We start from the raw sequence: 109,174 nt of genomic DNA on the forward strand, positions 1-109,174 counted from the left end.
CCCATCTGCGTACCGGGGAGTACTGGAGTGCGCGAGCCTCTGGGAAACGCGGTTCGCTGCCTCGCTATTCATAGTTGAGCCCGCCACCCTTCTGGGGTGGTGGGCTTTTCGTATTTATTGAGGAGTGGTGACGGTGTGTTGGATTGTGCGTGCGTGTGTTTTTGGGGAGTGGTAACGCTGTGAGGTGGTGTGTCGTGGATTGTGTGTGTTTGTGTTTGGTGAGTGGCGACGCTATCGGAGGACGTGGGGCGGGGGAACGAGACAGTTTCGGGGGAGAGCCTCCGGAGGCGAGACTGGGGGGCCGGGCTAGCGGTGGTGGCCGGGTGTCCGCGGTGTTCCTCGCGTGCGTGTGCTCGGTGGTCGTGGGTAGCGGTCGCTTGCGCGCGGTGGGGGTGGTTGGGGGCGGTTTCGTGAGGGTGTGAGTGGGGACGAAAACCCTTTTCGGCGGTGAGTGCGGAGTGTTGGGTATGGCAGACGAGCACTCTGAGAACGGTGATGAGGCGGAGAGTGAGGATTCTGAAGAGAAGTCGTTCCGCGAGCGCGTCGAGGAGATCCGTGAGCGTCGCGAGGAGGAGGGCGACGAGGAGCGACGTGAGCGGATGGAGGAGATGATGGGCGGTGAGGGTGGTCCTGGCGGGATGGGTGGTGGCATGGGCGGCGGCGGTGGCGGGAATCCGTTCGCGCAGATGATGGGCGGGATGATGGGCGGTGGCGGTCCTGGCGGCGCTGGTCCGGGCGGAATGGGTGGTGGCCCGGGTGCGGGCCCGCAGGAGGATTCGGGGAACGAAGAGCTCGTGCGTGAGGTCCGGCAGATGCGTGACGAGCTGCGTGATCAGACGCGTGCGCTGAAGCGAATCGCGGACGCGCTCGAGGACGACTGAACGGCTGGTTGCGGACGCGTTCTTTGCGAGTATCTCACATGTAGCGGTAGCGCTAGTCTCGTGGGTGCGTTGTCGTTCGTGTCGGACGAGGTCTACGTGACGGCGTCGTAGTGTCGGTGGAGTTCGGTGACGGCGTGTTCGATGCTCACCTGGTCGCGGCGGTCGAGGCAGTTCTGGGCGAGGCGGTCGCGGTCGTCGAGCGTTCGTTCGATGGCGGTCTGGAACGCGTCGACGTCGCCTGGTTCGTAGTGATACCCGGTCTCGCCGTCGTCGATGGTGTCGGCGAGGGCGCCGGCGTCGACGCCGGCGACGGGGGTCCCGCAGGCGTTCGCTTCGAGTGCGACGAGCCCTTGGGTCTCGACGGGCGATGGGAACGCGAAGACGTCGAGGGCGGTGTAGAACGCGGGGAGGTCGTCGCGGTCGAGGAAGCCGAGGAAGCGGACGTCGACGTCGGCGCGGCGAGCGCGGGCTTCGAGGTCGTCGCGGGCGGGGCCGTCGCCGCCGAAGACGACGGTGACGTCGTCCATGCTGTCGGTGGCGTCGATGATGTCTTGGAGGCGTTTCTCGTAGCCGTGCCGGCCGGTGTACCCGACGAGGGTGCCGTCGAGGTCGAAGCGGTCGCGGAAGGTGTCGGCGTCGGCGGGTTGGAACCGGTCGGTGTCGATGCCGTTGGAGACGACGTGGACGGGCGTGCTGACGTCGAGGTCGTCGAGGAGGTGGCGTTTCGTCGGTTCGCTGGGTGTGAGGACGAGGTCGACGTGGTCGTAGTACCAGTGTTCGTAGGTCTCGCTCGCTCTGGAGAGGCTCGAGAGGACGCTGTCGTGCGAGGAGATGTATTCGGCGTATTCGGCGGTCGGTGTGTGGTAGGAGGCGACGAGCGGGAGGTCGTGTTTGTCGGCGTATCGGCGGGCGGCGAGGCCGAGCCCGAACGCGGTGTGGGCGTGGACGACGTCTGCTCTTGGGACGGTCTTGGGGACGCGTGGCGCGCCGACGCGGACGCCGTCGTAGAACGGGAACGGGAGCGAGCGGACGGGGTGTTCGCGTGCGCGCGGCGTGTACTCGTCGGTTCCGGGGTAGACGACGTCCATCTGGCCGTGGTGGTCGTTCCAGTGGTCGCGCCAGGCTTCGATGGTGTACGTGACGCCGTTCACCGTCGGATGGTAGGTGTCGGTGAAGGCGGCGACCCGTGTCATTGTTGGCGAAAGTGTGTTCGGTGGCTTAGTGGCTTCGATAGCGTCTTCGCGCTGTCGGGTGGTGCGCGGTCAGTCGTCGATGACGCGCCGGTACGCGTCGACTAAGCGATTCCCGACGTGGTCGAGGGAGTGCTCTTGCACGGTCTCTCTGGCGTTCTCGCCGAGGCGTTCGCGGAGTCCGGGGTCGTCGTCGAGGCGGTCGAGGGCGTCGGCGAACTCCTCGAAGTCCGAGCAGAGGATGGCGTCCTCGCCGTCGGTGAAGTACTCGCGGAAGACGGGGATGTCGCGGAGGACGCAGGCTTTCCCGCAGGACATCGCTTCGAGGACGACGAGCCCCTGGTTCTCGACCTTCGCGGGGAAGCAGAAGACGTCGCCGGCGCCGTAGGCCATGCGTTTGTCGTCGACCCAGCCGGTGAACGTGACGTTCTCGGGCGGGTTCTCGGTCCACTTGCGCGTGGTCTTGCTGGCTTGCGGGCCGTCGTCGTAGTGCCCGAACCACGCGTAGTCGTGGTCGGTGGCTTCGGCGAGTTCGCAGAACGTCGTGAGGCCTTTGCGTTCGAAGACGTTCCCGACGGCGAAGACGACGGTTCCGTCGAGGTCGTAGCGGTCGCGGGTGGATTCGCGGAAGCGTTCGTGGCCGTCGAGGGTGTCGACGTCGATGCCGTTCGTGATGGGTTCGATGGGGGCGTCGACGGGGTAGGATTCGAGGATGCCTTTCGTGTATTCGCTCGGGCAGAGGACGAGGTCGGCTTGCGAGTAGAAGCGTTCGAGGTAGGCTTTGAGTGCGGGGGCGACGGCGTTCGAGAACCGGAAGCTGTCGCGGAAGTCCTCGGCGGTGACGTGCGTGTGGCAGACGAGCGGGACGTCGTTGGCTTTGGCGTGGCGGGCGAGTGCGAGACTGACGGGGCCGGCCATGTTGAGGTGCGCGACGTCGTAGTCCTCGAAGAACGACTCCTCGAAGGCGAGGTTCGCGAACGCGGCGTCGAGCGGGTTGCCGTCGCGCCAGGGGCTCGTGATGACGTCGACGTCGGCGTCCGCGCGTGCGAGCGCCTTGCGCTGTTGGGCGGCTGCGGTACCCATACCGGACCGGTGGAGCTGAGATTCGAGTTCGAGGTGGTTGAGGACGCGCATCGGTTTGTGGTCGCTGGTCGGTGGTCGCGTGTAGTCTTTCCGGATTGCGCTGCCCGTGTGCGCACGCGACGACGGGGCCGTGGTGGGTGGTCCTGGGCGAGGGTTCGGTTCCCGTGGCGGGTGCGAGGGAGAACGTTTACCCGCGCGAGCGCGGTACTGCGGGTATGAACGTCGCGGCGGAGCGGATCGAGCGGTTGCATGCGCTGGCGCGGGAGGCGACGGTCGCGGGTGAGGAGGCGCGCGCTCGCGAGTACGTGCGGTTGGCGCGACGGCTCGCCGAACGCCAGCGGCTGTCGCTCCCGCGGGACTTCCGGCGGTTCACGTGCGACGATTGCGACGCGTTCCTGCGGCCGGGGCGGAACGCGCGCGTCCGCACTCGCTCGGGGCACGTCGTGGTGACGTGTGAGTGTGGGTCACAGGCGCGGTATCCGTACGGCGAGTGAGGGCTCGCGCGTCCTGAGGGCGGTCTCGGCGGCTGGTTCGGCTAAGGGTTTAAGCCACGTCCGCGTATACGGTATGAGACGACTATGAACGACGAGGAGATGCGCAAGGAGGCGCACGATCTTGACGTGACGGTATGGGTTGGAAAGGCGGGTATCGAGTCGGTGGTCGACGAGCTCTCGGACCAGTTGGAGGCGCGAGACCTAGTGAAGGTGAAGTTCCTGCGAGCGGCGCGCGGTGGGACGTCGACGGACGAGCTCGCGGAGGAGCTCGCGGAGTTGACGAACGCGGAGCTCTTCGAGACGCGGGGGAATACGGGGGTGCTGTATAAGTGATTCCACTGCAGGCAGGTGGCCTGGAGGGGCAGCTCGAGGCCTGGGACGTGCCGTTCTACGACGTCGTCGCGGCGGCGATTCTGTTCGTGGTGGCGTTCGTCGTCGTCGTGGCGCTCGGGCAGGTGGTCGTCCTGCCGCTCGTGGACCGCGTGCTGGACCGGCGGGGGCTGGATCGGCACGCGAAGGTCCCGTTGAAGAAGCTCGTGAACTTCGCGGTGTACTTCGCGGCGCTCGGCGTGGCGTTCGCGTTCGCCGGACTGGGAAACATCCTGACCGCCATCGCGACGATCGGTGCGGCGGCGACGCTCGCGATCGGGTTCGCGATGCAGGACGTGATCGGGAACTTCGTCGCGGGGATCTTCATCTTCACGGACAAGCCGTTCCGCATCGGCGATTGGATCGAGTGGGACGGGAACTCGGGGGTCGTGGAGGACATCAGTCTCCGCGTGTCGCGCGTGCGGACGTTCGATAACGAGCTGTTGACGGTTCCGAACTCGCAGCTCACGGACGGCGTCATCAAGAACCCGGTGGCGAAGGACAAGCTCCGGATGCAGTTCCTGTTCGGTATCGGGTACGACGACGACATCGACGAGGCGACGGACATCATCCTCGAGGAGGCCGAGGCGCACGAGGACGTCCTCGCGGACCCGGAGCCGTCGGTGCGGCTCACGGAGCTCGGTGATTCGTCGGTCGGCCTGAAGTCCCGCGTGTGGATCGCGGACCCGTCGCGGTCTGACTTCGTGAAGACCCGCGGGGAGTACGTGCAGGCGGTCAAGGAGCGGTTCGACGATGCGGGTATCGACATCCCGTATCCGAACCGCGAGCTGTCGGGGACGGTCGACGTCTCCGAGGAAGTGGCGACGGCGGCGGACGACTGACGGCCGTCCGCGATTCCTTTTCTCGATGCGTCGTCAGGCGGCGGTGGCGCGGTCGCGGGGGTTCGCCATGCCGTCCTTGACGCCGCGGTGGACGAGCGCGACGTTGACGGGGTACGCGACGAGGAGGCCGACGGTGAGCGAGAAGGCGAGCGCGCTCCAGAACAGGGGTTCGGTGATGGTGGCGCCCTCGGCGAGGTAGACGTCGGTGCCGATGGCGGCGGCCTCCATGACGGCGATGGAAGGGGTCTCGGTGACGATGGCGTCGCGGAACGCCTCGCCGAACGCGACGCCGTCCTGGGTCATCGGGCCGACGGTGAGGGCGACGCCGAACGTGTACGCGGCCGTGAACGTGACGGCGACGACGCCGATCTGGGGGAGTGCGAGGATGCCGGCGGCGGCGACGACGCCGAGGACCTCGCCGGCGCCGCACCCGGAGTAACAGTGGGCGACCGAGCGCGCGCTCCGCCGCCACAGGGAGTCCCGCTCGATCTGTTTCCGCCCGGCCCACGCGTACACGGCGAGGCCGAGCGGCCCGGAGTACGCGACGGTGAGCGTCCAGACGAACTGCATGAGCGTCGGGATGTCGTCGTTGTTCGCGCGGATGTCGTACCGGAGCGCGCCGAGCGAGGCGAGGACGACGACGGCCCACGCGTACAGCGCGGTCGTGTTCGTGAGGACGTCGCGGAGCAGGGCTTCGACTGGCATGTGGGGCTGTCTCGCTGCCGGCCGGAACTGCGTTTGTGCTAGGCGGCTAGGCTCGCGACCGGGGCGAAGCCGAGCGCGTCGCGGTCACCCGTCGTCTTCGAGGCGGTCCTTGCGGCGTTCGTACTCGTCGTCGTCGATGTCGCCGCGGGCGTACGCGGCGCGGAGTTCGGCGAGCGCGGGGTCGGTGCGGCCGCCGGCGACGACGCGGTAGAGGAGGTAGCCGCCGGCGCCGAGGAGCGCGACGAACGCGAGCTGGGAGGCGATGCCGACGAGCGCGAACCACACGGGGAGGGTTCCGGTGCCGTCGTGCATGGGGCCGCCCCACATCTGGCCGTCCATCGGCATCCCCCACGTCCCACCGCCCATGCCGCCGAACCCGAGCGCGAACGCGACCAGTGGAGCGACGAATAGGACGACGAGGGCGACGACGCCGATGCCGAGCGCTATCTTGGAGTTCCGTCGCATGGTCAGGGGCGGAGGAAGCCGAGGAGTTCGTAGTCGTCGTCGGGGCTGTACCGGCGGAACAGGAGGCTGTTCGCGAGCACGCTCACCGAGGACAGCGCCATCGCGCCGGCGGCGAGCACGGGCTGGAGGAACCCGAGCGAGGCGAGGGGTATCATCGCGGTGTTGTACCCGAGCGCCCAGAACAGGTTCTGTTTGATCTTCGCGAGACTGCCTTCGCTGACGCGGATCGCCTTCAGGACGTCCACGGGGTCGTCCCGCATGAGGGTGACGTCGGCGGCTTCGATGGCGACGTCGGTCCCGGAGCCGATGGCGACGCCGACGAACGCGGTGGCGAGCGCGGGCGCGTCGTTGACGCCGTCGCCGACCATCATCGCTCTGGTACCGTCGGTCTGGATGGCGTCGACGGCGTCTGCCTTCTCGTCGGGGAGGACGCCGGCGCGGACGTTCGCGGGGTCGATGCCGAGGTCGTCGGCGACCGCACGTGCGGTGCGTTCGTTGTCGCCCGTGATCATGTGGACGTCGAGGCCGCGGTCGCGGAGCGCGGCGACGGCGGCCTGAGCCGAGGGTTTGACGGTGTCGGCGTCGGCGAGGACGCCGCGGACGCTGCCGTCGATGGCGACGAGCATCGCGGTCTTCCCGTCGGCTTCGAGGCGTTCGCGGGCGTCGTCGCCCGGCGTCGGGTCGACGTCGTGGTCGCGGAGGAGCGCGGGGTTCCCGACGAGGACGTCGTGGCCGTCGACCGTGGCGCGGACGCCCTTCCCGGCGACGTTCTCGAACGCCTCGGGGTCGACGAGGTCGAGGCCGCGGTCGCGGGCGCCGTCGACGATGGCGTCGGCGAGCGGGTGACTGCTCGCGGACTCGGCGCTCGCGGCGAGCCTGAGGACCGCGTCCTCGTCGAAGCCACTGTCCTCGCGGGCCTCGACCGCGCCACCGTCCGCGCGCGCTCCCGGGTCGTCGAGCGCGACGACGTCGGTGAGCTCCATCTCGCCTTCGGTGAGCGTCCCGGTCTTGTCGAAGACGACCGCGTCGGTGTCCTTGACGCGTTCGAGGACGTCACCGCCCTTGAAGAGAACGCCGTTGCGGGCGCCGATGCTGGTGCCGACCATCGTCGCGGCGGGCGTGGCGAGGCCGAGCGCGCAGGGACACGCGATGAGGACCGCGGAGGCGAACACGACGACGGCGAACTCGAGGACGCCGACGCCGCCCGCGCCGACGGGGCCGCCGCCGACGAGCCCCCACGGGAGAAGCCCGCCGACGAGGTCCGCCATGAACTCGGGCGCGAGCCCCCAGACGAGCGCCCACACCAGGGCGTTGACGATGACCGCGGGCACGAAGTACGCGCTGATGCGGTCAGCGACGTTCTGTATCTCGGGCTGGCGGGACTGCGCGTCCTTGACGGTCTGGACTATCTGCTGGATGGCGGTGTCGGCGCCGACCTTCGTCGCTTCGACGACGAGCACGCCGTTCTCGTTGATGGTGGACCCCACGACCTCGTCCCCGGACTCCTTCGACACGGGGACGGACTCGCCGGTGACCATGGACTCGTCGACCGCGCTCTGGCCGTCGACGACGACGCCGTCGGTCGGTATCTGCTCGCCCGGCTTGACCTTCATGCGGTCGCCGACCGCGACCTCGTCGACGGGGACCTCCTCTTCGGTGCCGTCCTCGCGGACGACGATGGCGGTGTCGGCCTCCATCTGGAGGAGCTCGCGGAGGGCGTCGCCGGCCTGCCCCTTCGAGCGCGCCTCGAGGTAGTTCCCGAGCGTGATGAACACGAGGATGAGCGCGGCCGTGTCGAAGTAGTAGCCGGCGCCCGGGAACCCGAGCAGTCGCGCGACCGAGTAGAGGTACGCGGTCGAGGACCCCAGGGCGATGAGGACGTCCATGTTCGCGGTCCGGTTCCTCACGAGGGCCGTGTAGGAGTTCTCGTAGAACTCCTTCCCGAGCGCGTACTGGACCGGCGTCGCCAAGGCGAACCCGAGCCACTCGAACCGGACGCCGAGGCCGGGAACCGTCTCCGGGAGGAGGTCCGGTGCGAACAGGTGCGCGGCGAGCATCCCGAGGAGCGGGAGCGAGAGCACCGCGCCGAATATCGTGAGGCGCTTCTGGCGTTCGATCTCCTCGCGGCGCGCGACGTCCGCGGCGGACTCCTCGCGCTCGGCGCCCTCGGAGTCGCCGCCGCTGTCGTCGTCGGACGCGTCGCCGTGGCCGTCGCGAACGGGCGAGTAGCCGGCGTCCTCGATGGCGTCGAACAGGGTCGCGCGGTCGACCGCGTCGGGCGCGTACTCGACGGTCGCTTCGTCCGTCGCGTAGTTCACGTCCGCGTCGACCACGCCCGGGACGTCGAGGAGGCGGTCGTGGATGGTGTCGGCGCAGTTCGAACACGACATGTCCGTGACGGCGACCGTGACGGTCTCCGCGACCGGCGTGTACCCGGCCGCTTCGACGGCGTCGTAGATGGCCGCGAGCGACGTCTCGCCGTCGTCGTACGTGACGCTCCCGCCGTCGGTCGCGAAGTTCACGGACGCTTCGACGACGCCGTCGACGTCCTCGACGGCCGACGCGACGGTGTCCGAGCAGTTCGCACAGGACATCCCGGAGACGTCGATGTGAATCGTTCGTTCGGTCATGACTACTAGTACGGGTTCCTCTTTCAACCGGTTTGCTCTTCCCGCCCGTTCGTCGAACCGGCCTCGAACTTAGGAAACGAAAGTCACCTAGCACGGTGGTCGCCGGGCGCCGAGCGCCGTGGCGGTCAGGGACGACCGTTGGAGGCTCGCATCTACGGAGACGGCGTGGGTGTCCTCGCGGTGTCTCGCGCTCGGCCGTTCACAGCTTCTCCAGATGGCGGAATCCAGCGACAGTGTATTGCGGTGGCCGGTCCAACGACAGGTATGCGGTACCTGACGCTCACCTTTCCACGAACGCCAGCGTCGGAGACCGATAACGCGCTGATTCCCGGGCTCGACGTCGACCGCGGCACGCTATGCAACATGAACTACCTCCACGACGGGACGCTCGTGCAACTCTGTCGACTGGAGGCGTCCCGTGACGGCGTCGTCACCGACCTCGAATCGTGGGGTGACGCCCTCTCCTACGACGTCTTCGACACCGAGAACGGTGATCTGTGCGTCTTCGTGCACTCCCGCCCGACACCGGAACTGGCGGAGTTACTGCGGATCGTCGAACGGCATCGACTGCTCGTCGAACTCCCGATCGAACTCGAAGCCGAGAAGGCGACGGTCCGCATCGCAGGCACGTCTGCGGCGCTTCACGACGCGATGGACGACCTCCCCGCCGACGCCACGGCGGACGTTCGCATCGAGCAGCTGGGCGCGTACAACCCGGAGAGAGACGCTGCTCGTTCCGCCCTGACCGCCCGCCAGCGAACCGTCCTCGACGCCGCCGTCGACGTGGGATATTACGCGACGCCACGCACCGCCACCATCGAGGACGTCGCGGCCGCCGCGGGATGCGCCGAGAGCACCGCATCGGAACATCTCCGCAAGATCGAGGCCCGCCTGCTCCCCCGTCTGTCTTAAACGACCAGTCTTCGCCCGCAGTAGGCCGATTGGCCGTGGACACGTCTCTCGACACACGATGGCAACGACGAACCACACCGACACGCCGCCCGGACCGACCGGCTACCCACTCGTCGGCAACACCCTCCAGTTCGCTGGCGACCGACTCGAATTCGTCACCGACACCGCGACCGAGTACGGCCCGGTGGCGTCCTTCGAGCTCGCCGGCAGGACCATCTATCAGGTGAGCGACCCCGAACTCGTCGAGCAGGTCCTCGTTCAGAACAATCAATCCTACATCAAGGGCGAGCTCTTCCAAGAGGCGCTCGGCGACGCGCTCGGCGAGGGGCTGCTCACGAGCGAGGGGTCTGCGTGGCGCGAGCAGCGCCACCGGATGCAACCCGCGTTCCACCCGGGAATGCTCGTACGGTACTCCGAGCAGATGACCGACGGCGTCGTGGACCTGCTCGACACGTGGCGCGACGGCGAGACGCGCGACGTCCACGAGGACATGATGCACCTCACCGTCGAGATCGCCGCCGAGACGCTCTTCGACGTCGACGTCTCCGACGAGAAGGGCGACGTCAGCGACGCGCTCGAAGCCGTGATGGATTACGCCGAACGCCCGTACCATCCGCCCAGTTGGCTCCCGACGCCGGAGAACCGCCGGTATCAGGCCGCCCTCCAGACGCTCGAGGACGTCGCCGACCGCATCGTCGAGAAGCACGACGAGGGCGACGGCAACGACATCGTCTCGATCCTCCTCGCGGCGCAGGGCGAGGACATCACGCGCGAACGCGTTCGCGACGAGATAATCACCATCCTGCTCGCCGGCCACGAGACGACGGCACTGACGCTGACCTACACGCTGCACGCCCTGGGACGCAACCCCGAGCAACGCGCCGAGTTGCAGGCCGAACTCGACGACGTCCTCGACGGTCGGACGCCGACGATGGCCGACCTCGACGACCTCCCCTACACCGAACAGGCCATCCAGGAAGGCATGCGTCTGTATCCACCCGTCTGGGAACTGGTCCGGGAAGCCAGCGAGCCCGACGACCTGGGTGGCTACGAGATTCCGGCCGGGACGACCGTCACGATGCACCCGTGGGTGGTGCACCACGACGACCGCATCTACGACGACCCGATGACCTTCCGCCCGGAACGCTGGACCGACGAGTTCGAGCGGTCGCTCCCGAAGTTCGGCTACTTCCCCTTCGGCGGCGGGCCACGCCGCTGTATCGGCGACCGCTTCGCCATGCTCGAAGCCCGCCTCGTCCTGGCGACCATCGCACAGGAGTGGACCGTCGAACCCCACGACGACCTCTCCTTCGCTCCCTCGATCACCCTGCGGCCCGACGGCCCCGTCGAGATGATCGTCCGCCGTCGCGACTGACTCACTGCAGCGCTTGACGGGAGAGCCCGAAGCATTGCAGCGCTTGACGCTAGAGGGGGAAGGCACGGGGAGTTGGATGCGTGAGTGCCGTCTCTCTCTGTCGTCCCGACGCTGGTGCTGCGCTCGTCGAACACCTCTAGCACCGAGAGAGGGCGAGGGCGGATTTGGCTCCGACAGTCACCGGGCGTCGCTGAGTTCCTCGTACCGGTCGACGAACGCACGCTCGCAGGACGAACAGCAGAAGCGGTAGCTGTCGTCGCCGAGCGTCGCGCTCGTCCCCTCGCTCGTGACGGTATTCCCGCACTCCGCGCACGACACCGCGAAGTCCGTCGCACCCACGGATTGGCGCCACTCCACGTCCGCGAGCAACGTCACGTCCACCGCCTCGAAGTCGCTCGCGTCGAGCACGTCCTCGACCCAGCGGTACGCGTCCGTGCCCGGGAGCGACGCCTGCACGACGACGTCCCCGCTCGCGGTCGTGAACACGTGCTCGACCGCGTCGGACTCGCGGAGCGCGTCCCGCACGGGCTCGCGTCGGCCCGGCGCCACCGTCACGTCGACGAGCACCGGAACGCCCTCCCGGAGCTGCGACCGGTCGACGTCCACGGTGAACCCACGGAGGACGCCCGCCTCCTCCAGCTTCCGGACACGCTCCGAGACCGCCGGCCCCGACCGCCCGACCACGTCGCCGATGTCGCTGTACGCCCGACGTGCGTCGTCGGCGAGCAACTCCAGGATCTCCATGTCGATGTCGTCCAGGTCCCGCATATCGACACCGACGCACCACGGACGGAAACCACTTCGGCCGCCAAAGCTCGCGGGCGCGTTCACTTCGGAATCCAATGCCGTTCCAGCGGTAGCTGCTCGCGTCGCTGCCGCTCGAGAATCGTAGTAGCGGTATGAATGTGGACGCCTGAGGTTGCACGGCGTTCCCGAACGGGGGGTCCCGGTTGCCTCCTCCACCCCGCGACCCGTCGAGCGATCGCTGTCCGGCGGTGGGCTGCTCACTTCCGTGCCTGACCCATTACCACCGACTAACGTCGGGAACGTCGTCCCTGCGGACGACGCCCGACGACCGCCATCCCCGACGGACGAGGCTTCTATGTCAGCTCCCGGGGCCCGTTCGGGTCTGTCCGCACGCGCCCAGGGTTCAGTCCCCCCTGAAGACCATACCGGGGGTAGCGAGCAGGGCCTAACTGCCCGACCTAGTCCACTCCATCGTAACCGCCTCGCCGGTAAGTGCCTTTCGACTCGCTGCGAGAATTCGATGCCGGCGAGGGGTTGCCGTCGATTCCTCGAGGGCCGCCGGTCGGTGTCGGGGTCTCAGGACGCGGGTTCGGGTTTCGGGCGGAGGACGCCGATGGCGTCAGCGAACCAGAGCGCGCCGCCGAGGATGCCGACCGCGGCGGCGAGCAGCACCCAGCGGTGGTACGCGAGCCACGCCGCGGTCGACAGCCCCCCGACGAGCTCGGCGACGCCGCCGAACGCCCACATCGCGGTGAGGAGCACGACCACGAGACCGACGACGAGGGCGACGCCCGCGGCGATATCTGGTGCGGTCCGCCCCTGTCGCCCGGCGCCGAGCACGATGAGTGCGACGAGCGCGAGCACGGCGATGTACGGCGGCCCGACGACGCCGAACTCCGTGTAGTACGTCTGCACGGCACTTCCCGGGACGCCACCCGCGACGTAGGGGACGACCATCGCGGCCGCGTACGCGGCCGCCGACACGACGCCGACCGTCGCCGGCGTTTCCACCTCGACCATACCCGGGAGTCCGCCCCCCACCCCGTTAAGTACCACGTTGTCGACGTGCTCGCGCCGCGGACCGACGATACCCACTCGAGTGCGCGTGAAGGGGAAGGCACTACTGCGTGCGTCGCCTGGCGTCGCGCATGGGACTCGGCTCGACCGCGAAGAAGATCCAGACGCTCGCCGACCGGGCTGAACAGCTGTACGTGAAACTGAAGGAGGTCCACGAGCGCGTCGTCAGCGTCGAGCAGACCGTCGACGACACGCAGGCTCGCGTCCAGGAGCTCGAGAACGCGCTCGAGCACCAGCGTGTCGTCATCGAGGCGCTCGCCGAGGACCGCGGCATCGACGTCGACGCGGTCGTCGCCGAGGCCGCCATCGAGGACGTCGACGACGCGACCGAGGACGCGGCAGCGGAGGAATCGACGGGGGATGCGACGACGGCGACCGACGGGAAATCGGACGTCTGACAGGTCCGCTCTCCGTGCGTTCACGCTCGGTCGTCGCCTTTCGGAATGAGAAGGACATAACACAGCCGGCAACGTTTGCCAACGCGATGACCACGCACCGCGAACCGCTCGACTCGGTGAACGACACCGTCGGCGAGACGCCGCTCGTCCGCGTGCAGGCCTCGCCAGACGACGTGCCCGTGTACGCGAAGCTCGAATCGTTCAATCCCGGCGCGAGCATCAAGGACCGCATCGGGAAGTACATGCTCGAAGCGATGCTCGACGACGGCACGCTCGAACCCGGCGGCACCGTCATCGAACCGACCGCCGGGAACACCGGTATCGGGTTCGCGACCGCTGCGACGCAACTCGACGTCCAGGCGATGTTCGTCGTCCCCGAGCGCTTCAGTCTCGAGAAGCAACAGCTCATGCGCGCTCTCGGCGCCGAAGTCATCAACACGCCGACCGAGGACGGGATGGGTGGCGCGATCGACCGCGCGCACCAGCTCGCGGACGAACTCGACAACGCGGTCGTCCCCCAACAGTTCGAGAACCCGCTGAACGTCGAAGCGCACTACGAGACGACGGGCCCCGAGGTATACGACGCGCTCGACGGCGAGGTCGGCGCGGTCGTCGCCGGCTGCGGAACCGGCGGGACGCTCATGGGGATGGCGAAGTACCTCCGCGACCAGGACGACGACGTCCTCGTCGTCGCCGTCGAACCGCGCGGGTCGATGTACTCCGCGCTCTTCGGCGAGGACCCCGAGGAGGGCGAGTACAAGGTCGAGGGCATCGGGACGCACGACCCGGCGACGAACGAACTGTTCGACCCCGACGTCGTCGACGAACTCCTCTCGTACGACGACCGCGCCGTCCACGAGGAGATGCAGCGTCTCGCCGCCGAGGAGGGCCAGCTCGTCGCGTCGTCCGCCGCCGCGAACAGCCTCGCCGCACGCGAGATAGCGGACCGCATCGCCGCCGGCGACCTCGACGCCCCACACGACTCCGTCGTCACCGTCTTCGCCGACTCCAGCGAACGCTACCTCTCGAAGGGCGTCTATCGCGACTACGAGGAGTGGGAGGGCTGACCGCACCAGCGCAGTGCACCGGGGTGCGGGGTCGACGCGTCGTCAGTCGACGAGCCGCGAGTGCTCGACCTTGACGCACCTGTCCTGCACGAAGCTCCGCCCGGACTCCTCGACGCGCCGCCCGGCGTCCTCGTGCGTGATACCGAGCTGCAGCCACACGGTCGCCACGTCCTCGCGCTCTAGGACCGCGTCCACGATCTCGGGCACCTCGTCGCTGGGCCGGAACACGTCGACGACGTCGATGCGCTGGTCGACGTCCGCGAGCGAATCGACCGCCTCGATACCGAACACCTCGTCCGCGTAGGGATTCACGGGAATCACGTCGTAACCGTGGTCGAGCAGGTACCGCGGCACGTCGTGCGCCGCCTTCCCCGGCGTCGACGAACAGCCGACGACCGCGATAGTCTCCACGTCCAGTGCGTCACGCAACGCCGCATCTGTCGACACGACCATACCGGGAACGACGGCCAGCGACCGCAAAAGGATAGCGCCGTCGAGTGGCTACTCCGCGGTCGGGAACCCAGCGGTCTCGATACGCCGGGTGCCGTCCTCGTCGTCGCTCACCTCGACGACCGCGTCGAACAGCTGCTTGAGCGTGTTCATCGTCTGGTCGTCGTGCGCCGTCGAATCGATGACGTACACGCCCAGCCCGTCCGCGCTCTGCACGCGTCCCGTGAACACGTGCATGAACCGGAACACCGTCTGGAGGTCTGAGTACATCAACAGCGTCGATATCGAATGCAGGAGGATACGGTTCCGTTCGTGCCCGCGGACCTGATAGAACTCCTCGAGGAACTCCGAGAGCTTGATCCCGATTCCAGTCATGTCCACCGGCGAGGACGCGTACTTGACGCGCGGGTCCTCTCGAACGCTCCCGACCCCTCGTTGCTTCGTCACGCAATCCACGACCCCGACGTCGACGTCCTCGACGTCGCCGACGAACCCGGCGTAATCCTCGAGGACCTTCTCCGCGTCGTCCTTCGTCGTCACCACTATCGACCCTTCCCCGGCCCGAGCCCCGGTCGCCAGCACGTCGAACGCGATGTCGCGCTTACCCGTCAATGGCGGGCCGGCGACGAGAAGGTTCGTGCCAGCCGGCAAAGGAGCGTCCGATAGTTCCTCTGGAAGTTCGTACATGGCGAATGATCGTCGCAGCGGACGTCGCCCCCAACCACGGCGCGCCCACGGCGTTTCGGTTGATAAGAGAATACAGTATGCAGCATATAGAAGTTTTGATTGGGCCACTTGGACCACTGACAGGTGGCGTGGTTCGGAGCGCTCGAACCGCGTTACATCGGGCCGGTTCCCGGAGACAGGAGGCGACCGGCGAGGAACGCGACGACCGCGAGGAACTGCGCGTACTTCAGGTGAGTCTGCCCGACGGTCGCGTCGTCGTACGCCTCGTACGCCGCGTAGAGCATCCCCAGGACCGCGGGAGCGACGAGCACGAGGTACGCCGGCCCGAACGTCCCGAGCACGAACGGGATCGGGCTCGCCGCGACCGCGACCACGAGCGCTATCGTCGCGACGTGCAACGCGGTACGTTCACCGGCCGCGATCGGGAGCGTCCGCAACCCCTCCTCGCGATCGCCCGCCACGTCCTCGACGTCCTTGATGATCTCGCGACTCAGCGTCGACAGCGCCGCGAGCACGAACAGGACGCCCGGAGCGAGCGGGGCGTCCACTGCCGCACCACCGAACAGGAACGCGCTCCCCGTGAGGTACGCGACGACGAGATTCCCGACGCCAGGTAAGCCCTTGAACCACTCCGTGTACGCGACCAACGCCAGGAGGTTCACCACCGCGATACCGATGGCGAGCGCGGGCAGGACGACAGCGGCGACGACCGCCGCGACGAACAGGACCGCACTCCACGCCAACGCCCCGCGAGCACTCACCGCACCACGCGGAATCGCTCGCTCCGGCCGGTTCACCGCGTCGATTTCCCGGTCGAAGTAGTCGTTTATCGCCATCCCAGCCCCGGTCGCCAACACCGTCGCCGCGACCGCCGCAGCGGTCGCGGTCGGCGACTCGGCGACCCCACCAGCGACGAACGCCCCGAGGAACGTCAACACGCCCGCCGCAACCGAGTTCGACGGCCGCGTCAACTCCACCAACCCACGACCCGTCTCCACGACACTCGACATACCCCACTCCACCCACGGCCACCCAAAAAACACCCCGATTCCGCCCCGAAACCACATCATTTAAAAAGCTCTGCCGACTCCGATGTGATACAGGGCGCTTAGCTCAGCCTGGACAGAGTACTTGGCTTCGGACCAAGCTGCCGCGGGTTCAAATCCTGCAGCGCCCATCCGTTTTCCGAACGATCTAGATTCAACAGACGGCGTAGACTTCCTTTTAAAGAAGACACTCTGAGCGCGAAAGAGTCCGTTCCGATTCATCACGGGGGTCGTCGCCGTCATGCGGTTCGCTAGATCTAAACTCTAGGTCTAACGACAAAAAGATAGGGGTCGTTGTGGTGATCGATTGGATAACTCATTACACCGCCTCACACTTCGTCAAGTGCACACACTCCCAGTCCTGTCGCACTCTGGTGGAACAATCAATCTCATCTCCGAAACGACCAGAGAACAGAACGGCAGAAGACAGAGCAGCGGAGGAAGTACTAAGTCCAGGTGTAACGGGCGGGAGAGAGGCAGGCACCCCCAAACCCGCGCTCACTCCTCAATGTCCTCTCCCTCTTCTTCGAGCCCGTACCGGTCCAGATTATCCAGTGCCCGCCCGATCGTCCGATCAGCGACACCGAGACGCTCCGCAGCCCTCCGCTTCGACAGCCCATCAGGACTGTCGTCCAACACCATCGACAACACACCGCGAACCTCATCGTAGTCCTCACCAGGAACGACTGTCCCCGAGTCATCATAGGCGAAGCCGAGCGGAGCACGCCCGCGGTCACGGTCAATCCCGTCCGCCCAGTCACGAACGTCCTGCACCTTAGCCTCCCGCTGAAGTTCGACCCCCGCTTTATCGAGCGACCGCAAACCGCCCAGTAACGCGTCTGCAGAGTCACTGTTGATCTCCGCTGCAGTATCGTTCAGATGGAGTGTCACGCCAGCGTTGACCAATGTATCGACCCTGTCTTGGATCTCTGCATGGTTCTTCCCGAGCGTCGCTAAGCTGTCAACGACCACGTCAGTCATCGGGCTCTGCTCAACCTGTTCAACACCTGCCGAGACGTGCGCCCTGTCAGAGTCAACACCCAGCGCCAAGACATGCCCGCGTGACACCCTCACCCCACCATCGAGAGAGAGCACCCCCGTTGAAACACGCCGACCAAGCTCAGCTCGCCCAGCAGAATCAGCCCAATCCGTACCGACAATCTGGGAGGCATGCGCTAAGCACGACCGTGCCGCATCCGCCAATTCCGTTCGAGTGGGGGCGTGGACAATCACACAGACCACAGTACCCGAGTCATCGTCATCAGTGACCTGTCCCCCATCGATATCAGTCAGTTGCATCTGATTCTCATCGTCTAATTCTGTCCCTGTCATCACATGTCAATGTAGTTTCGCCACGCCCATAAGTTTCCGCAGGGGGTTTCCGCGTCGGTGCGAAAACCATACGCGGAATAGTGAGCTCGTGGCGGAAACCCTACGCGGAAATGAAACAGATGTATGCGGAAACCATGCGCGGAAACTGTTCCTGGAGGATGTCTCAAACTGTTGGGTGTTGGAATCATGGCGCGGGTTCTAAGCGTCTTAGAAGCAGCGCCAAGCAATCTGTGTCTTTGAGAGGCGTTTGGCGCGGGTCTATACCGGCCAATATCGTCCGAAGACGTGTATTGATATGGAGTGGATGGAGGATTTACCTCCCAGGAAGTTGAGACGTTGACCACTGGGGGGCAGGACACTCAGACGCCGCTGGGCTTCGAAGTGTTACGCAACCCGCGGTCACGGGACAGTGTCCTCCCCGCGGCACTTGGGGTGCAGACGACGTCGGCGACACAGTCACGATCGACACCAACGAACTTGTCAACGACCAGCCGCTCACACACCGCCAGTACTCACCCACACCCAAGAGAAAACCTATAACGACAACCCAGAGACCACCCGAGGCATCGCACTAGTTATCCTGCAGTCTTAATAATAGGTTAGGGTCTGAGGAGTGACCAACACCATCGACGGAATGCTATACCAGCCTATTAACGCTTGAGGTCGCCAGCAATCCTATTTTGTTGAATTCATTTTCCGCTCGTAAACTCGCTGGTGGACATCTGCCCTCACCTACGTTTACAATGAATTTTTTAGAATCACGACAGAGCAGCAGAGCCGCTGACTGCCAGTAATGAAATAGTATTCGACAAGGCAACACATACCACCGATTGGCACTACTGTCGAACCAACGTTGCAAGTCTCCGTTCGACAATTTCCGACGGCCACGACGACTCGATTGTATCTCGTTCGACGCCGAATGTCTCTACTGTCCGATCCACTGGGTCTTCGGAACTCTCCTGCTGCTCGAAGAGGTACGAGTAAGCAGTTACTTGGAGTTCGTACCGGCGTCGCGTCTCCGGTGTTTGATCCGTCAGCGTGATCTTCAGATCGGCCACGTACTGTTCGCCGGAGGGCGATTCAACGACAAAATCGCTCGTGCCGTGTATCTCTATTTCGACGTCGTCAACAGTGACGAGACCATCGATGGGTCTCTCAACGGTAACCCGTTCGGCTCGTTGGATTTCTTCCCACAAGTCGGACGCGAGGAAGTCGTCCAGTACCTCCTCTCGGAAGAAGGAGAACAGTTTGTCGCGTTCATTGTCTCCGGTTCGCGGAGCGTGGTCGCCTACGACGTCATCGAACACGCGCCGAACTTCGTCACCCAGCGATCGAAGAGTGTGTTCCGGAACCTCGCGTTCGACAAGCGTGGTCAACACCTCGTGTAAGCAAGAGCCGACGTCGTCTGGGCCTAACCGGTCGAACTGCAGGGGGACGTCGTCGGGAACGTCGTTAGCATCTGTGTGCAGGGCATTGCCGAGGAGGTGGTCAAGTACCTGTTCGTCGGGATCGTCCGTGAGTGGATACAGCGTACTCGGGTGGGCGAACCGTGGAACCCATGGATCGAGATCGGTGCGTCGTGGTGGATTGACGGCGACGTCGTCGTCACGAGACGTGACCCTGTTTGTCCATGTTGCGCGAAGTGCGACATCATTGACGCCGACGTCGAACGACCCGGTGTCCGTATCGACCGTGTACGACCCAGTTTGCTTACCGGTGAAGTTGAGCCCGTCTCGGATCGTGTCAAGCCACCGGTCTCGGGGCCGGGATTCATCGGGCAGTGACCGTGGGAGTGGGACAACGAGGTGGTCTCTCGCCCGCGTGAGCGAGACATACAGGAGCCGCCAGGCTTCGGCTCGTTCGTTCGCCGCAACCCGTTTGAGACGGTCGGGGCCAACCAGCGATGTTGCGTCCGCGGACTTGGCGACGTCATCGCACCAGTGGCCCGTAGCCCACCGCAATCCAACATCGCGGTCCCGGGTGTCCTCGGGATCGTAGAGTCCGTTGGCGAACGGTGGGAGAGCAATGTCTGAGGGAATTTCGGTGTCCGTCGGCGGGGCAAGTCCGGCGATGCTCCCCTGAGTGAGGAACCGTTGTGCTTGAGGCCCGTGCTTCCAGAGGCTGAATCCGGGATTCGCAACGGCGACGACGTCGTCTTGGTCGCCCTTAGCGTCATGGACCGTCCGAAATTCGACGTCGTGACTCGTGTCGGCAGTACTCGGCTGGTTCGGTCCCATATACGGGCTCACTCGAAACGGTTCGACCAGCTCGGTGAGTTCACGTGGAGTGAAATGTTCGTCCGCTTCCCACTCCTCCAAGGTCTCTACGAGTGCATCGAGGTTGGCGACCCGTTGTGCAGGATCGACGTCGAAGCACCCATAGGAATCTGCGCGAAGGGCAAGTGTCTCGATGATGTCCTCGGCGTAGGTGCCAGCGGGGCGGGAGAGGAAGCTATCACGTCGGTCGTGGAGTTCGGAGAGGCCATCGAGTACGTGCTGGTGTGCGTCCGTGAGGTCGCAGTCATCGAGAACCGCGTCGATATCCCAATGGTGGGCCTCAAAGTTGTCTGCGAGTGGTTCGAGACCGAGATTCGACTCGGTGACGAGCGCGCGGGTTCTTTCGGGGTCGGCAGGTGCGACTAGCCATTCACAGACGTCAAGGACTACATTGACGACTGAGCACTCGAAGAGATCTTCACTCGCGTTCCGAACACTGAGCCCCATTTCCTCGAACGCCTCTTCATACACATCCATCTTCGACGTCCATCGGAACAACACGGTGATCCCGAGAGGGTCATCGTTCTCGTCAGTGAACGACCCATCTGCAAGCCCCTTCGAGAGGAGCGTCGCCAGTGTGGTTGCTTCCCCACGACCTTCGACAGGACTGACCCAGGCGTACGAATCAGGGTCTGAAGCTATCGGATCGAATGCCGCGATGTGGACATTCGACTCGTCGGTCGAACCACGATCAGCTTCTAGCCCAGGGTACCGGACGTCCAGTTCTCCGAGGTTCCCACGTGCTGGATCCGTGAGCGCTGCTTCCGAGATTTCGTTGATCGCACTGGCGACATCGGGGACGCACCGGTACGTCGTCTTCGCAGTCCGGTGCTCGTGGACATCCCAGTTGATTCCGAGATACTCTCCTTCGACCGTCGCGGTCTCGAAGAGCGTTGGTTCAGCGTGCCGCCACAGATAGACGCTCTGGAGCAGATCGCCCGCGCCGAACACACGCGCACTGGAGGTGACCAGATGGGAAAGTGCGGCGTGCTGTATCGACGACACGTCTTGGGCCTCATCGATAATCAGACTCTGTATTCTTGTCTGGTATCGCTGTCTGATTCTGGCCCGGTGAGCATCATCGACATTACCGAGTCGGTCGTCGAAGTACGCGTCCACGAGGTACGCAACATCTGTGTGGGAGACAACGCCACGGTCGCGGATAGTCTGACGATACGTAATTCGATACTCTTCGAGTACTGTACAGAAATCGTCAATACGGGCACGCCAGTCGCCGTGAAGTCTCGAATCTGCGTCACAGATTCGGCCTCGTTCGTCGTCGCCGATGTCGTCGTAGGCACTCTCGTCAATGTCTGCCCCGACACAGTGTTCCACCGCGGCGACGACATCGCTGAACGATCTTGGGCGACCCTCTGCGTAGACGTCTTCAACAATCTGTTCGAGATTGGAGCGGAACCCCTCCGTAGAGATACGGCGATCTCGACAGTAGGTGACGGCAGTCTCAAGCATCTCGCTCACGTCGTCGTCATACTCGCCAGTGGGATACGCGTCCTCCAGCCGCTCTACTCGCTGTGCCAAGTCTGGATCCTCCTGAATGCCCCGGTAACAGGCAGCATGCAGGTGTTTCTGCCGAGCCGTTTTGCCAACGACCGGCATCTCCTCAAAGCCGATGTCGGAGGCGATCTCACTCAGCACGTCCCGAAGGATACTGTCGATAGTACCGACGAATGGTGCTTGTCTGATCCGTTGGATCAGATATTCAACCTCTGTATCTGAGACTTTGCTTGCAGCGGGGACCAGATTGTGTTCGACAATCTCCCGAAGGCGGTCACAGATATCTGGAATGATGCTCTCCGCCTCACTACGGTTGAACGAGATGGCTGCAACTCGCTGTTCGGGTGTCGGGTCTCCAGCAACGTAGCGACGGAGAATGTCCTCTGCGGAGATATGGTCAGTGACCTCGGATTTCCCTGCACCTGGGACGCAGTTGAGAGTATACAATCCCGAATCGTGGTCGAAGTACGCGTCCCGAATGTCTCGTTGCGCGTTCTGGAGGCGGATCGGATCGTCACTCACTGTTGGCCACCTCGTGGTTAAGCATCGCTCGAACGTCGTTCGGGAGTTCTCGTTCTTCGCTCATCAGCTGTCGGCGCTCGTCGGGAGGAACAAGGTCGGTGTCCAGATGGTCTAGCAGTGGAGATGGACGGCGTTCTTCTCCAGAAGTGGATTCTGTGTGGCGAGTCACAATCAGTCCATTTCCAGCGGCCCGCAACGTGTCGTCAAACTGGTCACGGTCTCGACCCGTTGTCCACGCTGTTCGTGGTGCGAGCGTTCCAACACGCCCGTCGCCACGGAGGATTGCTTCTTGGAGTTCCGGGGGGACGACACTCTCTGTTTGCTGAGGCCACTCACCGTCGATCAACCCGACAGCGAGGACGTACGGCACGTTCAACAGCCAGATGTCGTTCGCTTCAACGATGTCGATAGCACGTGCGTTTGAGTGTTCCCGTCGGCCTGGGCGCTGGGTAGCGATTAGCTGACTTAACTCTGCGACGCTACTCCACGACCGGCCAAGTGTTCCTTCATCGAGTCGATCTGCGTACTTGTGGCGCAGCTGTTGGACGAGAGTTTTCACACGAACGGTTGCTCGGGCGTCACGCTCTGTTTCGATAAGCGAGGGGGAATCATTCTCCTTCGTTACCGGGAGCCCGAGTTCCTCGTACGTATCGACGACGTCGGTAAGGACGTTCGTCACGGCTTCCGGGGTCGGTTCGGGGCAGTCACCGAGCCACTCGGCATACGTCACGAAGCGTTCGTCGATCCCCGGATTCGCTTCGAGTTCGTCGTGCCACTCACTGAGGGTTCGTGATTCGTCCGGTAACGCCTGCATCGACACCTGGACCGTCTTGGGATCGATTGGCCACTCCGACGACATCGCCGACGGAGGGGCCCAACGGTGTTCGAGCGGGCGACATAGGATTTCCCGAGATGGGTTATCAGAGGCGAGGACGTCGCATACCGACTCGATGAGTGCGAATGGGCGTGTCTGTGTTACCCTGAGCTGGACCCAAAACACGGGCGTTAGTCCATAGTGAACGGAAGCACGGTACAACGGCTCCTCGTAGTTGTCGAGGTCGCGTACTACTACGGCAATATCCCGGGTTGGGACACCGTGGTCTCGGAGACTTGCTACGGTAGCCATCACACTTCTCGCCTCCGCTCGCCGTGTCCTCGCTTTGATCTCAGCAATAGGCACGTCAGGGGGTTCAAGTGGTTTCGAAAGGCTGAGGCGATCTTCAGCGGTCACGACTCGAACACCACCGTACCAGGCTCGGTAACATTGAGAAGTTCAGGGAGACGACGCGAAAGGTATGATCCGGTTCCACGACGGAAATGGATGTGAACCGGGACCTGCGTTGCTTCCAGAATTGCGTGCAGTAGATCGACGTGTGCTGCAGGGAGACTACTGACTCCAACAAGCGAGATTCGTTCGACATCCGGAAACGCGGCTTCCAGACAGGTTCCATTAGTCCGAAGAAGATTTTGTGAGGCACGTCGAACAAACTCCACGTCAGAAACCACCTTCTCGATATCCTGACGGAGGGCGCGCTCGACTGCTACAGCCCCCTCCAAGATCTCAGCGGAATCAGCATCAATTGGAGATGGGAGTTCCTCCGCAATTCCGCTAAATGTCTCAAGGCGTTCTGGGTGAAACCCCGTTACACTCTCAACTACCGTTCTAATCTGCTCAATCTCTTGCGGAGCAGACGGTATCGTTGGTTCAGAGGTATCCAACCTATCATTCTCTGCCAAGAGCGACTGAATCATCGATAATCGATCGATACGGTCAATCGCATCTCTCGACTGCTGGTCGTCTGGAAGGAGGCGCTTTCCAACCTCTGGCGGATCTGCGAAGCGGAGGCGGTTTTTGGGGAGTTGGGCTTCACGAAGTCGGCGCTGTATGTTCCTTCGGTGTAACTCGACTGGTGCGAGAACTAACTCCGTTCTATTGGTTGAGTGCCGTACACGCTCCAGGAGCGTCTCTTCATGACCGACATGAAGCATTAGGTTCCGTGGGAGCTGGGTTTGGATGGTTCGTTCCATTGATTGGCCAGAGTCTGCCAGTGGAGGGAGAGTAAGATGTAGAATCTCCTTGTCAGCAGATTGTTCTTCTCGGATAGTTACATTAATCATAGCCACATCAACTATCTGTTTCTTCTGGTTTCTCTGACCGTTCCACAGCAGGACTGTAGCAGGTTCCACTCGATTCCTCAATGGTAACCTGTTGAAGCCATAACCCATCATCGGCGTCAACGGCGCTCAGTCGCGCAGTCGCTACTACATCTAACCCATCAGGCTCCGGATTCAGCGACAGGTTGCAGGAGTCACACGCGACAGCAGCGATGTACCAGCTGAGCAGCCCAGCGGGACGACGTCCACGGACCTGTATAGAACTCCCCTCAGACAGGGATCGACCACAGTGGTCACACTCTGCTGTACTCTCGGGAAAAGACTGGCCCGTTAACACCTGCTTTGCAGCCCTCTCTACGTCGCCACGGGAGTATGACTCTACGATACAAGCAAATGGGTCAACTCCGTCTGTGGACAGTCCGTAGAGCAACTCCTGAAGTCGGACCAGTTGGTAGCCAAGCTTTTGCTGGACTAATTCATCAGAGACGCTGCGTGCTTCTTCCGGAGTCATACATCTTCCTCCGAGGGTTTGTAACACGCAGTCGAAATCTGGCGAATGTGCGTGGCCAAGGGGTCCGTTGCTTCCGTCGGTGCAACCTGCTTGGATCGGCTATCGTATACTGCAGCACCCGTTTCATCAAGCGTTTCCAGGTGAGATTGGATAAGTGAAATATATACGCGTGTGCGCTGCTTCGAGGTTACCTCACTTGGGTCGGTGAGGTTCTCGATTGCCGCAATTTCGACGGCGAGGTCCGATACAGAGAGAACATCCTCACTTTGCGCTAACGACAGAATGACGCTCCGGCGACGGCTGTTCGAGATTGCGCGAAACGCATCGTCTGGATCCATCGGGATCGCACGGCAGGAGCTAGTCTGCTCCATTCGCCACCTCCCGAAGCCGGTCGATTACTTGGAAAGTGACCTGTACATCTCGGTTCTGTTTCCCGTGCTGTGGAGGAATCAGTCCCTCAATCGCGTGAGAGACAGAGTTATCACTCACGACACGAGTAGTGTCTTTCGCTGTCATAGCTGGCAGCATCTGCCCGGTGCTTCCACCACCGGGCGGCGGTTTCACGCCGTCATAAGGTACTGAATGGAGTATAAAAACTATTTGTATAGTTAGTGAGCAGTCAGCGATTTTGACGCTCTCCGGCCACAGGAGGAAGATTAAACCATGCAGTTAGCAGGACCCTAGTTAGGGTTCACTGGCTCTGTTGAGGTTCTTTAGTTCGGTTCTATCTGTCGTGAAACAGTCGGCGAGGAGGATTGCGAATTAACCGTGGAGGAAGGGTGTCACCGTGGGTCGGAATTCATCACTCTACAGATAATTATTATTCATAGGGGAAAGCCTATTATACAGTCTCCAAGAATATCTGTCGTGAATTATTGCATATGACTGGACAGAAGGCAGTTGAGGAATTCGAAGTGGATAGGTGGGCTAATCCAGATAACGTGTACGAAGCAGTATGCACGGAGTGCGGTACTGCAGCCAGATTTGAATCACCTAGGGTTCGATCTTCTGGGGAGACTTTTCAGCAGATCTGCTATAGTTGTAGCTCAGGCCGGTTTCTAGACCTGGGAGAAAGTCATGAATTCCGAGTAATTGACGTAGACCCCGATCTCGATGCTAGCCCCATCGAACCATCCCGAGTACCAGTCTATCAGTCGAATGACTCGGTTTGAAAACATTTCTCACCCCTCGGTTGAACTTAAACTCCCGCTCAATAGAACCAGCCAAACCCGTGTGATCCCTACGGAAACGACGTTGTTCTTCTGGGGTGCTATCGCCCTCGGAACACACGACAAACTCGCCCCAGCTGACACACAACGAGGGTCCAGCCAGATGCGTGCTGGGAAACGTATCTATGACCAGATTTCATGGTCGCTCTCTATCGATGGTGAGAAAGTTCCTCTTCTTCAAAAGTCTAAGTATCGGAATTCGGGCTATCACGGCTTAGCATGGTGGATTGCTCATGACCCGATTACGTTACCTGCCGTCGTTGATGTACACTTCCAGACGACCGGCGAGCAACCCACAATTGGCGGAGAGCCACTTGTACTCTGGAGTGAAACCGGAACACGAATCCCATGGAATAAATCAGTCAAGAGTACGATTCACTTGCGATCTGCAGACAATCCTGATCGTGATTTCGATACGCACCATGAACAACTCTGGGGAAATCATCTGGTATACGAACCGTATCAAGGAATGTTTCGCTAGTATTCCAGATATCGCAGAAAGCCGTGTGAGAAGATTAAATCCGGGGGCTCCGTGAATCAGACGATTTTGAAGAGGAACTGGCTACTATCTCCGAAGCAAAACGAGCCCCCTTCTCGTTCAAGACTATAGGCCAGTTCCAAGCATACAAACATCTCCTCGAAGAGGATTATCAACACCTCACAAAGCCAGTTAGTTAGAACGGCTGCTTACTGAAGGTGTGTTCAAAGACGGCGACGCCGCGCCGAGGGGGGCGTTGCCTCTGGTGGTGGCCATGCAATAAGTTCGTCAATATGGTTCGGCGGACTCCATGGACGATCCTCCCGGTGCGTCGGGCCCTCCACACGAACCGACTACCTGACAACCTGATCCACCGGTAGTTACTGGTCTAGTACCTCTCCTCATGAGTGGAAACGCTGTCACTGTCGCGCTTCCATCCTGCCAGTGATGTCCCTGAGGGACGTGAGGGCCACAACGGGTGGTGACTACCCAAACGTCTGTGGGTCTCCAAGAACTAACGGCTCCGTCATACTGCTAAAGGCGGAGCTTGCCATCATATCGACATCGTCATCGTCATCATATCGGTCAGTACGATAGACCTCCCCGACGAGTGCAAGCGGTTGCTGGACGACAACCGGGATAACCTGATTCTGGGGCAGGTCCCACTCACGAGCAAACAGACTTGCGTAGCCAACGGCTTGCCCGAACGCTCGCTGGAAATCCGAAATTGCCGTGTCGTTCATACTCTCCTTGATCTCGATGACGAACCAGTGATCGTTTACTGGAACCACTACGTCCGCTCTAAGCGATGTCTGTTTGTCCGGGTAGAGATGAGATCCAATTGGAACCTCTTTGAACACACGCTCGTTCTCAAACACTCCTGAAACAGCTTCCCAGAGCTGTTCTTCAGTGGAACTGCCGAGCGAGTCGCGGGAAACCCCCTCAATCCAACCCGTTATTGGGGGTGTTCCATCAGGAGACCCCACGCCGACCACGTCGGCGTTCAACTCCCGCCACGTCCCGCTTGTCCGGTGTTTAACCGTCATTCCCAGATCGAGGTATGCTGAGAGAAGCGGGGCGTCTGAGGGAGAAACCTCACAGACTGCAAGGATTTGCTCAATCTCCTCAAGTGCCGGTTTCGCGTGGACTGTTCGTTCGGTCCCACAACCCTTCTCGATCAGGTGTGTCTCGTCTTTCTCAATCTCCTTAGTCGTCTCCCAGTTTGTCTCATTGTCGTTGTCTTGCTGTCGAACCAGTTCACGGTCGCGCCGCCGGAAGTATGTATAGAGGATGAGTTGGCCGAGGCCTCGAAAGGTCGGGGAGGTCTTGCACTCTACGAGCCGCTCACGGCCGACATCGGATTGCGTGTATAGTGCGTCGATCGAACCAGCGAATGCGCCAGCTGCCGCATCCATAAGGTGATCAGTATCTCTCAGGAGGGCATTCGCCACTTTGACCTCTCGCTCGTATGCCTCCGATTGTTGTTTTATGTAGTCCTCGCAACACTCTTTCTCAGATAGCATTCATATGTTGAGGACGAGCGGACTCCACTTTAATGCACGCAACGGATTTGCTAGATCGCTCAGATATCCCATACTGTTGACTCCAAAGAGTGCCTTGACAGCGTTCTTAACTTCTCTCGACTAGATTCACCACATTCGGCTCTTTTCGAATCCACGTCTCTTGATAGATTTGTAGAGAGTCAGTAAGTATGGTCCCTGTACTGACCACTGTCCGCGGAGCGGCATTGCCACAGTTTTCGGAATCACGTCGGGAACCTAATCGATGGCCTACAAAAAAGCGGCAGCCGCGGCCCCGATAGCAACTGGCGTCCTTCTCGCTGGGACGGCTCCACGAGAAGTCACACAGAACGGACTCGAAATCTGGACGACGCCGGCGCTCACCGGTGGTCTCTCCGCGGTCGCTGTCGGCCACGGCGTTCTGACCGGTATCAGTGGGTTCGACTCCGGCGATGACCTCGATGGACACTACGACTGGACAACAGTCGCACTCGCGGGTCTCGCGCTGACGAGTATCGCCGTCGGTGCCGGAATCGCGCTGGCGTAGACGACGCTAACCGACCCGCGTCCGCGCTACGTCCGATACCTACTCGACGTATGCTGTCGTTCGGAATCTACAGAACAAGCCAACGCTCCTTACCGGTCAAAGTACGATCGGTCTCCAGAGTACTACAGAATTTCGCCCAGACTTTGTGGAATCATCCGACATACAGCTGATTCACCAAAATATTGATTTACACGTGATATTCTGAGTCTCAACCTGCGAAGTGATATACGACTGTTTATGGGGCTTTCTGCACTGTGTTTAGTTGCCGTGGGAGTTAACACACGGCATCCGTGAGAGAGAGAGAATGTGTTCCCGAAAATGCCGGACCATCGTGTGGCGTGGTGGCTACCACGATGGTCGTACTGGCATTAACTCGAAACGCAATCCTGCTTGGTAGGGCAATTCGCTGTATCGACTCAAATCACCGTTTATCCGAGTAGATTTGGTCTGGTACAGCGACAAGATGCAATCGAGACTCCAGAGTGGCAGATACTTTTTAAGAACTGTGTCACTGATCACGCTGCCTTTGTTCGAGAAACCCCGGTTTCTCGAAAACATGGATTAGTACTAAATATAGGCCTATCTAAAGGCCTATACAGAGATGCCAAAGACAAGAGTCAGTCAGGGGGCGAATGGACAGTACAAGGTCACTGTTCCGAAGGGGATCGCGGAAGCGATGGCCTTGGATGGACGACGATTAGAATGGAAAGTCAAGTCGGGGAACACATTGGAGGTGACCGTTGTCGATGAGTGATGTTTCCGTGCTTGAATGGAATACCGAGTGCTGGAAATGTGAACGGGAGACACCCGTTGTTTGGCCAGAGGAAGGACATCTGAATAGTGACGTAGGTGAGCAGCTAGCAGAAACAGACGAGTACCTAGTCCAAAGGGTGTACAGTAGGACCCAGGGGAGAGAGGTTTGGGGGAATATCTGCGAACATTGCGACTCATACCAAGGAAATCACTATATCGAGCAGGAGGCGCTTGAACAGAATCCACCGCTAGTAGAGTGCAACGTCTGTGGAGAGCTGCACGAATGGTATCCCGACAGTGGAATGGGCGGCGCATTCGGACAAGGTTGGATTGACTGCCCTGAGTACGGGGCAGTTCCGGTCGGTGACCCCCGAGGTGAAGACGATGGCTGAGGTAATCGGATACACTCGACTCTCACAGGACTCAGATACATCTATTGAGCGTCAAAAGCGCCACATTCGGGAATACACTGATCAACACGAGATGTCCCTCGAACGGATCTACGACGACGGCGAGAGAACATCAGGTTGGGATGAGAGCAGGGAGGAGTATCAACAGGCCCGTAGTCGTGTCCAATCTGGAGAAATTGATGCAATCGTTATCAACGATAAACGCCGTCTCGCACGCGACTTCGACGAAACGATGAGGCTCATCCTGGATCTCCGTGAATACGATGTTGAAGCCCATACTTTCCAAAAGGGGCAGCTCGACCTCTCCGATCCAGTTCAAGCTGCCGTCGAAGTTCTCCAAGCAGCTAGCGAGCACGAAGCTAAGAAAAAAGAAATTGAGCGCGCACGCGAGGCTGTCCAAGAGCGGATGGACAAAGGGTACGACCACGGTCGCCCACCAATCGGATTTCGATTCGATAACAAGGGAGAACAATGGGTACCTGATCGTGACGGGGAATTTGACACCGTACTCGAAGCAATTCGTATGGTTGAGACTGGATCGACCTACCGTGAGGTGGAGGACGAACTGGAGATTGTCCCATCAACTATGTCCGGTATCATGGACAGAAAGGAACAGTATCTCAGCCTCAATAAGAACGGTTAGCTGGATATTAGCACCTTCGGGAGGGTGTCATGGACGTTTCACACGGCCTTGAGTTCACCTAGCTCTACGGTGAACACGTCGATAAGTAGGTCTGCCCACCTATCGGTGTCAAACGTGGGAATTCACGCGCATTTAGATGATATCGAAGTACTGGAGACCAGCGATTAGCAGGATGGAACCAACTAGTACGAGTTTCATTACCCAAGACGGGACGTCTTTTCGAATTCTGAAAGCCCAGTCCATACGGACGAATAGTGTGCCCGATTATTATAAGCGAGGCTTCAATAACACGTATAGTTGAACTGAACACCGTATAGAAACCCTACACTTAGCAGTTGAAAGGCAGAACCTATTAGATATTTAAGGTTTCGGCAGAGCCCAAGTAACCTATCCGATCACCGCACCGAGCGGAGTTCTTCCGCGAATGGCACGGTGAATCCTCGCTACATAACGTATGACCGCAACAACGACTCCGGCGTCCCCTCACGAACCATCTCCTTTACATCCTCTCGGTCCCAACCTACCATCTTCGGATCAGTCTTTGACTGCATCAACTGCTCTGCACCCATATTTCGCTCCGACGTGAACCCGCTCATACTGACGAAATAACACACTTTGCACGAAGCAGTTGCCATTGTGACCTTATCGTGAAACACGCTAATATCATCTGTCCCGGTAGGCTTCTCACGCCACTTGTTCTCCAATAGCGTCGCGTCTCCCACTAGTCGGTGCAGCCAATCCGGAGCGTCTAAACACGCCACAAAAACATCAATCTCCCCTGTCGCTATTTCCCGACCAATCACCACGTTAACATCGGGAAGCTGGTTGAACAACAGACCAACGAAGTAGTCGAAATACCGGCCCCTAGTTGCACTATCGTCGATATTCTCTAGCTCTTCGAACTTCGTCTGGAAATACTCTGCACTCAAGGTCGTCGCTGAATCTACGAAGGTCTCGAACTCCAGTTTGAGGTCAGAAAAAAATCGACGTCCTCCACGAACTCGTAAACCACCGACCAATTCGTTTTCTCGCTCGGATTGAACTCCTCACCACAGAAGCAATGTATTGGTTCACTCGGCACATCACTACGAGAGGCATATGTCCCGTGCTCTTGGTGACAGTTCGGGCACCGAACCTTCAGCTTCGCCGCAACCACCCCTTCATCGCACAACTCACTGAGGAACACAAGAACTTGTGACTCATCGACCCCCGAACGCTTCGCTAAGCCCGACCGAGTGAATCGATTTTGCTCGGTCTGAAGCTCACTCAGGGATGTTTTCAAATCCCTGAAGTTTTTGTTGGGGATATCCTCCACTTTCTCTGAGAACATCATTGATGAGTTCCTCAATCTCGTTGAGTCGCCCTTCCCGTTCGTAGCTCCTGAACCAAATTTTGCTTTGGGGTCGATTCAGGTACAGCGCGAAGTCGCCGTCATTGAGCTTGACGTACCCCTTCGATATCTCACCATCTTCTTCGTTAAGCTCTTGCTGTACTTGGTCGTCCTCAAGCAAGTTCATGTAATCTCCGCTTTCGTCTTTCTTCGAGGTATACCGGACTGAACTTGCTGTCCGACCATCGCCTTCGTTCACAACAACGTTCAGGTTCACGTACTTCTCAATCTGGTCGCTGAACTCGTCAACGAACGCCTGATCGAAGGACGGTTTGTAGAACACGTCCTCATTATTGTAATCCATCCCAACCGAGGACGCGATCTTCCGACAAATCCGTCGGGCCAACGGAACCTCAGCCGTTCGGACGTGTACTAAGTCAGTGTCTTTGTTGATGACGGCCACGCACTCATCTGGTTTCAAGTCGCGCTGTGGCTTACCGGTAGATGGATCGACTGTCTTCATCGACACGTACCGGCCAAGGATGACGTACAGTCTGTTGTCGAATTCTTCGGTATCGACAAGGAATGGTTCGCCTTTCTGGTCTTGAACTTCTTCGGCTCGCGGGAATTCGCTGACGATACTCGCTGGGATGTCGTCGAATTCGTCGGAGATCCCTGTCAAGACGAAGAAGTTCAGGCTTTGTTTCCCTCCGAACCGGAATTGCTTCCGGAAGTCGTCGAATTCAACCTCATTGAGGACTTTGGCCACGTGCTCCTCAAGATCTCGATCTCCGTTGGGGTGTTCTTTGTCGTGGTTTCGGAGGAAGTCTCTGAGCGCCGTGTCGGCTATTTCTCGGTCTCGAATCCACTGCGTGCGTTCCTGGACGGTTTCCAGAGACCTTGGGATGGTTTCGCTACTCTCGCCAGCACCCATTTTCCTACTTATTGGGTGACATACTATATAAAATCACTCCACAAACGTACCGGGGTCTGCGTTCTATCACCGAATCACGCAGAAATCAGAACTCACCGAGAGTCTTATGCTCTGCTTCGTCCACCCAATCTTCGGGTACGGTCAGTCCTAGGTCTGTACTTATCGCTTCCCGAGGTCACCAGAACAAGGTATACAAACTGTTCTATAGCATCCTCACCAGCAGACCAATAGGAATCTGCTTATCTCTTGAACGGGATTTTATATACTCAGCCCTACCTGTATCTGGTAATGAGTGACTCGTCGGACGACTATACGCTTGAGGACGCCCAAGACGAAGTCGGAATTCTTCGACGTGTAACCGACGACGTCGTCGAAGCAATCCAGAACGCGGAGAGCGAAGACGTACTGGAGTTTTTGATTGAGGACGAAAAACTCGACGTGGTCCACGACGGAGAGCGTGGTCTGGGTCAGGTTCGACGTGCCGTACTTGAGTCGCGGTTGGCGTCAGATCGACTCAAGCGTGTCGTGAGTCTCCGCGGTGACGAAACACCTGAAGAGATACTCGTTCCGAACGACGTTGAGCGGAACGCGAAGGTCGCGCTGGAAGCGGGCAAGCCAGTCGTCCTGTATGGGCCGACCGGGACAGGGAAGACGACGTTTGCTAAGCAACTCGCTCGTGAAACCGGAATCGGATACACCCTCAACACTGCCACTCCCTCGTGGACGCCGTCGGACATCATCGGCGGCATCAGTCCGGACTACACCGGCGACTCGCTAAGCTACCGGACGAAACTTGGCTGCGTGTCCGAAGCCGTTCAGCGTGCTCGCCGGTTCGACGTCGAATACGGCGTCATCCTCGATGAGATTACGCGAGCGGACATATCGAAGATATTTGGTCCGCTGTACACTGCAATCGAGAACCCACACCAAACCATCTTTGAGACCGACGAAGGTGAGACTATTGAGCTGGACGAGCGGGTAAACATCATCTGTACGATGAACATGTCCGACCGGACGGTGAACGAACTCGATAACGCCATCACCCGCCGGTTCGCCATGATCGAGTTGGACGAATACGAGGAAGACAAGCGCAGACAGTTGTTCAAAGACTGGATCACCACGCACGTCACCGACCACACGGACCTCGGCGAAAGTGAGATCCTCCGCCTGTTCGAGCGGGACTACCAAGGGATCAATCACGGTCACGAATCGACGTCGCAGGGTTCGATTATGCGGTTTGGTCCGATGCACTACCGCGACGTTGCCGTCTTCCTTGGCGTCGGCTGCCGGGAAGGCGGCGAGTACGAGTACGATCAGACCGACGCGGTTGGACAGGCGTTCCGGACGTACATCGTCCCGCGGCTCCTGAACGCAGCCGCATTCCCGCAAATCGAGCGCATCGCGGAACACTACCGCGCGATGAACGGCGAGTTCGAGGAGTTCGATCTCGCGCCGGCAGCTGAACTCGCCGAACGGGAACTCGAACAGGAACGACGCCAGATGGGCTCCTACGAGTAATGAGTACGGTTGACGAAGTTTACGAGTACGGGCAGGACACCTTCAACGTCCCCGAACGCGGGGAGATCCGGATAGAGGGCTGTCCGTCGTCCATCGGGGATCAACTTCGTCGCGCGTCCTTCACACAGGAGAGCCCCGGCGTCTTCACGAAGAGTCAGGCGGCACTCGATGGCGAGCAAGAGTACGAAGTTGTCACGGTCACCGTAGACGGCGACGAAAACGAGGTACTCCACGTTGAGGCGACGGACATCATCGGCGTCGTGAGCCTCACGCCGTCGTCGAAGGTGCAGGTCGATCCGAAGATCGACTGGGAACACATCTTCGACATGCTCCTGGCCGTCTACGACCAGAACCGGTCTATCGAGTATCACGGAATCCCGCTGCAGGACTTCCTCTCCGACGACATCCATCTTGACGACGTGTTCGTGGTGCTGGCGATCAACTACCTGGATGGCTTGGAGACGATCCACCGGCAGGGGTACATCCGCGACTTGGTCATCCGCCGGCATGACAGTCTTGACGGACGGGGGGAGATCGACGTCGAACAAACGCTGTTGAACCACGGGCGCGGGACGTTGGAGCCACACTGGATCCGCAACGAGACCGAGTATGACAACGCTGCGAACTCGCTACTCCACTTCGCTGGAAAGACGCTCCTTCGACTCTTCCGACAGAACACCCACGAAAACGACCACCCTGCATACGATCGAATCTTCTCGGAAGTACACCGCGAGGTGGAGCGCCTGGAGAGTATGGGTGTCAGCAGCGGGTTGGACAGGATGGACGAGTATCGACGCCTCTCACTCAGCGACCTTCCAAAGCAGCGACGGTACTACCAGAAGGCGTTCGATGTTGCCAAGGCAGTGATGTCGTCGTCGCTCGGCCAGCAACTCCGTGATGGACCACGAGAGCTGGTCGTGGACTACGTCCTGAATATGGAGTCGCTGTTCGAGCAGTACTCTCAGGTCGTCATTGAGCGCGAACTCTCGTACATCAAGTCCTACGACCACCTCGGCGACCTCAACGACGTGACGCCCGTCCGGTCACCGTCCGTGAATCCGTTCGAGGGTGAAGGCCAGATCTACCACGAACCAGATCATGCGGTACAGGAGGGCGACGAAACGCTGGCGGTGCTGGACTCGAAATACTACGCAGAAGGCCACGATCCGGTGAAGGAATCGCCGTCCCGGTCGCGGTTGTTCAGCTACGCCTACCTTCTTCACTCTGATCGGCTCGCGTTCCTGTGTCCGCTGCTCGAACCGAAGCGTCGCCGCGTCGCCCAGACTGGAGCCGAACTGCAGATCGTCTCACCCGTGCAGGAGTTCACTCTGGACAGATACGGCGATGTCGTCCACGACTACCTACACGACGTCCTCGTCACGATATCACCCGAACTCGAAGCCTTCCGCGCTGTCGCGGAGAACCGGCTGTGCCTCGACGGCGTCGAAGAAACGGACCTGAGCGATGCGAAGTCGATGAGCGGCCCGTTCACCTTCAAGGACACACGGGACTTCTCGCTCCGCGTCCTCAAGGCTGCTGCCGACGAACACTCGTGGGAAGTCCGCAATCGGTATGACTTAGAACAGGACGGTGACTGGACGCGAGAGCAGATCGAAACGCGGTGTGAACAGCGCTACGAGCATACGACGACGTGCGTACCGGTGTTCTGTCGTGACCAGGGGCAAGAGTGGATCGACCTATACTTCCTAGGCGGCGGGGGAGACGTTGAGAAGGAAGGCCCATTGAAGCTCTTATAGAGATAGTATGTACCAAACACCGTACCAGTGGACGACCAATGAAGGAACGACACACGTCTTCTACGACAATAATCTGCCTCCGAGCGAAGGATTCGGCTGGGATAGTCTCTGTGATATAGAGAGAATTCCCATTGAAGGAGAGCACTTCGAACTCCAAGAGGATGTTACAGAGGAGTCGATAACGTGCGAACGTTGCCGTGACCAGCTCGGCAAATCGTATGTGGGTCTTGGAGACGACGATATCGCGGGTATTCGAAGTTGCTTGGTTAGAATTCGTCGGGATGGTGATGGGGTACTAATCGGGGCCCGTCGTCTCTGTCGGGGGAGACCTCTCCACTATGAAATCTCGTTCGAGCCTACGTCCTTTACTGGTGATCTTCAGACAGAGATGGACGAGGTTTGCGACGACTGCTGGCAGAACTACGTTGATCGTCAGTGGAGCGGCGACGTCGAAGGAGGAGAGCTTCAAGTCGAATGCTGGGTAGATGGTGAGAAAGAATCGTACTATGCAGCATCCGTTGAAGCAGTTAATACGGGCCCGAAAGCGAAGCTTCGACTGACCAGTGAGAACGGTCTCAAACAGGAACTTGCCAGAGAGGAGATCGACTCAATCACACTAACGCCAGCACAAATCGTGGACTACTGATTCCGTTAGTGGAGCAGTTTCTTCAGAGAGGCTATTGATTCCGTGGTTCAGAGCTTCTGGTCAGAACGGGGCCACGAGCCACTTGCCATCCTCTTTCCGTTCAAGTTGGGGGCCGAAAACCTGCTGGAGAGAGTGAAGTTCGTCCTCGTACCGGAGATCGTACGTTTTTCCACTTCGATGGAACGAACCTTCGACGATGAACTGCACTGTCGGACTTTGGTACTCTAAATCGTTTGCACGTCGATCCATCTCATGGGCCAACTCATTCGCCAGATCCTCATCCGCCAAGGCATCTGCGAGACCAACAACACTCACACTATCCGGAACATCGTCGTCTTGGAGTCGCTGTACAAACTCTTCCACAGGAATCTGATGCTCGAAGGTCTCATACGCACCTTCGATAACGAGATTGTAGCGTCCGGGTATCTGTCCGGGACCTGCCATTACGCATACAACGTCTCCGAAGGGACAAAAATGGATACGGTACCGTAGTTCCCAGTAGTTGCTAACGGGATTTCTATATTCAGATAGGTGTCTAAAGCTCAAACGACTGCGTTGGTAAGTAAATCTGCATGCTGTGGTATTCGATACCAAAGGTGAGAACAGCGGGTGGGGGCCTGGAAGATGCCACGAAAGCACTATCTCGGTGTAGTCTTGCTAATTTTGAGCAGACATGACCAGTCTTAGGTCATCGGGTTCCACAGTACCCCATCAGTTGGCGACGATGTCACGTCGCGTTCTAAGCCCACACATCTAAACCTGGTTGAGTGGAGCGCAACTCTACCCCCGTCTAAACGTAGAGCGGCCCGATGGTATACCGGGGGCTGAGCTTTATACGTGGCAGCAGGGTATAACGACATGTAATGGTAACAGCGAGCACATCTGGCCGCATCGACCAGCAAACCCGGGATGACATCTACTCATTCTATACGGAACACCTCCAGGAGATACGTGAGAAGTACGATGTCGCGTACGAGACTGAAGACATCGTCGTGATTACTGGTGCGAACGCTGAAATCAACGCTATCGCTGATTACTACGATGTCACGTACTCCGCAGTATGCAGTTTAATGCGCGAAGAATACCCCGAGCATCTCGGACGCAGTCTAAACACCTCGACAGAATACGGCACGCCACTCGTCATCCTCAAAACCGCGTAACAGGCGATATCCTCTCAAGTAACCCTGTTGAAACCCTAGTGGCCAGATGCTTTTTTCCCAACAAGTAGTTGAATAAATACACGATAGGAGCGTAGAGAGGTCTAAGGTGTTCTCAATCTACGATACGAACTGGACAGAAAGTGAAGCCGACGCGATCTTCTAAGAATATTCAGTCAGAATCAGGTCGTCCACATCAGCTGGTCGGATTCATCAGGTTTCGGTATCTCTGGATCTGAGTCAGCAAAACTCGACAAGAACGTCTGTTTCTTGCTTCTTGGAGGAAACACCGCGGAATCATTAATCATGATCTCTGTTGCTGGTGCAACTGTCGGATCAATCTCCTGCAACAGTCGGTAGGCATGTGGCGTAGTGAGTACCATCATACATTCACCACAGATCAACTCCGGATCTGACTTATCGAGATGAATTTGATATCTGGCGGATCCGTCACACCAACGGCACTCTGGTCTTCCACGTTTTAATCGTTCTATCAGTTCCTCTGACCTCATCCTCCGTTTGGCGATCATGTTCAGCTGACTATGTTCTTTTCTATGCAAATCGATTGTCGAACCTTGCCGCCGGAGGGTGTCGTGTAGGTGTTGTAACCACGGGTTTACTTGAGAGAGATCGTCTTTCTGAGATTGGAACTCGATCTTCTCAGTCACATTATGTAGTATCTCCTGCCGTTCTTCCCGTGTGATCGAGATTGTACTGTATGCCGGGACCTCTTCTACGATCAGAACTCTACGCTCCGTTGCTGCCATCAGCATCACCTCTCGTTATACAGTAGGAACTCACTGGTCGAACTCTTCGTAACCGGTAGATGGGGCCGGTACCCAACGACCGAATCCGGAATTGCACCGTTGAGTCGAAATGTGCTTTCGGTATCATACTCCGGAATAGGTGGAGTAACCAGGTGGGTAAAAACCTCTGCCCTGAGAACACCGTGATATCGCCTCTATAGAGGCTATACGGCCAATATTCGGATTGGGAGTCTGGGGAGTAGACTCACAGCACGACCATATCGCCGACTCACCTTAGACAGGCCATCAAACACTGGGTACGGCAAGCAACAGAAGCACTCCCAGCGAGAGTCTCGAAATGGTTTATCGAAAAGCGCCACCGGGAGTTGTCTTCGCGTCCAGCTTCGAGGTTCCTATTCTCCGTAGCTCGTGATGTCTCGATCCCCGAGCACGCGCGTGTACGTGTCGTCGCCGGTCACGTCGGCGAGCCGACCGGCGAGTTCGCGCAGGTCGTCATCTACGTCCCACTTTTCGACGTAGTTCTGGACCGCCTGGCCCTTCTCGTAGCGATACCGCAGGAACTGGAGCTTATCGAGGTTCGATAGGTGTTCGCCGCCGTCGCCGTTGACGCGCTCCTGAATGTAGGCCTGGCGCTTCTCGTTGTCCCAAGTGCCGAGTTCGAAGCCGTCGTCCTGGTTGTATAGGTGCGTCTCTTTCAGGTCCTCCGGCGTAGCGTTTGTCCCACGGCAGAGCTTGTTGACGTCATCGAAGGAGGGGTTCGACGTATCGAGCAGGTCGATGAACACGTCTTCGACGCCGATGTCGCTGGCCTCCTGAATAATGCCGTAGATCTCTTGGACGACCTCCTTCGCGCTCATGATCTCGCCGTCGCGCTGCACCTTTCCGTGGTGCTTGGAGTACTCGCGGAAACACGCGCCCATCTCCATCACACCGATGTCGCCACGGGAGAGGTCGCGGTTCTCTTCGAGTTGCTTGCGAGTGCGGCGGGCTGTGCGGTAGATGTCGCGGCGGAGGGAGTTCCACGATGCGGGTTTGGTGTCGTCGATAGGACGGGCGACGACGACAATGTCGAAGGAGACTGCCTCTCCCTTGATAAACTTGTTAATGTCCGCGGTGATCGGGTATGTCGCCGTCACTTCGAACCCAACATTACAAAGCGATTCAAGCAGTTCTCCCCAAGACTCCGAGTCACTATGATGGTATGTGAACGTGAGCGTGCCGTCTTTCTTGAGTGCACGCTTAATCACCGAGAATGCTTGGCCGAGTTCTGACTCAAAGTCTTCAGCGGTCTTATCCAAGTAAGGATTTGTGACGATGGACTCTTCACGAGGTGTTTGGTCATTGTCGAAGCCGGGGTACTCGTCTTTGAGGAGGATTTTCTGCCAGACGTAGAAGAAGTCCGAAACTTCGGAGTATATGATATTGTCGTAGTAGGGTGGATCTGTGATGACAGCGTCAAATTCGTTCTCATAGTTCATCTGTCGCATATCCCCTTGATGAACCTCAGCGTTCTCGCCGATGGGCGTTGAGAACTCTTCTGTTTCTAAAGTCTCATCCCCGTCTACATAACGTTCTGTAGGGGAAGAGGCGTATTTCACACCCTTGAGGACCATATCCCACATAGAAGTGAATGTACCAGTGCCATAGGCAGTCCCCCAGAGATTGTTCTCTATCGGCTCTTTCGGTGGAGTGAAAGAATTATTCTTGAATATATTAGTATTTTTATTATAATTTGGATTGTAGACATTCATCATCGTGTTATAATTCAAGCTCTCAGAGAACGTGAGAAGGAGGAATTCACGTAGGTTCCTATCTGAGATTTCACTGATGGATTTCAATAACCGAGATAGGCAAAGAAGTTGGCGCTCATTATACATATCTGTCCATTTTTCATACCTATGTTGGAACAGATCGTTTCCGGATACTGCAGAGGCAGCAGTTATCGCTCCTTCTGGGATTTGTTCATCGGGAACATAGTCTTGTAATCCATCCTGTTGCTCCCACTCTTTTCGCGCCTTATCTAACAACTTGTAGTCTGCATCGGTTGCAGACTTATAGGATTTGTAATCATTCCTTGGCTTTCCGTCATCCTCACATATTGCACAGTAGTATTCAACAGCATAGAGTTGTAGATCATATCCATTTTGTTCATCAATCGCGTCCACAATACTGTACTTCTGTCCACAGGCTGAGCAAGTGTACTTCCCTCCTCTGCTGGTATTCCCCTTTTTAGGAACCCAATTGTGGCCACAATTACTACATCTCGATTCCTGCTTGTAGTCCTCTACATAAACTACTTCTTCGCAACCAGGACAGAAAGCTGCGTCCTCATCATCGTGGTCATATCTGCCACTTGCGATTCTGAAATCGTTGAATAGCGGGACTGTGTGTCCACAAGAGACGCAATCCAACTCCTTTACCCAGAAATTATACATCACATCAGCGTCGTGGTCGCCGTTCGGACAGGGCGTCTTGTAGTACTGAGTGATTTCGTCGGCGACATCCTCTTTCACCTGCTCGAAGGCTTCCTCAAGTTCTTCGACGTCTGTCTGACCGGCTTCAAGTTCCTTCTTCGTGACGAACCACGCGACAGGGTTCAGGTCGTTTCCGACTACCTCTGCGCCAAAGCGAGAGGCCTCCACGAGTGACGTGCCGCCGCCCATGAACGGGTCGAGGATCTTCTTGTCCTCGACGCGAACGTCTTTGGGGTACAGCTCCCAGAGGCTCTCCGGATCAGTCATGTCCACGCGTTCGAGGAGTGACGCGATGTCGAGGTCAGACTCGCCGTCGGCGTCGTCGCCATAGTCCGCAAGCGTGCCGCCTTCGTGCCCCGGCTCATACACCGAAACCTTCTCCGGATCGTCCAGCAGCGTGTACAGAGAGACGGCGCGGAAAACACAGCCGAGGCGTCGCGCCCACCACTTGTGCATCGTGTAGATGGGACGGTAGTGCATCTTCGCCCGACCTTCCTTCGCCGCGATCTCGTTCACGCGCTCGATGGGGAACCCGCGTTCGATGGGGAGCTCGGTCCGCTCCTGCCGGTCCTGTGAAGATCCAGATTGTTCAGACATTATTCAGTATGTAGAAGCGATACGCCACGAGCCACATAAGTGTGCGTTCTTCGCAGTAACATCTCAGTGAAGCGAGCTTCGTTGGGTGTCTCGAAAGGAGACGGAACGTCGAAGAAGTTGCCTACTCGTCGTCAGAGACGAGCGTTTCGAGGTCAGTCACGTTCTGGATGGCGTCGGATGCCAAGTCATCGTGACCCGTCTCAATGGCGAAGCCGGCTGCCTCAGTCATTGCCTGGACAACCTGTTCTACGAACATTGAGTCACTCATGACGTACTCTCCAGCCACCTGTAGTGCTCGCCGACTCTCTGTCAGCGGTACTCCGACCACTTCTTCGATCTTAGCGATGATCTCTAGCGATTCGTCGATCTTCTTCGCGCGGTTGATCGTTTTTTCTGTCTGCATAGTGGGTTGGACCCGAACAACTACAACCGCCAGTCATTTTTAAAGGTAAGCCAGAGGGTGCGGAGGTGATTGATTTGGTACCCGGTCCCAAATCGCTACGATTCGGGAATCTCCAGAAATACGTTGTTTTGAGAGGTTAGAACGACTGTGCGTGACAAAAGAGGCGGACGAGAATACTCACAGAGTTCCGAAATGGCCCAGACCTATAACAGCGGTGCGAAGTGGTTCGACGCCAGAAACTGATGAGATCTCAATGAATTGTTTGTGAATACACGACGGAGCGGAGGTTCGGCCCAAAGACGTACCAACATAGGGGAGACCCCGGATTCGTTGGGAAATCTATAGACTCACTCGCGCGATGGTGACATCTTCCCGCCCTCACCTTCGGATTCGGGTGATGAGTTAGTCTTGGAACCATTTATACAACTCTCCACGGAACATTCGGTCATCGATGAAAGCAGACACCCTCGATCTAAAGGATATCTTTCGGAAGGACACTCGGTACGTCGTTCCACGGTTTCAGCGGCCGTACGTGTGGAAGGAGGAAGAACACTGGAAGCCGCTCTGGGAGGATCTCCAACTTGTCGTCAATGAACTGATGGATCGACAAGCAGGGGCGAGTAACCAAATCGAACGACAGGAAGCACAACAGGACACCTCCCCGCACTTCCTGGGAGCCATCGTCCTCGATCAGCAATCGACGCCGACGCAGAAGTTGGAGACGCGCGAGATCATCGACGGCCAGCAGCGCTTGATCACACTCCAAGTTCTGCTGTCCGCCGTGCATTCGGTGGCGACTGATCTCGGTCACGATGAGTCTGCGTCGTTGGTGGAGAAGCTGATGTACAACGACACAGATCTGACCACCACTGATACGGACCGGCTGAAGGTCTGGCCGATCGAAGCCGATCAGGACGCGTTCATCGACGTGCTAACCTTCTCGGACCCGGAATCGGAGCACTCCGAACTCGCCGGCGACGACAACTTGGAGGAGTGCTTCCGGTACTTCAGAGACGAAATTCGAGAGTGGGCAGAATCTGGAGACGAACCCATCGAAGAACATCTCGATGCGCTCGTCACGACGATGTGGCACCTGCTCCGTGTCGTCGTCATCGACCTCGAATCCAACGACGACGCACAGGTGATCTTCGAGACCCTGAATGCCCGCGGAACACCGCTACTCGCCGCCGACCTGATCAAGAACTACCTCTTCCGAGAGGCGACGATCCAGCAGGACGACCCCGGCGACCTCCACGACAAGTACTGGAAGCAATTCGACGAAGACGAATGGCGCGTCGATGTCTCGCAGGGACGGCTCGATCGCCCGAAAATAGACGTATTCATCATGCACTGGCTCACGATGGAGATGAGCCAGCAGGTCCGCGCGAAGAAGCTCTTCCCGGCGTTCCGGAAGTACCTCGATAGGACCGACAACTCGGTCGAAGAGATCGTGAAGGACATCGACTACTACGCGTCCATCTACGAGACCATTTCTGAACCCGACCGTGGGTCTCGGGAGGGGATCTTCTTCCACCGACTGGACATCCTCGATACGACGACGCCGTACCCGGTTCTCCTCTGGATCTTCGGCCACGAAGACATCCCGAAGGAACAGCGGGTGAAAGCCGTCGAAGCAATCGAGAGCTGGCTGATGCGTCGGATGCTCTCCCGACTGACGTCGAAGAACTACAACAAGGTCTTCATCGAGCTGCTGGACGAACTCAAGGAGCGAGATAGCGAGTACGTCGGCGACGTCGTCGTCGAATTCTTCCAGGGCAAAGAGGGTGAGAGCGACTACTGGCCCGGTGACGACAAGCTGACGGACTCGATGGTGAACAAGGAGTACTGGGCCGTCATCAACCAGCGACGCCTCAAAATGGTGTTTGCGGCCATCGAACGCGAGTTGCGTAACACCGGGTACAGCGAGACGGTAGAGTTCACACAGGATCTGGAGATCGAGCATATTCTCCCGCAGAAGTGGTCCACCCACTGGTCGCTCCCAGGAGACCGACCCGCTGAGGTAGAACGGATGGAACGTGACGATGCAAAGGACCGAATCGGGAACCTGACCATCCTCACTGATAAGCTAAACCCCTCTATTTCGAATGCAGCGTGGGACGATAAACGAGAGGCGGTTCAAGAGCACACTGTCCTACGGCTGAACAAGCACTTGGTTACGAATTGGCCTGACGAATGGAACGAAGACACGATTGCTGAACGTGGCGAGTGGCTCGCAAAGCAAGCGAGTGAGGTCTGGCCTGAACCGGGTTCAGAGTACTGGGGCAGATAGAAGCACACTAACACTGTTCGCCATCGATTGTTGAGTTAGGCGGCAATCGAACAGGCTATCCAGCGTGCTGAGGATGGGTCGATATGGCCGATTTGCTGGAAGTACGAGAAGATGGAGACTCCGTGATTTCTGGAACAGTAAGCAGAGATGAGCTTGAAGCGGAACTAACACCGCTGAACCCACGCAGTTTGTTCGATAGACGACTGAAGACCGTTCTGAGGGATATGCTGGATGAGGCAGACGGTGACGAAATTGTCGTCGAAGCCTTAGTCAGAAACGCGGACGCCGACCAGTAGAAGAAGCGGAACTACTTCTGGAAGGTGATCTCAATCTTCAGGCTTGACGCCTCCTCGGGCATCCGCTCGAACAGGTCTTGGACCTTCGTGTAGTCCTGTCCGGATCGCAGCGTCAGGCTGACTTGCGTCCGCTCAACGTCGGCGGTCCCCTGAAGAGCGCCGGGAACACCCTCGCGGTCGGGCAGCATGAACGTGACATCGCCGTAATCGACACTTCCCGTCTGGTGGTTGTTCCGCCACTTGCTCCGCATCGCGGCGACGTCGTCGCCGTTGTACTCGAAGCGCCACGTGGGTATCTCCGTGTCGGCCTTCCGGAACGGGTACCCGGGGACCCAGTCGGAGGCTTTCTCCGAGCCGGTCGTATTGACGACGTACTCGGGTTCTTCGTCCTTTCCGATGTTCTCCAGCAGGTACGTCCGCACCATGTACTCGGTAACACTGCTGTCGAACCGGTCGCCGACCTTGTTCACCGTGAACTGGTCTCCGGGTTCCAGATCCTCGATGTACTCCAGGATCTGGTCACCGATCCGCTCGGGAACGGTCGGGACGATCTTTACCGTCGTCGGGTCACGGTCTCCCAGCGATCCGAGGTACCGACCGCCGGCTTCCAAGACGTAGTCGTCTACGAGGAATTCGTTGACTGCCTCGCGGGCGACGGACTCGGTCTCGTCCGGCGGGAGGAACACCGACTCCTCGGCACGGATTTCGCCGATGATCGTGTCGAGGTTCGCGTAGCCGTCGTCGTCGATGTGCGTCTCGATGCGATCTACGAGGGACGATGCACCGACGACCTCCGCGCCGCCGACGTCGCGGAGCGTCGCGTCGGATTGGGGCTTATCGAGGATCTCGTTCCCTTTGACGATGACGTACTGTTCCTCACGAGCGAGCCGACCGATGGCCCGCATCACGACGTCGTGGCTGTCGCCGTCGATCCAGATTTCGCCGTCTTCGACGAGTTCCAGTTCTAAGTCACCGATATCGAGGGCGGTCGTTCCGCTCCCGAACCGTTGACGCAGTTCTTGTTCGACGTCATCGACGCCCCACACATCCACATCGTCTTGCTGGACGAGGACGGTGTCCAGCGAACTGCCGGAGAGGTCGTCGCGGAACCCACCGGTGTCACGGGCGAGCACCGGTTTGTCCGAGAGCGCTTTGACGGTCGCATTCAGCACGTCGTTCGCACTGCCGGGGATCGGGAGGTCCGGGTCGCGGAGGAACTGCTCGTAGATATCTTCGACCGAGATCTCTCCGCGACGTTCTAAGAGATCCTCAGCGATATCCCAGACGTGCGACTGGAGGTCGAATGGATCTGCGGACGCTGAGTCCGCGATGTTCGAGGCATTCAGCTCCGCCTCGTCGTGAACGTACACGTCAAGTTCCATGGGCGTCATCTGCTCCCAGTCGTTGAGCAGATCGTTCCCGTCAAGCACCTCACCGTACAGGAGTTGGAGTTCTTCACGGAGTTCGTTCTCCTCCTGCTCCCGCATTCCCTGGATCGACGCCCGAATTTCGTCATCGAGGGATTCGTCGGCGAGTACCTGCCGTGCGCCCTCGATGTACCGCGCCTTGTCGATATACCGTGTCCCCGACTCGATGGCTTTGTCGCCCGAGGGTTGGACGAACACGAGCGTGTTACGCCACTCCCGGCCACGACCGTCGTTCGTGATGACCTTCTCGACCTCCTCGTTCGTCCACTGGTCGTCCTTCACGACGACCTTGACCTCACGGTCGTCCGGGATGTCCCGCATATCGTTCGTCCGGAATCCGACCGGATGCGCGTTCGACCCGAAGATATCGGTGATGAAGTCCGCGACTTCAGCCTTCGCCGACGTCTCGGAGACGTCTACGGCCGCGTTCCGGATGAGCGCGTTCGGGTTCTGCCGGTCGCGGATCGCGTACTTTCCGTTCAGCTTGTGGAGATGCCACGCGACACCGTGGAGACGTTCGAGGTTGAGGACAACGTCTGAGACGAGATCGCCTGTCTGGTAGGCACCCATGACGATCTCCGAGACCTCCGCGCCCTCGCCCTCGCTCGGCTTCAGCGAGTACAGGAGGATCGTGTTCAGAATACGTCGGCCGTGGGGAACATCGTCTTCATCGATGCGGCTTTTGATGTCGCCCGTCGCCGCGTTCAACCGCTCGTAGTTGATCTTCGCCAGCTCGTCCTCAAACTCGATAGCGTCGATATCACCGTGCGTGATCAGATCCGTCTGATCCTGCATCTCCAAGAGAACCTTCGAGAAGAGGTAGATCATCCCCCGCGTGTTCTGGTTATCCTCGTCAGCGTAGTACCGCGTCTCAAGCGCGTCCAGAAGCACGGGATGGAATGGATAGAGATCGTGCATCTCCGACAGCAGATCATCGGGAATGGAGACGTGATCGGACTGGTCGTACGCGTCGTAGTACCCATTGACGATTTCGCGGGCGGCGTTCTCGTTCACTGAATCGATCAGGCGGTGACGCAGGACCTCGCGTTTGTCCACCTGATTATTCATGTTGACCTCGACCGCCTGTTCCCGGTTCAGGATGTCGTGGACCTCGGAGCCCTCACGGAGGACAGAGACGATAGTGTATAGTTCGAGATCGGAGAGCGCCGTCGATTCGAGGAGCGACTGGAGGAAGGCTTTGTTCGCACTTTTCCGGTTGCCCTGGAGTGTATCGAACCAGTCCTCCAGTTCGTCCACGAAGAACGCGACCGTGTCGTCGCCGACGGCGTCCTGAATCGTCTGCATATCGGGATACCCGCCCGAACTGAACGTTCCAGGATCGTAATCGAGCGCCTCGAAGAACGGTTCCCAGAGATACTCATACTGCTCGTTCTGCATAGCGACTGTGACCGGCGTCGCCGACTCGGGAAGTGCCGTGTCGAAGCCTTCGACCGAGTCGCTTGCCCACGTACCTGCTGCGTCGGGGTCGTCGAAGCAGTGGTACAGCGCCACCATCTGGTGGGACTTCCCACTGCCGTACGGACCGTAGAGAATGTGCGTCCCGCGCGGGTCACCGCCCGTGAGCGAATCACGGAGAATCGAAAGCGCCTCACGGAGCCCCTGGGTCATCAGGGTTCGCTCAAAGAAGAGTTCCGCGTCTGACTCGAACTCGTCATCGTCATCCACGTTGTAGAGCTTCACCTGGCCATCGATCTGCCCCTCTTCCCGAAGCTCACGGCTGAGAGTTACCGTGTCTTCGAGGGTGTTCGACAAGGATCCTGTCTGTGCCATCTTGATACTTAAACACACCTCTTGGACACCCAATAAACACTATGGTCCTGCGAACATCTCCTTCTCAGGACCAACCAGACGTGCTCGCCTGCTTCGGTCGGTCACAAAACGTATTTCACGCGAACCTGTCTCTACGAGACTATGGGAAGTTACGACCTCGTTGATGTTGAGGTCACAAACGAGTCTGCGGATGATCTTCTCGATTCATTGTCTGAGGATGGTGCAGAGGAGGATCATTTACAGAGCATCCAAGCTGTTCGTCTCCAAGCGGGCCAGCCGGACTCCGAACTTCGGTCGCTGAAAGAGTTGGACGAAAACTCCGTCAAGCTACTGGAACATCAGGTGGACGCAGCCTATCGGGCCCTCTTCGAAATGGACGGGAAGGCCCTTCTCGCTGACGAGGTCGGGCTGGGGAAGACCATCGAAGTTGGGATGATTCTCAAGGAGATGCACTTTCGAGAGACGGACGAGTCGGTCCTCATTCTCACGCCTGCGCAGCTGGCGAAACAGTGGCAGGCTGAACTCCGTGAGAAGTTCGGCCTTGAATTCGTCTGCAACTACGACGATGAATTCGAGGACTTCGACACACATGACTACATCATTGCGAGCATCGACACCGCGAAGAGTGAGAGACACCGTCAGACGGTTCTCGACCGTGACTGGGACGTTCTGGTTCTTGACGAGGCGCACTACGTCAAGAACGAAGAGACGGATCGATACGACTTGATCGACCGACTTTCGTATAATTACGCGTTCTTCCTCACGGCGACGCCGATCCAGAACGAACTGACGGACCTGTATAACGTCGTCTCGCTTCTCCGTCCCGGACTATTCGGTACACGCGACGTCTTCCACCAGTACTTCGTGAACAGTAATCAGGAGACGCTGGTGAACCGAGACGAACTTCAGGACCGCCTGAACAGAGTCATGATCCGGAACCGACGGGAGGACACGGACATCGACTTCACCGACCGGACTATCGACACACGGACGTTCGATCCAACTCCGAAGGAACGTGAACTCTATCAGGCGGTCTCTGACTATGTGAAAGGTGCCTACAGCCAAGACCAGGGCCAGAAGCTTGTACTGATGCTCTTACAGAAGGAGGTCGTCAGCAGCCCGGTCGCGCTCAAGCAGACTATCGAGAAGCGACTCTACGACCAGTCGGAGCTCACGCACGCGGACGAACTGGAGTCCATCTTAGATCTGATTGATGAGATCGATACGGTGACCAAACAGGAACGACTCCTGGACATTGTCGAAGAAGCCCGTGACAACGTCGAGATGGGGAGAGTCATCGTCTTCACGCAGTTCCGAGCAACTCAACAGCAGATTCTCGATAGGCTCACTACGGAGGGGTACACGGTACACGCGTTTCACGGTGGACACTCCAGTAGCGAGAAGGAACAAATCATTGAGGACTTCGAGGATGAGGGTGGGATCCTCGTTTCAACCGACTCAATGAGTGAAGGCCGTAACTTACAGTTTTGTAACATATTAGTAAATTTAGACTTGCCGTGGAACCCGATGCGCGTCGAACAACGTATTGGACGCGTACATCGAATCGGGCAGAAACGAGACGTATTCATCTTTAACATGGCATTGAAAGATACGGTCGAAGAGTACGTTTTAGAACGGCTCTACCACAAAATCAACCTGTTCCAACAGAGCGTGGGCGAGCTAAGCTCAATCTTGAGTCGGTTAGAAGAGTCCGGTACGAGCTTTGAGGACCAGATTTTCGAGCGACTGGTTAATGCTGGTTCAGAGGTCGATCTGGAGAACGATTTCGATGCGATGGCCGTTGATCTGCAGGAACAACGTGAACTTGCGGATAAACTGGAGGAGTTCAACAACGGAGTCTTCGAAGGATTCGACCTGGGGGAAAGCGATGACTGAGGCAGCACTCGCGGTCACGCAGTCTCTCGTTGAGAGATTCACCGAGAACTACTTGGAGTCACTCGGTGGCACCATTGAGAAACGAGGGGACACCTGGGAAGTTACGATACCAGACAATGAGGATACGGAATTGCCGGCGGGAAGCCTATCGTTGCTTTGTGGCGCAGACAGAGACGAAGATGCTACTGGAGAGTCTCTTCATCCAGAGAGTGAGTTTTTTCAGCGGATTCTCAGAGAGGCAACTGAGCGTCGCCCTACCGGGAAACTATCGATAGAAGCCGATCAGGATGACGTGGAAATCCCACAGTGGATCAAAGAAGGCGACGTCGAAGCCAGGGAGGCACAGTTCACTCCGTATTACGACCGCACAGCGATTGTGGTCCTCTTCGAGGTGAGTATCGAAACCGTCAGTGAGTACCAACAAGAGCTCCTTCGCGCCATCGCTATCGACCATCGCTCGGAACAGAGACTTCCAGCGTTGGAAGAGACGTTCCTTCATATGACGTCGATAACCACGAACGGCTCTCCCACTACCACGCAATCGTCATTGGCGGAGACAGACGCACGATCACTGCTTAACACAGCCCAGGATCAGCTGATGAAGAGCATCCAGAACGAGATTGAGGAGGTCCATAATGAGGCATCCAGAGCAGCGGACGCAGAGGTCGAAGAGTACCGCCAACTGCAACAACAACGGATCCAAGAGCTGGAGGAGGAACGTTCTAAGCTGTCCTCGAAGATCGATGAGCTGAGTGAAGCGATCAATGGCAGTGATCAGGACGATCGCGTGGCGATACTGAAGAAGCGGAAAGAGGCAAAATCTGAGTATGAAGAGGTCGATTCGGAATTGAGTACTCTGCACGAACGACGAGACCAGGGGTTTCCCCAGAAGCAGGAAGAGATCCGAAAGCGGCATGCGTTGGATATTCGAGTGGCTCCCCTCACGGTAACACAGGTAGAGTACGAACGGGGAGAGATCGATATCGAACTGGCTGAGCAGGGAGTTTCCCGAACGGTGACGCTCGGATATGGGAGCGGGATCGGGACTATGGACACCGTCCAGTGTTCTTCATGTGATAGTGTGTTGAGTGTAGAGAATCCACTGAATACCATCAAAGACTCTCTTCGGTGTAGAGCCTGCAGTACTTCTAACGACTAGAGTCGGTACAGCAAAAATCATCGAATTCATCGACAAACGGAGACCTCTCAGCGAATCTTAAGCATCGTCTCCCATGAGAATTAACTCATCGCCCTCGATCTTTAGTAGGTCCTCATTCTCCAGATCGTGGCGTTTCACCCTTTTCACATCAACTCCCAGTGTTTCCCGATCTTGGTTGTATTCATATCCTGGTGAGGACTCAGCGATTTCTCGCATCAATTGCCGGATCGTACTTTTCCGTATTTGACCTTTGAATAGGTCAACTGCATCGGGAATGCTGAAGGCCGCTTTTATTGAGGTGTTATCATCGGAGCGGTACGCAGCAACCTTGATAGCTAGCCGCTTGTCATCTCGATCCATAAGCATCAACGGCTTTTTAGTCGGATCTCGTGGATCCGTGAGGTCTAACCCTTCCGGATTAACGTATAACTTTGAGTTATTCGGATGCCACGTGAAATCCAATTCATCAAGCACTCTGGGGAGATACTGCTCACGAGTGTAGTCGCTAGCACTGATACCTTTGGCAGCCTCGATAGCCTGATCGAGATCATCGAGAGTGAATCCTCCCTCTTTAGGTCGTCCGAGTTCGTTAACGATCGTGTTGGTACGACGTTCTTTCGCCCCCATCGAATTATCGATGTCCGGTTGAGACTCCTCTGAGATCCTCTGAAGCTTCTGTGTTACCCGTTCGATTACGCTACCGTCGGTGATGTATCCGTACATAATCGCCTCTGCTAGTTCACCGGCGGAACGATAATCCTCTTGAGAAGCCGATATCAGGGCTGTGCGAACGTTTTCTGCGATTCGGTGGGAAGCAACGACTGTCTCTCCTCGATTAACCTCACGAGTTTTTTCTTTGCTTTCTGAACCACCCAAGGTGTCCGTGAGGTCATCAACTGCGTCTTGCAGATCTGCGAGTTCTCCCTGGTTGAGGAAGTATCGGAACTCCCGTTCCAACTCGATACCGGCATATGGCCGGCACTTTCCGAACTTGGCCTTGATTGCGTTGTTGAAATTCCGTTTCACGTCTTCGTCGATACGGAGATTCAATCTCACGCGATTGGTCTCACCGCTCACACAGACCACCCCGCATCAAACTGCGGGAACCAACTGACGATGATCTGATAGATACGATGATGATGTATGCAATTGGTTACAGACAGTAGTAGTGTCTGTAGTACTTCGGCAACGTGGTCGGTCAGCTGCTCTCGTAGATCGGCGTCATGAGTGGTTCTAGCAGTCCGACGCGACTGCCGAATGCTCCCCCCCTGTAGAGGGATCCCTGATCGGCGCAAAAAAGAAATTCTGCAAGCGGATTTGACAAGTCTCTCTTCGAGAATGAGTTGTTCTAATTCGATACCTCTCCGGTCGTGTCTTCCAACTAGTGTCATGGAGGAAAGCCTCCACCTGCCCATGTCTGGGCGAACCCCTGCGGCCGGAATTTGGAATTGAAGCTGTGAAGACGGAGCAGTAGCCTAATTCGATTTATCCCTCCATCTCTCGGTAAAGCTGGTTGAGGGCTGGATTCTGTCCCGATCCAAGAGCCTGGATTGCGTCCCGTGTTTGTTGTTTCACAGTACGTAGGAGCTCCCCCTTCTTTTTCGGGAGGCGACTGTGATCCCCATCTTGATATCCCTTATCGGCAGCAAGGAACAGGGCAATCCGGGATCGTAACAAACTATGATTGTGCTCCTCACCAGCGATCAGGACGTAGGTTGCGATATATAGCGAAGCATCCTTCTTATACGGTACCAGATCAACAGCATTCTCGCGGAACCACCGATACACGTCGTACATCAGATCGTCTACTTCTTCCGGCGAATCTGGGAAATCCCCTTCTGCGAAGATGAGGCTCGCTTCTTCGGAGCAACCATCCGACTGGCATTCCAAGATGGCTTCGTACGCCGTCAGGCCATCGATGCACAAGAGTTGTCGTCGATCCACCTCCTGATGTTCATGAGAGTAGATCTCTGGGCCCGATGGGAGGACGTGTCTATTACTATCAGTGCCGATGCTATCTGCGTCGTGGAACTCTGTCATGTCTATGAATTCGAAAACCGGGGTTAGTTAGCGAGCTGCTCTGCAATTGCCTGACTTCGGGCTTCCATGCGCTCGGACTCACTACGACCATCGTAGTGCGTCCGAATCACGGATGGGCTGACATCACAACGATCGGAGACGTAGTCGATTGGGACGTCCTCCCGGAGGAGATACGTGATCACACCGGCACGAACCATGTGCGGACAGGCGTTGTTCCCGCATCGCCACGCGTCAGAAGACGTCATCGAATCATCGTGATCACACTCGTCTCCGAGCGCCTGTGGGCAACTCCACCGATAAACGGACTTCCGGATCGTTGATCTAGCAACTCTTCCGTTGCGGGTCGTGAGCAAGGGCTCACGACCGTACTCATCAGTGGCTGAGACGCGCTGATCATCGATGTACGCCTGAATGGCTTCGACCGTCCCGTCTCGGATCAACCCAACGAGCCGCTCGCTCCCACGGTCGTTCTTGAGCGATGTCTCCGATTCTGGCCGATAACGGAGTCGAAGCGTCCGATTGTCTGGATCGAAGTCCTGAACGTCCAATGAGTGGAGAGCGCCAATCCGGAATCCTGATTCGGCGAGCAGCGTCCAGATGATATGATCCCTGGATGCGTAGTGATACGTCTCCAAGTAATTGTGAATCTCCGAGATCCGCCCCATATCCAGCATCTCGTCGCGGACTTCGTCAGCTTCCTTGACGCGGAACGGGAGGATCTGCTCATGGAGCCCGACCCGGACAGCATCGATCGTTTCGCAGTACTCAACGAATTTCCGAGTGATGTCGATCTGCGTCTTCTCTGACTTAGGAGCTAAGTGATCAACACTCGTTGGAGCCTCTTCGGCACGCCAAGTGAGGTAGCGCTGGATCGCACGACCATCTAGCTCGTTGAGGTTTTCGATGCCGACTTGCTCTGTCCACTTCGTGAAATGGCGGAGACTGGAACGATGTGTCTTCAATGACGAAGAGGCGAGTTCATTACGACGTCGGTGAAGATACCATTCAACGGCCTCTGCTGGCGAGATCGGCTTCAGATTGGTTGATCTGGGATCTCCACGAGTACTGTTCGACCTGTTGGGATCCGAACCGACTCGTCGATCATTCGGATCGTCATCCTTGCTGCTCATCGCTTATCACCTCGCTGGCTACGGTCTCTCTCGATCACTCGGTGAGAACACTGCTGAGGGTGAGCGGGGAGATATCTGGTTCGAGGATTGTGCTGTTCTTCAAAGGCGATTCCTTCGTGGATTTGATTTCCTGTTCTGGGCATTGTGTTGCCCTCATGCGCACCTACGGGCAACACGCAGAGCGGCCAGGCATTCCGTAGATCCGTACAACAACGGCCTGAACAGCCGCTACACTCTCAACCGGTATGGTGATCGACGATTGGGCGGCCAGCGCAATCAGCGCGGGCCGCCCATACGGTGACGGAGCTGGCGGAGCGTGAGCTGATCACTCCCTGGCTGTGGATTCCGTAAAACAGAGATGCTCCCTTCGCTGGATCTGAATGCCAATTCCAATCGAAGCTAGAGGAGGAGTGTTCTACTGATCAGGAAGCCAGGAGGTTAGATGTGGAGAGCAGGCCCCTCTAACCAATAATCATAGACTTAGGTTGTCTTATCGATGGTAGTAGGTCAAATGTACGCTGGATTGAAAGGGTTAGCATGGTAGATAGTGGCAAATGACTATCCCCTGAACCGTCCAATACAAAGCGGCTGACGGGAAAGGACAAACCAGAGCCAATGGTTACGTACGATCTATCGAGAATGGACGTAGGATTGATTGCAGAGATGATTGCAGGGCGACACGGCGGGTTTCCGGAGCCGCTTGAGGAGACAATTACGGCACACGCGACAGACCAACCTGAGAATGAAGAGTATAGCAAAGACGACATCCGAATTCATTCGAAGAGTCGGAGTCTGACAAAGGAAACCCACTTAGGGGTATTGGAGGGTGTTACGTTACCAGAAGACGGTGACTGGGGGTATTCGCAAGGCTGGATACCTGACGATATCCTAGTGGCGAAGACACTGACTCCAGTGGAGGGCGCGCCGAGTCCGTCACGTTCGAGAGAGGGGTCGGATCCGACGACAGATCTGCTGGCGTACTACGCGGTGGAGGTGAAGGCGGTATCGAGCGGAAATCGAGTTCGGTTGACGGAAAATCAGCAGGAGATGTTAGCGATCGTGAGCGAGGAGGTGGAACGAGTCTATCCTATCATCGTAATGGTGGACGTGGGCGGTTTGCCGGAGTCGGCGGAGGTGGTGGTCGATATTTATGAGGAATCGGTTTGGGCGGACGGTCAGATGTCAAAAACCATCTAACTAATGTTGTGTTTTTCGAGAATACCCTGCATTCTATCCTTGGTTCTAGCCTGTTTGCGAGGGGTCAATCGGTAAATATCGTCCTTGAGAGATGAGCCCCTTTTGGATAAGGGAAAAGGGTGCCATAGAACTATTTACAAGTGTTTTCTTACGCTCGTTGTTCGCTGAATATTCCAGTAGATAGAACTGCGTATAGAATACAAGGGTTCTTTGCCGGTTAGTGATTGAGAGATTACAATAATGGAGTTGCCGAAAGAGAAATACCAGGAACTCGTCAGGCATCTCTCTAATGGGATTCTCATCGTGGGTGAGTCAGGCGATATTCTGTACGAAAGCCCGTCTGTACAGCGTATCACCGGGTATCCGCCTGCTGAGCGTGTCGGTGATCAGGTATTCGAACACGTCCATCCCGACGATCAACAGCAAGTTCGTGAGACGTTCGCTGAAATCCTCAACGCCGAAGACGATGAGACCGTGACCGATGAATTTCGCTACCGGCACAAGGATGACTCATGGATCTGGCTTGAAACCAGAGGGAGTAACCAAACGGCGACCGCCATTGGCGGATACGTCGTGAGTGTGCGCGACATTACGGAAACCAAAGAGCGTGAGAACCGACTCAAACAGACCTCGACCCGTCTCGAAGCCCTCTTCGAAAGCTCCCCTGATATGATTGACATCCACACCACCGAGGGGACTATCGTCGATGTCAACCAGCAATTCTGTGAGGCGTTCAACCAACCAAAAGACGAGATTGTCGGGCAGAAAGTCTGGGACATCGATCAGGGAATCGAGCCAGACGAATTACAGGCCATTTGGGACGGAATGGATGTTGGAGACAGGAAACGAATCGAAACGGAATTCGAGACGCATGACGGAACACGGTTTCCTGTCGAAGTTCACCTCACTCGCCTCCCTGTGGGAGATGGTGACCAGTTTATGGTCGTCTCGCGGGATATCACTGAGCGAACGCAGCGGATAGAAGAAATTGAGAGGCTCAAGGAACGTCTCGAACTCGCAATCGAAGGCGCGAACCTCGGCGTGTGGGATTGGGATATGACGACCGATGAAGTTGAGTTCAACGAGCAGTGGGCCGAGATGCTCGGCTACACGCTTGACGAACTCGAACCACACCTCCACACATGGGAGTCGCGGGTTCATCCGGACGATTTTGATGACGTGACTGCTGCCCTTGAGGCTCATCGCCAGCAGCAAACGGACTACTACGACACCGAACACCGAATGCGAACTGCCGATGGTGAGTGGAAGTGGATTCGGGATCTCGGCAAAATCGTTGAGCGAGATGACGACGGTGAGCCAATCCGTGCGGTCGGCATCCACCTCGATATTGATGAGTGGAAGACCCGTGAACGGCAACTCGAAGCGTTGAATCGGGTCACCCAAGAGTTGGTGAGTGCGGACACGCGGGAAGAGGTTGCCGAGATCGGGGTGGAGACGATGAGAGATCTTCTGGAATTAGAAGCGAATTCAATCCATCTGTACGACGATGATGCCGACAGGCTCGTTCCCGTGGCATCCACGGACGCCATATACGATCTTATTGGCGAGCCACCCACTTTTGCGGGTGGTGACAGTATTGCGTGGCGGGTTTATCAAAACGGGGAGACACGCTCTGTTAATGATGTCCACGAGGATCCGAATCGGTATAATCCAGCCACGCCGATTCGGAGCGAGCTTATCTTGCCACTCGGTAAATACGGTGTTTTGCTCGCCGGGTCATCGTCCCCAGAGACCTTCGACGAACAGGACGCACTCCTGGGTGAGATTCTGGCCGGCGGACTGGCGACAGCGCTTGAACAGTTAGAACGAACCGAGCAGCTCCGTGCCCGTGAGCGAGAACTCACCGAGCAAAACGACCGACTCGAAGAGTTCGCCAGTATCGTCAGTCACGATCTTCGGAATCCGCTCACCGTTGCCGAAGGGCGGTTGGAGTTGGCGGCGACGGAGTGCGACAGTGAACATTTGGACTCAATTGAACAAGCCCACGAGCGTATGCGGACGCTGATAGATGAACTCCTATCGTTAGCCCGAGAGGGAGACGCCGTTACGGATTTCGATCTGGTCGCGCTCGATCCACTGGTAGAGGAGTGTTGGGCAACCGTTGAGACGGGTGCTGCCACGCTTATCACCGACATCGACCGCACCGTACGGGCAGATAAAAGTCGGCTAAAACAGCTGTTTGAGAATCTGATTCGTAACGCTATCGACCACGGTGGTGAAGACGTCACCGTAACGGTCGGTGCACTTGACGATGGATTCTACGTTGAGGACGATGGGCAAGGAATCCCGGCCGACATGCGTGAGGATGTCCTTAGAGCTGGCTACTCAACAAGTGAGGATGGCACTGGGTTCGGATTGAGCATCGTCAAACAGATTGTTGCAGCCCACGACTGGCAGATTCGTGTCACGGATAGTACCACGAACGGGGCCAGGTTCGAGATTCTCGGCATAGAAGAAGTTACTGAATAGGGCTGCTGTCTCCATCAATCCGCAACTTGGGTGTGCCAACCGTTCTATGACACCCTCTAAGGGAAATGGATTTCTTGCCAGACTCGCATTTGTGCGTATGCCCAATCCGTACGATGTCCTCGGAATAGCAAGAAATGCGAGTGAGATCGTTGTCGAAGCTGCATATCGAGCACTGGTAAAGGAACATCACCCAGATCAGGGCGGGAGCCAAGAGCGTTTTCAAGAGATCCAAGATGCGTACGAGCAGATCCAGAACGGTGATCCAACTGCTGGTTCCACGGACGGTACCAGTACGTTCAGCGGATTTGCCCGTGGACTTGCGGCACTCGGCACACCTGTGAGTGCAGCGTCGATAGAGGGCACGCTCGCGGATGATTTAACAATCGAGAAGGGGCCACTGCGCGTTTCCCTTGTCGGACTGTTCCGAACCGACATCGAACCACTTGCTTGGCCACACGAGGTTGATTCTATCCAGACTGAGAACCGATTTCTCTGTGTGACTCGAATCAAGAACACCTCCGAGTACGTACAGAAATGGAATGGAATCAGCAAAACGAAATTCGTCGGGAGTGACGGGCAAACGTATTCACCGACCCATGATTTGGCATCGACAGAGACCGATATCCCACCCAACGTAGACCCGCGTGACACGAAACTGTCTCCACAGTTTTCGACCAACTACACTGAACTCGAACCAAAATCATGGACGCTCGGGATCACGGTCGCCCCAAACCTTCCAGGAGAGGTGGATCTTCAGCGGATGTCCTATACCCATAGTGTGTTTGAGGGTCATCAGACCGATGGGGTTGTGAAGGAAAAGATTCGATATGAGTTCTCGGTTACGCCAGAGAGACGGCAGCAGATGCTTTCACTTATTGCGCAGGAACTGATGGACGAGATCCCAGACGGAACACCGTTGCAAGCGCTGGCGTCTACAGAGGACACTTCGGCGCAGGCCATGGGCAGCAGTTCACAATCTACGCAGGATGGTTCTAAGTCACAGGAGACTTCGACATCAACGACTGATGGAGCAACGGATGATGACATTAGCTTAGTGAATTCGGAATCTCCGGTAGGAGGTGAGCTCTCGGAGCAGGAACGGGAGCGAGTAGCAGATATTATCCGGTTGGCACCGACGTCGAATGGAGACCTCGCTTCAGAGTGGGGGTTCGAGACTGGGAAAGAGGCGTGGCAGTACCTTTCACAATACCTGGACGATTACTACCGTCGGAACGAAAACAGTCGTATTGAACCGACGGAAGAAGCGATACAGATAGTTGGATAACGGATCTCTCTTACTGACCTGCACCAGAATTCTTAGTAGGAGAGATGGGCTAACTTGGATTGTCGGAGTGGAATTACCACTCTCCCTCTAACTGGATCACGTGAATGTCATCTTGAACGTGAAGGAGCGTCGTACCATCTTTTGCCAGAAGGATTTCGCCGTCGCCATCCCATCTGTATAGATCAGCGGAGTGTTTTCCGCGGTTAGGTTCGACAGTCACGTAGTCCTTTGCTACAACTCGTTCAATCGCGTTCCGCACCCCTTTCTTGCTGGGATCTTCCTTTAACCGGTCATCTTCATCGATCAGCTCGTGGATTTTCGTGATCGACCGTAGCGCTCGGTCTGGATTGTCCTCCTGTTGAAATACCTCGAATAGTTTTACGAGAACTGCGCCTTCCAACTCTCTCGACTGAACGTTGAATTCAGTCTCTACATCGAACCAGTCTGGAAGCGCGTAGGTACTAATATAGATTGTCGCACCGCCGTTTTCGAATACGGTTTCATCCCGACCAAATCTGAGTACCGCCTGTACGACTTGATCATGAGCGAAATACTGGTAGATCTTATCGCCAAGGTCGCCGAATGACTTCTCAACGTCCTCATCGTCGCTACGTGTTATTTCGACTGCCTCGCCGCATAACCCCGCCCAGAGACGGACAAGATCGTCCCCTGGGTGAGGCATGCCTGCGACGACGCCTAACGACTCTGTTTCGAAGTCATTTGAGCTTTTAACCGTTGCGTAATGTAGTGCCTGATTCTCATCTGACACACGGTTATCGTCGGTCTCCTGCTCAGAATCAGTTCGTTTGACGAAAGTATCCAGTAGCCCCCAGTTCTGGTATCTCTCTAGCGCTTGCTTTGTCGAAATTAGTGCGAAGGAGTCTTGTTCAAGTGCTTGAACAGCAGCAAATCGGTCTGAGTCTGAGTTACTGATGTTCCCCGCCGCATATGGGTGCCATCCGTCACCGATCTGAATGAGCGACATGTTCATCGCAGAACGGAGATACGTTGAGAAATCCTCTCGGTCAATTACCTGCTGATGATCAAACCCATCCTCTGGTGCAAAGAGGAGATTCCACAGGTCAATGGTAGGTGTCCCATCAAGACCGATAACCTGCTCTGCCTCGGAAAGATCTGGGGAGCTCAGAGCATACATCTCTCCCGTATTTCGATCTCGAAGGCATTTCGTCGCAGGTCCAAGGTCTGCACTTTGCCATATGTCGTCAAGTGAACCACCAGGTGGTGGAGCGAGATCAACCCCTGGACCGATTCGTTCCATACAGAGCAAGCTAAACGTGAGAAACGGCGCATAGGCGTGAACATCATCATACTTCTCAAGTGTAGGATCTAAGAGATCAGAGTCCTGGGCCACACGACGACTTGCTCCATGCTCTTGGAACCAGTCGATTGCTTCCTGCCAGCCCTTGGGGCCGTCTCGTCTCTGAATCAGGTCAGTGACGTCATTGTAGACGTTTGTCGGGAAGTCTGTGTCCCCCTCGTCCAACGCGTGAAGGAAACTGGGGACAATATCACCAGGATTATCGATAACACCTGAATTGTCCCCAGGGAAAGGCTGTAGAAATGGTCCAGGGTTGAATTCGTCAATAATTACAATCCGATCTTGGATGTACTGACGTCGTTTACAGTGGCTATGATGCCCGATAAGGAGGTCAATCGACGCAGTTTCCCCATCAATCGTCTCCATCTTCTCCATATAGTCGCAGTCCATCCCACAGGGAGCCTGATCTCGGAATTTTAAGTGAATCGTCCGCCCTGAATACCCCTTCTCATAGAGACGTTGGATATCTGCTGCGGACCCCTCGGTTTCTCCGAGGAATGTCTCGCAATCACGTTGGGGTGCGGGAATTCGCTCATACCGGAGATCACCATGTTCCTCTGCTTTCTCTTCGGCCTGTTCATACAGATCAATTCGGCGTGCGAGATACGTGACCGGCTTCTCTGCTTCGAGTGCTAATTTGACGGCGTTCGTTGTTTTACCGCTATTCGGAGGCGCTTCGATGAGTACTGGTTCATCTGCGTCACCGGCATCCTCAATGAGTTCACGTGTGTGATTGCGTACCGCAGAAATATCGCCAGCGGCTGTAGAGTCAAGCACAGCAGTACGTTTCGCTACTCCTACAAAATAACGCAGGGGTTGGAGCTTGAGAAATTCCCCTGAACAGTCAATTAGCTCCTTTGGATCTCACAGAATCAGAAATGTTCCCCATAATCAAACCCGTATTCTGTATACTGATCGATAAGCTCGCACAAGTCCGTCCCCTCCACAAGTCTATGACCGCCGAATAACCGCTTATCAACCGTCCTTCCGGGTCCAGTTCCCGTGGTCACAATAACGGACTTTGCCACTCTGTATCCGGTCGTTGCTTCCTTAAACGAATTCAAATGGGCATCATTGACTACAGCGTCCTCATCATCACGGACATGTATGTATTCCATCTCCACATATGGATCCTCTTGAATTGCCAAGATGTCAACTGAAACATCTACACTGGAGTGCAGTGGGTTTTCCATCTTTGGGACAACAATTTCCAGCGTATCTTCTTCAATCTCTAATTCCACCTCACCGGGTTCAACAATTCTTGTCCGCCAACCAGGACGTGCCTCCCAAAGGTCGGCAACAAGATTAACCAATTCGCTCTTAGACAATTCTCGTACTTCAGCAGGAGCAATCGACATACTCCTTCATTATTCAATCATCATAAAAACTGTTCGAATACCAACTATGTTTTAGAATGATAGGACAAACTTAGCGGCGTACCGACCACAATACCCTGTCAGACACCGACCAACAGCGCCATCGACGCTGAATAATGACCGTTGTTGACGAACGAGAGAGTGCTTTGCCTGATGCGCAATATCCGGACGGACACCGCTATTTCCTCAAACCGTGACGAAGACCAGATTGATAAAGAAGATCCGGTTCGCGGGCCGCTGCCGTCGAACGCTTGTCACAGGAAAATCCAGGATAGCCAATTCTAAATTAGCCTATTCTGAAATAGGCTATCCGGAAGTATTATTCTCCAGTGGGAGAGAGTAGACACATGGAACGCTTCGTGGATCGGGAACAAGAACTCTCACGGCTGCGTGGATGTTACGAATCCGACGACGCCGAGATGGTCGTTATCTTTGGTCGGCGACGACTCGGGAAGACACAGCTCGTCCAGCACTCGCTTTCCGACCGGGACGACGCCGTCGTCTACCAAGCCACGGAGACCACGTCACAGATACAACTTGACGAGTTCGTCGATGTTGCGGCCGACACGTTTCCTGGGATTACGGAGATCAAACAGAACTGGGAGTCCCTCTTGGGGTATCTCGGCGACCACGACGGAATTGTGGTCCTTGACGAATTCCCCTACCTCATCGATGCTGACGAAAGCCTCCCTTCGGTTATTCAGCGGCTGTGGGACCAACGCTTCCAGAACACCTCGGGTACGCTCATTCTGGTCGGGTCCTCGATTAGCATGATGGAAGAAGCGACTCTGCTTGGAAACAGCCCGCTGTACGGGCGGTTTACCGAGAAACTTGACCTCCGACCACTCGATTTCGCAGCCGCACAGGAGTTCCTTCCGGACGACTACTCGCCTGAAGAGCAGATTTTCACGTGGGGCATTTTCGGCGGTGTCCCGTACTACCTTGACGGTGTCAATCTTGATCAGGATCTCGGAGCCGTTCTCACTGAGGAAGTACTCTCTCAGAAGGGGTATCTTCACAATGAACCAGAGTACGTCCTCCGAACTGAACTCACAGACCCGAATCGGTACTTTGCGATCCTCACTACGATCGCTGCAGGGAAGACGGCGTCAAACGAGATTGCGCAAGCAGTCGGAATCGATGGGAAGCAGATTTCGACGTACACCCAGAAGTTGGAACGGCTCCGACTCATCGAGCGTGAGGTTCCACTGACTGAAGAGAAAGCGAAATCACGTCGCGGACGTTATCGAATCCTTGACCCACTGTTTCGCTTCTGGTTCCGCTTCGTCTACGGCAAGGAAGACCGATACGAACGTTTGGGTGAAGACGCCTACGAGGCAGTTATCGAACCAGAACTCCCGGACTTCGTGAGCCAAGAATTCGAGAAGCTCTGTCAGGATGCGCTGCCGAATCTGTTTCCCGAGAAGACGTTCCTCGATATCGGCCGCTGGTGGTACAAGGAGCATGAGGTTGACGTCGTCGGCTTCACGACAGACGGGACGATGGTGGTGGGGGAGTGTAAGTTTACGAATGCCTCCCTAGACTACAGTGCGCTCGCCTCACTCGAAGACCATTCTGCGGAAATCCGCTGGACTCCAGATACTGGCGACACCGATATGGAATACGCATTGTTCACGCGTAGCGGCGTCACACAATCCGTACAGGAAGCGGCCTCCGAACGCGATGACCTACATGTGTTCGACCTACGCGACGTCACACAACACGCCTGAGAGCGCCGTTCGCTGACAAGAAGAGTTCTGAAAACCGCCATCAATTCCGGCTGGGTAACAGACTGAGAATCCCGGAGAAGGACCGAGTGTCGTCGTCGAATGCTTGAGCAACGGTAGTGCGGAGCTCGTCGGGATCACAGATACGGATGCAGGGAGAGGGCGTCGCCGCACTCTCAGCGAATGGCTTCGAAGACAGCGGCGATTCAAAAAGGGATGCGAATTAATTGACGAGATCGTCTGACCCCTGGACAGCGCAGTAGTCTGTCTGTTAGAGGTTATCCAGGTAATCCCGCCGTTGCTCCATCTTTTCGCGCTTTGTCCGGCGGTCGTAGTGCTGTTCCAACACGACTTTCGAGACATTCGCTCTGTCTGAAACGGCGTTTTCAGGTATTTCGCTGTTGAGTGAGTGCGTGATGCTTCCACGACGAATCGCGTGCGGGCTCACACTCGATGGACAGCTGGACGCAGCGTCCCGATCAGTCGCTTCACAGTCTTCTGGATCGCGGTCGTGCGGACACTCGGCACCGTATTCGCATGGTCGAGTCGCCCGATAACAATACCCGCGTAGCGTCGTCCGGTGTGCTCGACCTTGGCGCGACGCGAGTAACGGCTTTCGTCCCTGGTCATCCGTTACGTCCGGGCGCTTGTCGGCGATCCAGTCATTCAGGAGTTCACAGAGCTGATCAGACAGTGCCACGAGTCGCTCCCCGTCCTCCTTGTTCTTGATTGCCGTTCCCTGGTCTGGGCGATGACGGACATCGAGGTACTGCTCGTCTGGGTGGTAGTCATCGAGGTCCAACGCGTGTGCGGCTCCGACGCGCACCATCGTGTGCCACAGTAAGGCGATTGTGACGTGCCCCAACGTCGCGTACTGGTATTTTTCGAGTTGAGCCAGTACGTTCGTAGCCTGATCCGAATCAAGCATGACATCCCGAGTGTTTTGCTCTGGCGTCAGTGAGGGGGAGCGAACCTTCGTGCTCAAGTCCTGCTCAACTCCATCCACCTGCTCTAACCATCGGACGAAGACTCGCAGGGTGTCCATCTGAGTCTTCTCCGAGGCAAGTGAGAGGTCGCCTTCGTCGCGCCGCCACAGTCGGTAACGGTGAAGTTGGCGACCGGTGAGATCGTTGAGATTCCCGATACCCTGTTCGTCGCACCAGCGAACGAAGTGCCCGAGCCGCGACCGGTGCGAGTAGATTGTCGCTTCGGTCAGCTCGTTTTCTCTGTCTGCTATGTACAGTTCGAGTGCCGTCTCTGGGTCGATTGGTTCCAGTGACATAGTTGCCAGTCGGGTGGCGAACCGATCACCGACGATTGACTGGCCCGGGATGAGAGAACGAACAGTATCGCCACTGGGTCTGTTGAAGTAGGATCTCTCAGGGGACGACTGGAACCGGTTGAAACTCTCGTGTTCGAGAGTCGAACCGATGCCTGCAGCGCCCATGATTCTGCGACGAACGAACCGACGAGCGGCCGCCCCGTCTCTGCGAGAGTCCAGAAGCCCCGGCAGTCTTCGGTGAGCGCGACGATCGGCGCGTTCGGAGCGGTCGAGAAGGGTACTTCGAGGTGACTTGCCCGGTCAGCGAGCGGCGTCTGCGACGCGAGCTGCCGGCTGGAACCCAGCGAGCGGTGCGAGGTCGGCCGACACGAGGGGTCGCGACACGGCGCTGGCTTGGACGCTGCCGGCGTTCACCGAGGCGCTGGATTCGTTCCCGACCTCGACGTTGTTCTCGTCGATCTCGACGACGTACGTGTTGTTGGCGGAGGTGTTCGCCGTACTGGAGTCCGAATCGGTCGCCGGGTCGTCGGATACCGACGGGTCGATGTCGTAGTCGACGTCGGTGTCGTACGCCTCGAAGTGGAGGACGACGTAGTCGGTGTCGTCATCCGAGCTGTTCGTCTTCACGACCATGACGGCGTCGTTCTCGCCGATTGCGAACTCGTCGCCGCTCGAACTGAGGAGCGTCTTGCCCGTGTCGGACTCGTACTCCTCGATGACCTGGGTGAACGTCTGGTCTTTGAACCAGCCGCCGTCGAACTCGTCGCTCGACGGGAGCGACTCGCCGTCGACGTAGATCTTGTGCGTCGCGTCGTCTCCGTTCCCGACGTCGTCGAACACGCCGCTGGTCGCGTTACACGTCACTTCTTCGTACTCTCCATCTGGTCCGGTGATCGTGTTGAACGTCGTGTTCCCGCTACAGGATTGCGTCTTCGCTCGTGCGCTCACGAGCGTTCCGACGTACTCCTCGATCTCGTCGTCGCTCGCACCCTGGAGGTCGGCGATGTCGATGACCTTCGACGGCCGAGTGTCGTCCGTGGGGTCGTTCGCGTTCCCCGAGAGCGTCACGCTACTGGTACCGACCTCGACCTCGACGGTCGTGTCCTTGTACTCGATGACGTTGACCTTCTCCTCGGTCACGGCTCCGGCGATCTTCCGGAAGGTCTCGTTCAGTCCGTCGGAGTCGCCGACGCTTGAGTACTCGCCGTCGGTCTCGTCCGCGATATCTCTCAGGAGATCCTCGTCGGTGTTCCCGCCGAGACCGACCGTCTGAATCTGGATGTCGTTCGAGACGTCCTCGGCGGCGTCGACGACATCGTCCTCGTCTCCGTCCGGCTGTCCGTCGGTCAGCAACACCATGACCTTCTTGTCGTTACTTCCAGTCTGTAGCTCGCTAGCTGCGTCTTCGATGGCTTCCTCCATCGGCGTTCCGCCCTCTGATTGAAGCGCGAGGCTGTTGTTCGCGTTGTCGAACTCGTCACCTTCAAACGAGAGGTGGTGCCTGACATCCGTGTTCTCGTCATTCCACGTAGTGAACGAGACGACCCCGACACGGTCGCCGTTAGATTCGTTCAGCAGACCGATGAACGTCCGCATCGCGCCTTCTCGCTGATCGTCCGGGTCGTTCCCGAGCTCGTACCGTTCGTAGTAGTTCCAGTTCTCCGAGCTGAACGACTCGCCGGCGCGGAACCACTTCGTATTGACGTCGTCGTCGTCAATTTCGCTCGGGGAGGGTTCTTCTTCGTCCGAAACGAGCCAGACTTCACCGGAGGAGACGGTGTAGGTCCGGTGACTCGTCGTGGTCCTGCGGCGCACTTCTGCGATTGGGTCGGGATCGTTCCCGCGTCCACCATCTGCTTGGAAGTCTCCTCTAGTACCCGGATTGAGGACCTCTTGATCGGGGTCCATCTTGTTGTGATACATATATTCGACCTCCCACTGTTCGCCGTCCGGAACCCAGTCCCAGCCGTATTCCTGTGCGTCCTCGTCCACGTAGTCCGCTTCTTCCGGCGTCTCCCACTCGCTCCAGCTCCCGTAGGTTCCCTCAACCCGATAATCGTCACTCGAAACCTGGTTTATTTCCGGATTACCCATCGACCCGGAATCGTCGATGACGAAGACGACGTCGAGTGGTTCGCGTTCGCCGACTTCGCGGATGAATGTCTTGTTGTCGGCGACCATTGAGCCGACGACGGTGAGTTTCGCCTTCGACTGGTTGACGACGAGGGCGTTCGCGTCCTCGTCTTCGGTGACTGCCCCGCAGCCGTTCACGCCGCTGCCGTCGCTGTTGTCGGGGCATTCGTCGACCGCGTCCGGAACGCCGTCGTCGTCGCCGTCGGGGGCTGGCATCGCGGATTCGTTCGTGGATTTCGGGCCGGCATCCTTCACGGCGAGGTCGTAGTGGACCTGCGCGCCCTTGTTGACGATGACCTTGCCGCCGACGACGGCGCCGTACACTTCGGCGGCCTCGGTCGGCGAGCCCTGACGGAGGGCGACGTCGCTCCCGGTGGGCGTGTACACCACGCCGGTGAACTCGGTGTGCTTCTCGAACGCGACGTCGTAGCCGCTGTGGACGTACATCCGGAACCGCGTCGAATCGTTGTTCGGGGTCGACGCACCTTCGCTGAACACCTTCACTTCGTTGTCCATCGTCACGCTGCCCTTGACGAAGAACCGAACCTGCCCGTCGCCGCGGACCTCGATCCGGCTCTCGCTATCGATAGGGCCGTCGACGACGACGACGATGTCACCGTCGGACGTGTCGAAGACGACCTCCTCGTCGTCGTCGACGTCGAACGTGAAGTCCTCGCTGTAGTAGATACCGTGCGTGACGGTTCCAGCGTGGATCTCTCCTCGTCCGGTCTTGAACACGTTCGTCTCGGTGTTGTTGTTGACGTCCGGGTCCTGTGCGTTGGCGATGGCGTCCTGTATCTCGCCGTCCGGAGAGACGACGCCGTCGGGAACGAACCCGAACCCTCGTCTGAAGTCCCCGGTCACGGTGTAGTGGTTCCCGCTCTGAGAGCCGTTGTACGTGACGTCTCCCTCCACATAGACGGGTTCCGGGGTGCTTCCCTGCAGCCTGACGTCCCCGTCGGCGAAGACGTCGCCGTAGATCTCGGTGTTCTGCTTGATCGTGGTCTTCCCGTCGTTCACGACCACTGCTTGAGACCCGCTCGCGAGAGAGTAGGGGTCGATGTTCGAGTCGTAACTGTCCACTATCGTCGGTCGATGTGCGCCGGAACTGCTCTGGAACTTCAGCTCGTCCTGCGAGCTCCAGATCGCTGCACGAACCGTGGCGTTCGGAACCACGTACTCGTCCGTGCCCGGACCAGGGTTCGATGACGCCGAGTCGTTCCGGCCGAGTGCGACGACGTAGGAGGCCGTCCGCGTACTGGGGTCGGAGTTGTTCGCGATGAGGGACTCGTCTGGGAACTCGCTCTCGAAGTACCGTATCCACCCACTGTAATACGGACTGTCTTTCACGGTGACGGTCAGATTCTTGACCTGAGTGACCGAGTTGGGGCCACCGGACAGGCAGAGGTTCTTCTCGAGGTTGTCGCTCCGTCCGTTGTCTGCCTGGGCGGTGACTTCGCCGCCACCGTCGATGTCGCCGCTGACGTTGACGACAGGGAATCGGATCGTCCCGACCGTCTCGTTGTCGACCTCTTGACGACGGTACTTGAGCGTGGGGGACTGCACGACGCTCACCCTCGACTCTTGTTTCTTGAAGACGCCGCCAGCCTGGTAGGCGACGGTCGTCCCGTCGTCGTTCTCGTAGACTATCGACCCGAGTCGCATCTCGTGCGTGCAGGAGGAATTCTGATTGATCTCGAATCGAATCCGTCCCTGGTCCTTGATCGCGACGTCGCTCGCGTCCTTCCCGCTGAGGTCGAAGGACGTGACTGCGCCGTCGCGCTTGAACGAGAGCGTGGACAGCTTCGACCGTACCTCTTGGAGCGACGTCTCTGCGGTGTCGACCTCGGACGCGGATTGGACGGATTGTTTCGCGTCCATACCGGCCCAGAAGATGATACCGGCGCCGGCGATGACGAGTCCGAAGAGGAGAACGAGCCCGACGATCGCGGACGCTGCTCGATCGTCGGTACCGGTTCTGGGAGAGCGAGTTGAATACATACTGGTAATCAGTTGTTACGCACGTTAAGAGCATGGTATAACAAAAGGGTGCTGGCCAGAATCCTAGTAAAATACTGACTGTTAGAGATATAGATTTAGATTATTATTGACGATAAGTCGTGTACGGTGGCGGTGTTCGATCAAACGACGACCGCAGTGTCTTCGAACAAACCCCGAGTAGGTTTAACACCGACCGAGTCTGTTCGAAAACGGGTCGTGACAGGCGGGTGCCAGCAGAGATGGACAGTGGTAATACTCGATAGCCGCCCGCGGAACCGTTCCGGTCAGGACTCGAAGGGCCGCTCACCCGAGAGTCCGCTCCGGTCGTGTTCGGCGTCGAACGCCGGGTTCGGCCCTTGCGGGACGAGTCGTTTCGGGTTGACGTCCGTGTGGGTCGTGTAGTAGTGCTCCTTGATGTGGTCCATGTTCACCGTCGCCGCGATGCCGGGGAGCTGGTAGACGTCGCGAGTGTGACCCCAGAGCGCGTCGAAGTCGGTCACCCTGGCGACGTTGCACTTGAAGTGCGTGTGATAGACCTCGTCGAACCGCACGAGCGTCGTGAACAGGCAGACGTCCGCGAGCGTGAGCTGCTCGTCGACGAGCCATCGCCGGCCTTCGAGCTCCGCGTTCCAGTGCTCGAGCGCGTCGAACAGCTCCGTCACCGCTCGCTCGTGCGCGGACTGGGAGTCCGCGAACCCGGCGCGGTACACGCCGTTGTTGATCGGATCGTAGATCGCCTCGATGACGTCGTCGATCTCGTCGCGGAGCGCCGGCGGGTAGAGGTCGACGTCGTTCGACGCGAGGGAGCCGAACGCGTCCGCGAACATCTTGATTATCTCCTCGGACTCGTTGTTCACGATGGTCGCCTCCTCGCGGTCCCAGAGCACCGGGACCGTAACGCGCCCCGTGAACTCCTCGTCCGCGGCCGTGTACACCTCCCGGAGGTACTCGGCATCGTTCACGGTGTCGGACGTGCAATCGTTCTTCGACGGCGTGAACTGCCAGCCGTCCGCGTCACGGTACGGGTCGACGACGTCCATGGAGACGACGTCCTCGAGTCCCATGAGCGTCCGAACCATCGCAGCACGGTGCGCCCACGGGCACGCTCGAGAGACGTAGAGGTGGTACCGGCCGGCGTCCGGCGCGAACCGCGCGTCCGGGTCGTCACGGACCCAGCTCCGGAAGCTGGTCTCCTGTCGGTCGAACGCACCGTCGTCGTCGGTCGACTCGTAGGCGTCCGTTCGCCACTCGCCGTCAACGAGCATGTTCATACCCGCAGTAGACCCTCGGCGCTCAAGAGGACTCGCTTCTCCCCTGTTCCAGACCGCTATCGCTCGAAGGGCACCGATTCATCCCGCTGCCGACCATCCGTTCCGGCTCTCACCGCCGTTCACTCCCAGTCGCCGGAGAACATCACGCGCAACCCGCCGCGTTCAGCGAGCGCCTCCACCGCGGCCCGCAGGTCGTCCACCGGCTCGCCGGTCGCCACGTAGACGCTACCGATGTCGATCGCCGTCCGCATGCGACTCCCATCCGGATGCACCGGTTCGCGATGCAGGAACGCCCGGTCGTCCGCCGTCGGCGTGTACGGCAACTGAATCCGCGGCCCGATACCGCGCTCCTCGAGGAGGTACTGGACGCCCTGCGCGAGCGCAGCGTCGACGTTCGGGTTCCCGACCGCGCCCACCGACCGGCCGTCCTCGAAGAACCGCAGGACGTACTCGGTATCTTCCGGATTCCCAGCGGTCGCACTCGCCCGCGAAATCGACTGGACACCGTCGCGGTCACCGTCCGACGCGTCGTCCCGAAAACCCTCATCTGACGACGCCGTCCCCTCGTTCACGCGCTCCGCCGTCGCCGTGTTCGTCTCCGTCGCCGCTCCCGTCTCTCCCGTCGGGTTCGCCTCCGTCGGCGTCCCCCGCTCTGTCGTCGGGTTCGTCTCCGTCGTCGTTCCTCTCTCACTGTCGTGACCGCTGCGCGTGGTGTCGGCGAACGCCTCGACGTCGGATTCGCGGTCGACCCCATTCGGTGCGAGCTCGTCGACGACCGTACGCAGGAACCGGCGGGCGGCCGGCCGGACGTCCGACTCGACGCCCTGGAACGACCCGGCGCCGTGCTCGCGCGCGACGTCGACGACGCGTTCGGTGACCGCGTCCACGGCTCGCTGGTCTGCGGCGACGAGCGCCTCCGCGACGGCCGTCCCGTCAGTGCCGGCCGCCGCCGCCACCGCGTCGTACGAGAGCGCGTCGAGCGCATCGAGTCGGTCCGGGAGCGCATCGAGCGCCAGTTCCACGCGCTCCATCGGGCGACCGTCTTCATCGTCTCCCGGTCTCGTGCCCGTCTGGGCGAGCGCGACGAGCACGTACCGTCGACCGTTCGTGTACATCCCTCGGGGAACGTCGGCGGCCCGCATCGCCGCCTCCAGCGCGTCGCGACGCTCGGCGGAGAGCTCGTCTTCGGCGGCGGACACCATCACGAACGCACCCACCGTCCCCTCCGGACAGAGCGCGTAGTCGACCGTCGTCCCGTTCGGCGCCGAGTAGGCAGCGGTTACCGACGGGGAACGAACGTCCCACCTCAACGTCGAGAGGAGCGGCTCGACGACGCGCAACTCCGTATTGCGTTTCCGCATCGACGGCGTCGCCGCGATCGCCTCCGCCGCTCGGTCGACGAACGACGCCACGGGCTCGCGTTTCATTCGCCCACGACTACGGTCGCCGCGCGCTTCAACCTTCCTCACGCGACCGATAGCTCCGCACGCGATCACATCTTCATATCATCGAGAATGACAGACTCCCGTCCGCGACCGGGTGCGACGCGGGCGGAGGGACGGGCCCCTCCGACGCCTCAGTGAGGCGCGTCGGTGGAGGGTAACGGCGTATTGATTTCTCTTAAACGGGTATTGGAAGATTGTTTCCAGGCATGTAATTACAAGCCTGCCAAGGTTTTCATGGGTGATAACGGCCGGAGGGATTTTATAGTCCAAAGGCTACCCTTGTGCACATATGCTGGGCCCGCTGCGAACAGTTACGCCGAACTTTATCCGCAGAAGCTATGCGTTAAAATTCGGAATCGCGCTTCTGCTGATGGGAGTGATCGTGGGGGCGGTGGGGGTCGGTGCCACGACACAGATAACCGACGAGGTCCGGACGTCAGTCAACGACGGACTGGAGAACGTCGCGAACCAACAAGCACAGAACCTCGTGTCATGGCACGAGAAGAACAACGCCATTCTGACGTCACTCACCCAATCGGAGGGGATCAACAACGCACAGAGTGACGCGGACGTCGACGACACGATCAGCAGTCGCGTCTCGGACTTCTCGAACGGGATGCGCATCCACTTCGTCGACACGAACAGCGGCACGGTCAACGCGTCGTCGACGACGGCGTACGACGGCCGCCAACTGAGCCAGCTCGACGAACCGTGGGCGACCGAAGATATCCAGGGCGCTCAGGGCGCGGTCACCGACCTGTACACGATCGACTACGACCTCACTGGGGAGAACGAGAGCGCGCTCGCGTACATGCGCTCGCTCCCCGGGCGCGCCAACCTCGTCGTGGTCTACGTGGTGAACACGGACAGCTTCAGTAGCACCCTCTCGCAAGGAGACGGGGAGTTCACGACCGTCTACGACGACGCGACCGGTGACGTCGTCTTCTCCAGTCAGAGCGAACTCGTCGGCACCGAGTACGACAACCAGGAGGTCATCGGGAGCCTCAAGCAGGCACACTCCGAAGGTGAGGAGCACTCCGAAGGCGAAGAGCACTCCACCGAGGGGGTCCACGTGCACGACCTCGGCGTTCCGTCTGGCGAGCTCGCGAGGTTCGTCCCGGAAGGCTACGAGGACGAGGAGTACATCGTGGGGCACGCGAAAGTCGACATCGACGGGTCGCAGTGGTACGTCCTGTCGCACACGCCGATCAGTGAAGCGTACGGGTTCGTGCAGACCGTCAACCAGTACGGGCTGTTCGCGACGCTCGGCGCCATCGCAGTGATGCTCCTCATCGGGATGGTCCTCGGTCGGAACACCGCCTCGTCCATCGACCGGCTGACGTCGAAGACCGCCCAGATGGAGGAGGGGAACCTGAACGTCGACTTCGAGACCAAACGCATCGACAGCATCGGTCGGCTCTACGAAGGGTTCGCGGAGATGCGTGACGCGCTCCGGAACCAGATCCAGGAGGCGCGGGACGCTCGCGAGGAAGCGGAACTCGCTCGCGCCGAAGCCGAGCAGATGAACCGGCACCTAGAGCGGAAGGCCGACGAGTACGCGGACGTCATGCAGGCGTGCGCCGCCGGTGACCTGACCCAGCGGCTCGACGGGGAATCCGAGAGCGAGGCGATGGTCGAGATCGCCGAGGAGTTCAACGCGATGATCGCCGAGATCGAGCGCACCACCGCGCACCTGAAGAACTTCGCGAACGAGGTCGCGACCTCCAGCGAGGAGGTCACCGCGTCCAGCGAGGAGGTCCGGTCGGCGAGCGAACAGGTCACGGAATCCATCCAGGAGATTTCCGACGGTGCGGAACGCCAGAACGACAGTCTGCAGGACGTCAGTCAGGAGATGAGTGGCCTGTCGACGACGATCGAGGAGATCGCGTCCTCGTCGAACGAGGTCGCGGACCTCGCCGAACGTACCGCCGAGACGGGCCGTGACGGTCGCGACGCCGCCGAGGAGGCGATCGACCGCATGAGTCAACTCGAGGACGAGCGCGAGGTCGTCACTGACCAGATGGGCCAGCTCGAGGACGAGATGGCGCAGATCGACGAGCTCATCGACTTCATTACGGAGATCGCCGAGCAGACGAACATGCTCGCGTTGAACGCGAACATCGAGGCCGCCCGGTCCGGCGAGTCCGGCGAGGGGTTCTCGGTCGTCGCAGGCGAGGTCAAGGACCTCGCGGAGGAGACCAAGGACGCCGCGGAGGACATCGAGAAGCGCCTGGAACGGATCCAGGATCAGACCAAGCAGTCCGTGCGCGGCGTCGAAGCGGCGAGCGAGCAGATCGCGGCGACCACGGACGCAGTGGAGGATACGGTCGAAGCGCTCGACGAGATCGCCGGGTACGCCCAGGAGACGAACACGGGCGTCCAGGAGATCTCGGCGGCGACCGAGGAGCAGGCGGCGTCGACGGAGGAGGTCGTCGCGATGGTCGACGATGCGGCGACGATCAGCGAGGAGACGACCGCGGAGGCGGAGAACGTCGCGGCGGCCGCCGAGGAGCAGACGACGGCGCTCACGGAGGTGTCTCGGAGTGCGAGCGACCTGGCGAACCAGGCGTCGCGTCTCTCCGAGGCGCTCGACCGGTTCGACACGGAGAGCGACGAGGCAAGTACGTTCGACGTGGACGAGTCCGACCTGCTGGCGGACACGAAGACCGACGTGGACGTCGAAGCGGATGCGGCAGCGGCCGTCGGCGAACTCAGCGGCGACGACTCGGACGCACCCGAACTCGAAGGGTCCGAACCGCAGGATGACGACTCTGCGGGCGAACCGGAGCCCGCGTCCGCTGAACCGTCCGCGGACGCCGGTGGCGCGTTCGGAGACCTCTCCGACGGGCCTGCAGGCGAAGCGAACGACGGCGACGCCGCGGGAGGCATGGGTAGCGGTGGCGCCCTCGGCGACCTCCCGGACGAGCCCGCTGGCGACGCGGCCGACGCTGAGCACTCCGAGTCCGGTCTCGGAGCCCCCGCGACGTTCGAGGGCGACGAGGAGACGTCCGACGGCGAAGCTGACGAGTCCGGTGCCGGGACCGACGGTTTCGGTGCTGAGACCGACGAGTTCGATGCTGGGGCCGCGTCGAGTGACGCCGACGATACCGCGGTCGGTGAGGGAGACGAGTCGAGCGAGACCGAGGACGCTGGCTTCGACGACGTCGACGCGACCGCGCCCGACGCGCCCTCGTTCGAGGAGACGCTCGACGACCCGCTATCGGACGAGACGGACGATTCCGGTGCGACCGACGACACCGGCTTCGAGACGGATTCCGACGTCGACAGCACCGAAGACGCCAGCGGCCGGGACGACCTCGGAACGGACGCGTTCGACGCCACGGACTTCGGCGGCACGAACGACATCGACGACGGCGATACCGACGACCTCGAAGAAGACGGTTCCGCCGGCGCCGAAACGGACGACATCGCGGACGAGATGGACGGGAGCGGCGACGCGGAAGAAGACGCCGGCGTGACCGACCTCGACCTCGGCACCGCAGGCAGCGACGCGGAATCCGAGGCGGTCGACACCGACGACAGTTCCGAGCCCGAAGACTCGCTCGACGACGGCGTCGAGGACGCACTGTCGTTCGACGAGGACCCGCTGGCCGACGGCGAGGACGCTGGCGACGAACCCAGCGACGACACGGACTCGCTCGACGACGGCGCGGTCCCCGACGACGACCCGCTCGCCGGCGCGGACGACATCGACTTCGGAAGTGGCACCGACGGCATCGACGAGGACGGCATCGATGAGGACGGCATCGGTACCGACGAACCCGACGCCGATTCCGCAACCGACGACGACGCTGACGCCGCCGACGACCAGTCAGCCGCAACCGACGACACCGACGCGGACGAGGAAGACGACGACACGACCGAAGACGACATGTTCTCGTTCGCGCAGTCCAACCCCGACAACGACGACGACGACTGACCGCGTTCAGTCGGCTGGTCGACCTGCTTCTTTCCTCTCGTTCGTCGCAGTCATCTCGGTTCGAACCGGGACGCCATGCCGGAGAATCTAGTCACCATACTGGATTGTTTCTGGTAACTTCCGCAGACTTATAACGGAAAACGAATCTAATTCCGAGACAGATGGCTTGGAATATTGTGGTGGCAGTTCTTCTCGTCACCACGCCAACGATCCCCGCTGCCGACCACGCCCCTCCGAACCAACCACCTGTCGCCGACGCCGGTCTCGACCAGCACGTCACCGCTGGCAGTACCGTCCTCCTCGACGCCACCGGGAGTCGCGACCCAGACGGACACATCGCGGAATACACGTGGACGATCGAAACCCCCGACGGGAACACCATCGAACCAGCCTGCCCGAGCTGCGAACGCACGCGATTCCGCGCCACCGACCAAGGCGAATACAACGTCTCACTCACCGTCACCGACGACGACGGAACCACCCGGAGCGACTACCTCTACGTCACCGTCACGCCGGACGACCCACCGGCCGTGAACGTCACCGGGCCGCGTCGAACGACCACCGAGACTCCAACCACGTTCCGAGCGAACGTCACCAGCGGAAGCGAACCAGTCCGGAACATCACCTGGACCATCGAAGACACCCCCAATCCAGTCGAGAACACGACAATCGTCACGAGACAGTTCGAAGACACCGGAACGCAATCGATCACAGTCACCGTCACCGACGAGATCGGGCGAACGACCAGCGACGCACTCCAGGTTACCGTTCAAGCGACGAACACGACACCACCACCACCGGAGGACGGGAACGGAACGGACCCCACAGACCCACCGAACGGTAGCGACCCCGGTCCCATCATCACCCCCGCACCCGACCCAGGGAACGGGACGTCACCGCCAGTCAATCCATCACCCGGAGACGGATCGCCGAACGGATCCGACGGCAGCGGTACCCTCGCCCGCCAGTTCGACCCGACCGTCACCGGCCAGCAACTCGTGACTGGCGACCGCCCGCTCGAAGCATCCTACTCTGTCGCCTCGAACGCCGACTCACACGACATCAGCCACATCGAGTGGATCGTCAACGGAAACTCACAGACAACCAACCCCAGTATCGACGCAACCTGGACCCCAGGCCGACACTCACTCGAAGCGAAAGTCACGTACACCGACGACTCGACGGACACCGCAACCTTCGACGACGGCACGACCACGGTCGTCGCGGACCCCGCACCAGACCCGATACTCGACGACCCAGACGTCCAGACGACAGGCATTACAGGATCCTTCGACGTCCGAGACGGCTACGGGAACCTCGCGGACGTCACCGTCACCGTCGACGACCGAAACGTCTTCGACGCCGAATACGCCCCGATGAGACGCCTACAACCCGAACACGTGCAAGACCACTACCGCTACGAAAACCCCACCCCCAACCATACCCACACCATCACACTAACCGCGACCGACGACCGCGGACAAACACGCACCACCACCCGAACCATCGAAACGCCCCCCAGCCCCGAGATCGTCTCCATCGGATTCCCCGACGAACCCGTCGACTCCTACCACCCACGAATCGACGAAGACCGCTACACCGCAACCCACGTCGTCAAAATCGACCTCAACGGGTACGAACCCAGCCAAGTTACGGTGAACACTGAACCATCGAAACCCGCCACCCTGGATTTAGAGGGACCGCGCCGGTCGTATAATCAACAGACAGATATCCTCACTGTTGAGACTGACTGGGCAGGCAACACGCCTGGCAACTATGGCGTCGATACAGGCTTATCAATAGATAACCGAAAGACGAGGGTACTTGTATCGAGTTTCAATGTATCGGCTAGTCCACCAGAACTCAGATTAACTTCACCCTTAGAAGGAACCGAGGACTTCGTTCAGGAATGGGGGATGGTAGTGGATGCAAGCCAGTCTTTCGACCCAGATGGACACGCCATTGATATCAATTGGCTTGATGGAGCGGTTCCTATAGGAGGCGAGGGGTGGATAGCCAAATTCGCGCCCACTGATACTGCTGGTGTCCGAATTCAAGATGAAACAGGAGCTATCGCTGAGAAGTTAGGGAATTTCCTACCGTACTATATACCTCGTATTTCTGAGAAGAAAACAACAACTAGTGGACCCTATAATCGTACTGAGGACGTAATCTTCGAAATTCGGACTGATTCGTACGCGTTCACGAAGAACCCGAAGCGGTACAATATCACGCTGGGTGCACGAACGAACTCGACCGCTGTCGATATTCTCTCCGTCAAGAAACGACAGGTTCCGCCGAACGAGGTCGATGGAAAGAACGCTATCAAACATCGCTTGTATCGTTGGGTAGCGACGGTCCGCGTGGAAGCGGGAGCCTTGAACGAGAGCAAGAATTGGGTGACGCTGTACAACGTCAAGAACCCGGAGCGCATCTACGTGTCGGAGGAACTCGGTGAAGTCGAGTTGCGGTTCTCCAGGAAAACTCAGAACCTCTCGCTGGAACGAACAGCGTACCGCGTCGAGAACGATAGCGGAGTGCAACAGATTAGCATAACTGACCGGAGCCGGTACCGACAACTCGTCCGCCACGGTTGGTCGTTCGAAAAGCGGAAAGCGGTCGTCGACTCCGTGACTATCCAGAACCGGGAACGTGAATCGTATACCGTAACCAGACAGCGGAACTTCAGTGATGGTTCGGGGGCAAGACAGTTCGCTGCGGCCCGAAGCGAGTGGACCTATGCTGGGAAGGAGACATACGAGGAGACTGAGACTGTCGTCGTTTCGGAATGGAAACGGGACGTCAATACTGGGCGACCGACCGGGCAGACGAGACGCGTGGTCTCGAATCCGAACGCCTACGTGACCCAACGCCAGTATCGGTATTGGACCACCAAGCAAGTGACGGTCACGCAAGAGGTGTCGAAGGAGGTCCCGGTGACAGTCACCGTGGAAAAGACCGTCAAAGAGGAGGTCTGCCGACCTCGTGTTGGGTGTTATATCCGTGAACGAACGATAACCGTCGACAAGACGAAGATGGTGGAGCGCACGGTGACCGTCGAGCGAGATGTCACTCGACGTGTCCAGCACCAGTACTGGGCGAAAGACGCGTTCTCAAACGAACATACTGCGACCGGAGAAACTCGCCAGGTACGATCCGAACCGAAGCGGTATCACACGGAGTACCTTGTGCAGATTCCGAAGAAACGCACCGAAGCGAAGACCCGGCACTTAGTCTCGAAGAGCGTCCAGAATTCGCGAGAAGAGTGGACGGACTTCACGAACGTCTCGACCATAATGAAGGCACGTGGCATCGCAAAGACCGACGACAAGCGGATCGGGTCCATCGAGAAGCGCACCAAGTGGATTCTCACGAGAGAAGGGAACACCACCGAAGTCGTCGAGATGTACGATGATAAATCGAACGTCCGGGTGACGTACGGCACGGTCACTGGTACGCTTGTCTATGGACCGAATTCAGACCAAGAGAGGGAATTCACCGTAACTGTCGAGATGACTGAACACGCGACGAAAGAAGAACTGGTTGAGGCGGCTAAAGTACGTATCACCGACTGCGACGCCGATACGGAGGACTGCGATGAATAAGATATCCATCATACTCGCCGGAGTACTCCTAGTTGCGGTCATGCCAGCACCTGTATCACTCGGAGGAGAAGATATTCATAAAGAGGCACCCTCGACCATAGATTCGACATCTGGTGGCGTTATTGAGAAGAGCTTCACCAAACGTGGGACGAAGTATGTACTCCGCGTTAACTTGTCAAACCATACTCTTCGTGTGAGGGCAGACCATTTCGCGGAGAACCAGACCAATGCTGGATACGCTATCTATCTCAATGGGAAGCAACTAACAAACCAACGATGGGTAATCTCCAAGGGAGAAACCAAGCAGTACCAAACAAGCCTCTTTCACGAGTATTATGCGGGAGATATTCTCAGAAATATAACTCTGTATACGAAAGAGGAGTTGGTAAGTGTAACCTATAATTTCACAGTTCCCCGAAAGCACGATGGCCGGTATCTACGACCGACCGTTACGGACGTGGAGTTCGAACAGATTAACCGAACACATGGGCGTGTCATCGTTACTGCCCGGTCTGATACGAAGTATCGGTATCCCGCTTACGCACGAATATGGGCTCCGGGTGTCGATGCCAAAATCCTGTACTTGCATTCCGGAGCAGGTGACAACAAAACCACTGAGTCTCTAATCATGCCAGTTCGGAGAGGAGAGGATTTCGAGGGGGAGATTTGGGTTCATGCCACTGGGTTAAACGAGACTGGGCCACTTCATGCAAAATGGGAATTCTATGGTCGTCCTGGCAATGCACAGTTCAGTCGTGTTCCGTTCGAGCCAATGCGGTTGGAGCGCGTCAGCGAGTACACGTACGTCAACGATAGTGCGTCTGATAGCGGTGGGTTCGGGATGAATGACGGTGATTTCAGACGTGTTCTGGGTGGTCTTGGTGTGGTGTTGTTGCTGGTGGTCGTCGTGGGGGTGTTGTTGGGGCGGCGTCGGCGGGAGGTCTAACTGCTGTTTCGGACGTTGCGAACGATCCGGTCGACGTCGTAGTCGTCGTCTGCGATGTCGAAGACGGTCTCTTGGTCGACGGTGACGGTGAAGACGCCGTTGTCACCGGGGACGAGGGTGACTTCGTCGATGGTTTCGCCGAGTGATTCGAGGATGACGTGTTGGACGTCTTCGGCGCGGTTCAGGTACCCGCACGGGAGGCAGAACTCGATCTCGACCGTGGTCATGCGTCGTGTGTTGGTTCGTCAGTGGGGTAAGCGTTATTCTCCGGTGTACGTGTTCGCGAGGGCGTCGAGCGCTTCGTGGTGTTCGGTGGTGTGGGGTGCGGTGAGTGGGCTGACGCTGACGTTCCCGTTGATTATCGCGTGGCGGTCGGTTCCGGGTTCGTCAGGGAGGTCACCTTCGGCCATGCGTTCCCAGACGTGGTCGTGGAGGACGACTCGGCCGTCCTCGTGCGTGGCGTCCATGTGGTAGGAGTGGGATGGTCGCGTGATCTGCATGTCTGCGGGGCCGTCCTCGGGTAGTGGGGCGTTCACGTTCAGGTAGTCGGCGTGCTCGAAGACGCCGGAGTCGATGGCGTGCTCGACGAGGTACGCGGTCGCTGTGGCGGCTTCGAGATAGTCGGGTTTCTCGGGTTGGACGTCGGAGAACTGGACGTCGTCGGGGATGGGGACGTAGAGGCTCGTCGCGATCGCTGGCAGGTCGAAGAACGCGGCTTCGACGGCGGCTGAGACGGTCCCGGAGCGTCCAAGGACGTAGTGGCCGAGGTTCGCGCCGCGGTTACAGCCGGCGACGACGAGGTCGGGGTCGTCGATGAATTCGGGGAGGCCGGCGACGACGCAGTCCGTGGGTGTGCCTTCGACGGCGTATCCGACCTCGTGCTCGGTGAGTTCCGCGGTCGTGCTCATGCTGCGGCCGACGGCGCTCTGGTCGTCGGCTGGGGCGACGACGGTGACGTCGCCGTGGTCGTCGAGGGCGTCGGCGAGTGCGTGGAGGCCGGGGCTGTCGATGCCGTCGTCGTTCGTGAGGAGGATGGAGCGTTCGGCGTCCGTCATGTGCCACTCTGTGGTGGTGTGGTGGTTAAGCGTGCTGGTCCCGGGTGTTCGCGGTCGGTGACTTCGGGGTGCGGTCGGGGTTCAGAGTGGGGCGGGTGCGTGGTCGACGGTGGTGTGTTCGTCGACGACGAGGTTGTACGCTTCTTCGTCGTCGTTCCAGAGGGCGAGGGCGCCGTCGAACGTGAGGAGGTCGCCGTAGTCGGCGCGTCGGAGGCCGTCGTTGAGCGCGGTCTCGTTGGTGAGGACGGCGTAGTGGTCGATGGATTGGCTGCCGTCACCGAGCTTGTAGAGTGGATTGGCGTCCTCGTGGTCGGTGAGGTCGTGGGAGAGTTTGACCGCGATGGCTTTGATGCGGTTCGGGACGTGCGTCTCGGTGTCGGTCATTCGCGCGTACTTGTTCGTGGTGGCGGTGACGTCGAGGCGGCGGGTGTCGTCTCGTCGGATGATGCTGTAGGCGTATTGGACGTCGACGTTCACGAACTCGCCGGGTGCGTGTTCGTCGTCGCCTTCGGGGGTGGCGTCGTCGAGGCGTCGTTGGAAGTCGGGGACGTCGAGGTCGGGTTTGACGTCGAAGGTCCAGCCGCGGTCGGTGGGTTCGTGGCCTGGCCAGAGGCGGACGGTCGGTGAGTAGACGGTCGCGTTCGTCGACTCGAGGACGGTGCGTTCGGCGGTTCGGAGACCGGTGGCGGTGTTCTGGTCGGCCGGGGCGAGCGCGAGGAGGGCGCCGTCGTCGGCGACCGCGTTCGTGTACGTCTCCAGAACGGTTTCGGGGTCGGCGAGTTCGTTGAGGACGTTCGCGAACACGACGAGGTCCCACTCTCCCGGCTCGGCTGCGAGCGGGTCGAAGTCTTCGGCGCGTTCGCGGTGGACCGTGGTGTGGAAGTTGTCGCCGGTCTCGTCGAGCATCGCTTCGAGGACGTCGGCGTTCGCGCTCGGTTCGAGCGCGTGGTACTCGACGAGCGCGTCGTTCGGCAGGAAGTCGTGGAGGCCGAGCGCGGGGCCGCCGACGCCGGCGCCGACGTCGAGCACGCGGAGGTCGCGGCCGAGGAGTTGCTTCTCGGTGAGGTCCGCGAGCACGTACTGGATGGCGGCGTAGAAATCGGGGAGGTGATAGCAGCCGTACGCGAGCGCGGCCCGTTCGTCGTACGAGACCTCGCGCTGGTGGAAGTAGTCGTCCTTCATGCGGCGGACGGTCTCGCGGAGTGCGTCGCCGCTGTCGCCGCGATGCCAATCAGGGCCATACGCGGCGACGAGTTCGTCCTCGAACGCTCGCGCGTACCCGACTGGGAACCGGTCGACGTCGACAATGCGGTGCTCGACCGGGTCGTCGCTGACGGGAACGAACGTCCCGTCGGGCCGTTGGACGAGCCCGAGGTCGAGCGCTTCCTCGTGGAGCACTCGCTTGACGACCGCGGGGTGCGGGTGGCCGTCGACGTACTCGCAGATCTCCTCGGGGTCGATTGGGCGGACGTTCTGGAGGTACTTCGCGTTGTTCCGGATGGCGTCTCTATCTGTCATCGGTGGTCGGTGAATCCGTCATCTGTGGTCCGTGCTGTCGTCGTGTGGGCGCCCGGTACGTTCCGTGGTATCGTCGTGTGCGTGTTCCGTGGCGGCGGCGAACGCGTCGAGGAAGGCGTCGCGGTCGGCGTCCGCGAGACGCGTGGCGGCGGCTGCGAGCGCGTGGCGGCCGGTCGCGTATCGCTCGGCGATGTCGGCGTAGACGCGTGGTTCCTGGCTCGTGACGTGCGCGGCGAGGTCGGCGAGCTCCCGGGAGAGGGGGGTGTGGAACTCCGCGCGGACGTCGTCGGTCGCGAGCTGCCACGCGAGGATGGCGGCGTGCGTCCCGGCCTGTACCGATTCCATGGCGGTGTCGTGCTCGTCGACGGTCGTATCGAAGACGTCGTTCCCGTTCGCGGCGAGCGATTCGCGGAGTGCGTCCGTGACGGGCCCCCGTTCGTCGTGGACGGCCGCGATGGACCCGGGTGCGTTCTCGGGGGCGAAAAGCGGGTGGAGGCTCATCCGTTCCAGGTCGGGTGCGTGCTCGCGCATCGAGCTCACGGGCCCGGCCATCTCGCCAGCGACGTCGACGACCGCCTCGGTCGCTCGACTCGCGTGCTCAGCGACGGCGTCGGGTGCGGCCGTCATCGGGACCGCGATACAGACGACGTCGAACGCCCGGTCCTCGGCTTCGTCGGTGGCATCGGTAGTGTCGGTTGCGTCGCGGGCGCCGGTGGCGTCGCCGGCGTTCAGCGGCGCGGTCTCGGCGTCGTCGACGGCCGCGGCTGCGCGGTCGGCCGCGGCGGGGTCGGCGTCGGCGAACGCGACCGTCGCGTCCACGACCTCGCCCAGCCAGCGGCCCATCGTCCCGGCGCCGACGACGAGTACTCGCATCTGGACGCGAGTAGCCAACGACGGGAGAAAAGCCGTTCGATACCGCCACTCGCGGACGGCAGGCGCCGTCGCGCCGGACGTCGCGTCGAACTCCGGGTCGCGTGCGTTCGGTCCCGGCGCCTACTCGACTTCGAGTTCGATCGGGTAGTCGGTGAGGTTCTCGTAGCCGTCGTCGGTGACGACGACGATATCCTCGATGCGGACGCCGCCAACCGCGGGGTCGTAGAGCCCGGGTTCGATGGTGATGACGTGCCCGGCTTCGAGCTCGCCGCCGTTCAGCGATATCGACGGCGCCTCGTGGACGTCGAGGCCGACGCCGTGGCCCGTCGAGTGGATGAACCCGGTCTCGGTGTCGGGGTCCGTGAAGACGGTCGGATGCCCGGCGTCCTGGTAGACGTCGACGACCGCCTGGTTGACCTCTTCGCCGGTCGCGCCCGCTTCGACGGCGTCGAGCGCGGCCTTCCGCGCCTCGTCGGTGACGGCGTGCCAGTCGCGCTGGGTCTCGGTCGCCTCGCCCTTCACGAACGTCCGCGTCATGTCGGCGTGATACTTCGACGCCTTGTTCCGCGGGAAGATGTCGACGATGATCGTCTCACCGGCTTCGAGCGGGCCGCTCCCGCGGTCGTGGGGGTCGGCTGCGTCCGCGCCGCACGCGACGATGGTCTCGTCGAGCGCACAGCCCTCGCGGATGAGCGCCACCTCGATCTCCTCGGTGACGCGCTCGCTCGTCAACGGCTCGCCCTCGTGGTGGAGGACGCCGTCCTCGACGGTCGCGTCGCGGATGAGCGCCTCCGCGGCGGCCATCGCGGACTCGTTGGCCTTCTGCGCTTCGCGGACGTGTTCGAGCTCCTCGTCGGTCTTCACCGCGCGGACGTCCGTGACGACGCCGTTCCCCGTCGATTCGGGTTCGACGGTGACGCCTTCCTCGCGGAGGCCGTCCGCGAGGCCGGCCGGGAACCCGTGCTGGGTGGCGACGGCGTCGACGCCGACGTCCGCGAGGAACTCCGCGACGACCTTCTGCTGGACGCGCTCCTCGCCGTACTCGGCTTGCTTCTCGCGGGGGTCGTACTCGGAGCGGCGTCTGACGGTGCCGGCGCGCGCCTCCTTCGTCGCGCGGCCGTACTCGAGCGACGAGACGAGGATGGCGGTCTCGTCCGGCGTGTAGACGCCGACGAACGGATCCGGTGCGCCGAAGCCGGTCGTGTAGTAGAGGTCCGAGTTCGATTCGTCGTCTGCGAACGCGTACCCGTCGAGGTCGTGCTCGTCCAGGTAGGCGTCGAGGGCGGCGAAGTCCGGGTCCATGCGCGTACCCTCGGAACCGTCGGGCTTACGTCTACTGCTTTCGCGCACCGAGGTACCGGACGTCGAACTCGCAGCGCTCGTCGTCAGGGCCGTCGACGCGTGCTCGCTCGCGGAAGTGCCCTTGGATGCGTTCGCGCCAGGCGGCGACGGCGTCCTCGTGCGCCTGGAGGTGCTCGTCGACGTCGTACTCGGGTGATTCGGCCGGTTCCGGCTCCGTCTCCGGTGCCCGTGGGAACGACGGCGCGTCCTCGTCCACGAACGCGTCGGCGGGAACCACGAGCGGGTCCGCGCCGGTGTCGCTCGACGGGTCGCGCTCCGAGCCCGCGGGTTGCTGGGCGCTCATCTCACCGGGGACGTGGATTCGGGCGCGTTGTCGTCGACGGAACGGTGGCGTCACCCGGAGGACGGTCTCGCGGCCCTGCGCGGTCGCCGCGAGCGCCGCGACGACGTCGTCCGCGTGCACGACGAGGACGTCGACGGTCCGCGGGTCCGACGATTCCGCTGGCATACGAGCACGTGAGCACGCCACTGACTTGGTTCGCTCGCCGGCGGAACCCGTTCGAGACGGCACGGCTGCGTCCCGTGGCATTCGAGACGTTACGCCTGCGTCCCGTGGCGCGACTTGGTGGACATTGTCGACGTCGGTACCCATAACCCGTCGGCCGTCCACGCCTCTGCCATGGACGCACACGTCTCTCCGTCCGTGGTCTCGGGGACTGCACGGGCGCCACCGTCGAAGAGCTACACGCATCGCGCCATCCTCGCCGCCGGGCTCGGCGACGGCGCCACGGTCCGCGACCCGCTCGTGAGCGCGGACACGCGAGCCACGGCCCGCGCGGTCGAGGCGTTCGGCGGGAACGTCGCGTTCGCCGAGGACGGAACCGAGGCGGTCGTCGACGGCGTCGCCGGTTCGCCGGGGACGCCCGACGACGTCGTCGACTGTGCGAACAGCGGGACAACGATGCGCCTGGTCACCGCGGTCGCGGGACTCGTCGACGGAACGACCGTCCTCACGGGCGATTCGTCGCTCCGTTCGCGCCCCCACGGCCCGCTCCTGGACGCCCTCGGACAGCTCGGCGCGACGGCGCGGAGCACGCGCTCGAACGGGCAGGCGCCGCTCGTCGTCGACGGCCCGATGACGGGCGGGACGGCGAGCATCCCCGGCGACGTCTCCTCGCAGTTCGTCACCGCGCTCCTGATGGCGGGCGCCCGCACCGACGACGGCGTAGACGTCGCCCTCGAGACCGAACTGAAGTCCGCGCCGTACGTCGACATCACGCTCGACGTCCTCGACGCGTTCGGCGTCGGCGCGACGGCGACCACGAGCGAGACCGCGGACGCCGTCGCGGGCTATCGCGTCGACGGTGGCGGGACGTACGCGACCGCTGACGGCGAGTACCGCGTTCCCGGTGACTTCTCGTCGATGTCGTACCTCCTCGCCGCCGGCGCCGTCGCCGGTGACCCGTCGGTCACCGTGGAGGGTGCGGTCCCGAGCGCGCAGGGGGACGCAGCGATTATCGACATCATCGAGCGGATGGGCGCGTCGGTGGACTGGAATCGCGATGCGGGGACCGTGGTCGTCGAGCGCGCCGACCTGGACGGCGTCACGGTGGACGTCGGCGATACGCCCGACCTCCTCCCGACCATCGCCGCCCTCGGTGCGGTCGCCGACGGCGACACCCGCATCGAGAACGCCGAGCACGTCCGGTACAAGGAGACCGACCGCGTGACCGCGATGGCCGAGGAGCTCGCGAAGCTCGGCGCGAGCGTCACCGAGGAGCAGGATGCCCTCACGGTACACGGGAGCGAGACGACGCTCGAAGGGGCGACCGTCGACGGACGCGCCGACCACCGGGTCGTGATGGCGCTCGCCGTCGCCGCGCTCGCCGCCGACGGCGACACCACCATCCGGGGCTGCGAGCACGTCGACGTCTCCTTCCCCGGATTCTTCGACGTCCTCGCCGACCTCGGCGCGCACGCCCACCCCATCGACTGATCCGGAGGCGATATCGGCGGGCCGGTGGCGCTGTCGACGGACGGAGCGGGAACTGAACTGCTCTGGTGTGAGTCTTGCTACCGCGACCAGTCCCTCCAGCAGATTCATGCACGCTGTCGCCTTCGTCCGAGATATGCTTCGCGACGACGTCGAGGCCGACCTCCGCGAGCGGATGCAGGACGGCCCGCGGCTCTACCCGGCGTACGAGGACTACTGCTTCGGGAACGTGCCCGGAACGCTCACGAGCGCGCTCGGCGAACCGACGGGGACGCGCCGGCTGCCCGCGGACGTCTACGACGGCGTCGACGGCGTCGGCGTGGACGGCGACCGCGACGTCGACTACGTCGTCGTGTTCCTCGTCGACGGTTTCGGGCTCTCGCAGTGGCACGACCACCGCGAGCACCCTGTCGTGAGTGGTGTGGAGGAGTCGACGACGGTGACGCCACTGACGAGCGTGTTCCCGAGCGAGACGGCGGCCGCAATCACGACGTTCAACACCGGCGTGTATCCCGCCGAGCACGGTGTCCTGGGGTGGAACGTCTACGACCCCGAACTGGACGCGTCGTTCCGTGGACTCGGGTTCGACGGCAAGGCGGGCTCGTCGGTCGAGGAGTTCGAGTCGGCGGACGCGTACGCTGTCGACCCGCTCTATCCGGCGCTTGCGGAGGCGGGCGTGGAATCTCGTCTAGTGGCGCCGTTCCCGTGCCAGTACGCTGGGGCGACCGGCTACGAGTACGACGGCGCGGACGTCTCGTCGGTCGTCGATGCGACCGAGGAGGCCGTGCAGGAAGCGAACGATCCGTCGTACGTCTACGTCTACCTGCCGCATGTCGACCACGAGGGGCACGCGAGTGGGACGCAGTCCGCTCCGTACGCGTCGGTCGTCGACGAGACGTGGCGTGCGGTCGGTGATGCTGTCGCCGCGACGCGCGCTGCGGTCGACGCTGACGACGACGTGCTGGTCGCGTTCGTCGCCGACCACGGGCACGTCGATACGGACCCGGAGCGGAACGTCGACCTCGGCGAGTACCCGACGGTCGTCGACGGACTGGAACGGTACGGCGACGGGTCGCCTGTGTATCTGTCTGGGAGTCCACGGAACGTGGAGCTTCACGTCCGTGCGGACGCGAGAGGCGACGTTCGGCGGGTGCTCGAGGACGAGGTCGGTGCGTACGTGCTCGACGGCGAGTCGGTACTGGAGCGGGAGCTGTTCGGCGATGGGCCGGTCGCGAGTGAGACGGAGCGTCGCGTCGGCGACCTCGTTGCGCTGCATCCGACGTTGGGGACGTGGTTCGGTGGTGACGTGGAGTCGGAGGAACTGCGACTGGATGGGATGCACGGCGGATTGCATCCGGACGAGATGCTGGTACCGTTCGCTGCGGGACGACTCGAGGACGTCGCGGACGCACTTTAGGGTGCGCGTTGGCTGACAGGTGGCTGCGGTCGTCGCGTGTGCCGGTGGATTCGCCACGCTCCCGCCCTGGTCCACCGGCGGTGGTTCGTCATGGCACGTCGAGCGTGGCCGCGGCTTCGTAGTTGAATGGTCGGCGTCAGCGAGCGCTGTGGTTTAGGTCTGGTGTAAACATCCGGGGGTGTGGATTGGCTGGTGGGTGCGTGTGTGCTGACGAGGGAGGTGTGATGGTCGTGGGTTGGATTTGCGGCTAGGGGAGGGTTGAAAGGGTGGGGCGCGTAGGGTTGAGCATGAACGGGAACCGGTTCGGGCGGCTCTTCCAGGTGACGACGTTCGGCGAGAGTCACGGCGAGGCGATGGGCGTGACGGTCTCGGGGTGCCCTGCGGGATTGGAGCTCTCCGAGGAGGACATCCAGCGGGACCTCGACCGGCGCAAGCCCGGGCAGTCGAAGATCACGACGAGTCGCGGGGAACCGGACGCGGTCTCGATCAAGTCCGGACTCCAGGAGGGGTACACGACGGGGACGCCGATTGGGATGGTGATTGACAACAAGGATGCACGGAGCGGGAAGTACGAGCCGTTCGTCACGGCGCCGCGGCCGAGTCACGGGGACTTCACGTACTCGGCGAAGTTCGGGACGCGGAACTGGGGCGGCGGCGGTCGGTCGTCGGCCAGGGAGACCGTGAACTGGGTGGCCGCTGGCGCCATCGCGAAGAAGCTCCTCGCACGCGAGGGCGTCGAGTTGAAGGCGCACGTGAACCAGATAGACGACATCGAGGCGCCCGACGTGAGCTTCGCGGAGATGCGGGAGCACAGCGAGGAGAACCCGGTCCGGTGCGCGCACCCGGAGACGGCGGAGCGGATGCGCGAGCGCATCGACGAGTACCAGGAGGCGGGGGACTCCATCGGTGGGAGCATCGAGTTCCGCGCCGAGGGGGTACCCGTCGGGCTGGGTGCGCCGCGGTTCGATTCGCTGTCGGCGCGACTCGGGCAGGCGATGATGAGCGTGCCGGCGACGACCGCGTTCGAGTTCGGGCTCGGGACCGAGGCGACGACGTGGACGGGCAAGGAGCGCAACGACGACTGGGAGTTCGACGACGACGGGAATCCGGTCCCCGAGGAGAACGACCACGGTGGCATCCAGGGCGGTATCTCGTCGGGCGAACCCATCTACGGCGAGGTGACGCTGCACGCGCCGACCTCGATCCCGAAGGCACAGGAGACGGTGGACTGGGAGACGGGCGAGCAGAAGACCGAGCAGGTCATCGGCCGCCACGACCCCGTGCTCCCGCCGCGCGGGGTGCCGGTCGTCGAGTCGATGCTCGCGCTGACGCTCGCGGACTTCATGCTCCTCGCCGGCCGCATCAACCCGGACAGGGTCGACGGGGACGTCGGCGAGTACGACACCGACTATCACCCGAGCAGTCCACGAAACGAGTGAGCAGTGTCCGCGGCGGGGGAGAGCGGGGTCCGAGCCAGTGGAGCGGAGTTTGAGACGGGTTGCCGCCTGACAGCCGGGTCGCTCTCGATGGGTCCGCGTGTCGCGTGCGCCGAATCCGGCCGGTGGACCGCGCTCAGGTGGGTGTTCTCCTCGGTTCGTGGAGACGTTCGGTGTCCCGGATGAACGTTCGTTTCAAATCCCGCGGGTCGGTGCCGTCCCCGGAAACATCGAAACCGTTCCCCGGTTCTTCACAATTATTGTGTGCTAATGGATAGCAAAGGCTTTAGTCGGTTTCTCGTGAATCTTCAAGCACCTAGGTCCAGCATGGGCCGTGACTACCAACAATGACTGACGACGACCTCATCTGGCGCGTCTCGGGCGGTTCCGGCGACGGGATCGACTCGACCAGCCAGAACTTCGCGAAGGCCCTGATGCGATCGGGGCTGAACATCTTCACGCATCGTCACTATCCCTCTCGAATCCGCGGCGGCCACACGTACGTCGAGATCCGGGCGTCCAACGACGACGTTCGGTCCCGCGGCGACGGATACAACTTCCTCCTCGCCCTCGGCGACTCCTTCGCGCGCAACCCGAAGGAGGACGCCTACTACGGGAACGAGGAGCTGAAACCGCTCAGCGAGAACCTCGACGACCTCAACGAGGGCGGCGTCATCGTCTACGACACCGGCCTCCTCGACGAGGACGACGTCGCGGAACTCGACCTCGAGGCGCGCGCCGAGGAGAACGACTGGCACCTCTACCCGATGGACCTCCGCGAGATCGCGAAGGAACACGGGCGCGAGGTCATGCGGAACACCGCCGGCGTCGCCGCGACCGCCGCGCTCCTCGACATGGACCTCCAGCACATCGAGGAGATCATGGGCGAGGCCATGTCCGGCGACATCCTCGACGCGAACGTCACCATCCTCGAGGACACCTACGAGGACGTCAAGGAGAACACGGAGATGACTCACGACCTCCGTGCACCCACCGGCGAGTACGAGAGCGAGCAGGCGCTGCTCTCGGGCTCGAACGCCATCGCGTACGGCGCCATCGACGCCGGCTGTCGGTTCATCGCGGGCTACCCGATGACGCCGTGGACGGACGTCTTCACGATCATGAGCCAGAACCTCCCGGAGATGGGCGGTATCTCCGAGCAGGTCGAGGACGAGATCGCCGCAGCCGCGCTCGCGGTGGGCGCCAGCCACAACGGTGCGAAAGCGATGTCCGGGTCCTCGGGCGGCGGGTTCGCGCTCATGAGCGAACCGCTCGGCCTCGCCGAGCAGACCGAGACGCCGCTCGTGCTCGTCGAAGCGATGCGCGCCGGTCCCTCCACGGGGATGCCGACGAAGCCCGAGCAGGCCGACCTCGAGCACGTCCTCTACACGAGTCAGGGCGACAGCCAGCGCGTCGTGTTCGCGCCCGGGAACATCCGGGAGGCCTACGAGCAGACGCGGATGGCGTTCAAGATCGCGTACGACTACCAGATCCCCGCCATCCTCGTCTACGACCAGAAGCTCGGCGGCGAGAACACGAACGTCGACGTCGAGTTCTTCGACCGCGAGCCCGCGCCCGACCTCGGGTCGACGCTCACCGAGGAGGAGCTCCGGGAGGCCGCGCACGACGACTCCGGGAAGTTCCACCGGTTCCAGCACGACCCCGAGAACAACTTCGAGGGCGTCCCCGACGGCGTGAGTCCACGGTCGCTCCCCGGCCAGCAGGAGGGCCGCTACCTCGCCAGCGGGAACGAGCACAACCCGAGCGGGCACATCAGCGAGGACCCGGACAACCGCGTCGCGCAGATGGACCGCCGGAAGCGCAAGAAGGAGGCCATCCGCGCGGAGCTCGACGAGGACTCCCAGCAGACGTACTTCGGGCCCGAGGAGGCCGAGTACGGTATCCTCACGTGGGGGTCGAGTCAGGGTGCGGTCAAGGAGGCCGTCGACCGCCTCAACGAGAACGGGCACTCCGTGAAGGCGCTGTCCGTGTCGGACATGATGCCGTACCCCGTCGAGGAGGTCACCGAGTGGCTGGAGAGCGTGGACGAGGCGATGGTCGTGGAGATGAACGCGACCGCGCAGTTCCGCGGTCTCACGCAGAAGGAGCTCGGTCGGTTCGGCGACAAGCTGACGAGCCTCCTGAAGTACAACGGGAACCCCTTCGAGCCCGCGGAGGTCGTCGAGGGGTTCGAAGCGAACGTCAACGGCGGCGACACCTCGGACCTGCAGGCGCAGGTCCGGATCGAACCTGCAGCAGGTGACTAACCTATGAGTGCATTCAACGCAGTCGACGACGAGCGAGAGATCGACCGGGACGAGTTCACGCCCGGTATCGAACCCCAGCCGACGTGGTGTCCGGGGTGTGGTGACTTCGGCGTCCTGAAGGCGCTGAAGCAGGCGCTCCCGGAGGTCGGGAAGACGCCCGAGGAGGTCCTGACGGTCACGGGCATCGGGTGCTCGGGGAAGCTGAACAGCTATCTGGACACGTACGGCTTCCACACGATTCACGGCCGCAGTCTTCCGGTCGCGCGTGCGGCGAAGCTCGCGAACCCCGGCGTCGAGGTCATCGCCGCGGGCGGTGACGGCGACGGGTACGGCATCGGTGGGAACCACACGATGCACACCGCGCGCGAGAACCACGACATGACGTACATCGTGTTCAACAACGAGATCTTCGGGCTGACGAAGGGCCAGACGAGTCCCACGTCGCCGAAGGGTCACAAGTCGAAGACCCAGCCCCACGGGAACACGAAGACGCCGATCCGGCCGCTGTCGCTCGCGCTCACGAGCGGCGCGACGTACGTCGCGCGGACGGCCGCGGTGAACCCGAACCAGGCGAAGGAGATCATCAAGGAGGCCATCGAGCACGACGGGTTCGCGCACATCGACTTCCTCACGCAGTGCCCGACGTGGAACAAGGACGCGCGCCAGTACGTGCCGTACATCGACGTGCAGGAGTCCGACGACTACGACTTCGACACGAGCTCGCGGCGCGAGGCCCAGGAGATGATGACGAAGACCGAGGAGAAGCTGTACGAGGGCGAGGTCCTCACGGGCCGGTACTACGTCGACGACGAGTCGACGTCCTACCAGTCCCAGAAGCAGGACATCGGCGAGATGCCGACGGAGCCGCTCGCGGAGCGGTACTTCGACGACGACTACGAGTGGGAGCGTAGCTACGACCTGCTCGACCGCCACAAGTAACGCGACTGCGCGTTCGACGGTGACCGTCGGGGCTGGGGCCTGCGTTCGCAGGCCGCGGTTCCCGAGTTGCGAGGGCGAGTTCGGTCGTCCGAAAGCTTCTTTCGCACCGACGCAAATTTATTCTACATATGAGTACGGAGTCGACGGCCGATCGTATCCTCTCTATCTTGGAGGAGGACGCGCAGGCGTCCCACGCGGAGATCGCGAATCGAGCGGGGGTCTCGAAGCCGACGGTACGGAAGTACATCGACGAGCTCGAGTCCGATGGCGTCATCGTCGGGTACTCGGCGGAGGTGGATCCGAAGAAGCTCTCGAGTCAGTCGATCGCGCTCGTCGGTATCGACGTGGCGAGCGAGAAGTACGTCGAGGGGACGCGTGCGTTGAAGGCGCTGGACGAGGTGGAGTCCCTGTACACGTCGAGCGGCGACCACATGCTGATGGCGGAGGTGCGTGCGTCGGACGGGAACGCGCTCGGGTCCGTCATCGAGGACGAGATACTCGACATCGAGGGCGTGACTGCGGCGCATCCGTCCTTCCTCCAGGAGCGACTGAAGTAGCGACGCGACCGGCCGTCGCGTGGCCCAGTGAGGAGTGGGTTCTGTGGTGCTCGGTGACCGTCGACGAGCGGGTTCTCCGACCGGCGGGGTTATGACCGTCGCGTGTCAATTCGGGGGTATGCCGACGTTCACGCGAGAGGTTCGGGTCCGTGCGCCGTTCGACGCGGTCTGGGAGTTCCATTCGAAGGCGTCGGGACTGGAGGCGTTGACGCCCGAGTTCATGGGACTCGATCTGCTCGCGGTTCGCGGTCCCGATGGCGAGGTGGACCCGGACGTCCTGGAGACGGGTTCGGAGATCGAGATGCGGATGCAACCGTTCGGGGTGACGCCCGCGCAGTCCTGGACGTCGGTCATCGTGGAGCGCGAGGCGAACGACGGGTCGGCGTACTTCGTCGACGAGATGCGTGACGGGCCGTTCCGTCTCTGGCGGCACACGCACCTGTTCTACGCGGACGGCGACGACACCATCGTCCGCGACCGCCTCGACTATCGCCTGCCCCTCGGCGGGCTCGGTGACGCGGCGGGGCCGTTCGCGAAGGTCGGGTTCGAGGGGATGTTCCGCGACCGCCACAAGCGCACGAAGCGCCTCCTCGAGTAGGGCGTCGAGGAGCCGACGGGACTTTCCGGAACGCATACGTTTTTTCGCCCGGAGCGAATGGCGTGCTATCATGGCACGAGTTCTCGTCGTCGGTGGCGGTCCGGCCGGCCTGAGCGCGGCGCTGTTCACCGCGAAGAACGGCCTCGACACGAAGGTGTTCGACACCGACGACTCGTGGATGCACAAGGCGCACCTCTTCAACTACCTCGGCATCGAGTCGATGGACGGCGAGCGGTTCCTCGAGGAGTCCCGCGAGCAGGCGGACTCCTACGGCGTCGAACGCCACCAGGGCGAGGCCGTGACCGGCATCGAGTCGACCGACGGGGGCTTCGTCGTGACGACCGACGACGACGAGGACGCCGAGTACGAGGCCGAGTACGTCGTGCTCGCGACCGGCGCCGACCGCGACCTCGCGGAGGCGATGGGATGCGAGCACGACGACGACGGCACCGTCAGCGTGGACCTCTCGATGGAGACGTCGGTCGAGGACTGCTATGCGACCGGCGCGATGGTCCGCGACCAGGAGTGGCAGGCGGTCATCTCCGCCGGCGACGGCGGCGCCGCGGCGCTCGACATCCTCAGCGAGGAGGAGGGCGAGCACTTCCACGACTTCGACGTGCCGGCCGACGCCGAGTAGCGGACTGGTCGACCACCGCGGCGTCGTGGCCGGTCGGTTCGCCGAGTAGCCGACCGTCGGCCAGGTCCCCCTCGGGGATAGTCGCTTCGCCGGTACCGGAACGGGTTTGAGGGCGTCCGCGTACCGTGCACGTGTGTTCAGTCGGGTGCGGCGCGCGGTCGTAGAGCGGCCGGTCGTCGGTCTCGCCGTCGCGATACTGGCGGTGTCGACGAGCGCGCCGCTCGTTCGAGCCGTCGAGGACGCGCCGAGCACCGTGATCGCGTTCTACCGCGTCCTGTTCATGACCGCGCTCGTCGCCCCGTTCGCCGTCCGCCGGAACCCCGGTGACTTCCGCGAGATATCGCGTCGCGACCTCGCGATAGCGGTGGTCGCGGGGGTCGCGCTCGCCGCGCACTTCGCGCTCTGGTTCGTCAGCATCGACCTCACCACCATCGCCGCGAGCGCGACGCTCGTCCAGACCCAGCCCGTGTTCGTCGCCGTCGGCGCGTGGCTCGTGCTCTCGGACCGCATCACGCCTCGGACGGTCCTCGGTATCGTCGTCGCCGTCGTCGGCGCGGCGCTCATCGGCCTGGACGCCTCGGGCAGCTCCACCGTGTCCGACCCGCTCCTCGGGAACGCGCTCGCCGTCGTCTCCGCCGGGATGGCCGCGGCGTACGTCCTCGTCGGGCGGTCGCTCCGCCAGCGCGTCCGCGTGTTCCCGTACACGACCGTCGTCTACGGTGCGTGCACCGTCGCGCTCCTCGCGACCGCGCTCGCTCAGGGGCACGACCTCCTCGGGTACCCGTCGGTGGAGTGGGTGCTGTTCGCCGCGATGGCCATCGGCCCGGGGTTCTTCGGACACACTGTCATCAACTGGCTGCTCGAACGCGTCGAGTCCGCGGTCGTCTCCGTCTCACTCCTGGGGGAGGCCGTCGGGAGCGCGCTCCTCGCGCTCGTCATCTTCGGGGAGGTCCCCGGGTGGCTCACCGTCCTCGGGGGCGCGATCGCGCTCGCCGGAATCGCCGTCACCGTCATGGCGCGCGAACGCGGCGCCGACCCCGAAGCCGCCGAGGCGGACGAGGTTCCAGGCGACTGAGAACCGACCTCCGCTCTCTTGGCGGACGCGTCCCGACACACACCTGCGATGCAAGTGAACGTCCGCCCGCTCGGCGCGCTCGGCATCCTCGGCGTCCTCGGCGTCTTCGCGGACGAGCCAGCGCTCTACGCGCTGTTCGCGCTGTTCTCGCTCTTCGCCGTCGACCGGACCGTCGAGGTGCCCGTCCCGGGCACGAGCTGACAGTGTCGCTCGCGAACCACGGGCCGACGTCCGTTCAGCGGTCGTCCTCGACGTAGTCCGGCCGTTCGGCGTACGCGATGGGGTCGCGTTCGCCGAGCCGCTGGAACGCCTGCAGGCGGAACGCGCACGCGTCGCACGTCCCGCACGCGGGCTCGTTCTCCCGGTAACAACTCCACGTGTGCTCGTAGGGGACGCCGAGTTCGAGACCGCGTTCGGCGATGTCGGTCTTCGAGGACTCGACGAACGGCGCGCGGATCTCGACGTCGGTGTCGTCCTTCGTCCCGGCGTCGACGACGCCCTGGAACGCCTCGAAGAACGCCGGCCGGCAGTCCGGGTACCCCGAGAAGTCCTCGCTGTGCGCGCCGATGAACACCGCCTCGCAGTCGTTCGCCTCGGCGTAGCTCGTCGCCATCGCGAGGAGGTTCGCGTTCCGGAACGGCACGTACGAGTCCGGAACCTCGTCGTCGCCCAGGTCCGCGTCCGCGACGGCGAGCTCGTCGTCGGTGAGGCTCGACGCCCCGATGGCCGCGAGGTGCCCGGTCTCGACGTGCAGGAAGTCGGCGGCGTCGACCGCGTCGGCGAGCGCGCGAGCGCACTCGTACTCGCGGGCCGCGGTGTTCTGGCCGTACGACGTGTGCAGGAGGTACAGGTCGTAGCCGCGGTCCGCGGCGACGTACGCCGCCGTCGCCGAGTCCATCCCGCCCGAGGCGAGCACGACCGCGCGCTCGGCGGTCGCGTCGTCGTCGGGGTCGGCGGCGTCGTCGGGAGCGCGCTGGCGGGCGGACGATGCGGTCGTCGGGTCGGTCGTGTCGTCGGTCATGGTGAAGTCGAATGGAGTCACGTCTCGGGGGCGTCGTTCCAGAGGTCGACGTGCAGGCGCGGCGTGTACCGGTAGCCGCGGTCGAGCGCGAGGTCGGCGACGCGCTCGCGGGTCTCGGCGAGTCGGTCGCGGGTCGCGCCCTCGGGCATGAGGAGGACGTCCGCGTCGCGGACGGTCGCGGTCGTCGCGTCACGGAGTCGCGCGACGAGCGCGTCGACCTCGTCGACGTCGTCGCGCTCGGAGACGACGAACTTCAGCTGGCTGTCGTACGATTCCACGAGCGAACCGAGCGCGTCCAGGTCGATCCGGCGGTCGTCGTGGCGTTCGGCCCACTCGCCGTCGCCCTTCGGGTCGCGCTCGGCCGTGGGGACGCTGTTCGCGAGCTTGGGGGAGATGGACGCGAGGTCGACTGGGGCGTCCGTGGCGACGGTGCCGTTCGTCTCCACGGTCGTGTGGTAGCCGCGGTCGGCCAGGCGCTCCAGGAGCGTCTCGCTCGCGTCGTGCACGAGCGGCTCCCCGCCCGTGAGCACGACGTGTTCGGCGTCGTAGGACTCGACCTCGGCGACGACGGCGTCCACGTCCAGCCACGCGTGCGTCGGCTCCCACGACGTGTGATACGAGTCGCAGTACCAGCAACGGAGGTTGCAGCCGCTCGTGCGAACGAACACCGACGGCGTCCCCGCGAGCCGGCCCTCGCCCTGGAGGGACTCGAACAGCTCGTTCACCGGGAGCGCGTCGCCGTCCCCGTCTCTCCCCGAGTCGATGGCGTCGTCGTCGATGCGGTCCGTGACCGGCATCCCTACAGCGGGCTGCCGCCCGTGAGCTCGCTCGTCTCCGACACCTGCACGCGGACGTCCGCGACCGACTCCGGGAGCGCGTCGAGGAGCTTCGTCTCCAGGACGACGCTCATTACCTCCGCGGTCGGCGGGCGCTCCAAGGTCACGACCGCGTCGCCGTCGCCCGCGTCCTCGAACACCTCGACCAGCGGGTCGTCGTCCTCGAGGAGGAACCGGTGATCCCAGTCGTCGACGACGTCCGTCACCGCGCCCTTGTCGACGACCCAGCCCTCCTCGGTGACGTCGCCGGTGATGGCGACCGCGATCTCGTAGTTGTGGCCGTGCGGCCGCGAGCACTTCCCGTCGTGGTGCCGGATGCGATGCCCGGCGGAGATCCGCAGCGGTCGGTCCCGCCCCACGTACAGCGTCCGTCGCGCGTCCGCGAGGCGCTCCGCCGACGCCGACGATATTCTCTCCATCATACTCCGAGATTCCTGCAGTCGCACTTGAAACTGCTCATCCGCCGTGAACGCGCCGCTCGCCGGCCTGGAATCAGCGGGGAAACCGTCGGCAGGGACCACCGGAGGAGTCGTGTGCAGGGACCAGCGAAGGAATCGGCGGCAGATACCACCGGAGCAACCCGTAGCAGGAGCGAGTCCACGCGCGGACGGGCGCCTCGGTCGGCGGTCAGTCCATCTGTTCCTGTATCTGGTTCTTCGCCGCCGACCGGTCCTCCGTCGACAGGTCCGGTTTGTCGCCCGTGAACTCGATGGCGAACTCGTCCAGCGTGCGCCGGTAGACGTTCGTCCGCCGCCCCTCGTCGGAGAGCTGTCGCCCTTCACACTGGAGGAGCCCGACCGACTCCAGTTCCTCGATGCGACGATAGCACGTCGCGATGGGAACGCCCAGCTCGTCGCTGAGGTCCTGGGCGGACGTCGGCGTGCGCGCCGCGCAGAGGATCTCGGCGCTGTACTTGTTGCCGAGGGCCGTCAGGACGCTGGTGGCGACGTCGTCGGTCCGCGCACTCGAACTCATGTCCCAGCCCTTCACGATTATCACGTTTGAAACTTCCGGCTGGTCCGGCGGGCCAACGACCAGCTGACGACCAGTTAACGACCAGTTAACGACCAGCTGACGACCAGCGCACGCGACACACAGCTGGGCTTCCCCGCGACAACTCGCCGACACGCATACGGTCGTCTCGCTCCAACCGACGGCCGTGACGGAGCGCCGACCCCGCCGACGTCGGTACGTCCTCGCGCTCACCGGCATGGCGCGCCCCGACCAGCTGGCGCTCGTCTGCGTCGTGTACGCGCTGGGCGTCCTCGTCGCCGTCGCGCGCGGCGCCACGCACGCGAACGTCCTTGTCGGGGTCGGTGCACTCCTCGTGGTCGCCGTCGCCGTGCACTACGCGAACGAGTACGCGGACTACGACACCGACGCGCTCACCACCCGGACGCCGTACTCCGGCGGGAGCGGCGCGCTCCACGACGCCGACCTGGGTCGGCCGTTCGCGCGGCGCGCGCTCGTCGGCGCGAGCGTGCTCGCCGTCCTCGCACTCCTCGCGACCGTCGTCGCGGGCGTCCCCGCGTCCGCCACCGCGCTCCTCTCGGCCATCCTCGTCGTCGGCGTCGCGTACTCGCTCGGCCCACGGCTCGCGTGGCGCGGCCTCGGCGAGGTCACGAACGCCGTCCTCGGCGGGCTCGCACTCCCGCTGTACGGCGTCGCCGTCACCGGCACCGCGCCGGACGTCGTCGACGCCCTCACCTTCCTCCCGTTCACCGCCATCGTGTTCGCGAACCTCCTCGCCACGCAGTGGCCCGACCGACGCGCCGACGCCCACGTCGGGAAACGCACCCTCGCCGTCATCCTCGACGCGCACACGCTCAGACGGCTCTACGTCCTCGCCGCCGCCCTCGGCCTCGGCGGCGTCGGTGCACTCGTCGCTACCGGTCTCGCCCCCCTCGCGCTCCTCGCACTCGCCACGCCGACCGCCGTCCTCCTCGCCGTCGGCGCCCGCCGATACGGCCGGACCGAATCGCCCGCAGCGACCGTTCACGCCATGCTCGTGCTCGCGTTCGCGTACGTCCTCACCGCGGCCTGCGTCTGGTGACGCGACCGGTGCACTCGCCCAGACGCGCCACGCGACCCACCCAGACGCGCGCCACCCGGCCCTAGGTACGTGCGAGAACCGGTCACCGGTCACGGCACCGGACGCAGCGGCGCTCGTGGACGAGGGGCGCGACCGCGAGAACCACGCACACACCGGTCGGGGGGCAGATTTTTATCCGTGCGTACGGATTCACGAACACGAGAATGTCCGCGGACCTCCCCGACGAACTACAGGACGTCGAGGTCGCCTCGTCGTCCGACGAGGAGACCAGAGAGCCGGAGACGGAGCGCGCAGGCGGCGACGGGGAGCCCGACGAGGTCGAGCAGTTCGTCGTGTTCCGCGTCGGCGACCACCGCCTCGCGATGAACGTCGACGCCGTGAAGAACATCGTCAAGGTCGGCGAGCTGACGCGCGTCCCGCGAGCCGCGAACGCCATCGACGGCATCATGGACCTGCGCGGGGAGATCACCGCGGTGATCGACTCGCGGAGTCACTTCACGACGCGCGTCGACGAACCGCCCGAGAACGACCAGCGCATCATCGTCTTCGACATGCCACAGGACCGGCAATCGGCCGGAATCAGGGTGGACACCGTGGAGGGCGTCGAGCTGTTCCCGCTCAAGTACGTGACGCCGAGCGAGGACGCGACCGACGAGACCGCCGACCATCCGCTCGTCGCCGCGCTGCTTCGCCGCGTCGAGAACGGCGAGCGAACCGAGCCGATCGGCCTCGTCGACGTCGAAGGCATCATCGAAGCGTCCGGCCCGACGAGGTAGGCCGCGGGAGAACGTGTCATAGTCACGTCGCGACAGCATCGGTAGGAACCCCCTGAAACACCGTCAAGGCGTAGTAGCGACCTCATACCACTAGTTATCGGGGATGATAACCGGGCAATAGCATTTATGTTTTTGCTTCGTCTAACGATGCTTGGTGTATTAACCGAATGTCGACAGGGGTGCTCATCGTGGACGACTCTCATTTTATGCGGAATCTCCTCAGACAGATTCTGGAGGACGATTACGAGATACTCGGAGAGGCGTCCAACGGGGCCGAAGCGGTGAAATTGTACAAGGAACAGGAACCGGACATCGTCATGATGGACATCGTGATGCCGAAGTGTAACGGCATCAAGGCGACAGCCGCCATCAAGAAACTCGACCCGAACTCGCGGGTCATCATGTGCACGTCCGTCGGCCAGCGCGAGAAGATGAAGCTCGCCGTCAAGGCCGGTGCGGACGGCTACGTGACGAAGCCGTTCGAGGAACCCAGCGTCAGGAAGGCGCTGAAGGACGTCGTGCCTGCATGACGAGCGTGCTGGTCGTCGACGACTCGCAGTTCATGCGCACTGTCATCGGGAACGTGGTCGCGGACCACGGGTACCGTGTGCTGAGCGCCAGCGACGGCCAGGAAGCCATCGAGATGGTGCACGAACACGACCCGGACGTCATCACGATGGACGTGGAGATGCCCGGGATGGACGGCATCGAAGCCGTGTCGCGCATCATGGCGTCGAAACCGACGCCGATCTTGATGTTGTCCGCGCACACCGAGCAGGGCGCGGAGGCGACGCTCGACGCGCTCGCGCGCGGCGCCGTCGACTTCCTCGCCAAACCCGGTGGCGAGGTGACGCGGGACATCGAATCGCTCGGCGACCGTATCGTGGAGAAGCTCGAAGCGGTCGCCAGCGCGGACCTGTCGTCGATCGCGCCGACGGACGGACGGACCGCGGCCACAGCGGAGTCGACGACGACGGCGCGTGCCAGTCGACCGGAGACGAGCGACCGGTCGGCGGCTGCGGGCGACTCGTCCGTCGAACCGGACCGTGCGTTCGTCGAGCACCCCACTGTCGTCATCGGGGCGTCCACAGGGGGGCCGAAGATACTCGAGAGCATCCTGCGGTCGCTCCCGGTGACGCTCGACCCGAAAGTGCTGGTCGTCCAGCACATGCCCGAGAGCTTCACGGACCGGCTCGCCGCTCGCCTCGACTCGTTCCTGCCGTTCGACGTGTCCGAAGCGTCGGACGGGCAGCGCGTGACCGACGGCGACGTCGTGGTCGCGAAAGGCGGGTATCATCTCGAGGTCACGTCGAACGTCGCCGGGAACCTCCGCGTGCGCCTGACCGAGGGCGAGCGCGTTCACGGCGTCCGTCCCGCGATCGACGTGACGATGCAGACGGCCGCGGACCGCGTGTCTGACCCGCTCGTCGGCGTGGCGTTGACCGGCATGGGGAAGGACGGTGCCGCGGGTATCGAGGCGATCAAACGAGCAGGTGGGACGACCATCGCGCAGGACGAGGCGTCAAGTCCGGTGTTCGGTATCCCCGAGAAGGCGATCGCGACGGGGTGCGTCGACCACGTTCGGTCGGCCGCAGACGTACCGGGTGCTATCTGTGACGCGTTCGCGCAGGAGGCTTCGAGCCATGGATGAGTACGTACGCGACTTCGTGCAGGAAGGAGAAGAGAACGTCACCGAGCTGAACAACGCGCTCCTGGAGTTGGAGCACGAGCCCGGGGACGAGGAGGCGATGGACCGCATCTTCCGGATGGCGCACACCCTGAAGGGGAACGCGGGCGCGATGGGGTTCGAGGAGGCGAGCGACCTCGCGCACGCCATCGAGGACCTGCTGGACGCGGTGCGGGCGGGCCAGATGGCGGTGTCGGCGGACCTGATGGACGACGTGTTCGACGCGGTCGACGAGTTCGAGACGATGCTCGACGACGTGCGCGAGCACGGCGAGATCCGGACGGACCCGAGCGACACCATCGACCGGCTTCGTGCGGTGGAGGCGGCGGCGACGGGCGCGCCCGGCATCACGGATCCGTCCGAGGACGACCTCGAGGACGCGGTCCGCGGGCTGGACGACCTCGACGAACCCGACCACACGGTCTATCACGTCCGGCTTGCGGTCGTCCAGGAGGAGGGCGTGAACAACGCGGCGCTCGTCGTCGATGCGCTCGAGGACGCGTTCGACCTGCTCGGGACGACGCCGTCGCGGGACGTCGTCGAAGCGGACGATGCGAGCGGTCGCATCGACGCCGTGTTCGGGAGTGCGGTGACGCCCGGCGCCATCGAGGCGGCGTTGGAGCCCGTGGAGGCCGTCGACGACTGGATCATCACGGACGTCACGTCGCGCTACGCGGAAGCGGAGTCGGTGACGGACGAGTCCGCCGATGCGGCGGCCGCGTCGGCGGAACCGCTTCCCGACGACCCGGCCGCGGAGATCGACGAGGACGTCGCGCAGGACATGAGCGTCGACGAGCTCCTCGGGGAGTTCAACGAGTACGACGACCTGGACGCGCTCGTCGAGGAGATGGACGACGTGTCCGGGTTCGACGACCTCGGCGAGGCCGGGTCGTTCGACGACCTCGACCTCGGCGAGGACCTGGAGCCCGACGACGAACCGGCGGACGACCCGCTCGGCGGTGACGACCTCGCCGGTGACGACGACCTCGACCTCGGCGGCGATGACCTCGCTGGAGACGACGAACTCGACCTCGGTGGTGACGACCTCACCGGTGACGACGACCTCGACCTCGGCGGCGACGACGAGACAACGGCCGACGCCGGCGATGCGGACGACCCGGAACAGGTCGAGGACGCGGCGGAGACGTTCGCGGAACTCAAACAGGAGGTCGACCCCGTCGGGTTCGACGAACTCCAGGACGAACTGGACGAACTCGAGTTCGACGAGTACAGCGACGAGGAGGAGGTCGGGTTCGACGAACTCCTCGGCGACGACTTCGAGGAGGGCGACGACGACTTCTTCGGCGACGACGTGGACATCGACGACGGCGACGTCGACGACATCCTCGTCGACGACGTCACCGGCTTCGACGAAGCCGACGCCGAAGCGGACTCGGTCGAAGCCGACGCCGAAACGGACTCGGTCGAAGCCGACGCCGAAGCGGATTCGGTCGAAGCCGATTCGATTCCGGCCGACGTCTCGACCGAGGATGTGGACGCCGGCGAGACCGCTGTCGACGCCGCGACCGCGGCTGACGAGGCCGCCGCTGTCGGTGACGCGCTCGACGATGCGCAGACGGCAGACGCGACCGTGGACGCGGACGCATCCGAGACCACTGACGCGGACGCACCCGAGACCGCAGACACGGCCGCTGACGCGGGTGCACCCGAGACCGCAGACGCGACCGTCGACGACGGGTTCGACGAGGCGGCGACTGCGGAGGACGGGTTCGACAGCGCACCGGACGTTGGCGGGTTCGACGAACCAACGACCGTCGACGCCGGTGGCGACGACGAGTTCGGGCTCGAATCCGCCGACCCCGACGGTGACACGTCGTTCGACGACGTCGACGACCCCTTCGAGGGGACTGAGACGCCCGCGAGCGCCGACGCCGACGCAGGGTTCGGCGAAGACTTCGAGAGCGAGGGCATCGACAGCGACTTCGACACGGACGACTCGTTCGCGGCCGATACCGACGACTCGTTCGACGTCGAGAGCGGAGACGGGTTCGAGACTGACGCCGACCTCGACTTCGGCGAGGACGACGCGCCCGACGTCGACGCGGAGACGGAGGCGTCCTCGACGGCCGGGCCGCTCGCGGACGTCGACGAAGCCGACCTCGACAGCGTCGAGGTCGGCGAGTTCGAGCTCGACGAACCGGAAGCGGAGACGACGACCGCCGACAGCGACGTCCAGACCGGCGACTTCGGTACCGACGCCGGCTTCGGGGACGACGCGGCGTCGAGCGGCGTCGAGTACGACGGCGTCGACGCCGGCGGGTTCGACGACGCACCCGAGGACGCGGCCGACGTGGACGCGCCAGACGGCGAGATGGACCCCGACGAGGCACGCGCGCTCGTCGACGCCACGCTCCCGAGCTCGGGCGACGAGACCGGCGACAGCGACGTGCAGTCCGTGCGCGTCGACGTCGACCAGGTCGACCGCCTCCTGAACCTCGTCGAGGGACTCGTCACGAACCGCGTCCGCCTCCGCCGTGCCGTCGAGGAGGACGCGGGCCCCGCACAGCTCGACGACGACCTCGACGAGCTCGAGGACATCACGGGCGAACTCCAGGATACCGTGATGGACATCCGCCTCGTCCCGCTCAAGATGACCGCGAACAAACTCCCCCGCGTCGTGCGTGACGTCTCGCGCGAACAGGGGAAGGACGTGGACTTCGAGATGGACGGCGAGGACGTCGAGATGGACCGCACCATCCTCGACGAGATCAGCGACCCGCTCGTGCACCTCGTGCGGAACGCCGTCGACCACGGCATCGAATCCCGCGAGGAACGCGAGGGACTGGACAAACCGGACACGGGGACCGTGACGCTCGAAGCACGGCGTGCACGGGACCGCGTCGTCGTCGAGGTCACCGACGACGGCCGCGGCCTCGACCCGGACGTCCTCCGCGACGAAGCCGTCGAGGAGGACATCCTCAGCCGCGAGGAAGCGGACGCGCTATCGGACAACGACGCGCGCGAACTCGTGTTCCATCCGGGGCTGTCGACGGCCGCGGAGGTCACGGACGTCAGTGGCCGTGGGGTGGGGATGGACGTCGTTCGGTCGACGGTCGAGGACCTCGACGGCGAGGTCGAGATCGAGAGCGAACTCGGCGCCGGGACCACGATCCGACTCGTGCTCCCGGTGTCGGTCGCCATCGACGACGTCCTCTTCGTGGAATGCGGCGACGAGGAGTTCGGCATCCCGACGAAGGTCGTCCGGGACATCGGCTCCGCCGCAGCGGTGGAACAAGGCGACGACCGCGAGGTCGTTCGAACCGACGACGGGGACGAGACCCCGCTCGTACGCCTCGGAGACGCGCTCGGCTCGCCGGGTAGCGCTCGGGCGGACGGCGGCGGCATGCTCCTGCACGTCCGCGGGGACGTGCGGGACGTGGCGCTGCACTGCGACCGCGTTCAGGGCCAACAGGAGGTCGTCGTGAAACCGTACGACGACGTCCTCGGGGGTATCCCCGGGCTCTCTGGCGCGACCGTCCTCGGGGAGGGCGAGGTCGTGAACATCCTCGACGTGAAAACGCTATGAGAGCAAACAAACCATGAGCTTGATGGTAGACATCCGGAAGCTTAGCTTCATCAACGAGATGGCAAAGGTGGGGACGAACGGCGTCGCCGAGAACATGAGTAAACTCACGGGCGAGAACGCCCAGATGGAGGTGACGAAGACGAACTTCATCGACGTGAAGGACATCAAGTCCCAGCTCGACGACGGGAAGCGCGTCGGCGTCCGCGTGCGGCTGATGGAGCCGCCGCACGGGCACGTGCTCATCCTCTTCCCGGAATCGTCAGCGAAGAAGGTGACCGCGCTGATGCTGTCGGACATGGTCGACGACATGGGTGACGTGTCCGGGGAGATGGCGCGTTCGGCGGTCGAGGAGCTCGGGAACATGATGGCGAGCGGGTTCATCGACGGATGGGCGGACGTGCTCGGTCGCACCATCGACATCGCGACGCCCCAGCTCGTGTACGCACCCGCCGGCGACATCGTCGAGCGGACCGCGGGACTGGGCGGCGAGGATCTCGCGCTGTTCTTCGACTCGAACCTGACCGTCCCGAGTTACGATATCGCCGCCGAGATCTACGCGTTCCCCGACCTCGAGGAGTTCGTGGAGATGGTCAACGCGATCGAGGCACGGCCCCAATGAAACTGGACATCAAGGCACTCGGGACGTTCTACGAGATGGCGCGCGAAGGCGCCGGCCTCGCCGCAGGCCGCCTGACGCGGATGACGGGCGTCGAGACGAGAGTCGGCGTGACGAAACTGAACTTCATGCGGGGGTCGGAGATCCAGAAGGAGTTCGACGACGACACCGACAAGGTCGGCGTCCGCGTGGAGCTCTCGGACGGTATCGACGGGCATTCGGTCATCGTGTTCGACCGCGAGAGCGCGCTTCGCGTCGTCTCCACGCTCCTCGACGACACCGGTGACGAGTTCGACGACATGAGTCGGAGTGCCGTCACCGAGGTCGGGCAGATCATGAACGCCGGGTTCATCGACGGGTGGGCGGACGTCCTCGAGACGGGTATCGACGTGGAGACTCCCGAGTTCGTCGAGGGGGCGACGGCGATGGACTTCATCGGCGACCTCGAGGAGGCGCCGGACGCCGACGACTTCGCGCTGCTCTTCCAGAGCAAGATAGAGGCGGTCGACACCGAGATCGAGTTCCGGCATTACCTGTTCCCGGAGCGCGAGTCGATGGCGGCGGTCCTCGACCGGCACCGCGACCCGAACTCGGTCGGTATCGAGTACGACAAGCTCGCCGGATTCGACGAGATGGCGAAACAGGGCGCGAAGGAGGTGGCGTCGAACATCACGACCCTGACCGGTATCGAGACCGAGGTCGAGGTCCGCCGGTTGAACTTCGCGAGTCTCGAAGCCATCCCGGAGGAGATCGACGACGAGATGCTCGTCGGCGTCGCGCACGAACTCGACGGGAAGCCGTCGGGGTACCTGTTGTTCCTGTTCGACGAGCAGAGCGCGCGCGAGGTCGTCGAAGCGACGGTGCCGAGCCCGCCCGACGACGAGTTCGGCGACCTCGGCGTCTCCGCCATCAAGGAGCTCGGGAACATCATGGCGAGCGGGTTCATCGACGGGTGGGCGAACGTCCTCGGGACGACCATCGATCACTCGCCGCCGGAGTACATCCACGACTACGGCGCTGCGGTCATCGACCCGGTCGTCATCCAGCTCGGCGAGGACCAGGAGTTCGCGTTCGTGTTCGACACCGTGATGCGCGCGAACGACCGCGAGTTCGACTGCTCGATCTACGCGATCCCGAACCAGGACGACCTGGAGCGTGCGTTGAACGAGCTCGACGTGGAGAAGGTCGCGGACGCCGAAACGAAGGCCGACGTCTCGATAGACGAACTGGAGAACGCATGACGATGGAGGACGCATGAAGACGTACGGCAGCGAACCAGGGGCTCCCGAACCGGTGCAGGTCGGTATCTCGGAGTTCGTCGTCCGCGGGCGCGACGCCGAGGACACCCTGAAGTCCTACGGGCTCGGGTCGTGTCTCGCGGTGGCGCTCTGGGACCCCGATTCGGGGATAGGTGGACTCGCGCACGTGATGCTCCCCGACGGCGACGCCGCGGACGGCGCGGACGAGAAACCCGGGAAGTACGCGGACACGGCGATTCGCGCGATGCTCCGGCGGATGGTCGAGAAGGGCGCGGCGTACACGAGCGTCGAGGCGAAGATCGCTGGCGGGAGCGACATGTTCGAGTTCGAGTCGTTCGGCGACGGCGTCGGCGAGCGGAACACGGCCGCGGCGAAGGACGAACTCGGGAAGCTCGGTGTTCCGATCATCGCCGAGGACACGGGCGGGCAGCGTGGTCGCACGGTCGAGTTCGACACGAGCACCGGGACGCTCACCGTTCGGACCGCCGACGGCGATCACGGAGTGGTCGAGCTGTGAGCGGCGACGCCGCCTACGAGCAGGTCACCGCGTACGTCGAGGACGAGATCGGGTTCGCGACGAGCCACTACAACGACAGCTACCTGAAACGCCGACTGTCGAGTCGGATGCGTCGAACCGGCGTGGCGGACTACGAGGAGTACTACGAGCTCCTGAAGGGCAACGACGAGGAGGCCGAGGAACTCTTGGATTCGTTCTCGATCAACGTGACGGGGTTCTTCCGGAACCCGGACGTCTGGGAGGGGATCCGTGGTGTTCTCCGTGATCTGTCGGCGAACAACGAGCGCGTGCACGTCTGGTCCGCGGCGTGCGCGGACGGTCGGGAACCGTACTCGCTCGCGATGCTCGTCATCGACGACCCGCGGGTCGACGAGGAGAAGTTCCACATCTACGGGACGGACATCAACGAGGAGTCGCTACAGACCGCACAGTACGGCGAGTACGCGAGTTCGCGGACCGTCGACATCGAGGACCAGCTCTCGTTCCTCTCGAACTTCCACACGTACGTGGACCGCGACGGGGACTCGTTCCGGATGCGCGAGCGCGTCCGCCGGAAGGTCACGTTCGCGAAGCACGACCTCATCAACGGCGAGGCCAAGAGCGGGTTCGACCTCGTCGTCTGCCGGAACCTCTTCATCTACATCGACAACGAGTACAAGCAACCGATTCTGCGGACCATCGCGAACTCGCTGAAACCCGACGGCTACCTCGTCATCGGGAAGGCGGAGACGATTCCGCCACAGCTCAAGTCGGCCTTCGAGGTTCTCGACGGCCGACTCCGCATCTACCGTCGCGATTGACTACGGCACAAGATTCCCTCCCCTCGCCAGACACAGCAGATAATTCCGCAGATAGATGAAATTAGACCAACAATTGAGGTGGTGAGCGTGAGTTCATTGCCGTTCGGGTAGATGGGGCTGGTCGCGGCGACTGTTCGAGTCGTAGTCATCGATGGAAGGTTTGAGCCACCTGTGTCCGCTGGACCACCCGTCGTGCCGAGGTTGATCTACCATCGAACGAGAGGTGGTTTGATTTCAGACCGGTGGATGGCCTGCTGGCGTCACGGTCCGTACAAGCGAGTTGCGAGGAGCGCAACAACATTCGTCCTGTTGACGTCGTCGGGTTCGCCGACACATTCGTTGGTCGTCGATCGGACCGACAACAAGGGAATTCCGCTGGTGCGCGCGCCAACGTCGGAAGGGCGGTGTTCAGATAAGCACTGAAAAGTGAGGAACGGCATTTTCGAAGTGTTCTATGCCAGAAAACGCCGTCCTCAA

Annotated in this window: 87 protein-coding genes, 1 tRNA gene, 1 other RNA gene and 1 pseudogene; 46 read left to right on the plus strand and 44 right to left on the minus strand. The window is 61.0% G+C overall.

The window, feature by feature from the left end; all coding sequences use genetic code 11:
• Positions 1-467: 467 nt before the first annotated feature.
• Entirely contained in the window at positions 468-881 is a 414-nt protein-coding gene (locus tag SM754_RS17055) for a hypothetical protein (RefSeq protein WP_323677372.1), read from the plus strand.
• A gap of 92 nt (positions 882-973) precedes the next feature.
• Here the strand turns inward: SM754_RS17055 and SM754_RS17060 are convergent, their stop codons facing one another.
• Entirely contained in the window at positions 974-2,074 is a 1,101-nt protein-coding gene (locus SM754_RS17060) for a glycosyltransferase (RefSeq protein WP_323677373.1), read from the minus strand.
• Positions 2,075-2,143: 69 nt separating this feature from the next.
• Positions 2,144-3,205 carry a glycosyltransferase family 4 protein gene (locus tag SM754_RS17065; protein ID WP_323677374.1) on the minus strand — a complete coding sequence of 354 codons (1,062 nt, stop codon included), beginning with the start codon at positions 3,203-3,205 and terminating at the stop codon, positions 2,144-2,146.
• Positions 3,206-3,369: 164 nt separating this feature from the next.
• Here SM754_RS17065 and SM754_RS17070 point away from each other — a divergent pair, with 164 nt between their 5' ends.
• From SM754_RS17070 to SM754_RS17080, 3 genes are all read left to right on the plus strand, one after another.
• The gene (locus SM754_RS17070) at positions 3,370-3,648 is read left to right on the plus strand and encodes a ribonuclease P protein component 4 (RefSeq protein WP_323677375.1); all 279 of its coding nucleotides are present in this window, start codon (positions 3,370-3,372) and stop codon (positions 3,646-3,648) included.
• 84 nt (positions 3,649-3,732) lie between these two features.
• On the plus strand, positions 3,733-3,981 hold the full coding sequence (locus SM754_RS17075) for a YhbY family RNA-binding protein (RefSeq protein WP_323677376.1): 249 nt from the start codon (positions 3,733-3,735) through the stop codon (positions 3,979-3,981).
• Between the two features lie 5 nt (positions 3,982-3,986).
• On the plus strand, positions 3,987-4,859 hold the full coding sequence (locus SM754_RS17080) for a mechanosensitive ion channel family protein (RefSeq protein WP_323677446.1): 873 nt from the start codon (positions 3,987-3,989) through the stop codon (positions 4,857-4,859).
• Positions 4,860-4,892: 33 nt separating this feature from the next.
• On the opposite strand, the gene SM754_RS17085 is transcribed toward SM754_RS17080, so the two are convergent.
• The 3 genes from SM754_RS17085 to SM754_RS17095 all read right to left on the minus strand — a co-directional run bounded on the left by SM754_RS17085 (position 4,893) and on the right by SM754_RS17095 (position 8,659).
• The gene (locus SM754_RS17085; protein ID WP_323677377.1) at positions 4,893-5,564 is read right to left on the minus strand and encodes a DUF4396 domain-containing protein; all 672 of its coding nucleotides are present in this window, start codon (positions 5,562-5,564) and stop codon (positions 4,893-4,895) included.
• Positions 5,565-5,648: 84 nt separating this feature from the next.
• A complete protein-coding gene (locus SM754_RS17090) occupies positions 5,649-6,029 on the minus strand; it encodes an SHOCT domain-containing protein (RefSeq protein WP_323677378.1) in 381 nt (126 codons plus the stop codon).
• Positions 6,030-6,031: 2 nt separating this feature from the next.
• A complete protein-coding gene (locus SM754_RS17095) occupies positions 6,032-8,659 on the minus strand; it encodes a heavy metal translocating P-type ATPase (RefSeq protein WP_323677379.1) in 2,628 nt (875 codons plus the stop codon).
• Positions 8,660-8,923: 264 nt separating this feature from the next.
• On the opposite strand from SM754_RS17095, the gene SM754_RS17100 reads away from it, so the two are divergent.
• Complete coding sequence (locus SM754_RS17100; RefSeq protein WP_323677380.1) at positions 8,924-9,571, plus strand: helix-turn-helix domain-containing protein; 648 nt, start codon at positions 8,924-8,926, stop codon at positions 9,569-9,571.
• Between the two features lie 58 nt (positions 9,572-9,629).
• Positions 9,630-10,946 (plus strand): cytochrome P450, encoded by a 1,317-nt coding sequence (locus SM754_RS17105; protein ID WP_323677381.1) that lies wholly within the window; start codon positions 9,630-9,632, stop codon positions 10,944-10,946.
• A gap of 177 nt (positions 10,947-11,123) precedes the next feature.
• Here the strand turns inward: SM754_RS17105 and SM754_RS17110 are convergent, their stop codons facing one another.
• The 3 genes from SM754_RS17110 to SM754_RS17120 form a co-directional block, all read right to left on the minus strand.
• Positions 11,124-11,714, minus strand: a complete 591-nt coding sequence (locus SM754_RS17110) for an AsnC family transcriptional regulator (RefSeq protein WP_323677382.1) — start codon at positions 11,712-11,714, stop codon at positions 11,124-11,126.
• 135 nt (positions 11,715-11,849) lie between these two features.
• An RNA gene (gene ffs, locus SM754_RS17115) (signal recognition particle sRNA) lies at positions 11,850-12,162 on the minus strand.
• Between the two features lie 107 nt (positions 12,163-12,269).
• The gene (locus SM754_RS17120) at positions 12,270-12,713 is read right to left on the minus strand and encodes a DUF7548 family protein (RefSeq protein WP_323677383.1); all 444 of its coding nucleotides are present in this window, start codon (positions 12,711-12,713) and stop codon (positions 12,270-12,272) included.
• A 128-nt stretch (positions 12,714-12,841) separates the two neighbouring features.
• Here SM754_RS17120 and SM754_RS17125 point away from each other — a divergent pair, with 128 nt between their 5' ends.
• Both SM754_RS17125 and SM754_RS17130 read left to right on the plus strand, forming a co-directional pair.
• On the plus strand, positions 12,842-13,168 hold the full coding sequence (locus SM754_RS17125; protein WP_323677384.1) for a DUF5798 family protein: 327 nt from the start codon (positions 12,842-12,844) through the stop codon (positions 13,166-13,168).
• 86 nt (positions 13,169-13,254) lie between these two features.
• A complete protein-coding gene (locus SM754_RS17130) occupies positions 13,255-14,235 on the plus strand; it encodes a PLP-dependent cysteine synthase family protein (RefSeq protein WP_323677385.1) in 981 nt (326 codons plus the stop codon).
• A 42-nt stretch (positions 14,236-14,277) separates the two neighbouring features.
• Here the strand turns inward: SM754_RS17130 and SM754_RS17135 are convergent, their stop codons facing one another.
• The 3 genes from SM754_RS17135 to SM754_RS17145 all read right to left on the minus strand — a co-directional run bounded on the left by SM754_RS17135 (position 14,278) and on the right by SM754_RS17145 (position 16,382).
• On the minus strand, positions 14,278-14,688 hold the full coding sequence (locus SM754_RS17135) for a CoA-binding protein (protein ID WP_323677386.1): 411 nt from the start codon (positions 14,686-14,688) through the stop codon (positions 14,278-14,280).
• 48 nt (positions 14,689-14,736) lie between these two features.
• Positions 14,737-15,372 carry an RAD55 family ATPase gene (locus SM754_RS17140; RefSeq protein WP_323677387.1) on the minus strand — a complete coding sequence of 212 codons (636 nt, stop codon included), beginning with the start codon at positions 15,370-15,372 and terminating at the stop codon, positions 14,737-14,739.
• A 152-nt stretch (positions 15,373-15,524) separates the two neighbouring features.
• Positions 15,525-16,382, minus strand: a complete 858-nt coding sequence (locus SM754_RS17145) for a geranylgeranylglycerol-phosphate geranylgeranyltransferase (RefSeq protein WP_323677388.1) — start codon at positions 16,380-16,382, stop codon at positions 15,525-15,527.
• 92 nt (positions 16,383-16,474) lie between these two features.
• Between SM754_RS17145 and SM754_RS17150 the strand changes: the two genes are divergently transcribed.
• Positions 16,475-16,549, plus strand: a tRNA-Arg gene (locus SM754_RS17150).
• 367 nt (positions 16,550-16,916) lie between these two features.
• Here SM754_RS17150 and SM754_RS17155 read toward each other — a convergent pair.
• The 6 genes from SM754_RS17155 to SM754_RS20620 form a co-directional block, all read right to left on the minus strand.
• Positions 16,917-17,399 (minus strand): hypothetical protein, encoded by a 483-nt coding sequence (locus SM754_RS17155; RefSeq protein WP_141551617.1) that lies wholly within the window; start codon positions 17,397-17,399, stop codon positions 16,917-16,919.
• A gap of 1,187 nt (positions 17,400-18,586) precedes the next feature.
• Positions 18,587-22,063: a UvrD-helicase domain-containing protein gene (locus tag SM754_RS17160; RefSeq protein WP_323677389.1), complete on the minus strand. Its 3,477-nt coding sequence runs from the start codon at positions 22,061-22,063 to the stop codon at positions 18,587-18,589.
• Complete coding sequence (locus tag SM754_RS17165) at positions 22,056-22,922, minus strand: hypothetical protein (RefSeq protein WP_323677390.1); 867 nt, start codon at positions 22,920-22,922, stop codon at positions 22,056-22,058. The genes SM754_RS17160 and SM754_RS17165 overlap by 8 nt, the downstream gene beginning before the upstream one ends.
• Positions 22,923-23,290: 368 nt before the next feature.
• Positions 23,291-24,250: a hypothetical protein gene (locus SM754_RS17170; protein WP_218011949.1), complete on the minus strand. Its 960-nt coding sequence runs from the start codon at positions 24,248-24,250 to the stop codon at positions 23,291-23,293.
• Positions 24,189-24,689, minus strand: a complete 501-nt coding sequence (locus SM754_RS20615; RefSeq protein ID WP_486187768.1) for a DUF8112 family protein — start codon at positions 24,687-24,689, stop codon at positions 24,189-24,191. Before SM754_RS20615 ends, SM754_RS17170 begins: the two co-directional genes overlap by 62 nt.
• Positions 24,686-25,060: a DUF7344 domain-containing protein gene (locus tag SM754_RS20620; protein ID WP_218011948.1), complete on the minus strand. Its 375-nt coding sequence runs from the start codon at positions 25,058-25,060 to the stop codon at positions 24,686-24,688. Before SM754_RS20620 ends, SM754_RS20615 begins: the two co-directional genes overlap by 4 nt.
• A 1,569-nt stretch (positions 25,061-26,629) precedes the next feature.
• On the opposite strand from SM754_RS20620, the pseudogene SM754_RS17175 reads away from it, so the two are divergent.
• Positions 26,630-26,776: pseudogene (locus SM754_RS17175) on the plus strand (ISH3 family transposase); the annotation flags it as partial.
• 105 nt (positions 26,777-26,881) lie between these two features.
• Here SM754_RS17175 and SM754_RS17180 read toward each other — a convergent pair.
• Positions 26,882-27,919 carry a hypothetical protein gene (locus SM754_RS17180; protein WP_098724009.1) on the minus strand — a complete coding sequence of 346 codons (1,038 nt, stop codon included), beginning with the start codon at positions 27,917-27,919 and terminating at the stop codon, positions 26,882-26,884.
• Between the two features lie 262 nt (positions 27,920-28,181).
• On the opposite strand from SM754_RS17180, the gene SM754_RS17185 reads away from it, so the two are divergent.
• Positions 28,182-28,463, plus strand: coding sequence for a hypothetical protein (locus tag SM754_RS17185; protein WP_098724008.1), 282 nt, complete (start codon positions 28,182-28,184; stop codon positions 28,461-28,463).
• A 1,137-nt stretch (positions 28,464-29,600) separates the two neighbouring features.
• Positions 29,601-30,269, plus strand: a complete 669-nt coding sequence (locus tag SM754_RS17190; RefSeq protein WP_323677391.1) for a recombinase family protein — start codon at positions 29,601-29,603, stop codon at positions 30,267-30,269.
• A 443-nt stretch (positions 30,270-30,712) separates the two neighbouring features.
• On the opposite strand, the gene SM754_RS17195 is transcribed toward SM754_RS17190, so the two are convergent.
• The gene (locus SM754_RS17195) at positions 30,713-31,198 is read right to left on the minus strand and encodes a hypothetical protein (RefSeq protein WP_323677392.1); all 486 of its coding nucleotides are present in this window, start codon (positions 31,196-31,198) and stop codon (positions 30,713-30,715) included.
• 333 nt (positions 31,199-31,531) lie between these two features.
• Positions 31,532-32,533 carry a hypothetical protein gene (locus SM754_RS17200; RefSeq protein ID WP_098724004.1) on the minus strand — a complete coding sequence of 334 codons (1,002 nt, stop codon included), beginning with the start codon at positions 32,531-32,533 and terminating at the stop codon, positions 31,532-31,534.
• A 288-nt stretch (positions 32,534-32,821) separates the two neighbouring features.
• Between SM754_RS17200 and SM754_RS17205 the strand changes: the two genes are divergently transcribed.
• The 3 genes from SM754_RS17205 to SM754_RS17215 are packed head-to-tail and all read left to right on the plus strand — an operon-like array spanning position 32,822 to position 36,454.
• On the plus strand, positions 32,822-34,051 hold the full coding sequence (locus SM754_RS17205; protein WP_098724002.1) for an AAA family ATPase: 1,230 nt from the start codon (positions 32,822-32,824) through the stop codon (positions 34,049-34,051).
• Complete coding sequence (locus SM754_RS17210; RefSeq protein ID WP_323677393.1) at positions 34,051-35,808, plus strand: 5-methylcytosine restriction system specificity protein McrC; 1,758 nt, start codon at positions 34,051-34,053, stop codon at positions 35,806-35,808. Before SM754_RS17205 ends, SM754_RS17210 begins: the two co-directional genes overlap by 1 nt.
• Before the next feature lie 7 nt (positions 35,809-35,815).
• The gene (locus tag SM754_RS17215) at positions 35,816-36,454 is read left to right on the plus strand and encodes a hypothetical protein (protein ID WP_323677394.1); all 639 of its coding nucleotides are present in this window, start codon (positions 35,816-35,818) and stop codon (positions 36,452-36,454) included.
• A 60-nt stretch (positions 36,455-36,514) separates the two neighbouring features.
• Here SM754_RS17215 and SM754_RS17220 read toward each other — a convergent pair whose 3' ends face one another.
• Positions 36,515-36,898, minus strand: coding sequence for a DUF8076 family protein (locus SM754_RS17220; RefSeq protein WP_323677395.1), 384 nt, complete (start codon positions 36,896-36,898; stop codon positions 36,515-36,517).
• Positions 36,899-37,317: 419 nt separating this feature from the next.
• Between SM754_RS17220 and SM754_RS17225 the strand changes: the two genes are divergently transcribed.
• The gene (locus SM754_RS17225) at positions 37,318-37,614 is read left to right on the plus strand and encodes a hypothetical protein (protein WP_323677396.1); all 297 of its coding nucleotides are present in this window, start codon (positions 37,318-37,320) and stop codon (positions 37,612-37,614) included.
• A gap of 179 nt (positions 37,615-37,793) precedes the next feature.
• On the opposite strand, the gene SM754_RS17230 is transcribed toward SM754_RS17225, so the two are convergent.
• The 3 genes from SM754_RS17230 to SM754_RS17240 all read right to left on the minus strand — a co-directional run bounded on the left by SM754_RS17230 (position 37,794) and on the right by SM754_RS17240 (position 41,852).
• Positions 37,794-38,378 carry a hypothetical protein gene (locus SM754_RS17230; RefSeq protein WP_323677397.1) on the minus strand — a complete coding sequence of 195 codons (585 nt, stop codon included), beginning with the start codon at positions 38,376-38,378 and terminating at the stop codon, positions 37,794-37,796.
• 392 nt (positions 38,379-38,770) lie between these two features.
• Positions 38,771-41,449: a DUF1156 domain-containing protein gene (locus tag SM754_RS17235; protein ID WP_323677398.1), complete on the minus strand. Its 2,679-nt coding sequence runs from the start codon at positions 41,447-41,449 to the stop codon at positions 38,771-38,773.
• A 121-nt stretch (positions 41,450-41,570) separates the two neighbouring features.
• Positions 41,571-41,852 (minus strand): hypothetical protein, encoded by a 282-nt coding sequence (locus SM754_RS17240; RefSeq protein ID WP_248655470.1) that lies wholly within the window; start codon positions 41,850-41,852, stop codon positions 41,571-41,573.
• A 451-nt stretch (positions 41,853-42,303) separates the two neighbouring features.
• On the opposite strand from SM754_RS17240, the gene SM754_RS17245 reads away from it, so the two are divergent.
• Both SM754_RS17245 and SM754_RS17250 read left to right on the plus strand, forming a co-directional pair.
• A complete protein-coding gene (locus SM754_RS17245; RefSeq protein WP_323677399.1) occupies positions 42,304-44,142 on the plus strand; it encodes a DUF262 domain-containing protein in 1,839 nt (612 codons plus the stop codon).
• 83 nt (positions 44,143-44,225) lie between these two features.
• Positions 44,226-44,438, plus strand: coding sequence for a hypothetical protein (locus SM754_RS17250; protein WP_135829422.1), 213 nt, complete (start codon positions 44,226-44,228; stop codon positions 44,436-44,438).
• 11 nt (positions 44,439-44,449) lie between these two features.
• On the opposite strand, the gene SM754_RS17255 is transcribed toward SM754_RS17250, so the two are convergent.
• Entirely contained in the window at positions 44,450-47,656 is a 3,207-nt protein-coding gene (locus SM754_RS17255; RefSeq protein ID WP_501993817.1) for a DUF499 family protein, read from the minus strand.
• A 141-nt stretch (positions 47,657-47,797) separates the two neighbouring features.
• Here SM754_RS17255 and SM754_RS17260 point away from each other — a divergent pair, with 141 nt between their 5' ends.
• Complete coding sequence (locus SM754_RS17260; protein WP_323677401.1) at positions 47,798-49,552, plus strand: DEAD/DEAH box helicase; 1,755 nt, start codon at positions 47,798-47,800, stop codon at positions 49,550-49,552.
• Positions 49,545-50,711 (plus strand): hypothetical protein, encoded by a 1,167-nt coding sequence (locus SM754_RS17265; protein WP_323677402.1) that lies wholly within the window; start codon positions 49,545-49,547, stop codon positions 50,709-50,711. Before SM754_RS17260 ends, SM754_RS17265 begins: the two co-directional genes overlap by 8 nt.
• A gap of 57 nt (positions 50,712-50,768) precedes the next feature.
• On the opposite strand, the gene SM754_RS17270 is transcribed toward SM754_RS17265, so the two are convergent.
• The 3 genes from SM754_RS17270 to SM754_RS17280 form a co-directional block, all read right to left on the minus strand.
• Positions 50,769-51,788, minus strand: coding sequence for a hypothetical protein (locus tag SM754_RS17270; protein ID WP_323677403.1), 1,020 nt, complete (start codon positions 51,786-51,788; stop codon positions 50,769-50,771).
• 408 nt (positions 51,789-52,196) lie between these two features.
• On the minus strand, positions 52,197-52,751 hold the full coding sequence (locus SM754_RS17275) for a hypothetical protein (RefSeq protein WP_323677404.1): 555 nt from the start codon (positions 52,749-52,751) through the stop codon (positions 52,197-52,199).
• A 23-nt stretch (positions 52,752-52,774) separates the two neighbouring features.
• Positions 52,775-53,881: a tyrosine-type recombinase/integrase gene (locus SM754_RS17280; RefSeq protein ID WP_323192793.1), complete on the minus strand. Its 1,107-nt coding sequence runs from the start codon at positions 53,879-53,881 to the stop codon at positions 52,775-52,777.
• Positions 53,882-54,496: 615 nt separating this feature from the next.
• On the opposite strand from SM754_RS17280, the gene SM754_RS17285 reads away from it, so the two are divergent.
• The 3 genes from SM754_RS17285 (at position 54,497) to SM754_RS17295 (ending at position 58,853) form a co-directional block, all read left to right on the plus strand.
• On the plus strand, positions 54,497-55,078 hold the full coding sequence (locus SM754_RS17285) for a hypothetical protein (RefSeq protein ID WP_323677405.1): 582 nt from the start codon (positions 54,497-54,499) through the stop codon (positions 55,076-55,078).
• Positions 55,079-55,318: 240 nt separating this feature from the next.
• The gene (locus SM754_RS17290; protein ID WP_323677406.1) at positions 55,319-57,568 is read left to right on the plus strand and encodes a PAS domain S-box protein; all 2,250 of its coding nucleotides are present in this window, start codon (positions 55,319-55,321) and stop codon (positions 57,566-57,568) included.
• A 97-nt stretch (positions 57,569-57,665) separates the two neighbouring features.
• A complete protein-coding gene (locus SM754_RS17295; RefSeq protein WP_323677407.1) occupies positions 57,666-58,853 on the plus strand; it encodes a DUF5797 family protein in 1,188 nt (395 codons plus the stop codon).
• 73 nt (positions 58,854-58,926) lie between these two features.
• Here SM754_RS17295 and SM754_RS17300 read toward each other — a convergent pair whose 3' ends face one another.
• Together SM754_RS17300 and SM754_RS17305 are read right to left on the minus strand one after the other, a co-directional pair.
• Complete coding sequence (locus SM754_RS17300) at positions 58,927-60,969, minus strand: hypothetical protein (protein ID WP_323677408.1); 2,043 nt, start codon at positions 60,967-60,969, stop codon at positions 58,927-58,929.
• Between the two features lie 95 nt (positions 60,970-61,064).
• Positions 61,065-61,550 carry a hypothetical protein gene (locus tag SM754_RS17305; RefSeq protein WP_323677409.1) on the minus strand — a complete coding sequence of 162 codons (486 nt, stop codon included), beginning with the start codon at positions 61,548-61,550 and terminating at the stop codon, positions 61,065-61,067.
• 365 nt (positions 61,551-61,915) lie between these two features.
• On the opposite strand from SM754_RS17305, the gene SM754_RS17310 reads away from it, so the two are divergent.
• Entirely contained in the window at positions 61,916-63,298 is a 1,383-nt protein-coding gene (locus SM754_RS17310) for an ATP-binding protein (protein WP_323677410.1), read from the plus strand.
• Between the two features lie 268 nt (positions 63,299-63,566).
• Here the strand turns inward: SM754_RS17310 and SM754_RS17315 are convergent, their stop codons facing one another.
• The 4 genes from SM754_RS17315 to SM754_RS17330 all read right to left on the minus strand — a co-directional run bounded on the left by SM754_RS17315 (position 63,567) and on the right by SM754_RS17330 (position 71,409).
• Positions 63,567-64,577 carry a tyrosine-type recombinase/integrase gene (locus SM754_RS17315; RefSeq protein WP_501993818.1) on the minus strand — a complete coding sequence of 337 codons (1,011 nt, stop codon included), beginning with the start codon at positions 64,575-64,577 and terminating at the stop codon, positions 63,567-63,569.
• Positions 64,578-64,877: 300 nt separating this feature from the next.
• Positions 64,878-68,711: a vWA domain-containing protein gene (locus tag SM754_RS17320; protein WP_323677412.1), complete on the minus strand. Its 3,834-nt coding sequence runs from the start codon at positions 68,709-68,711 to the stop codon at positions 64,878-64,880.
• A 284-nt stretch (positions 68,712-68,995) separates the two neighbouring features.
• Positions 68,996-69,982, minus strand: a complete 987-nt coding sequence (locus SM754_RS17325; RefSeq protein WP_323677413.1) for a glutathione S-transferase family protein — start codon at positions 69,980-69,982, stop codon at positions 68,996-68,998.
• A 119-nt stretch (positions 69,983-70,101) separates the two neighbouring features.
• Positions 70,102-71,409 carry a hypothetical protein gene (locus SM754_RS17330; RefSeq protein WP_323677414.1) on the minus strand — a complete coding sequence of 436 codons (1,308 nt, stop codon included), beginning with the start codon at positions 71,407-71,409 and terminating at the stop codon, positions 70,102-70,104.
• A gap of 388 nt (positions 71,410-71,797) precedes the next feature.
• Between SM754_RS17330 and SM754_RS17335 the strand changes: the two genes are divergently transcribed.
• The 3 genes from SM754_RS17335 to SM754_RS17345 all read left to right on the plus strand — a co-directional run bounded on the left by SM754_RS17335 (position 71,798) and on the right by SM754_RS17345 (position 79,918).
• Positions 71,798-75,367 carry a methyl-accepting chemotaxis protein gene (locus SM754_RS17335; protein WP_323677415.1) on the plus strand — a complete coding sequence of 1,190 codons (3,570 nt, stop codon included), beginning with the start codon at positions 71,798-71,800 and terminating at the stop codon, positions 75,365-75,367.
• A gap of 161 nt (positions 75,368-75,528) precedes the next feature.
• The gene (locus SM754_RS17340; RefSeq protein WP_323677416.1) at positions 75,529-78,972 is read left to right on the plus strand and encodes a PKD domain-containing protein; all 3,444 of its coding nucleotides are present in this window, start codon (positions 75,529-75,531) and stop codon (positions 78,970-78,972) included.
• Positions 78,965-79,918, plus strand: a complete 954-nt coding sequence (locus tag SM754_RS17345) for a hypothetical protein (RefSeq protein ID WP_323677417.1) — start codon at positions 78,965-78,967, stop codon at positions 79,916-79,918. The genes SM754_RS17340 and SM754_RS17345 overlap by 8 nt, the downstream gene beginning before the upstream one ends.
• On the opposite strand, the gene SM754_RS17350 is transcribed toward SM754_RS17345, so the two are convergent.
• The 6 genes from SM754_RS17350 to SM754_RS17375 all read right to left on the minus strand — a co-directional run bounded on the left by SM754_RS17350 (position 79,915) and on the right by SM754_RS17375 (position 85,174).
• On the minus strand, positions 79,915-80,145 hold the full coding sequence (locus SM754_RS17350; RefSeq protein ID WP_323677418.1) for a SelT/SelW/SelH family protein: 231 nt from the start codon (positions 80,143-80,145) through the stop codon (positions 79,915-79,917). The two genes, SM754_RS17345 and SM754_RS17350, sit on opposite strands and share 4 nt — an antisense overlap.
• Positions 80,146-80,178: 33 nt before the next feature.
• Positions 80,179-80,973: a 5'/3'-nucleotidase SurE gene (gene surE, locus SM754_RS17355; protein WP_323677419.1), complete on the minus strand. Its 795-nt coding sequence runs from the start codon at positions 80,971-80,973 to the stop codon at positions 80,179-80,181.
• 81 nt (positions 80,974-81,054) lie between these two features.
• Positions 81,055-82,491 (minus strand): small ribosomal subunit Rsm22 family protein, encoded by a 1,437-nt coding sequence (locus SM754_RS17360; RefSeq protein ID WP_323677420.1) that lies wholly within the window; start codon positions 82,489-82,491, stop codon positions 81,055-81,057.
• An 18-nt stretch (positions 82,492-82,509) separates the two neighbouring features.
• Positions 82,510-83,364 carry a prephenate dehydrogenase gene (locus tag SM754_RS17365; RefSeq protein WP_323677421.1) on the minus strand — a complete coding sequence of 285 codons (855 nt, stop codon included), beginning with the start codon at positions 83,362-83,364 and terminating at the stop codon, positions 82,510-82,512.
• A gap of 120 nt (positions 83,365-83,484) precedes the next feature.
• Complete coding sequence (locus SM754_RS17370; protein WP_323677422.1) at positions 83,485-84,666, minus strand: M24 family metallopeptidase; 1,182 nt, start codon at positions 84,664-84,666, stop codon at positions 83,485-83,487.
• A gap of 31 nt (positions 84,667-84,697) precedes the next feature.
• A complete protein-coding gene (locus tag SM754_RS17375) occupies positions 84,698-85,174 on the minus strand; it encodes a DUF8009 family protein (RefSeq protein WP_323677423.1) in 477 nt (158 codons plus the stop codon).
• A 171-nt stretch (positions 85,175-85,345) separates the two neighbouring features.
• Between SM754_RS17375 and aroA the strand changes: the two genes are divergently transcribed.
• The 10 genes from aroA (at position 85,346) to SM754_RS17425 (ending at position 95,786) form a co-directional block, all read left to right on the plus strand.
• Entirely contained in the window at positions 85,346-86,662 is a 1,317-nt protein-coding gene (gene aroA / locus SM754_RS17380) for a 3-phosphoshikimate 1-carboxyvinyltransferase (RefSeq protein ID WP_323677424.1), read from the plus strand.
• Between the two features lie 133 nt (positions 86,663-86,795).
• Positions 86,796-88,076, plus strand: a complete 1,281-nt coding sequence (locus SM754_RS17385; RefSeq protein WP_323677425.1) for an alkaline phosphatase family protein — start codon at positions 86,796-86,798, stop codon at positions 88,074-88,076.
• Positions 88,077-88,363: 287 nt separating this feature from the next.
• The gene (gene aroC, locus SM754_RS17390; RefSeq protein WP_323677426.1) at positions 88,364-89,515 is read left to right on the plus strand and encodes a chorismate synthase; all 1,152 of its coding nucleotides are present in this window, start codon (positions 88,364-88,366) and stop codon (positions 89,513-89,515) included.
• Between the two features lie 344 nt (positions 89,516-89,859).
• Positions 89,860-91,779 carry a 2-oxoacid:acceptor oxidoreductase subunit alpha gene (locus tag SM754_RS17395; RefSeq protein ID WP_323677427.1) on the plus strand — a complete coding sequence of 640 codons (1,920 nt, stop codon included), beginning with the start codon at positions 89,860-89,862 and terminating at the stop codon, positions 91,777-91,779.
• Between the two features lie 3 nt (positions 91,780-91,782).
• Positions 91,783-92,718 carry a thiamine pyrophosphate-dependent enzyme gene (locus SM754_RS17400; protein WP_323677428.1) on the plus strand — a complete coding sequence of 312 codons (936 nt, stop codon included), beginning with the start codon at positions 91,783-91,785 and terminating at the stop codon, positions 92,716-92,718.
• A gap of 128 nt (positions 92,719-92,846) precedes the next feature.
• Positions 92,847-93,275 carry an HTH-type transcriptional regulator LrpA1 gene (gene lrpA1 / locus SM754_RS17405; protein ID WP_323677429.1) on the plus strand — a complete coding sequence of 143 codons (429 nt, stop codon included), beginning with the start codon at positions 92,847-92,849 and terminating at the stop codon, positions 93,273-93,275.
• 118 nt (positions 93,276-93,393) lie between these two features.
• Entirely contained in the window at positions 93,394-93,873 is a 480-nt protein-coding gene (locus SM754_RS17410; RefSeq protein WP_323677430.1) for an SRPBCC family protein, read from the plus strand.
• Between the two features lie 67 nt (positions 93,874-93,940).
• Positions 93,941-94,510 carry an NAD(P)/FAD-dependent oxidoreductase gene (locus SM754_RS17415; RefSeq protein WP_501993819.1) on the plus strand — a complete coding sequence of 190 codons (570 nt, stop codon included), beginning with the start codon at positions 93,941-93,943 and terminating at the stop codon, positions 94,508-94,510.
• Between the two features lie 133 nt (positions 94,511-94,643).
• On the plus strand, positions 94,644-95,585 hold the full coding sequence (locus tag SM754_RS17420) for a DMT family transporter (RefSeq protein WP_323677432.1): 942 nt from the start codon (positions 94,644-94,646) through the stop codon (positions 95,583-95,585).
• 48 nt (positions 95,586-95,633) lie between these two features.
• Positions 95,634-95,786, plus strand: coding sequence for a hypothetical protein (locus tag SM754_RS17425; protein WP_323677433.1), 153 nt, complete (start codon positions 95,634-95,636; stop codon positions 95,784-95,786).
• 34 nt (positions 95,787-95,820) lie between these two features.
• Here SM754_RS17425 and queC read toward each other — a convergent pair whose 3' ends face one another.
• From queC to SM754_RS17445, 4 genes are all read right to left on the minus strand, one after another.
• Positions 95,821-96,606, minus strand: coding sequence for a 7-cyano-7-deazaguanine synthase QueC (gene queC, locus SM754_RS17430; RefSeq protein WP_323677434.1), 786 nt, complete (start codon positions 96,604-96,606; stop codon positions 95,821-95,823).
• A gap of 17 nt (positions 96,607-96,623) precedes the next feature.
• Positions 96,624-97,403 carry a 7-carboxy-7-deazaguanine synthase QueE gene (locus SM754_RS17435; protein WP_323677435.1) on the minus strand — a complete coding sequence of 260 codons (780 nt, stop codon included), beginning with the start codon at positions 97,401-97,403 and terminating at the stop codon, positions 96,624-96,626.
• 2 nt (positions 97,404-97,405) lie between these two features.
• The gene (locus tag SM754_RS17440; RefSeq protein ID WP_323677436.1) at positions 97,406-97,864 is read right to left on the minus strand and encodes a 6-pyruvoyl trahydropterin synthase family protein; all 459 of its coding nucleotides are present in this window, start codon (positions 97,862-97,864) and stop codon (positions 97,406-97,408) included.
• Between the two features lie 205 nt (positions 97,865-98,069).
• Entirely contained in the window at positions 98,070-98,417 is a 348-nt protein-coding gene (locus SM754_RS17445; RefSeq protein ID WP_323677437.1) for a helix-turn-helix domain-containing protein, read from the minus strand.
• Between the two features lie 184 nt (positions 98,418-98,601).
• Between SM754_RS17445 and SM754_RS17450 the strand changes: the two genes are divergently transcribed.
• From SM754_RS17450 to SM754_RS17490, 9 genes are all read left to right on the plus strand, one after another.
• Positions 98,602-99,495, plus strand: a complete 894-nt coding sequence (locus SM754_RS17450) for a prenyltransferase (RefSeq protein ID WP_323677438.1) — start codon at positions 98,602-98,604, stop codon at positions 99,493-99,495.
• A 203-nt stretch (positions 99,496-99,698) separates the two neighbouring features.
• On the plus strand, positions 99,699-100,271 hold the full coding sequence (locus SM754_RS17455; protein ID WP_323677439.1) for a chemotaxis protein CheW: 573 nt from the start codon (positions 99,699-99,701) through the stop codon (positions 100,269-100,271).
• Between the two features lie 167 nt (positions 100,272-100,438).
• Positions 100,439-100,801 carry a chemotaxis protein CheY gene (gene cheY, locus SM754_RS17460; RefSeq protein WP_227130611.1) on the plus strand — a complete coding sequence of 121 codons (363 nt, stop codon included), beginning with the start codon at positions 100,439-100,441 and terminating at the stop codon, positions 100,799-100,801.
• A complete protein-coding gene (gene cheB, locus SM754_RS17465; protein WP_323677440.1) occupies positions 100,798-101,922 on the plus strand; it encodes a chemotaxis-specific protein-glutamate methyltransferase CheB in 1,125 nt (374 codons plus the stop codon). The genes cheY and cheB overlap by 4 nt, the downstream gene beginning before the upstream one ends.
• The gene (locus SM754_RS17470; protein WP_323677441.1) at positions 101,915-105,505 is read left to right on the plus strand and encodes an Hpt domain-containing protein; all 3,591 of its coding nucleotides are present in this window, start codon (positions 101,915-101,917) and stop codon (positions 105,503-105,505) included. The genes cheB and SM754_RS17470 overlap by 8 nt, the downstream gene beginning before the upstream one ends.
• Before the next feature lie 13 nt (positions 105,506-105,518).
• Positions 105,519-106,124, plus strand: coding sequence for a chemotaxis protein CheC (locus SM754_RS17475; RefSeq protein ID WP_227130614.1), 606 nt, complete (start codon positions 105,519-105,521; stop codon positions 106,122-106,124).
• Complete coding sequence (locus SM754_RS17480) at positions 106,121-107,362, plus strand: chemotaxis protein CheC (RefSeq protein ID WP_323677443.1); 1,242 nt, start codon at positions 106,121-106,123, stop codon at positions 107,360-107,362. The genes SM754_RS17475 and SM754_RS17480 overlap by 4 nt, the downstream gene beginning before the upstream one ends.
• Positions 107,363-107,375: 13 nt before the next feature.
• Complete coding sequence (locus tag SM754_RS17485; protein WP_323677444.1) at positions 107,376-107,897, plus strand: chemotaxis protein CheD; 522 nt, start codon at positions 107,376-107,378, stop codon at positions 107,895-107,897.
• The gene (locus tag SM754_RS17490; protein WP_323677445.1) at positions 107,894-108,697 is read left to right on the plus strand and encodes a CheR family methyltransferase; all 804 of its coding nucleotides are present in this window, start codon (positions 107,894-107,896) and stop codon (positions 108,695-108,697) included. Before SM754_RS17485 ends, SM754_RS17490 begins: the two co-directional genes overlap by 4 nt.
• The last annotated feature ends 477 nt before the right edge of the window (positions 108,698-109,174 follow it).

It is taken from the genome of Halorubellus amylolyticus (genome assembly GCF_034808145.1).
GTDB lineage: Archaea > Halobacteriota > Halobacteria > Halobacteriales > Natrialbaceae > Halorubellus.

Coding starts and splice junctions, on each gene's coding strand:
- SM754_RS17055 (WP_323677372.1), top strand. CDS start 468: ATGGCAGACGAGCACTCTGAGAACGGTGATGAGGCGGAGAGTGAGGAT.
- SM754_RS17060 (WP_323677373.1), bottom strand. CDS start 2,074: ATGACACGGGTCGCCGCCTTCACCGACACCTACCATCCGACGGTGAAC.
- SM754_RS17065 (WP_323677374.1), bottom strand. CDS start 3,205: ATGCGCGTCCTCAACCACCTCGAACTCGAATCTCAGCTCCACCGGTCC.
- SM754_RS17070 (WP_323677375.1), top strand. CDS start 3,370: ATGAACGTCGCGGCGGAGCGGATCGAGCGGTTGCATGCGCTGGCGCGG.
- SM754_RS17075 (WP_323677376.1), top strand. CDS start 3,733: ATGAACGACGAGGAGATGCGCAAGGAGGCGCACGATCTTGACGTGACG.
- SM754_RS17085 (WP_323677377.1), bottom strand. CDS start 5,564: ATGCCAGTCGAAGCCCTGCTCCGCGACGTCCTCACGAACACGACCGCG.
- SM754_RS17090 (WP_323677378.1), bottom strand. CDS start 6,029: ATGCGACGGAACTCCAAGATAGCGCTCGGCATCGGCGTCGTCGCCCTC.
- SM754_RS17095 (WP_323677379.1), bottom strand. CDS start 8,659: ATGACCGAACGAACGATTCACATCGACGTCTCCGGGATGTCCTGTGCG.
- SM754_RS17100 (WP_323677380.1), top strand. CDS start 8,924: ATGCGGTACCTGACGCTCACCTTTCCACGAACGCCAGCGTCGGAGACC.
- SM754_RS17105 (WP_323677381.1), top strand. CDS start 9,630: ATGGCAACGACGAACCACACCGACACGCCGCCCGGACCGACCGGCTAC.
- SM754_RS17110 (WP_323677382.1), bottom strand. CDS start 11,714: ATGCGGGACCTGGACGACATCGACATGGAGATCCTGGAGTTGCTCGCC.
- SM754_RS17120 (WP_323677383.1), bottom strand. CDS start 12,713: ATGGTCGAGGTGGAAACGCCGGCGACGGTCGGCGTCGTGTCGGCGGCC.
- SM754_RS17125 (WP_323677384.1), top strand. CDS start 12,842: ATGGGACTCGGCTCGACCGCGAAGAAGATCCAGACGCTCGCCGACCGG.
- SM754_RS17130 (WP_323677385.1), top strand. CDS start 13,255: ATGACCACGCACCGCGAACCGCTCGACTCGGTGAACGACACCGTCGGC.
- SM754_RS17135 (WP_323677386.1), bottom strand. CDS start 14,688: ATGGTCGTGTCGACAGATGCGGCGTTGCGTGACGCACTGGACGTGGAG.
- SM754_RS17140 (WP_323677387.1), bottom strand. CDS start 15,372: ATGTACGAACTTCCAGAGGAACTATCGGACGCTCCTTTGCCGGCTGGC.
- SM754_RS17145 (WP_323677388.1), bottom strand. CDS start 16,382: ATGTCGAGTGTCGTGGAGACGGGTCGTGGGTTGGTGGAGTTGACGCGG.
- SM754_RS17155 (WP_141551617.1), bottom strand. CDS start 17,399: ATGACTGACGTGGTCGTTGACAGCTTAGCGACGCTCGGGAAGAACCAT.
- SM754_RS17165 (WP_323677390.1), bottom strand. CDS start 22,922: ATGTCGTCGGAGTGGCCAATCGATCCCAAGACGGTCCAGGTGTCGATG.
- SM754_RS20615 (WP_486187768.1), bottom strand. CDS start 24,689: ATGACTCCGGAAGAAGCACGCAGCGTCTCTGATGAATTAGTCCAGCAA.
- SM754_RS20620 (WP_218011948.1), bottom strand. CDS start 25,060: ATGGAGCAGACTAGCTCCTGCCGTGCGATCCCGATGGATCCAGACGAT.
- SM754_RS17180 (WP_098724009.1), bottom strand. CDS start 27,919: ATGCTATCTGAGAAAGAGTGTTGCGAGGACTACATAAAACAACAATCG.
- SM754_RS17185 (WP_098724008.1), top strand. CDS start 28,182: ATGGCCTACAAAAAAGCGGCAGCCGCGGCCCCGATAGCAACTGGCGTC.
- SM754_RS17190 (WP_323677391.1), top strand. CDS start 29,601: ATGGCTGAGGTAATCGGATACACTCGACTCTCACAGGACTCAGATACA.
- SM754_RS17200 (WP_098724004.1), bottom strand. CDS start 32,533: ATGGGTGCTGGCGAGAGTAGCGAAACCATCCCAAGGTCTCTGGAAACC.
- SM754_RS17205 (WP_098724002.1), top strand. CDS start 32,822: ATGAGTGACTCGTCGGACGACTATACGCTTGAGGACGCCCAAGACGAA.
- SM754_RS17210 (WP_323677393.1), top strand. CDS start 34,051: ATGAGTACGGTTGACGAAGTTTACGAGTACGGGCAGGACACCTTCAAC.
- SM754_RS17215 (WP_323677394.1), top strand. CDS start 35,816: ATGTACCAAACACCGTACCAGTGGACGACCAATGAAGGAACGACACAC.
- SM754_RS17220 (WP_323677395.1), bottom strand. CDS start 36,898: ATGGCAGGTCCCGGACAGATACCCGGACGCTACAATCTCGTTATCGAA.
- SM754_RS17225 (WP_323677396.1), top strand. CDS start 37,318: ATGGTAACAGCGAGCACATCTGGCCGCATCGACCAGCAAACCCGGGAT.
- SM754_RS17230 (WP_323677397.1), bottom strand. CDS start 38,378: ATGGCAGCAACGGAGCGTAGAGTTCTGATCGTAGAAGAGGTCCCGGCA.
- SM754_RS17235 (WP_323677398.1), bottom strand. CDS start 41,449: ATGTCTGAACAATCTGGATCTTCACAGGACCGGCAGGAGCGGACCGAG.
- SM754_RS17240 (WP_248655470.1), bottom strand. CDS start 41,852: ATGCAGACAGAAAAAACGATCAACCGCGCGAAGAAGATCGACGAATCG.
- SM754_RS17245 (WP_323677399.1), top strand. CDS start 42,304: ATGAAAGCAGACACCCTCGATCTAAAGGATATCTTTCGGAAGGACACT.
- SM754_RS17250 (WP_135829422.1), top strand. CDS start 44,226: ATGGCCGATTTGCTGGAAGTACGAGAAGATGGAGACTCCGTGATTTCT.
- SM754_RS17255 (WP_501993817.1), bottom strand. CDS start 47,656: ATGGCACAGACAGGATCCTTGTCGAACACCCTCGAAGACACGGTAACT.
- SM754_RS17260 (WP_323677401.1), top strand. CDS start 47,798: ATGGGAAGTTACGACCTCGTTGATGTTGAGGTCACAAACGAGTCTGCG.
- SM754_RS17265 (WP_323677402.1), top strand. CDS start 49,545: ATGACTGAGGCAGCACTCGCGGTCACGCAGTCTCTCGTTGAGAGATTC.
- SM754_RS17275 (WP_323677404.1), bottom strand. CDS start 52,751: ATGACAGAGTTCCACGACGCAGATAGCATCGGCACTGATAGTAATAGA.
- SM754_RS17280 (WP_323192793.1), bottom strand. CDS start 53,881: ATGAGCAGCAAGGATGACGATCCGAATGATCGACGAGTCGGTTCGGAT.
- SM754_RS17285 (WP_323677405.1), top strand. CDS start 54,497: ATGGTTACGTACGATCTATCGAGAATGGACGTAGGATTGATTGCAGAG.
- SM754_RS17290 (WP_323677406.1), top strand. CDS start 55,319: ATGGAGTTGCCGAAAGAGAAATACCAGGAACTCGTCAGGCATCTCTCT.
- SM754_RS17295 (WP_323677407.1), top strand. CDS start 57,666: ATGCCCAATCCGTACGATGTCCTCGGAATAGCAAGAAATGCGAGTGAG.
- SM754_RS17305 (WP_323677409.1), bottom strand. CDS start 61,550: ATGTCGATTGCTCCTGCTGAAGTACGAGAATTGTCTAAGAGCGAATTG.
- SM754_RS17310 (WP_323677410.1), top strand. CDS start 61,916: ATGGAACGCTTCGTGGATCGGGAACAAGAACTCTCACGGCTGCGTGGA.
- SM754_RS17315 (WP_501993818.1), bottom strand. CDS start 64,577: ATGTCACTGGAACCAATCGACCCAGAGACGGCACTCGAACTGTACATA.
- SM754_RS17320 (WP_323677412.1), bottom strand. CDS start 68,711: ATGTATTCAACTCGCTCTCCCAGAACCGGTACCGACGATCGAGCAGCG.
- SM754_RS17325 (WP_323677413.1), bottom strand. CDS start 69,982: ATGAACATGCTCGTTGACGGCGAGTGGCGAACGGACGCCTACGAGTCG.
- SM754_RS17330 (WP_323677414.1), bottom strand. CDS start 71,409: ATGAAACGCGAGCCCGTGGCGTCGTTCGTCGACCGAGCGGCGGAGGCG.
- SM754_RS17335 (WP_323677415.1), top strand. CDS start 71,798: ATGGGAGTGATCGTGGGGGCGGTGGGGGTCGGTGCCACGACACAGATA.
- SM754_RS17340 (WP_323677416.1), top strand. CDS start 75,529: ATGGCTTGGAATATTGTGGTGGCAGTTCTTCTCGTCACCACGCCAACG.
- SM754_RS17345 (WP_323677417.1), top strand. CDS start 78,965: ATGAATAAGATATCCATCATACTCGCCGGAGTACTCCTAGTTGCGGTC.
- SM754_RS17350 (WP_323677418.1), bottom strand. CDS start 80,145: ATGACCACGGTCGAGATCGAGTTCTGCCTCCCGTGCGGGTACCTGAAC.
- surE (WP_323677419.1), bottom strand. CDS start 80,973: ATGACGGACGCCGAACGCTCCATCCTCCTCACGAACGACGACGGCATC.
- SM754_RS17360 (WP_323677420.1), bottom strand. CDS start 82,491: ATGACAGATAGAGACGCCATCCGGAACAACGCGAAGTACCTCCAGAAC.
- SM754_RS17365 (WP_323677421.1), bottom strand. CDS start 83,364: ATGCGAGTACTCGTCGTCGGCGCCGGGACGATGGGCCGCTGGCTGGGC.
- SM754_RS17370 (WP_323677422.1), bottom strand. CDS start 84,666: ATGGACCCGGACTTCGCCGCCCTCGACGCCTACCTGGACGAGCACGAC.
- SM754_RS17375 (WP_323677423.1), bottom strand. CDS start 85,174: ATGCCAGCGGAATCGTCGGACCCGCGGACCGTCGACGTCCTCGTCGTG.
- aroA (WP_323677424.1), top strand. CDS start 85,346: ATGGACGCACACGTCTCTCCGTCCGTGGTCTCGGGGACTGCACGGGCG.
- SM754_RS17385 (WP_323677425.1), top strand. CDS start 86,796: ATGCTTCGCGACGACGTCGAGGCCGACCTCCGCGAGCGGATGCAGGAC.
- aroC (WP_323677426.1), top strand. CDS start 88,364: ATGAACGGGAACCGGTTCGGGCGGCTCTTCCAGGTGACGACGTTCGGC.
- SM754_RS17395 (WP_323677427.1), top strand. CDS start 89,860: ATGACTGACGACGACCTCATCTGGCGCGTCTCGGGCGGTTCCGGCGAC.
- SM754_RS17400 (WP_323677428.1), top strand. CDS start 91,783: ATGAGTGCATTCAACGCAGTCGACGACGAGCGAGAGATCGACCGGGAC.
- lrpA1 (WP_323677429.1), top strand. CDS start 92,847: ATGAGTACGGAGTCGACGGCCGATCGTATCCTCTCTATCTTGGAGGAG.
- SM754_RS17410 (WP_323677430.1), top strand. CDS start 93,394: ATGCCGACGTTCACGCGAGAGGTTCGGGTCCGTGCGCCGTTCGACGCG.
- SM754_RS17425 (WP_323677433.1), top strand. CDS start 95,634: ATGCAAGTGAACGTCCGCCCGCTCGGCGCGCTCGGCATCCTCGGCGTC.
- queC (WP_323677434.1), bottom strand. CDS start 96,606: ATGACCGACGACACGACCGACCCGACGACCGCATCGTCCGCCCGCCAG.
- SM754_RS17435 (WP_323677435.1), bottom strand. CDS start 97,403: ATGCCGGTCACGGACCGCATCGACGACGACGCCATCGACTCGGGGAGA.
- SM754_RS17440 (WP_323677436.1), bottom strand. CDS start 97,864: ATGATGGAGAGAATATCGTCGGCGTCGGCGGAGCGCCTCGCGGACGCG.
- SM754_RS17445 (WP_323677437.1), bottom strand. CDS start 98,417: ATGAGTTCGAGTGCGCGGACCGACGACGTCGCCACCAGCGTCCTGACG.
- SM754_RS17455 (WP_323677439.1), top strand. CDS start 99,699: ATGTCCGCGGACCTCCCCGACGAACTACAGGACGTCGAGGTCGCCTCG.
- cheY (WP_227130611.1), top strand. CDS start 100,439: ATGTCGACAGGGGTGCTCATCGTGGACGACTCTCATTTTATGCGGAAT.
- cheB (WP_323677440.1), top strand. CDS start 100,798: ATGACGAGCGTGCTGGTCGTCGACGACTCGCAGTTCATGCGCACTGTC.
- SM754_RS17470 (WP_323677441.1), top strand. CDS start 101,915: ATGGATGAGTACGTACGCGACTTCGTGCAGGAAGGAGAAGAGAACGTC.
- SM754_RS17475 (WP_227130614.1), top strand. CDS start 105,519: ATGAGCTTGATGGTAGACATCCGGAAGCTTAGCTTCATCAACGAGATG.
- SM754_RS17480 (WP_323677443.1), top strand. CDS start 106,121: ATGAAACTGGACATCAAGGCACTCGGGACGTTCTACGAGATGGCGCGC.
- SM754_RS17485 (WP_323677444.1), top strand. CDS start 107,376: ATGAAGACGTACGGCAGCGAACCAGGGGCTCCCGAACCGGTGCAGGTC.